Genomic DNA, 87,927 nt, shown 5'->3' with positions numbered 1-87,927 from the left:
GCAGGCAGCTTCAGCAGCGCCAAGGCCGCGTCAAGGTCAAAGCCACGCCGCTTCGGTTGTTCAGCGACAGGTTCGCCCAGCGGCGCGCTCACTGCCAGTGTGTCGTTGTCAGCCATAGGTCAGCCCAGAACTCCCACTTTCGTATTATTGGTCTCCAATGACCAGGAACGCACAGTCAAATGCGGCCCATGGCACATCTCTACAACATCAGGAAAGCAGAGTTTGCTCCAATCGGTGCCGGAAAGTGTGAGAGTTCCTACTCTTAGTAGGCCCCGTGGCCCCGGAGAATCGCCCAGGGCGTCAGGAAGAGGATCTTCAAATCGACCCACAGGTTCATCTCTTGCATGTACCGATGGTCGAGTTTCATCCATTCGTCGAAGGACAGGTCGCTTCGGCCCATGATCTGCCAGTAGCACGTGAGGCCAGGACGCACCGAAAGGCGCTCCGCGGCATAGGCGTCGTACTCGTTGACCTCGTGCGGCAAGGGCGGTCGAGGCCCGACTAGGCTCATGTCGCCGACCAGCACGTTGATGAACTGGGGCAACTCGTCAAGGCTGTACTTCCGCAAGAACTTGCCGACCTTGGTCACGCGAGGGTCGTCCTTCATCTTGAAGATCGGGCCGTCCTTCTCGTTTTGCGACGCCAGATCGGCCTTGCGCTTGTCGGCGTCGACATACATCGAGCGGAACTTGTAGAACGGGAAGATCCGTCCGCAGAGCCCCACCCTCTTGGACACATAGAACACCGGCCCCTTGCTCGTCAGCTTCACAAGGACGGCGATGAGCAACATCAGGGGAAAGAAGACGGTCAAGAACAAGAGCGAGCCGAGGATGTCCAAGATGCGCTTCCGCTTCCGATAGCGGATTACACGCGGCTCAAGAGTCGCGACCGCTTCATTTTCGATCGCGAACTGGGCCCTTGTCGTCGGTGCTGCCATACCCTGCTCCAAGCCTCAATGATCGTCCGTCCAACGCCGGAACTGGAGGACACCGGTCAATGCCGTGCCCCGTCATCCACGGGCCTCCGGAGATGATTGTACCAACGCGCGAGAACGCTTATGCGTTACTTTCCGTCACTCGACCGTCACGGACTTAGCAAGGTTGCGAGGTTGGTCGATCTCACATCCACGCGCATTTGCCAGATGGTACGCCAAAAGTTGCAAAGGCACGACGGTCGCCAATGCGGAAAGGGCCTTGGTCATGCAGCGAGGGACCGGCAACAAAGTGTCCACCTCCCGGTCCCATTGGCCCACCGGCTCGGTCGCCAACGCCACCACCGTGCCGCCTCGGGCCTGGACCTCCTTGATGTTGGAGAGCACCTTGTCCCGTGTCTCGTCGTCGGTCGCGCCAAAGACGGCAAGCACGCCAGGCTCCACCAGGGCCAAGGGGCCGTGCTTCAATTCGCCGGCCGGACACTCTTGGGTCGGCACATAGGCGATTTCCTTAAGCTTCAAAGCGGCCTCAAGCGCCACGTGGGCGTCCGCGTTACGGCCCAAGAAAAAGACAAGACCAGAATCCTTGAACCGTTCGGCAAGGGCCTTGACCTTGGGCTCAAGGTCGAGCGTCTGCCGGACCACCTCAGCAAAGCCCCGGAGGTCTTGGACGATCTCCGGCACGCGGACCCCCGGCATTTCTCGGACCTGGGCGATGTGGGCGACGAGGAGGAGCAGGACCAAGACCTGGGCCATGTACGCCTTGGTGCTCGCCACCGATATCTCCGGGCCGGCTTGGGTGTAGAGCACCCGGTCGCAGTCGCGCGCGATGCTGGACCCGACCACGTTCACCACACCCAAGGTGCGGATGCGCCGGGCCTTGCAGAGCCGCAGGGCGGCCAAGCTGTCGGCCGTCTCACCGCTCTGACTGACAAAGATCGCCAGCGAGCGCGGCGACAGGAGAGGCTCCCCGTAGCGGAACTCCGAGGAGTAGAAGACATCGACCGGCAATTGGAGCATCCGCTCGAACATCCACTTCCCCATGAGGCCGGCATGGTAGGCGGTGCCGCAGGCGATGATGTTGATCCGGTCGATCTCGTGCCAGACATGATCACTGAAGAGCCCGTCCAGCCGGACATGGTCACCCTCGATCCGACCCGCCAGACACTGGTGCACGACCTCGGGTTGCTCATGGATCTCCTTGAGCATGAAGTGCTCGTAACCGCCCTTTTCCGCGGCGACCGCGTCCCATTCGACGTCAAACGGTTTCGCCTCCATCGGGCGCCCGTCCAGGGAGAAGAAGTCGATGGACTCGGTCGTGACCTTCGCCACCATGTCGTTCTCCAACACGGCCACGCGCCGGGTGTATGGCAGAAGCGCGGGGATGTCGCTGGCCACCATCGCTTCCCCTTCGCCGAACCCGACGATGAGCGGGCTGGCGTTGCGCGCACAGACAATCGTGCCGGGTTCAGCCGAACTGACCACGACGAAGGCAAACGCCCCCTTCAGCTTGCCGACCGCCCGTCGGACGGCCTCGGTCAGGTCGACGCCGTCACCGTACTCCTCGCCGATCACATGGGCGGCGACCTCCGTGTCGGTCTCCGACTGGAAGGTGTGCCCCCGACTCGTGAGGTCGGCCTTCAGCTCCAGGTAGTTCTCGATGATCCCGTTATGGATGACCGAGATGCGGGCGGCTTGGTCATGGTGCGGGTGCGCGTTGAGGTCGGTCGGCCCGCCATGGGTCGCCCACCGCGAGTGGGCGATGGCAGTGTGGGCGGTCGGGCCTTGCTCGGCCAAGAGCCCGCCGAGCCCGGTCAGCTTCCCGGCCTTCTTGAGGACGTGCAGTCCACCGTCTTGGACATAGGCGAGCCCGGCACTGTCATAACCCCGGTATTCAAGCCGTTTCAGCTGGTCAAAGACCACGTCGACCGCGTTTCTCGGCCCTACATAACCAGCAATGCCGCACATGAGACGGTCAGAAGGTACCTGACCGGTTATCAGCCATCGGGCCGACAGCAGGTCGGCCCCCCGGGCCAGTGGAGACTGGAATTCCGAACCGACGCCCTATCATCTTGGCGAAGCCGCGCACTGACCTTTCGCTGTTTGACGCGTCCTCCTCCATGAGCCACTGTCGGACAGGCACGGAGAAGCCAGATTTTGGTCGATTGACGATTGTGTCTCGCACACTAGGGTGTAGGCATGCAGCCAAGTCGTCCTTATGCGGGGCGACCCCTCTGACAATGAACGGCGCCATTGCCTCAAACAGCTTGATATCAACTAGCGGAACCCGGAGTTCTATGCTGTGGGCCATTCCCGCCCAATCCGAGTCCCGTAGTAACTGGTTGCGCATGTACCACTGAGCCTCAAGCAGAGCAACCTTTTCATATGTCGAGGCTCCTCCCCTTGCAGAATCCTGCAATTTCTGAAGTGTTTGAAGTTCCTCCCAGCCTTTTGTCACAATTTCTGGATCCAGAAACTTAAACAGTTCGTGGGGCAAAAAGTGGCTGCGGCGAAGGAGGTAGGCCCCTGGGACGCTGCCACCGTACTCAAACACACCTGCCATCTTTGGGCTCGTGAACCTACTGACAATTGGAGACGCAAGTTTGCGGAGGCCTCGCCCCAGCCATGGCATTCCCGCCGCCCAACGAGTTCTCTTGACGATCTCTGGAATCTGAGTAAAGGAAACGTATCCGCCCAGGAGCTCGTCGCCACCAAGGCCGGAGACCGCAACTGTGAACCCAGCTTGACGGGCATACTTGCTAACAAGGTAGGTGTTTACTCCGTCTACACTCGGTTGATCCATCTTCTCAACGATGTCCTCAAGGTCGGAACCGAATTCTTTGCCTTCGATCCAAATGGTCTGGTGGCTGGCATCAAGTTGCTTAGCAACCTGCTCAGCAATGCCGACCTCATCCAAGCCCGTTCCTCTGTACTCTTGAAATCCAAGGGTCAAGGTCGTCGATGGGTACCCCAGGCCATGCATGGCACTGAGCAGGCTTGTAGAATCTACTCCTGCCGACAAGAAGAGTCCGACCGGTACGTCAGAAATCAGATGGTGGCGAATCGAGTCTCGGACTGCTTCGACCAACGCTTCGCGCATCGCCTCAGGCCTGATCGAAGTCTCGGCAGCACGCGCCATCGTTTCCGAAAGGCTGTAAAACTGCCGAGGGGTACCAATGCCTTCTTTGCTGACTACCATCCTGTGCCCAGCGGGAAGCTCGCGAATTCCCTTTCGTAGCGTATGAGGGGTAGCAACGTACCCCCACACAAAGAAGCTGACAACCGCAGCCGGATCGAGTGAGTCGTCGAACTTCATTGAGCGCTCGACTCCCTTTACAGTGCTGGCGAACGTGAAAACACCACCACAGTCGGCGTAGTAGAAGGGTTTGATTCCATAAGGATCTCGAGCGATGAACACCTTTTCTTCGACCTTGTCGTAGATGACAAAGGCGTACATACCTCGAAGCAGGCTACACATTTCTTCGCCGTCACGCTCATAGAGGGCGAGCAACACCTCCGTGTCACTGTGCGACCTGAACTGCCGGCCTTGCGACAAGAGCTGTTCGCGCAGCTCCTGATAATTATAGATTTCGCCATTAAAGGTAATCGTATATCGACCATCGGCCCAATGCATCGGCTGGTGCCCAAGAGGAGAGAGGTCGATTATCGCCAGGCGCCGTTGACCAAGGGTGACCTGACGCTTCTCGTCTGTCCATAGCCCCTGGTCATCGGGACCTCGGTGAACCATTGAGTCGCACATCTGCCGAACTCTATCCGCATCTACCGGTGATTCAGCCCGGTAATTGAACATGCCTGCGATTCCACACATAGATCAGACCGCTTCTCGGCGGAACCTCCCGTCCGGCGGATAAGTTCCCACCCAATCCAATGTTCCATATTGGTCCTCGCCAGTGCAGGGGCCAGCCAGGCATTGCCGATAATCGTGGAAGGCGACCAACGAACGGTACACTTGAACCTAAAGATGCGGATTCTGCACGTCATCACCTCAATGGACCCAGTCCACGGAGGCCCAGCCAATTGGACGCTGTCGGCCAGCCGCGAGCTCAACAGGCTCGGCCACGAGTCCGAAATCCTCACGGTCGATGATCCGCATGCCGCATTCTTGTCCGATCTCGACGTTAAAGTCCATGCGGTGGGCCCCACGGGAAGGTTCCGCTACTCATCTAACGTCGAGCCTTGGATAAGGGAGCACAGGGACGAATACGACTTTGTCGTCCTCCATGCCATCTTTGAGCCCTGCTGCTATGCCACGTGGAGGGCCCTTCGTGGCCATCACCACAGAATGGTCACCTTTCTCCACGGGTTCCTCGACCCGTATTTCAACCGGGCCTTTCCCCTCAAGATGGTCAAGAAGTACATGTTCTGGTACTGGGCCATCTATCCCCAGGTCCGCGACGCCGTGGTCACCCTGTTCACCACCGAAGAAGAACGTGTCCTCGCCCGCCAGTCCTTCTGGCCCTACCGATGCAATGAGAGGGTCATTGCCTATGGCATCAGCAAGCCTGAATATGACCTCGACGCCGCCCGGGCTGCCTTTTTTGCTAAGGTGCCGGAAGCCCAGGGCCGCAACTTTCTGCTGTACCTGAGCCGGATCCATCCGAAGAAGGGGGTCGATCTGCTTGTCCAGGCCTTTGCCCGGCTGGCCGCGACCCAGCCCGACGCCCTCCTCGTTGTTGCCGGGCCCGACCCCGTCGGCATCGTCCCTGGGCTCAAGGACAGGGCGCAAGCGCTGGGTGTCGGTGACCGAATCATCTGGCCTGGAATGCTGACCGGTGACGCCAAGTGGGGCGCCTTCGAGACTTGCGAGGCCTTTGTCCTACCGTCCCACCAAGAGAACTTCGGCCAAGTCGTCGCCGAGGCGATGTCCTGTGGCAAGCCCGTGCTCATTTCGGACAAGGTCAACATCCACCAGGAAGTCTCATCAACGGGTAGCGGCCTTGTCGCCTCGGACGACCAGGCGGGAACGGACAGCTTGCTGGAACGGTTCTCGGCAATGAGCGCCGACGAGAAGACGGCGATGGGCCAGTCGGCGGTGAAGTGCTTCCACGACAAGTTCGAACTGGAACAGTCCGTCCTTGACTTCATCCGTGTCCTGGAAGAAGCCCGTGACTTGCGCAAGTCGGCCTAGAAAAGGCTGGCCCAGCGTCAATAATCCAGAAAAGAACTCATGAAAATCTGCGTCGTTGGAACGGGCTATGTCGGCCTCGTGACCGCCGCCGTCTTGGCCGACTTGGGCCACCACGTCATCGGCGTCGACCGAGACCAAAGCAAGCTAGACAAGATCAAGTCGGGTGTTTCACCCATCTATGAACCCGGGCTCGACGAGATCTTGGCCCGCAATATTGCCAACGGCAACCTGGTGACGACGACGTCTGTCGCCGAAGGCACGCGTTCTGCCGAAGTCGTCTTCATCGCCGTCGGTACGCCGCCGATGGCCGACGGGACTCCCGACATCAGCATGGTCAAGGCCGTCGCCGCCGAGGTCGCGACCGCGATCGACAAACCGACGGTCGTCGTCAACAAGTCGACCGTCCCGGTCGGGACCGGCGACCTTGTCGAAGACCTCATCCTCGACGCCGGCGTCCCCCAAGACCTCTTCACCGTGGTCAGTAACCCCGAGTTCCTCCGGGAGGGCTCGGCGATCTGGGACACCCTTAACCCTGACCGGATCGTCATCGGCACGGACGACGAGGCCGCCGCAGAGAAAATGAAAGCCGTCTACGCGCCACTGAACGCCCCGACCCTCGTCGTCAGCCGACCCAGCGCCGAGCTGATCAAGTACGCCAGCAACAGTTTTCTCGCCGTCAAGATCAGCTTCATCAACGCGATCAGCCGCATCTGCGAGCGGTGCGGCGGGGACGTGGAGCAAGTCTCCATCGGCATGGGAATGGACAAGCGGATCGGCGACCAGTTTCTCAAGGCCGGCCTGGGCTGGGGCGGGAGTTGCTTCCCCAAGGACGTCCAGGGCCTGACCAAGACTGGCGAGAGGCTCGGTTACCGGTTCGACCTCCTGACCGCCGCCGACCAGATCAACAACGAGCAGACCCTGCACTTCTTGACCCGGCTCCAAGCCCGACTCGGTTCGCTGCGAGGCAAGACGATCGGCCTCCTCGGCTTGGCGTTCAAGCCTAACACCGACGACATCCGCGACGCCAAGTCGCTGGAGATCATCGACTTCCTCACCGACCAAGGTGCCAACGTGGTCGCCCATGACCCGGTGGCGATGCCCAACGTCAAACAACTCCACCCCGGCATCTGCTACATGGACCGTCCCGCCGACGTCTTCTCGGGGGCCGACGCTGTCATTCTCGTGACGGAATGGGAAGAGTTCCGCAAGCTGGACTTGGGCGCGCTCAAGGGCGTCGTCAATTCTCCCGTCCTCTTCGACGGACGCCGCCTCTGGCAGCGGGACGAGGTCGAGTCAGCCGGTTGGGAGTATTTCACCGTCGGGGTTTGACCCGACGGTGCCCTGATGCTTCGGTCACTTGACGCCGGTTTCCAGTTCGCGGGTCTTCAACACGATGAAGTACTCGTAAATGCTCTGGAGACAGCAGTAGGTCAAGCCGGCGCGACCGTCCAAAAATCCCCGTTTGCCAAAGTAGAGGATCAAGAACTTCACAAGCGGCCGTAGGGGCAACTTATAGAACAGCTCCTTTTGGTGGTACCTCTTCGTGACAAAGTCCTTGGCAAAGAGGGCCTTACCCAGTGAAAAGGACTCCTTGCCTTCCCGGTTGTCCACGATTTGCTGCGCTTCAAATGTGCTGTACGAATTGTGCCGGGCCACCCAATGGGAGATCCCTTTGCTAAACGGGTAGTGGTCGAGGTAGCCGGTGATTTCCGCGGACGGCCCGTCAATGACCGACAAGGGGTTTACCAGCCGTTCGTAGCGCATCTTCTCGGGCCGGAAGAGCCGTGAATAGTAGGGTGTGGCCTGGGCATGCTTCAGCCACGTGCCGAGAAAGAAGTCGCGGCGCTGGATCTTGAACGCGACGTTGTCACCCGGGTCCGCGACCGCGCGCTTGACCGATTCGACAAGCTCTGGCGTCACCCGTTCGTCGGCGTCCACATACAAGACCCAGGGGTACTTGAACGGGATGTTTGCCAGGCCCCAGTTCTGGTGGGCCGACCAGTTGTCAAAGACGCGCTGGGTCGTCTTAGCCCCGGCCGCCTCGGCGATCTCCACGGTCCGGTCGGTGCTGAACGAATCGTAAAGGTGAATGTCGTCGCACCAGGTGAGGGTCTCCAAAAGGCCGGGGAGGTCCTGCTCCTCGTTCTTCGTCAGGATCATCACGGAGACCATAGCTTCGGATTATTGTCGGTACATTTCGACGTCACGCACAATGGCGGACTCGGCCCGGACAACGCGCGGCTTGAGTGGCTTGCACGGGTGGCCGGCGCAGACCATACCCGGCGGCAAGTCCTTGACGACGACGGACCGGGCCCCAACCACCGTCCGGTCGCCGACCACGACCCCCGGCCCGATAAACGCCTCTGCCGCAATCCAGCACTCGCTCCCGATCGTGATCGGCTTGAACGTCAGGGGCATGGTCGGGTCGGTGAAGTCATGCGTCCCCGTGCAGAGGTAGGTCCGCTGCGACACCACGGTCTGGTCGCCCAGCCGCACCCAATCGAAGTTATAGACTTCCACGTCCTCCGCCAGACTGGTCCAGTCCCCGACGACGAGCCGCCACGGTTGGAGGATCTTCACGGACGGGGCGATGTTGGTGTTCTCTCCGATCTGGGCGCCCCACAGGCGCAAGAGCCGCGCCCGCCACTCTTTGCCAAACCACTTGACCCCGACGCGGAAGACAAGGGCATGGAAGCACATCCACGCCAGGCGTCTGACCTTCACCGACCGGGGCCACGGCGTCACGCTGTCGCGGATACGCAACGGCACCAAGGGGGCGTCAGATCCTGGTTCCATGCCTGGGGGAAGGTTACCTGCGTGCATCGGTCGAGGTGTCCGGGCGCGGTCTCACCTCACAGGTATGATCGGCTGTTGGCCCAGGACGGTACACCCCAATGGATCAGTGCCCAGCTCCCCACTCTCAAGAGTGCGTTGCAGGGAAAGAAGCGTGCCGTGGTCGGCACCCACATGAACCCCGACGGCGACGCCCTGGGGTCGGCCCTCGCCGTGTCCCTCTGGCTCGACCAGTTGGGGCTTGACCACGACGTCCTCTGCCAAGACCCACCGCCCAACAACCTGACCTGGCTCCCCTTCGTCGACCGGATCAAGTCGGCCCCCACCGGCCCGGCCGACGTCGGCATCGTCGTGGACCTGGAGGCGGTCGCCCGTCTGGGGCGCGTCGCCAGCGCGTTTGAGGGCGTCGAGACTTTGGTCGTCATCGACCACCACGTCCCCATGGAGTCGCCTGGCGACCTGCGTATCGTCAGCACCCAGTCCCCCGCGACGGCCGCGATCCTCTGCGACCTCTTCTTTGATTCCGACGTCCACATCTCCCGCGAGATGGCGACCTGCCTGGCCACCGGCATCGTCACCGACACGGGCAGCTTCCGCTACTCGAACACGACGTCGCACTCGCTCCACCTGGTCGCCAGGCTCTTGGAAGCGGGGGCCCGCATGGTCGAGATCGCCGAGGCGGTCTACATGAGCCGACGGTTGCCCGCCGCGCGGCTGACCGGCCACGTGCTCGCTAACATGAACCTGGAATGCGACGGCCAGCTGGCCTGGGTCGTGGTCCCCAATCCCGTTTTCGAGCGTTACGGAGCTTCCGACCAAGACACCGAGGGCCTCGCCAACGAACTGCTCAGTGTCGAGACCGTGCAGGTCGCCGCCGTCTTGCGCGAGCACAGGCCCGGCAAGATCCGGGGCAGCCTGCGGTCACGTTCGAGCATCGACGTGGCCAGCGTCGCCCAGCAGTTCGGGGGCGGCGGGCATAAGAACGCCGCCGGTGTCTCCTTCGACGGCGACGTGCACGAAGCCGAGCGGCGGCTTGTCGAGGCCCTGAAGGCGTGCTTGGTCTGCTGCTGATCGACAAACCGGCAGGCATGACGTCTCACGACGTCGTCTACCACGTCAGAAAACGGCTCGGCACGAAACGGGTCGGTCACGCCGGCACGCTCGACCCCCTTGCCACCGGCCTCCTGGTCGTCGCGGTCGGCCATGCCACAAGGTTCCTGAACTACCTGGACCTCGAACCCAAGGTCTATGAAGTCGACGCGACCTTTGGCCTGGCGACCTCCACCTACGACTTGGAGGGCGAGGTCACCCACCGCGCCGAGGTACCCGCCGACCTAGACAGGAAACTCAGGGCGGCCCTGCCGAGTTTCCTGGGCGAGACCATGCAACGACCGCCCGTCCACAGCGCGGTCAAGGTCGACGGCAAAAAGCTGTACGAATACGCCCGTCGCGGTGACTCTGTATACGTTCCATACCGAAAAGTGTCGATATCGTCTATTTCGATCCGCCGCCAGAGCGAGGACACCATGACTCTGGAAGTCGTGTGCGGCGGCGGCACGTTCGTCCGGAGTCTGGTGCACGACCTCGGCCAAGCCGTCGGATGCCCGGCCCATGTCTCGCGCTTGCGGCGTACGCGGGTGGGGACCCACGACGTGGCTGACGCCGTCGGCCCAAAGGCGGTGACCGAGACCGACCTCGTCCCCATGTCCAAGGCGATGCACAACCTGCCATGGCTCACCGTCGACCACGGCGTCGCCGCCGACCTCCGGCACGGCCGCGTCGTCGCCTCGTCCGGGCCGTCGGGGACCGTCCTCGTCCAGGGGGTTGACGGGAACTTGATCTGCCTGGCCCACGCCGACGGAAACCTGCTTCAGCCCAAGATCGTCATTCCAAGCAGTGACCGCCATGTGGACGTTCCGACCGGCTGAGCGGGCCCGGCAGTTGCAGGGCCAGGCCGTCTGGGTGGCGTCTTGGGTCGTCTGCACTGTGCTTGGCTTGGCGATGCGCCCGTCGCCCCTCGGCCACGCGACCCACACCCAACTCGGTCTGCCCCCCTGCCCCAGCGTCGCGCTGTTCCATCGGCCTTGTCCCGGATGCGGCCTGACGACAAGCTGGACCTTCCTCCTGCACGGCGACTGGGCCGGGGCCTTCCACGCCCATCCGTTCGGGCCGCTGCTCTACCTGGCATACACACTCGGCGCCGTTTTGGCCATCTATGGGTTGGTCAAGCGCAAACAGGTCGACACGAACACCCGCCCGATGAACATCGCCTTGGTCACGTTCCTCGTGACTTTTCTCGCCTACGGTTACTGGCGGTTCTCAACCACGACATACAGCCTGGTCGACTCGGTCTACACGATGGCCCCGCGCCGACCCTAAGGGGTGGCGAAGAGGGCGGGAGTGCCCCCGGTGTGCCAAAGGCAGACGCTGCCCTTCAACTCGCCTGAGCTCACCATCGCGAAGAGCCCGGCGCATGCCTTGGCCGAGTAGACCGGATCCAAGGCGATCCCTTCGGCCCGGGCCATCCGTTCCATCGCGGCCTGCCCCTCCTCGCTGGGAAGGCCATATCCCGGCCCGACCCAATCCAATCGGAAATCGAACTCGTGGGGGGCAAGGGCCGGACACCGCGGCTGGACCGCGGCCAACTCGTGGGACAGCCGGCTGAGGTCGTCGGCGATCTCTGGCTCGGGGTCGGCGGAGACGCCGATGACACGGGTACGGGTGCCATGGAACGCACAGGCCAGACCGGTCTGGGTGCTCCCGCTGCTGCTCGCCGTCACCACGGCGTCGAAGACGCCTTCGAACTGCGTCTGGACCTCGTGGGCGGCGCGCCAGAACGCCAACGCCCCGAGCGGGCCACTGCCCCCCAAGGGGACAAGCCTTGTCCTCTTGCCCTCGGCGCGGATCTGCCCGGCCAGCCCAGCGGCGGCTTCCTCCAACTCGGTCCAGCCCCCGTCGGGGATGCGGTGGAGGGTGACTCCGAACAGCTCGTCGAGCACCACGTTGCCTCCCGTCCCGTCACCCTTGCCGACCGGTGCGGCCCCGTCCGGCCGGGGCAGGTCCATGACGACCGCATGGCAGGCGATGTCGTGCACCGCGCATGCGGCGCCGAGCTGACGGACAAAGTTGGACTGCGTCGAGCCGCACGTGACGACGACCTCGGCCCCCGACGCGACGATGTCGGCGATGATGTACTCCAACTTGCGACCTTTGTTGCCGCCGAAGGCGAATCCGGTCAGGTCGTCCCGCTTGACCCACAGGTCGACGCCGAGCTCCGCCGACAGACGGGGAAGCCGGTGCAGAGGCGTCGGCAGGCAACAAAGGGAAACTCGGGCCGGTTCCGACACGTCTTGGATTCTACAAGCAGCGGAACGATGGCGGGCAGGAACACCAAGAGGATCGTCGCGGCCGTGGTCGCACTGGGCGTCATAGGCGCGGCGTGGTACTACTTCGGCCCGCTGGTCGGTTTCCTCAACCGGACCGGCTACCTGGAGGGGACGACCCGACGCACCTACAAAGGCGACTCCGTCGCCAACCTGAAAGCGATCCAAACCGCGATCATGTCGTACTACGACTCCGAAGGGCAGTTTCCCGACGGTTCCGGCTGGATGGACGAGGCGTTCAACCGCATGAAGACGGCTGACATGGCTGATTCGGAGACCAAGAAGAAGCTCCATGGCCCCTCGGGCGGTGAGTCAGGCTTTGGCTACTCGTTCAACGAAGCACTGTCCCAAAAGACCAAGTCTGAAGCCGGCGACCCTGCAACGACTGTCCTGGCCTACGAATCGCACGACGCCGCGTGGAACGCCCACGGTGATCCCGGTGCCGAGGCCAAGATTGACCCCCAGGCCAAAGCGGTGACGCTAGACGGCCAAGTGAAATCCCTGGCCGACCTGCCCAAAGCCGCCGCCACCAAAGGCCCATAATGAAGGTGAGTCCAGGCCTTCTGTCGGACCCAGGTTTCAACGATGAAACATGAGGAAGCGATGTCTGCGGTTTCTGCCACCCACGCCCTGAACAAGCTCGAATACTTGCGGCTCATGATGCTGAGCCGCGAAGGTGACCGCCGCGAAGGCATTTTGCTCCGCCAGAGCAAGGGATGGTTCCAAGTCAGCGGCATGGGCCACGAGGCCCTGGGTTGCCTGGCCGGCCACCTGCGCCCAGACGACTGGCTGTACCCCTATTACCGCGACCGCGCCCTGATGCTCGCCCGCGGGCTCACCAACTACGAGTTGGCCCTCGCCTACTTTGCCAAACGCGCGAGTAGCAGCGGCGGTCGACAGATGCCCGGCCACTACAGCAGCCGCAAGCACAACGTCATGAGCGTCTGCACCCCGACCGGGGGTGGGCTGATCCCCGCCGCCGGCACGGCATGGGGCATGAAGCTCGACGGCAAGGACAGCGTCGTGCTCGCCACCGTCGGCGACGCCGCGATGCGCCAAGGCGAGTTTTACGAGGCCTGGGCGTTTGCCGTCCAGGAAAACCTCCCCCTCATCCTGGCGATCGAGGACAACAAGTACGGCATCAGCACGCCGACCGAACAGTTCATGCCGCTTAACTTCGGCGGTGTCATCAGCCAGGAGCGCCTTGTCAAGGTCGACGGGCGGCACGTCGATTTGGTCGACAAAGCGGGTGCCGAGGCCGTCCGCAAGGCAAGGTCTGGCGAGGGCCCGACGTTAATCTGGTTCGACATCGACCGCCTGAGCAGCCACACCAGTTCGGACGACCACCGGGTGTACCGGCCACAAGAGGAGATCGACGCCATGGCCGCCCGAGACCCGATCACGTTGCTCCGTGACGAACTGGTCAGCGACGGCAAGCTGACGATGGCGGAGTTCGACGCCATGCAGGCCAGGGTGGCCACCGAAGTCGACGAGGACTACATCCGGGCCGAGAAGGACGCCGACCCCAAAGCCGAAGAAGTGTTTGCCCACTGCTGGGGTGACGAGGACAAGGTCGAGCGCCCGCCTATCGAGGCCGGCCCCCAGACGATGGTCGAGGCCATCAACAAGACGATGCACAAGGCGTTGGCCGACGACCCCGGCGTCATCATGTTCGGCGAAGACATCGAGGACCCCAAGGGCGGCGTCTTCGGCCTGACGAAATCGTTGTCAGACGCCTATCCGAAGCAAGTCTATAACTCGCCGCTCGCCGAAGCGACGATTTTGGGCGTGGCGGTCGGGCTGAGTTCCTACGGTTACAAGCCGGTCTTTGAGATCCAGTTCGTCGATTTCATGGCCCCTGGCTGGAACCAGTTGCTGACCAACATCAGCACCCTTCGGTGGCGCACTTTCGGGGACTGGAAGACGCCTATGGTCGTCTACACACCGTATGGCGCGTACCTTCCCGGTGGTTCGCTCTGGCACAGCCAGGCCAACGAGGCCTTTTTGGCCCACGTCCCCGGCATCAAGGTCGCGGTCCCGAGCACGCCGGCCGACGCGGCGGGGCTGTTCTGGACCGCCGTCCACAGCGACGACCCGTGCTTCATCCTTGTCCCCAAGCACATCTTCCGCAAGCGCATGGACGTGACCGAGGTCGAGCCGGTGCCGTTTGGTTCCGCCCGCCTGGTGCGAGAGGGTGCGGACGTGACCGTCGTCGCTTGGGCCAACACGATTGAAATCGCCCAGGCAGCCGCCGACCAACTGGCCGGCGAGGTGAATGTCGAAATCATCGACCTGAGGAGCATCGTGCCGTGCGACTACGAAATGGTCGCCGGATCCCTGTCGAAGACCGGTCGATTAGTCGTGGTCCAGGAAGACACCAAGACGTGTGGCTTCGCCCACACGCTGGTGTCCCAGATCATTGGAAAGCCCGAGTGGTTCTCCTACCTCTATTCGGCGCCGCAGGTCGTCAGCCGAGACGACGTGCACATCGGATACAACCCCATTTACGAGTACGCCGCCCTCCCGAGCGTCGCGGACGTCGTCACGGCGATCCAGACGACCATGGCCTGACGGTAACTGAAGTTGCAAGGCCGACGGGCCGACTTGAGGGAATGATGCCGCCGATCGTCTCCGTCGCGACTGCTGTGTACAACCAGAAGCCGTACTTGCCACGGCGGGTGGAGTCGATCCTCAACCAGACCCTCCAGGACTGGGAGTGGACGATCGTCGACGACTGCAGCACTGACGGGAGCTACGAAGAGTTGCTCCGGCTGACGAAGCACGACCCGCGTGTCAAGGTGCTGCGCAACGAGCAGAACCTCCATATCTCCAAGACCAACCAACGGGCCATCGACGCGGCGACTGGAGAGTTCCTTTACCGGACCGACGGCGACGACTACTGCTACCCGGCCTTTTTGGAGCGGACGGCGGCGATGTTGAAAGAAGATCCCGGCCTTGCCGTCGTGGCCGTGCGGTGCGCCCGCATGGACTCGCAAGACCGTGTCCGCGCCCCGTGGCCTCGCAAGCCTGACTGGAGAAGGACGGGCCGGGCGGTCTTCGAGGCCAATGTCTCGACTTACCAGTTCAGGTCACCTTCCCTCCTCTACCGGACGCAAGCCGTTCGGGACGCGGGCGGTTTCGACGCGCTCCCCCTCAAGACGGCCCAAGACTGGGTGCTCCTCCTTCGTGTCGTGATGCAGGGAGACATGCGCTACGTGGACGAGCCGCTGACGGCCTACCGGTACCACGAAACAATGACTTCGCGGTCGATCCTCGACAAGTACGAGATCGACCAGTGGATGGCCGAGCACTTCTTGCCCATCGACGACAGCCTGACGAGGGCCCAGGCCGTTTGGCCGGATCTGGACGTCGACCGGCTGCGTCGCGAGGGGTATCGCGTCCATGCCAAGCGGATGCTGGACAACGAACGCAAGCTCCGTTCCGCAGGCAAGTCCGACCGCGCGGACGCGGTCTTGGCCGCGGTGAAGGAGAAACTGGGTGAGATCGGTGAGCCGCTGCCCACCGACCAGCAGAAGACCTCGCTCAAGAGCCGGCTCATGGCCTTGGCCATGGACCTGGTCCCTCGCCACAAACTGCCCGCGCCAACGGTTTCCCATTGGAATGAGTGAGACGAACAAGATGAATCAGACAGTGTTGGTGACCGGCGGATGTGGGTTCATCGGGTCAAACTTTCTCAACTGGGCGACCGGGGCGTTCCCCGACTGCCGGTTCGTCAACCTGGACAACCTGGGTTACGCGGCAAACCCGCTCAACGTCCACAAGGCAGCGTCTCGCGCCAACTATGTCTTTGTCCACCAAGACCTGCGCGACTTTGACGGCCTCCTGCGCGTGGTCGACGAACACCAGCCGACGCTCGTCGTCCACTTGGCCGCCGAGACCCACGTCGACCGGAGCATCAAAGGCCCCCGCGACTTTGTCGAGACCAACGTCGTCGGCACCTTCAACCTGCTGGAAACCTGCCGGGTGGTCTGGGGTGGCGAGAAAGCGGGGCGGGTCTTCCACCACGTCAGCACCGACGAGGTGTACGGGTCACTGGGTGACGACGGCGCCTTTAAGGAGACGACCCCCTATGACCCGAGCAGCCCCTACAGTGCGACCAAGGCGGCCAGCGACCACCTGGTCCACGCCTACGGCCACACCTACGGCCTTGATATCAGGGTCACAAACTGCAGCAACAACTACGGGCCGTTCCAGTACCCCGAGAAACTGATTCCCCTGGTCACGCTGAACTGCGTCGAGGGGAAGCCGATCCCGGTGTACGGCACGGGCAGGAACGTCCGTGACTGGCTTTACGTCGGCGACCATTGCCGGGCGATCTGGGAGGTCGCCCACCGCGGACGGTCAGGCGAGACCTACAACGTCGGCGGGAACAGCGAGCGCAGTAACATCGAGGTTGTCCGAACGATCTGCCAGATCGTCGGCGAAGAAACGGGCCAAGCCGGACTGGACCAGTTGATCACCTACGTGCAAGACCGGCCCGGCCACGACTGGCGCTACGCCATCGACGCCACAAAGCTCCGCGACGAGCTTGGTTGGGAACCGGCCACGACCTTCGAGGAAGGCATCCGCGAGACGGTGAAGTGGTACGTCCATAACCCGGACTGGGTCGCCAGCGTCCGTTCGGGCAGCTACCGCGAGTGGATCGAGGCCAACTACGGACACCGAAGCGAGGCCCATGCGTAAGGGTATCGTCCTCGCGGGCGGCAGCGGCACCCGGCTGTACCCGATGACCCGGGCGGTCAGCAAACAGCTCGTCCCCGTGTACAGCAAGCCGATGGTCTACTACCCCTTGAGCGTCCTGCTCCTCGCGGGGATCCAAGACATCTTGGTGATCACCACCCCCCACGACCACGACGCGTTCCAGCGTCTCCTTTCCGACGGGTCGCAGTGGGGCGTCCGCATCAGCTACGAAGTCCAGCCGCATCCCGGCGGACTGGCCCAGGCGTTTCTGATCGGCGAGGCGTTTGTCGGCAATGACCCCAGCGCCCTTGTCCTGGGCGACAACATCTTTTACGGACATGACCTCACCCACCACCTGGCCCGGGCCGACGCCAAGGAGTCCGGAGCGACGGTGTTCGCCTATCACGTGGACCAGCCGGAGCAGTATGGCGTCGTCGAGTTCGACGCGGCGCGGCGTGCCGTCTCCCTGGAGGAAAAGCCACCGCAACCCAAGTCCAACTATGCCGTCACCGGACTCTATTTTTATGACCACAACGTCTGCCGCCACGCGAAGGAACTGAAGCCGTCGGCCCGGGGTGAACTGGAGATCACCGACTTGAACCGGGTGTACCTCGAGCAGGGTGACCTCGACGTGGTGACGTTTGGGAGGGGATTCGCTTGGCTGGACACCGGCTCGTACGACACGATGCTCCAGGCCTCGAACTTTGTCGCCGCCATCGAACAACGGCAGGGCCAGATGGTCTGTTGCCCCGAAGAGATCGCCTTTCGTCGGGGCTGGATCGACACCGACCGGCTGCTGGCCCTGGCTCTGCCCATGGCCAAGAACCCCTATGGACAGTATCTGCTCCGGGTCGCCAAGGAGGCAGGTTGAACGTCGTCGAGACGCCCTTGGCCGGCGTCCTGGTCGTCGAGCCACGGGTCTTCGGTGACGCACGGGGCTACTTTCTCGAGACCTTTAACGAACCGCGCTATCGCGGACACGGGATCACCGGCCCCTGGGTACAGGACAACATGTCGCGCTCGGCGCCCGGGGTGCTCCGGGGTCTCCATTATCAGTGGCCCGAGCCCCAGGGCAAGCTCGTCAGCGTCGTCGAAGGGGCGGTCTGGGACGTCGCGGTCGACATCCGCCGGGGGTCGCCGACCTTCGGCCAGTGGTTCGGCGTCGAACTCGACGCGGAAGACCATCGCCAATTGTGGGTACCCCCCGGGTTTGCCCACGGCTTCGTCGTGACAAAGGGGCCCGCCCTGTTCACCTACAAATGCACCGCGCCCTACCGCGCCGAATTCGACGCCGGTGTCGCCTGGGACGACCCTGACCTTGGGATCAAGTGGCCGCTGAAGGACGTCTTGGTCAGCGACAAAGACGCCCGCCTGCCCCGGCTCCGCGACCTGAACCCCGACCGGTCGCCTGTCTACGGCACGTAATGGACCTGAGCCTGGCTGACCCCAGGACCCCGCTCGACCACCGTTTGCTCAGACTTGTACTGCGGGTTCAGGAAGCCGGCCAACGCGCTCCAGCCCAGGAGGGTGAGGACGACGAACGCCCCGGCGGAAAACTTGCCGGTCGCCTCCTGCGACTTCGGATTGACCGTGATGCCCCACCGGATGCAGAAGTTCCAGATGCCGTAGGCCAAGTGGTAGCTACACGCCGCGACGCCGACCAGATAGAACACCAACCCGAGATAGAGGTTGTTGGGCCACGCCATCGCATCGGCCATGGCATGGAAGCGGATCGCCTCGTGCCCCTGGGCTTTGGCGCGAAGGGTCGTCGTGGCGACATGGGCGCACAAGAAAAGGAAAGCGACGAGTCCCGACCAGCGCTGCAAGGTGTAATAGCGGTTCTCGCGGAACCGGTACGCAGGCTGGGAGTAGTTCGGGTCGGCCCTGGCGACGATAAAGAGGCCATAGACGGCGTGGAACAGCAATGGGATGGCGATCACGCCGATTTCAAGCGCCAGCAAGATGTGGGGCGGAAACGACGCGAAGAACCCGATCACCCCATTGAACCGGTCCGGCCCAAAGAGGGCGAACGAGTTCAGCGTCAGGTGCTGGACCATGTAGAAGCCGACTGGGATGATCCCCGACAGGGAGTGCAACCGGTGGAGGACAAAGTTCTCGCGCATCGCGGTTGATCTGGAGCGTACCCGCATACGCCAGGCCCGACAGGCACCGCCGGGTTCCCAGTAACATTTGCCCGTAAGAGGAACCTATGCCAGCCATCGTCGACATCACCGCACGCGAAATCCTTGACAGCCGAGGCAACCCCACCGTCGAAGTCGACGTGACCCTAGAGGACGGCACCGTCGGCCGCGCCGCCGTCCCGAGCGGCGCCAGCACCGGCCAGTTTGAGGCCGTCGAACTCCGCGACGGTGACAAGAGGCGGTACATGGGCAAAGGCGTGCTCAATGCCGTCGAGAACGTCAACGAGAAGGTCGCCAACGCCTTGGCCGACTTTGAGTCCGCCGACCAGGAAGGGGTCGACGCGCTCCTCCTTGAGATCGACGGCACGCCGAACAAGGGCAACCTCGGGGCGAACGCCATCCTTGGCGTCTCCCTCGCCTGTGCCAAAGCGACGGCCGAGTCGCTCGGCCTCCCGCTCTACCGCTATGTGGGCGGGGTCAGCGCAAAGGTGCTGCCCGTGCCGATGATGAACATCCTGAACGGCGGGAAGCACGCCGACTCAAACGTCGACTTTCAGGAGTTCATGGTCCTGCCCGTCAAGTTCGAGAGTTTTTCCGAAGCCCTGCGGGCGGGCGCCGAGGTGTTCCACACCCTCAAGAAGGTCCTTCATGACAAGGGTCTGAACACCGCCGTCGGCGACGAGGGCGGGTTCGCTCCCAACCTGGAGTCTCAAGAGCTGGCCCTGGACTACATCGTCGAGGCGATCCAGAAGGCGGGGTACACGCCGGGGGACCAGATGTGGTTGGGCATGGACTGCGCCGCGACTGAGTTCTATGAGAACGGCCAATACGTGTACAAAACGACCTCGGCCAAGACCGGGCCGCAGCAGGTCGACTACCTTGTCGGGCTGGCCGAAAAGTACCCGGTGATCTCCATCGAGGACGGCTGTAGCGAAGAAGACTGGGACACGTGGAAGGCCCTGACCGACGCCATCGGCGACAAGGTCCAACTCGTCGGAGACGACCTCTTTGTCACCAACGTCGACCGTCTGTCGCGCGGTATCGCCAGCCACACCGCGAACTCCATCCTTGTCAAGGTGAACCAGATCGGGAGCCTGAGCGAAACCCTCGCCGCCGTCGAGATGGCGAAGAAGGCGAGCTACACCAGCGTCATGAGCCACCGCAGCGGCGAGACCGAGGACGCCACCATCAGCCACCTGGCCGTGGCGACGAACTGCGGCCAAATCAAGACCGGCGCCCCCAACCGGACGGACCGCGTCGCCAAGTACAACGAGTTGTTGCGCATCGAGGAGATCCTGGGCCGGTCGGCCGTGTACGGCGGCGCCGCATCTTTCGGAAGGTTGGCCGGGCGGATCGGCTGAGCCCACCAACAGTCAATACAAAGGCTGCCTCTCCATTGGGGAGGCAGCCATTTCTTTGCGACGACGTGCGGTCAGACGATGGTGGCGACTTCGGTCGCGAGATACGAGCTCATCTGCTCGATATGCTCCAGGTCGTGGCCCAAGACGAGCACGACATAGGACTCGACTGTCACCGTGTCGCCGACCGAATTGACAAAGGTCTTCTTCAGGTCTTCGTCGCTCATGTCACGCAGATAGTCCAACGTCATTTCCCGGCGGGACTCGTAGACCTCGGCCTCATGGAAGACTTCCTTGTCGGCAAAGTGGTGTTCGTTGCACCGGCTGTCGGGGTCGTAGGCGGGCACCGCGGCGCCCGGCTTCAGGTTGGCGACCCGGATCCGGTCGAGCACGGTTTGCTCGTAGTCGGCCAGGTGGGCGACGACTTCTCGGGCCGTGAACCGGTCGGCGTCAATGCGCTCGTCCAGTCGGTCGGTGGGAAAAACGCGGAGCAACCGCTCCACGACGCGAGGGCCCATGTGGAGGGCATGCAACAGTCGTTCGCGCATGAGAGTAGGTTACATCTATCGGCCGGGGGCGGGCACAACAAAAGGACGGTTTTTCCGGTCCAGTGCGGGGATTTTCTCCAGCTTTCCCCCACCGCCCTGGGGTAGACCCCAGCAGGAGGCACAACATGAACGAAATCCACGCCGTCCCCGTCCCCGCCAAGCTTCCCGACAAGGTCTACACGACGGCCGCAGTCGGTATTTCCAAGGCGACCCATGACGCCCACCTGGGGCTGTGGAAGGGGTACGCGAACAAGACGAACGAGCTCCGAAAGCTCATCGACGAGATGGACTTGGACCCGACCAAAGCGAACCAGACGTACAGCGTCATGCGGTCGCTTAAGGTCAACTACGCCTTCGCCTACGGTGGCTATCGGAACCACGAGGTGTATTTCGACTCGATCGGCGGCAAGGGCGGCGAGGCGACCGGTGCCGTCGCCAGCCTGATCGAACAGAGCTACGGCAATTTCGACCACTGGAAGCACGACTGGGTCGCGACCGGTCTGGCCGGTCGAGGCTGGGCGTACATGGGCTACGACCTTGCCGAACGCCGCCTCTTCAACTACATCGGTGACTCCCAGGACACCTTCCCTGCCTGGAACAACGTGCTGGTCCTCGCCATGGACGTCTACGAACACGCCTACTACCTGGACTTCCAGTCCGCCCGGGGCAAATACATCGACGCCTACCTCAAGGTGATCGACTGGGACGCGGTCAACGCCCGCCTGGCTCCCTACCTCGTCAGGGCCTGACCGGAGCGACACCGATGGACAAGACCCGGAAGACCGAAGAAGATTGGCGGGCCGAACTGACCCCCGAGGAATACCATGTCCTGCGCGAGAAGGGGACGGAACGGCCCTTCAGCGGCGAGTATGTGGACACGACCGACGACGGCACCTATGTGTGCCGCGGATGCGGCGCGGTGCTCTTTGAATCCGGCACGAAGTTCCATTCGGGCTGCGGTTGGCCGAGTTTCTTCGCCAGCCATGCCGGCGCGATCGACTACCACGAGGACGACAGCCACGGGATGCACCGGACCGAGGTGACCTGCAAGGCGTGCGGCGGTCACCTCGGCCATGTCTTCGCCGACGCGCCGCAGACGCCGACGGGCCAGCGCTACTGCATCAACTCGGTCAGCATCAAGTTTGAGCCGCGGGGGTGACCTTGTGCCAGACAAGTCGGGCGACAAGCCGGTTCGCCGTGCCCGGGCTGAATGTGCCGGAAAGGAACGCGACGTCGACGCCTTTCTTGCGACTGAGGACTAACGTGTCCGACGGCATCGAGTTCACGGAGACCGCCTTGACACCGACCACCCGGCTCCAACCGTCTTGGAGCGACTTGCCCGGCATGGGTACGTACTCGACGAGGTCAAAACTGTCCGCCCGCGCCCGGTTGACATAGGTCATGCGCACGACGGGCCGGCCGTCGTCTGCCCCCTTCTCCACGGACGTCAGGACATAGCCCTTCGCGGTGACGTCGGGCGTGTAAACACCCCCCAAATGGCGGGCCGCCTCCATCTGCAGGGCGGGGCCGTCGGCCAGGGTGAGGGCGCAAAAGAAAACTACCACTGCCAGCACACTCTTGAAAATCGGCCAGGGAAGACACGGCGCACACCAGCCGTGTTGCGGGAATCTGGGGGCTCAAGGAGCGGATGGGGCGTCCCTACCCCGTCCTCCGTTACCACCGTCCGTGGTGCCCGCTCACTTCTATTAGACTTCCCACGGGGCCCGACAATCACGGTTGAGGGACGTTTTTCGTTGAAAAATTGATCAGTGGTTCCCGGACGTGGTACCGGGGCCGAGTGACCAAAGCCTAGCCAAGGACTTCTTTGTACAGGCGGGAGTGCCGGTAGGCCGACTCGTCGATTCCGTACCAATCGGTCGCCCGGGTTCGGGCCGAGTCGGCAAGGGACTCCAGGTAATGGGGCGCGTTGAACAAGCTGCTGATAGTGCCGGCCAGGTCTTCGTCGTCGTCGAAGAGGGCGATGCTGAGGTCTTCCACCCCCATGTCGGGCAGCCCGCCCAGGCGTCGTAGGCAGACGGGCGTGCCGACGGCCATGGCCTCCAGAGCGACCATGCTGAAGGCGGCACGACGCTTGGCGACGACCAAGAGGTCGGCGGCGCGGAGGAGCTTGGGTGTCTCGACGGTGCCGGGCACGACGAAGACGCGCCCGCCGTCGTGCATGCGTTCCACCAGGTCGGCGTCGGGCCCGCTCCCCGCGACCACAAGGGCGATGTCGGGATGGTCGTCGGCGACCGCGTGGACCGCCGCGACGACGGCGTCGATCCCCGAGTCCTTGTCAAACTTGGCGACCACCGCGACCAAGGGTCGGTCCTCCGGCAACCCGAACTGGCGGCGGGCCTCCTCCTTCGTCTCGACGACGTGCTGGGGGGCGACGCCAGGGTCGATCAACTCCAGGTTCAGCGTGTCGTGGTCGTCGAGGTAGTTTTTCAGGGCGCGGGTGGGCACCAGCCCGGCCCGGGCGGTGTTCATCCGGTCGATCAGCTGGGAGCTTGTGGTTTTAGGCCAGTCGTATGCGGTGTAGACCCAGGGAAAGTTGAGCCCGAACGCCTCGCTGCAGGCCCAGGCGGTGCGGTACCCCCAGGCATGGACAAGGTCAAACCCCCGGGCGGCGTCGCGGACAAGCTTGCTCACCTGGCGGTCGGTGCCGAACCCCGTCTTGTCCGGTATCCACGTGTCCGCGTCGTCGACGACCATTTCGACGTCGTGCGGTTCAAGGGCAAGGGCCAACGCGGAGCTCAAGGTGGCCATACCACCAAGCCGTTGCCGCCGTAGCGAAAGGACGCGGACCATGACCTACCGCGGGACGGCCTGGGCGTCGACTAGGTGGCGCAAGACGTCGTCCACCCGCAGGCCCTCGATCTCGGCCTCGGGGCGGAGCATGATGCGGTGCCGCAAGACCGGGACGGCCAGTTCCTTGACGTCGTCGGGGATCACGAAGTCGCGGCCCCGCACGGCGGCGACCGCCTTGCCACACGAGACCAGGGCCAGGCCGGCACGCGGCGACGCTCCGACGAGGATGTCGTGGCTCGCCCGGGTCGCGCTGACGATCTCGTAGATGTAGCTGAGGATCTTGTCTTCGACGGTCACCGCGGACACCTCGGCCCGAAGCGCCTTGAGTGTGGCCTCGTCGATGACCGGGGTCAACCCGGCCGCGTCGAGGCTTTGGGAGCGGAAGCCCTGGTGGAACCGGCGGAGCACGTCGATTTCGGCCCCGGCAGGCGGATACTCCATGACCACCTTGAGCATGAAGCGGTCTTGCTGGGCCTCGGGCAAGGGGTATGTCCCCTCGAACTCGACGGGGTTCTGGGTGGCAAAGACGAGGAACGGGAACGGCAGGCGGTAGGCCGTGCCGTCGATGGTCGCCTGCCTCTCTTCCATCGCCTCCAGCAACGCCGCTTGAGTCTTTGGCGGGGTTCGGTTGATCTCGTCCGCCAGAAGGACGGCGGTGAAGATCGGGCCCTGCCGCAACGAGAACTCGGCGGTGCGCGGGTCAAAAACGTTGGTGCCTACCACGTCACTCGGCATCAGGTCCGGCGTGAACTGGACGCGTTTGAACTCAAGGTCCATGACCTTGGCCAAGCACCGCACGAGCAACGTCTTGGCGAGCCCCGGGACTCCTTCGAGGAGGACATGGCCGTCGGCGAGCACGGCGACCAGCGCCTGTTCGACGGCCCTGGTCTGTCCGACCACCGCCTTCCCGACCTCGCCATAGACCCTTTCGGCGGCTTCGGCAACCCTCATCAAGGGCGCATCGTACCCGTGACCAGTCATGTGGCAAAAGGTCGCGTGATGGTAGAAAGCAGGCTCATGCTGGAAGTCGTCGGCGTCACCAAGGTCTTCAAGACCGTACGGGCGGTGGACTCCGTCAGTTTCAGCGTCGGCCCTGGCGAGATCGTCGGCCTGCTCGGCCCTAACGGCGCGGGAAAGACGACCCTGATGCGGTGCATCACGACGATCCTCGAGCCGACGTCCGGGCACATCCGGGTCAACGGCCACGACATGCAGACGGAAATGGCCAAGGCTAAGCGGGGACTGGCCTTCGTGCCCGAGGTGCCCAACCTGTACGAGCTCCTCACCGTGGAAGAGCACATCCGCTTTGTCGCGATGTGCTTCGACACGTTGAGCGTCTACGAGTCGAACATCGACCGGCTGTTGGCCCGATACTCTCTGACCGACAAGCGCAAAGAACTTGTGGCGACCCTCAGCAAGGGCATGCGGCAGAAGCTCAGCATCGCCTGTGCGATGGTCCACGACGCGAACGTCTTCCTCTTCGACGAGCCGATCATCGGGGTCGACCCGGCCGGGGTCGCCGAGTTCAAGACCGAGATGGCCCGGGGTCGCGAGCAAGGCTGCTCCTACCTCGTCTCCACCCACCTGCTCGACGTCGCGGAAAAGCTGTGCGACCGGGTCGTCATCATGAGCAAAGGCAAGATGGTCGCCCAGGGGACCGTCGACGAACTCCGCAACCTCAGCCAGATGCAGGGGGCCGACCTTGAACAGCTCTTCCTTTCCTTGACCCAGCCCCATGAAGCCCCTCCTCTTCCTCGCTAGGCGCTCCATCGTCAACGGGGTCAGGCGGTCGTTCCAGACGCCGGTGCGTGCCTTGGCGACGGTCTTCTTTGTCGCCATGCAGGTGTGGTGGCTCAGCCGGGTGTTCCTCGGGGTGTCCACCGGGCCAAGTTCGGTCGGCATGTTCGCCCCCCACGTCGGGGCCGGGGCGGCCGACCTGCTCGTCACCCTTGGCTTTTGCTTCCTGGGCTTCGTCAGTTGGTCGACGCTCCTGACCCTGTTCCAGGCCCCCATGACGTTCCAACTGGCCGAGGTCGACGTCCTTGTCCCCACTCCGATCAGCCCGCGGCTGTACTTGATGTGGAACTTCGCCAAGGGCTACCTGGCCCGGCTCCTCTGGCCCCTGTTGATGCTCCTCTTCGCCGCGCGGCCCTTTGCGAGGATCACCCGCTCGGGGGGGATGGGGCAATTGGACTTTGCCGCGCTCTCGACCGCGTTCAAGACGGCGACCCTGGCCTACCTGCTGATGCAACTGGCCTGGGCCGCTTGGCGCTACGCGACGGCCCTCCTGTGGACCGAGAGCGACCAGCGCCCCATGCGACTGCGGACGGCGGCGAGTTGGGCTTGTTCGTTGGGGGCCTTGGCCTACCTGGCCGTGCTGGTCTATCGCGCCGCCCAGGTCCTGAAGACTGACGACCCCGGCGCGGGGCTCGTCGCCTTGTCCCGGGCCCCCGACGTCCAGCTTGTGCTCTACCCTGCGGTGGCCGCGATCAAGTTCGGTGCGTTCCCTCTGACCCAGGACATGGGCGGCGCAGTGGCGGGCTTCGCCTTTCTCGTCCTGATGGCCGTCTCGGGTTTTGCCGTGATGCTGTGGCGCGCGCCCAAGGTGTATGAGGTGGCCTCGCGAGTCGCGGTGACCCGTGCCGAGATCAAGAACCGCCGCTCCGGGGACGCCCAGGGGCAGGTGAACATGCAACGGGCCCGGTCGGGCAAGCTCAAGGCCCGGAACATTGGGTGGCTAAGTTCGCTCCGGGTCACCGGCGACATGGCCTTTTGGTGGAAGGAGGTCGTCATTCTTTCCCGGTCGGCCGGTGGTGTGCTGTTCGCGGCATTGATTGTGCCCGCCGTGTTCGTCTACCTCTCCTACTTCCTCAGTTCGCTTGGCCGGGCTGAACCCAAGCTCTACGTGATCTTGCCTTCGGTCTTGCTCCTCATGAGCCCGATGGTCGTCTCGGGCCAGAGCCAGGTCGGGTTCCGAGAGTTCTTGAAGAAGGGCGAACTGCTCCGGCCCCTCCCGCTCAAGACGGGACGGCTCATCTTTGTCGAGGCGTTCAGCAAGGTCGTGCCCGCCGCCGTCGTCGGCCTGGTCTCCCTCTGCGGCATGTGTGTCTGGCTCCCCCACCTTTGGGTGACAGTCCTCCCTACGTGGCTGACCATGGTGGTGATGTGCGCGTTCGCGTCGGTCGCGTCCCTGTTCCTCGCGATCCTCCTTCCCGACATGGCCGACCCCGCCCAGAACACGTTCAGGAGGCTGGTCCAGGGATTGGGTCTCACCTTCGTCATCTATGGGTCGGCGATCGGCTACGGCTTCCTCGCCACGGTCAACTATTGGCTCGCCGCCATCGTCGTCATGCCGGTCGTCTCGGCCCTGACCGCCGGTTGCCTCTACGGGGCCGGGCGGACCTACCGGAACTTCAACCCGACGGACTGAACGGGCCAGGCGGGGAACCGACCGGGCCGGTACACTCGTTAGCTCTTGTGACGGTCGTCACCCTATCATGAAGCTCAATGCCTCGACCCGGGCCTCGTTGAAGGTGGTCACCATGGCGCTCCTGTTGTCGGCAGGAGTGTATTACGGGTGGCGCGCTTGGGGCGACGTCCAGGTCAACGGGTACAACCCGACGCCGATCACCCCGGGAAGCGTCACGTTGGTCGGCATTGAAGGGGGCTCCCGGTACAAGATCATCGTGGCCAACGAGGTCGCCCAGTTGGCCGAGGTGACCAATCACGGCACCGGTAAGTCGAGTTCGATGGAATCGGACGCCAGCGGGCTGCACCGGATCCCCATCAAAGAGTTTCTCGGTTCTCTGCGCGGCGACGAAAAGGACCTCGGCTACCTCGTCATGGCGATGAACGACCTGCGCGAGGACGACTTGCCCGCCACCAGGGTCGAATGGAAGGCCGCGGACATCGACAAGGCCCTGAAGGGCGACGCCGCCCTTCGCCAGCGCCTGGAGAGCGACCTTCACATCGGCCTCGACGGGACGCCGCCCGACACCTTGCGGCTACGCACCTTGCTCAACGGCATCGTCCTCGACATCCCGGTGAAGGTGAGGGTCCCGCTCGAAGGGAAAGAGTCCGAGTTGACCGCGATGGTCCAGGAGGCGTACATGAGCAAGTTCGCCACCGACATCCAGAAGCGCATCAACGAGAAGTTCAACCCACCGCCGGAGATGATCACGGCCTGGTACCGGGACGCCGCGATCGGGCTTATGGAAAAGCGGACGCCTCGGGAGGACGTCGCCAAAGCCCTGGCCACCAAGATCGGCGCCTCCCGGACGGCGACGTGGGCGGAAAAGCCCCAGGAACTCCTGAAGATTTCCAAGGTGCTGCTCAACGACCAGCAGGTGAAAGGTGCCACGGTGCGCACCTACCAAAGCAACGACGGCAAAACCTTCGCCGACCTCACTATCCAACTGACCGACGACGGCCGGATGCGCCTGTGGAAGTACAGTCATGGCCACCAGGCGTTCCACCTGATGTTCGTCGTCAACGGGATACCGCTCGCCGCGCCGAAGATCAACACGGAACTCTCGTCCAACGAAATCACCATCAAACAGCTTCCCAATGAAAGCCTGGCGAAGGAAGCCGCCGACTTCATCAACTCCCTGCCGAACACCAAGAAAACATGATCAACCGCCGTCTGCCCTTCATTGCCATCGCCGCCGTCGCCCTGGGAGGATGCTCCCAAGGAGGCGGAGGCTACGTCCCCGAGAAGCCGCCCGAGGTCAAGAACATGACGGTGACACCCGGGAACGAAGCCGAGCTCTGGCCGTTGTCCGTCGGCAACGAGTGGGTCTACGAAGTCCAATCCACCCAGAACGGCGGGTCGGCCACCCGAGAGCTGACGTTCAAGGTCACGGCGAGCCGCAAGGAGGGTGACGCGACCATTGCGACGCTGGAAATCCTGGAGGGCTCCAAACACCTGGACAGCAGCGACTGGAGAGTCGACAAGTCCGGTATCTATCAGATCAACAGCACCGACCGTAGAGCGGCGTACACCCCGCCGCAGATGCTGTGCAAGTTCCCCGTCAAAGACGGTGAGACGTTCAACCAAGACCTCAAGGGCCCGGCCCCGACCACCGGTGCCGACGTTGTCGACCAGAAGGTGCAGAACAAGTGCCGCGGGACCGAACGGATCGACACGGAAGAGGGCCCCATGGAGGCGGTCACCGTCGAATCCAACACAAAGTTCAGCTACAAGGGCCAAGACTTCGTGACGAGCGCGACCCTCTGGTTTGTCCCCAAGGTCGGCCTCGCCCGGTTTGTCCAACAGACCTCGACGAAGGACTTCAACGGAAAGGAAATCTTCCGCCTGAAGAGTCATACTGCTAAGTGATCGATCCATGAACAAATGCCTGATCCCCCTGTCTTTGGCGGTGTTCGGCTTGGTCGGCTGCCAGCCGCCGGCCACGAACACGCCGAACCCGGAAACCAACAAGCCGGCGACCACCGCGGCGACGGAAGCACCCGCGTCCACCCCTAAGGTCGAAGACATCGCAGCGAACCTGAAGACCGACGGCTACACCTACTACGGCTTGGACTGCAAGAAGACGCTGACCTATAAACTCACCCAACAGCCAAACTTGGGCGAGAAGACCGGCACCCAGTCGGTGGTCTACAAGGGGCTGCATGACGGCAACCCCACCTTCACGATCAAGCGTGACGGTGACCTTTCGATCCTTGGCGACGACGAAGTCATCCTGAAACCGGACGGCGTCTACTCCACCTTCGCCGCCGCCACGACGATCGACCCGCCGATGCTGGCGCTGCCCGCCAAACTCGCCGTGGACGTCTCGTGGCCGAGCCACGAGACCGTGAAGGGCATGGACGGCAAGGACATCAAGATCGACATGACCAACAAGGTCGTCCGCAAGGAAAAGATCAAGGTGGCCGGTGGCGAGTTTGATTGTTTCGTCGCGACAACGACCGGCAACCTGACCAAGGACCAGAAGATCGGTGTCAACGGCACCAGTTGGTACGCCCCCGGCTACGGGGTCGTGAAAATGGTCCTGAACATCAAGGACAAGGACGGCGACCGGACGAGCACGATCGAGTTGACCTCCCAGGGATAAGTCTCCGATGCTGGCCGCCCTTCTTCCGCTGATGTCCACCTTGCTGGTGGCCGGCGATGCTGCGGCATACTTCCCCACTGTCCCCGGGACGACGTGGACGTACAGCGAGAAGACAGGGCGGTCTCAGGAAGTCTTCACCGACAAGGTCGGCAAACCGACCAAACTCCTTGACAAAGAAGTCGCGCCGTTCACGACCGTCTCGCATGGACGGACCAGCGAACCCACCTTTTACTTGGTGGAGGGCGACACCGTCTTCGTCATCTTCAAGAGTTACATCAAGAAGGAAGTCGACGACCAAGTCGTCCGCGAGGCCACGACGTACCAGTACCCGGTGCTCAAGGTCGATGACAAGCGGACCACCTGGGAGTTCGCCGGTAAGACGGAGTTTATGAAGACGGTGGCCGACATGGTCCTGAAGGGCACGTCTCGGCCAATTGGTAAGCGAAAGGTCTTGGGTAAGGACGTGGACTGCGTCGAGGTGACCCTCGACGTCATCTACGGCGCGGCCGGCGAGCCCCCCATCAAATCCGTCCAAAGGTCGGTCTATGGCAAGGGAATCGGCCTAGTCGAGATGGAGCAGACGACGACGGTCAACAAAGAGAAGTATTCGAGTAAGAGAACGCTCGTATCAATGGGCGACACAAACGCATGAGCATCGTCATGGGAAAAGCCGCCGCTGCCCTCGTCACCGCATCCTGCGCCGTCGTGATCACGGCGGGGTGCGTGATGTACAACAACGCCAAAGCCAAGGCGGAGGAAAACAGCGCTCCCGGGCAAGTGGAGACCCTCGCCCAGACCGCCGACACGATGAAGCCCCAGGCGACCTCGTTTGCCAAAGGCAACTTGATCTACCAGGGGTCCGTCGTCCCCGTGGACGTCAAGACCGAAGACACCGGCGACACCGTCACCCTCAAACTCATGGTCGACGGTGAGACCACGAGCACGGAGACCTACACCTACGACAAGTCTGGGTTCCGCTTTGTCGGCACAGAGGCCGAGAAGTACGACCCCCCGTTGCCGCTGGTGCACTACCCCCTCCAGAGCGATTCTCCCTGGACTTGGAGCGGCAAGATCCGCATGGGCGACGGCTCGTATCCCGCCGAGGCCGAGATCAAAGCCAAGCGCGAAGAGCTGAACATCACCGCGGGCCACTTTAACACCTACCTGGTGGAGGTCCAGTTGAGCTTCGACGGTGGGGCACCCGAGAAGTCCAAGCGTCGCCTGCGCTTCTGGTTCGACCCAGGCAAGGGGATCGTGAAGCGCGAGTTTGGCTTGAACTCCACCCGTGAGCCACGGGCCGTGAGCGACAAGCCCACGGAGGGCTGAACCCCGTGCAGGCCGACTTTGGCACGATCACCCGCCGGGAGCCGAGTCGGTTCGCCGACCCCTGGTTGGTCGGGTCGGCGGCAGTCCTCACCATCGTCGGAATCCTCGCGATCCACAGCATCGACCAAGCGACCGGATTTCACAACGCGGCCCGGCAGGGCGTCTTCGCTGCGTTGGGGGTGGCCGTCTGGTACCTCTTCCGCCGAATCCCGTTGTCGTTTTGGCAGTGGTCGTCCAAGGGGCTCTATGTCCTGAACATCCTGCTCCTCGCCGCCGTCCTTGCCGGAGGCCACTCCGCAAAGGGCGCCCAGCGGTGGATCGAGGTCGGTTCAATACAGTTTCAGCCAGGAGACTTGTCCAAAGTCCTCCTGGTCCTGACTCTGTCCACCTTCTTCGCCGCCCGCCAGGACGAGGTGAAGTCTCTCAAGACGTTCTTCCTTTCGTTCCTTCACGTCGCGCCGCTTGTCGTCCTGCTGATGTTGCAACCTCACTACGGCGGGGCGGCCTGCATGTTGGTCATCTGGTTGGCCGTCGCGCTCTATGCAGGGGTTCCTTGGCAACATATCGGCGCCTCGATCGCCTGCGTCCTCGCCCTGCTGGGTGTCGCGATGGTCAGCGGCTCGTTCAGCGACTACCACAAAGGCAAACTGGACGAGTTCTTTGGCAAGATCCTCCGAGGTACCAGTGACACCCAGGGAAAGGGCTGGCAGGCGGCCCAGTCGGTCAAGGCGATCGCAATGGGCGGTGTGACCGGCACCGGTTACCTCCGCGGCGAGCAAAAGGCGGGGCGCTACATTCCTGAACAGCACAACGACTTTGTCTTCTCCGTCATTGGCGAAGAGATGGGCCTCATCGGTTCTGTTGTGGTTTTAGGCGTTTTCATGGTCTTTTTCTATCGGTTATGGGACACCGGCTTCCGGTGCCGCGAGCCGATGGGGCGGCTCGTCGCCGGGGGTCTCCTCGCTTTCCTGGCCTTTCACACCGTCGTCAACTTGGCGATGGTCCTCAACATCGGCCCGGTCATCGGCCTCTGGCTCCCCTTTGTCAGCAACGGCGGGACCGCCTTGCTGACGTGCATGGCGTCCGTCGGGCTCGTCGACCAGCTTCATTGACCACCATGCTAAAATGTTGAAGTTATGCCCACGGAAGGGCTGAAGAGCCGCAAGGCGGTCGTCGATGTCTCGGCGACTCGGCGGAAGCCGAACATCGCCACCCATCGTCGTGCCGAGTTCGTCGGGATCGGGCTTGTCGCCGTCGGGCTCGTCGTCTTGGTCACCCTCGTCTTGGGACGCGGCGGCTTGGTCGGTGACTCGGTGACCGGTGCGTTCCGGACCTTTTTCGGGCAAGGCGCGTGGGCCGTGCCGTTTGTCCTCGGCTTCGCTGGGGGGTGCTTGGTCATGGGCCGGGCCGCGTTCCAGTACCAGCGCGTCTTCTGGGGCACCCTCCTCGTCTTCCTTGGCCTGCTCGCCTTCTTTGCCCGCGACACAAACGGCGACTTCTTCGACCCTGAGGCCCTCGCGACTGGAGGCGGCTACCTCGGTGGCTCCGCGGCATGGGCCATGCACACGCTGCTCGGCCCGGCCCACTGGGTCGGCAACACCGTCTTGCTCCTTGTCGGGGCGTTGCTCTGCATCGAGGACCCGGTCAGGGAGCTCGTCGCCCGGGCGGCCGCCACCGCACGCAAGCCGATCGACAAGTTGCGCGCCAAGCCCGCCGTTGACCCCGAAAGGAAGGCCCTCCCCGACGAAGACCAGAAGGAGGCGCGTCGACGGGCCACCGTCCGTATGCTGGAGGGGTCGGTCGCCGAACAGCCGGAGGCCCCGGAAGAGAAACCCCTCCGCCGGCACGGACTCCGCCAAGACCCTGAGCCGACCAAGCAGGTCGAGTTGGCGGTTGATCCACCCGCCCCCCGGGACGGCTACCAATTGCCGCCGCTGAGTCTTCTCGTCGAGCCCGGCGGCAAGTCAAAGCGCGACCCCAAGGAGATCCAGCGCAACATCGAGGTGCTGGAAGACACCCTGGAGCAGTTCAACATCGAGGCCAACGTCGTCGAGGTCGCCCACGGCCCGACGATCACGCGCTACGAGGTCCAACTGGGCCCCGGCATCCGGGTCAACCGGATCACCGCTCTGGCCGACAACATCGCGATGGGTTTGGCGGCAAGCCATGTCCGCGTGGAGGCCCCGATCCCGGGCAAAAGCGCCATCGGTGTCGAGGTTCCGAACGCCCAGCGGGTGATGGTGACCCTCCGGGAAATGGTGGACACCCTGGAGTTCCACGACCAGAATAGCCGCCTGACCGTGGCCCTGGGCAAGGACGTCAGCGGCACCCACAAGTACACCGACCTGACCAAGATGCCCCACTTGCTCGTCGGTGGGGCGACCAACAGCGGCAAGTCGATCTGCCTCGGCACCATCATCATGAGCCTGATCTTGCGCCTCTCCCCCCGGGAGTTGCGCCTCGTGATGATCGACCCCAAACGGGTCGAGATGACATTCTTCGAGGGGCTACCCCACTTGATGTGCCCGGTGGTGAAGGACGTCAAGGAAGCGCCGGGGGTACTCCGCGCGGTCGTGCGCGAGATGGACCGCCGCTACGAGCGGTTCAGCGAGGCCGGTGTCCGCAACATCGACGGTTGGAACGCAAAGTTTGGACCCGACGAAAAGCTCAGCTACATCGTCGTGATCGTCGACGAGTTGGCCGACCTCATGATCCAGGCCGCCGCGGAGGTCGAGACGAGCATCTGCCGCTTGGCCCAGCTGGCCCGCGCCACCGGGATCCACCTGGTCATCGCCACCCAGCGGCCGAGCGTCGACGTCATCACCGGCACGATCAAAAACAACATCTCGTCGCGGATCGCCTTCGCCGTGTCCTCGCAGATCGACTCGCGCACCATCCTCGACCAGGCTGGCGCAGAAAAGCTGATCGGTAAGGGCGACATGCTCTTCCTCCCCATCGACGCCACCAAAGCGACCCGTGTCCAGGGGTGTTATGTCAGTGAAAAGGAGATCGAGGACGTCTGCGACTTCTGGCGGGCGCAAGAAAAGCCCCACTACGTGTTGAACCCGGTCCAGATCGTCATCGAGGAAAAGGAGGCCGAGATGCGCGAACAAGAGGACGACCCCCTCTGGGCCCAGGCGGTGCGCTTTGTCGTCGAGCGCGGCGAGGCCTCCACCTCCATGATTCAACGTAAGTTCTCGATCGGGTTCCAACGGGCGAGCCGGTTGCTCGACATGATGGAGGAGCGCGGTGTGGTCGGACAACGCGACGGACCACGGCCCCGCCAGGTCTTGGTCGACCCAGTACGGGCAGAACTGCTGTTGGGGAACACCGCCTATCTGACCGAAATGGGAGAAGGGTCGGGAGACCCTGACGCGTGAGCACCACCAAACACCGGGTCCTCTTGGTCGGTAACTACGAGCCCGACCACCAGTTCAGCATGCAGGGCTACCTAAAGGGCTTGCATGCCGGCCTCGTCGACCGTGGGTGGCCTGCCGACGTCGTCCGCCCGACGGCCCGGGTCAACCGAAGGCCGCTAGGCCGCCTGGCGAAGTGGGCGGGCTACATCGACAAGATGGTCTTGTTCCCGCGACAATTGGCCCAGACCGCTTCCCAATACGACCTCGTCCACGTCATCGACCAAGGGAACGGCTTCTATGGCCCCGTCGTCAGCAAGTTCAACCACCTGTACACGATCCACGACCTTCTCGCCATCAGGGTCGCCCTCGGCGAGTTGGACACCTGGCAGATCGGGAAGTCGGGCCACCGGCTCCAGGAAATGATCTTGTCCGGCCTGCGGGCGTGCTCAAACTTTGTCTCGATCAGCGAGCAGACGAGGATCGATCTCGACAACCTCGTCCCAAACAAAAAGTACCACCGTAAGATCCTGAACGGGATGATCGGCACCTTTGTGCGGCGGACGCCGACGGAAACTAAGGCCGTCCTGACGTCCCATGGCGTGCCACCCGAGGCACCCTACGTCTTCCACATTGGAATGGGCCCATACAAGAACCAATCTGGGGTTGTCAAAATATTCGGCGCCCTGCGAAGTTCTCCAAGTCTGGGCGACCTTCGCCTTGTCATTCTTAGCAAGTACCTTGACGATGACGCGGCGGCCGTTATCGCCGAGATGGGCCTGGACCAGCACGTCCACGTCCTTTCCATGGTGCCCAAGGAGTCCGTTGAGGCCCTCTACTCCGGGGCCGTCGCCCTTCTGTTCCCATCGTTCATCGAGGGCTTTGGCCTGCCGATCATCGAGGCCCAGTCATGCGGGTGCCCGGTCGTGACGTCCGACCGGGAACCAATGCGCGAAGTCGCCGGAGACAGCGCCGTCCTTGTCGACCCCGCTGATGTGGAGTCGGGTGTGCCGGCCGTCCTTGCCCGCCTCCAAAACCGCGACGAATGGGTCGCCGCCGGCACCAAGAACACCGAGCGCTTCACCTACGACCGGTGGGTCTCCGACTACGAGTCCTGCTACTGCGAGCTTCTCCGTTAATTCGTTTACCTTATGGTTCGTCAATCTACTGACACGCTCCTCATGGTCCGACCGGCCTCGTTCGGTTGGAACGCGGAGACCGCCGCGAGTAACGTATTCCAAACCCAGAACGGCAAAGCAAGCAATGCTCTCGCCGAGTTCGACGCCGCTGTCGCAGAGCTTGAATCTGCCGGAGTCAAGCTTGTGGTCGTCGACGACACCGCCACTCCAGTCAAGCCGGACGCCGTCTTTCCCAACAATTGGTTGACAACCCATGAGGACGGCACGGTTGTCGTCTATCCTATGCTGAGTCAGATCCGACGTCGCGAGCGGCGCGAGGACATCATCGACCGGCTAAACTCTTCCTTTGCCGTCAACCGTGTGGTCGATTTGACCCGTCACGAGGACGAAGGCCGCGCCCTAGAGGGCACGGGCAGCCTGGTCCTGGACCGCGTGAACCGTCTCGCCTACATGTGCGAGAGCTCGCGTGCCGACATCGGCGTCGCCCGAGAATGGTGCCGAGAGTTGGAATACGAACTCGTTCCCTTCCGAGCCAATTGCGACGGAGTCGCGGTCTATCACACCAACGTGTGCCTGTCGGTCGGCACAGATTGCGCCGTCATATGCGCCGACTGGCTTGAGCCAGCAGACCGAGAGCGTGTGGCCAGTCAACTGAGGCAAACCGGCCACGAGATCGTCGAGATATCCGACCAAGAGGCCCGGGCGTTTTGCGGCAACGTGCTTGAAGTGAGAGGGTCTGACGGGCCTATGCTTGTCGGCTCCTGGTCCCTACCACCCAAAGCCGACGCCGCCTTGCGTCGCCGACTTTCGCCGTTCTTCACCCGCGTGGTCGGTGCGCCACTCCCCACCATTTGGTCGCAAGGCGGCGGCGGAATCCGGTGCATGGTTTGTGAGATATTCTTAGAGGAGCGATGTTGACACCACCCAAACGATATGAGTGCCGGCGGGCCTACAAGCCAGTCGAGGTCAACGGTCGCATCGACGACCCCGCCTGGGCGGCGGCCGCATGGACTGACGCGTTCGTCGACATCGAGGGTGACAAGAAGCCCTTGCCCCGGTTCCACACCCAGGCGAAGATGTTATGGGACGACAACTACTTTTACATCGCCGCGACCATGGAAGAGCCCCACGTTTGGGGCACCCTCACCCTGCATGACTCGGTGATCTTCCACGACAACGACTTTGAGGTCTTCATCGACCCCGACGGCGACGGGGCGCGGTACTTTGAGTTTGAGGTCAACGCCCTGAACACGACGTGGGACCTGTATTTGGACAAAACATACCGCAACGGCGGCAGCGCCGACAACAGTTGGGAGTCTTACGCCTCCTCGGCCGTCCACGTGGCCGGAACCATCAACAACCCGACCGACATTGACACCGGTTGGCGGGTCGAGATCGCCTTTCCTTGGCACTGCTTTCGGGAACAGAGCGGCATGCCAACTCCACCACATGGTGGAGACACATGGCGCGTCAATTTCAGCCGTGTCGAGTGGCAGGTCGACATCGTCGACGGCAAGTATGTGAAGAAGCCCGATATGCGCGAGGACAACTGGGTCTGGTCTCCCCAAGGCATCATCGACATGCACCTCCCCGAGCACTGGGGGTTCGTCACCTTTGTCGATTAGCTGACGGCAGGTTCGAGGACAGTCAGCGTCTGGGCGTCAGCGTCAAGTTGGGCCATGGCGCCCAGGGGCAAGGTGATTTTGTCCTTGACATGGCCGATCGGCAGGCCCGACAGGACGGGGACACCCAAGGGCTTCAGGCGGAGGGCGACGATATCCCTCACTCTCCAGGATGACCCGGGCTCCTGTGAGTCGCAGTCGGTGAACTGTCCCAAGGCGACGCCGCGGACCTTTTGAAGGTCGCCGGAAAGCCACATCTGCGTCAGCATGCGGTCGATCCGGTAGGGAGCTTCCTGCACCTCCTCGATGAACAAGATCTTGCCCGCGATGTCCGGGGCGTAGGGCGTGCCCATCAGACAAGACAGGAGGGTGAGGTTTCCGCCGACAAGCGGGCCCGACGCCTTGCCCCCGTGCACGGTCACCAATTCAAAATCACCCTTCCCCGCCTTGGCAGGGTCCGGCTGGGTGTATGTTCCCAAGGGCCTTGGCTGAGTAAGCGCGCGCATCATCCAATTGGTGGAGAATTCACTGACGGACGATGTGCCCACCGGGCCGTGGAACGTGACGACCCCTGCCTTTTGGGTGATGGCGACAAGGAGGGCGGTGATGTCACTGTATCCGATAAACACCTTCGGGTGGGCTCTCGCCGCCTCGTAATCGATGGACGGCAAGAACCGCATCGCTCCGTACCCGCCCCGGAGGCACATGATCCCGTCGACTGACGGGTCCCGCAGCGCCCAGTTCAGGTCGGCCGCACGTTCTTCGTCGGTACCCGCGAGGTACCCCCATGTCTTGGTCGCGTGAAGGCCGAAGACCGGTCGGAAACCTAATGAAAAGACGAACTGCCGGGCACTCTCGACCTCGGCCGCGTCGGGCATGGTCGAGGCCGGCGCGATCAAGGCCACGGAGTCACCTGGTTTGAGCGCGGGCGGGCGGACCAGCTTCCTCGGCCCCTTCGAGGCCAAAGCCGCCAATGGGGTGGCGGCCAGGCTTGCCGCCAAGACCGCCCGCCTGCTCAAGTCCATGGCCCATTGTGCACGAGCCCGGCCGGTGCGAGGCTACGCGTACGCCGCGGCGACGACCTTTTCGGCCGCCTCCTGCATGGTCGCCGCACCAATGATGTCGGTGGGCTCAAGGAGCTTCAGCGCCTTGTCGGCGCCAGTGCCCTCGACGCGGGCGACCACGGGGATCTTGACGTCCAGTTCCGAAAGGGCGTCAAGGATGCCCTGGGCGACTTGGTCACCCCGGGTGATGCCGCCGAAAATGTTGATCAACAGGCCCTTGATGCCGGGGTCCATAAGGACGAGTTCGACACACGCTTTGACCCGGTCGGCCTGCGCCCCGCCTCCGACGTCCAAAAAGTCCGCCGGTCGTCCGCCGGCCTTGGTCACCTCGTCCAGCGAGCACATGACCAAGCCGGCGCCGTTGCCGATGATGCCGATGTCCCCCGGCAGCCGGACGTATGCGATGCCCCGGCGGGCCGCCTCGGCCTCGATGGGGTCTTCAGCACTGGCGTCTTTGGTCTCTTCGTACTCGGCGTGGCGGTAGAGGGCGTTCTCATCGATGCTGACCTTGGCGTCGGCGGCGATCAGTTTGCCGTCCGGTGTCAGGGCCACCGGGTTGATCTCCACCAAGTCGGCGTCGCTCTCGATGTATGCCCGGACGAGGCCCTTGATCATCGCGACCATCTGCCTCTGGGCCGGAGCGGGGATGTTGGCGCGGCGCACCGCGTCGCGCACCTCGAAATCGGCCAAGCCCCAGGCCGGGTCCACGTGAAGCCGGACGATGGCCTCCGGCTTGGTCGCGGCGACCTCCTCGATCTCCATCCCACCCTCTTTGCTGATCATGACGACCAGCTTTTGCACCGCCCGGTCAAGGAGGACCGAGAGGTAGTACTCCTCGGCAATGTCGATCTGCTCGGCGACCAGCACCTTTTCGACGACCATGCCGGCCGGGTTCTGGATGCTGACGAGCTTCTTGCCGATCAGTTCCTTCGTGAACGCCCCCGCCGCCGCCGCGTCGTCAAAGAGCTTGACGCCGCCTGCCTTTCCGCGACCGCCCATAAGCACCTGCGCCTTCACGACGACCTTGCCCCCGAACTCTTGGGCGATCGCCGTCGCCTCAGTCGGGTCGCTGGTCACGCGTCCTCCGGGGACAGGGACGCCGTACTTGGCCAAGAGGTCTTTGGACTGGTACTCGTGGAGCTTCATGTGCCCCGACAGGATACCGGGGACGGGCGAAGTCGGTCAGGCCAGGGCAAGCGACGCGTAGTTATAGGTGCGTGCCTTCTCGAATCCGTGGGCACCATAGAAGTCGAGCAAGCCGGTCCAGTCGATGAGGCAACGCTCGACCCCTCGGTCGCGAAGATGGGTCAACCCGGCCCCGAGAAGGGCGTGCCCGAGCCTCTGGCCGCGGACGCGCTGGCTGACCCCGATCGGGCCGAGCCCGCCGAACTTGTCACCCAAGTCGTGCCGCCACACGCACCCAGAGTTGGGTTTGGCCGACTCCCAGCTCTGGGTGTAGGCCATGCCTTCCACCGAGTCCCCGACCCACAACAACAGGACCTCGTGCGGCTCGACCGCCGCCTTGGCCATGACGTCGTACCGCCAGCGCCCGGGGAACTCGCGCAGGAGGAAGGTGTCCAAGTCTTCGACATCTTCCGGTGCGCAAGGGGATACACGCACGTCCGGTCTCGCCAAGGGCTCGACCGCCCAGTCTGGGGTGACGTAATCCTTCATGTCCCGCTCGACATCGTAGGCCACTCCCGAGAAGTCAAAGCCTTCGACCTCGAGGAACGACACGAGGCGCGGGCAGTCTTCGGGCACTCCGGGAAAGAAATGGCCGTGGTCCGAGCCGAAGGCGATACGGCCGACCCCGCGCTGGCGCAGAGTGGACTTCATCCAGGCCATCAGATCGACCATACGGACGGGGTCGTCGAACCCCATCGCATTGATATGGGCTTGGTCGGGGTTCGGGCCTTTGAAAAGCGACGCCGCCGTCTGCTTGGCGGCGAGGAAGGCGACGACACGGTCCCCTTCCACTTCGATACTTGAAGCCCCCCAATCGAACAGAGGGTGGTCGATGGTCTGGCGGCGGACCAACTCTTCGTCGACCCAGTAGCGCTCGGGATAGAACCTCCGCCAACAAGCGACCACCGCGGAGAAATCGACATCGTGCCAAGGGCGCCGCATCGCGCCCCATTCTACATCCCTAGTGGACGGGTTGCGGCCCGCTCACCGACGCTTCGACAGCCCGCCGCGTCCAGTCGAGCCTGGCCATCAGGTCGCTGCGCACCGTGACGAGGTTGTCCAGGGTCGGAACCCCCCACACCCCCTCGAACGGGTCCAGTCTGGCCCCGGCAAGGCCGGTCGGGTCACCCGCCGGCGCCAAGTGGGCGTCGATCAGCGGACGCAGGTCACTGTAGTGGGCCTGCAACCAGGCCCGCAAGTCGGCGTACCGCCCTTCAAGGCTCGGCGTCGGCCCGTAGTGGACGGCGTCACGGATGACCTCGACAAGTTCGGAATATTGGGACAAGAACGCGACCAACCGGTCATGCTGCCCGGCATGGGAAGTCGCCGGGTTCACGACCCACTCTCCCCGGCTTGCTGGACGTAGTTGATCCGTAGGTCACTGACCATGTTCCGGATCTGGCGCTTGTCGTCGTCGTCGAGTTGCGCTTCTAGGTGGCTGGACAGAGACGTGGCGACGTCCACAGCCAACTTTGCCTGGCGGATGTCTTTCTCAATCTTTCCGGTCACCATGTCCGGTTGAAGTCCCATTTTTTGCCAGGCCAGGGTGGCCATGAACTGGGTCATCTCCATCAGGATTTCGTTGACGTCGGCGGGGCGGGCTTGCTGCTCGGATGCCATAGCTGCCACCTTTCAGGACGGCACGGAGCGGGAGTAGGTGTCGGGCTTGCTCCTCTCTTTTGGGGCTCTCTGGCGTCGGTGTCTTCGGGGTCAGGTGTTCCCCCGCTTCCGTGCGTCCTTATTCGAGGCATTCCCGGTCTGGCCGTCTTGCGGGGACGGCAATATGGCGGGCCTTCGCCGACCTTGACCGGTCAGGCGGTCAAGGCTGGCGCAGGCGCCAGAACATCTCTTCTTTGAACGCGCCCACCGGCATCACCCGGACGCTGGTGTCTGCGTTGGCCACGATCGCGTTACCGGTCGGTGAGACCTGCCGGGCCGACTCGTCCACGACCAACTTGCCCATGTGACGGAAGTCCACGTTCGGGTTGCCGTGCCAAGCGCTCGGCGGGTCGATGAAGTTGAACTGGTACTTCTGACCGTCGCCGTCGGTCAGCCACCGGGCGTTGTAGAACGCACTTGTGGCGAGGACGATGGTCTGCGAGGGGTCGCTGAGCTCGGTGCCCCGTGCCGCGCCCTTGCAATTGGGAAACTGGCTGTAGTCGCCCGTGATGTGAAAGTCGCTGCCGATGACGCCGTAGTTGTAGCCAAGCCCGACGTCGTCACCCAGATAGGGCTTGGCCATCAGGGCGTGGTCACCGCCCATGTGCCCCTTGATGTAGGCGCTGAGAACCCCTTTGGTCGTGTCGAACTTGCTGTCGCCCGACAGGTTTCCCTTGCCAAACCACGTCATCAACCCGTCCGGCTGCATGTACATGGCGAGGGGGAACACGTCGTCGCAGTCTCCCAAGTAGAGCGACATTGCCGACATGACGTCCTTCGACGACCGACTGGCCGACATCTGGTAAGCGGCGTTGCGCGCGCTGACAAACACGGGGAACAGGAACGCCGCCAAGATCGCGACGATCGCGATCACGACCAGCAACTCGACCAAGGTAAACGCCCTCCGCGCCATCCTGTGGCAATTATCGGCGCTTCATTCCGGACGGTCAATCCCGGGCGCACAAAAAGATTGGACGGGCCCGGTCGATGCCGGGCCCGCCCTCGTCGTATGGATGGCGCTCCGCTGGAGAACCTTTACGCCTTCTTGGCCTTGCGGCGGAGGGCCAGAAGGCCGACCGACGCCAGACCGACCATGGAGAACGGCTCCGGAACGGATTCAAAGTTGTAGACCTTGTCGTTACCGCCGAACCCGAGGCCAAAGTTGTCGACGGCACCGTCGTAGGTCATGTCCGCCGTGCCCATGCCCGCGTTCATGCTCAAAACGCCGTAGCCCTTGCCGTTCAGCGTGGTCAGCCACTGGCTGAGCGACATCTCGGCCGCGCCATAGCGGGAGGCGAGCCCACTTGTCCCACGGAAGTAGAAGTCGTTCGCGTTGCCGAGGAAGTCCAGGGTCGTCCACGAACCAAACGTGAACGCCGGGTCGTTACCCGCCCAGCTGGTGTCATAAATGAGCTGGCCGTAGCTCGACGAACCACCGTCATCGAAGCTGAACAGCTCGAGGCGGACAATCGGAGCCTGTCCGGCGACCGACGAAGAGTTGGTCAGCGCGTCGGTCTTGAACGAACTCAACTCGTCGATGCCACCGAGCACGCCAAGGCTGTCGCCGGCCCCGGAGAAGTCGGCACTCATGGCGATCTCGGACTTGCCGCCCGGCGTCCCGTCGAGCTTGATCTGGACGGAGCCGTTGCCAGAGCGTGGGTTGACCGTGTTCACACCGACCAGGCCGTTGTTCTTGGTCTCGCGGTAGGTGAAGACCTCGCCGGCAGAGCCGGTGTGGGTCAGCAAGAGGTTGGCGGCGGACGAGCCGGCGTTCGTGAACGCGTCGCCACCGGCGGCGTTCGAATAGATCGTGTCCGAGGCGTGGGCCATCGTCGTCATCATCACAGCCGCCAAGGCGGCAACAAGGGTGTTTTTATTCACAAGAATCTCCTTTCGACGGGGAGTCGCCGAAACAGACCAAGTATTGATGAAGTAATGAAGACTTGGGCCCAGTCCGTTTACCTGATGCCCACGATAACCAGTAATTGTCCTTGTGGGTTTATCGGTTTGCCAAGAGGCTCTCGCGCTGCTTTTCGAGCAGCTCATTGATGTCTTTGAGTTCGGTGACCAATGTCTCTGCGACGGTGACCGCGTCGGTGCTAAACGGCCAGATCAACCGGTCTTGACTCAGGTAAACCTCACGGTGCCGTTGTTGCATTATGGGTACGACACGCGGATGCGGTGGGCCACCGCGGAACGTCACGGCAAGGCGACCTTGATTGCCATCGACCTTCTCAATCTTCAATTCCCGTGCGGCCAGCCGTAACCGCATGACCTTGACCGCGGCGTGGACTTCGGCAGGCATATGGCCATACCGGTCTTCCATCTCCTCCCGAGTCGCTTCGAGTTGCGCACCGTCGCGGCAAGACATCAACTTTTGGTAGTAGTAGAGCCGTTGGCCTTGGTCGTCCACGTAAGATTCCGGGATCAGGGCGCGGACGGGAAGGTCGAAGCTTGGCAATGGCTCAAGCCCGGCCAAGGGGTCGAGCAACGCGTCGGCAGGGTCACCGTCCGCATAGGTCTTGAGAAACTGGACTTCGCTTTCGATCAGTTGGGTGTAGAGGTCGTATCCGACCGCCATCATCTGTCCGCTCTGCTTCGCCCCGAGCATGTCACCCGCCCCACGGATCTGCAAGTCGCGGTAGGCAAGCGAATAGCCACTCCCTAAGTGGCTGAACTCAGCCAAAGCCTGCAGGCGGCCCGTGGCGTTTTCCGTGAGACTCTTCGCCCCCTGATAAAGCATATAGGCATAGGCTTGGCGGTCGCTTCGTCCGACACGCCCCCGCAATTGATAGAGTTGGGAAAGGCCGAAAAAGTCGGCATTGTCGACGATCAGCGTGTTGGCGTTGGGGATGTCCAGGCCGTTCTCGACGATCGTGGTCGACACAAGGATGTCGATCTCGCCCTTGATGAAGCCGACCATCACCGGCTCCAACTCCTTCTCGTGCATCTGCCCGTGGGCCACTGCGATCGTCGCTGTCGGCACCAACTGGCGCAGCCTCTCGGCTATATGATAGATGCCCTCGACACGGTTATAAACATAGTAGATTTGGCCGCCCCGGGCCAATTCGCGCAGGAGTGCCTCGCGGACCACCTCTCCCGAGTAAGGCCTCACAAAGGTTCTGACCGGCAGCCGCCCCGGCGGGGGGTCGTTGATCAGGCTCATCTCGCGGATGTTCATCATCGCCATGCTCAGAGTCCGCGGGATCGGCGTGGCCGACATGCTCAGGACGTCCACGTTGACGCGCATCTGCTTCAGCGCCTCCTTGTGCTTCACCCCGAACTTCTGCTCCTCGTCGATGATCAACATGCCCAAGTCTTTGAATTTCAGCTCGTCGCTGAGGAGGGCGTGGGTGCCGAGCAAGATGTCGACCTCGCCCTTCTCCACATCGCGCAGGATCTTCGCTCGTTCCTTGGCATGGGTGAACCGGTTGAGCAGAGCGAGGCGGGTCGGAAACGCGGCCAGCCGCTCCGTAAAGTTGCGGTAGTGCTGCTCGCTCAGGATCGTGGTCGGGCACAGGACGGCGACCTGCCTCCCGGCTTGGGCCACCTTGAAGGCGGCACGCACGGCGACTTCGGTCTTCCCGAAGCCGACGTCACCGCACACAAGCCGGTCCATCGGGTAGTCGGTCTGCAGGTCGCGCTTGACGTCCTTGATCGCCGACATTTGGCTCGGGGTCTCTTGCCACGGGAACGTCTGCTCCATCTCCACCTGCCACGGAGAGTCCGGCCCGTAGCTCGGCCGTTCGACGGCCTTGCGCTGGGCGTAGAGCTTGATGAGGTCACGGGCGAATTCCCGGGCCTCTGACCGTGCTTTTCCCACGGCCTTTTGCCAGTCACCTCCTGTCAGCCGGTTGACCTTGGGGACGGCGTCGCCCGGTGCCATGTATTTCTGGACCCGGTCCAACTGGTCCGCCGGCACAAACAGGCGGTCAGGAGCCTTGTACTCGATGTGGAGGAACTCCTTCTCGACGCCCTCCACAACCCGGCGCACGAGGCCCTGGTAGACGCCGATACCGAAGTTGATGTGGACGACATAGTCGCCAGGCTTGAGGTCGAGGACGGTCGCCACCGGGACACCGTCGCTGAACTTGCGTTGGGCAAGCTTCAATCGACCGACACCGAAAACTTCGTGGTCGGTCAAGACGGCGAATCCGAGGCCGGGCAGAATGAACCCGCCAGCGGGGTTCCCTTCGGTCATCACGACACCGGGCCGCCACGGGTCGTCGGCCTCGTCGAGTTCCACGGGATAGATCTCGACCTGGCCCAGCACACTCTTCGCGCGCATCGGCTGGTCGGTGGCCAGCACGACCGTCAGACCCTCGTCAATCCAGTTCTTGAGCGCTTGGGTCAAGGCGACGGCCTGACCACGGTACGGCTGCAACGACTGTGCCCCCCATTCGTGGACCTCGTCCTGCTCCCACCAGGACGGCGCCCCGTCCATTCCACTCAGGGCCACGACCCGGCGTGCCCCGCCGAACCGCTCGACCCCGACGACATAGTCGTTCGGCGTCGCCTTGAGGATCTCGCCCCGCTTGGTCCGGGCCTCAAGGGCACCGCGCAACTCTTCCTCCGCCCGGGTCGCCACCGCGTCCAGTTCGATCGGCTCGTCCAGGACAAGCAGTCCGTCGTCGCCCAAAATGTCCACGGCGCACCCAGAGTCCGGCTGGACGAGCGGGCGATAGAGGTCGAGACGGTCGAAGTGGACGCGCTGGCGGATGGCGCGAAGATCACCCCTGACCGCGTCTTCCAGGGTGCGCGCCGCCTCGGCTGGTAGCTCGGCCGCCTCCATCGCCACCGCCCGTTCGACCATCTCCTCAATGCCCGAGCCCGCGGTCGGCAAGACGGTCTCCCGGCTCGGCGCGACGACCAGCCGCTCCACGTCGGCCAGGCTGCGCTGGCTGATGGGGTCGAAGTAGCGCAGGCTCTCCACCTGGTCGTCGAAGAACTCGACCCGGACGGGCCGGTCACCTCCCATGGCAAAGACGTCGATGATGCCGCCCCGCCGGCTGTACTGTCCGGGCACCCGCACCGGCTCGCTGGGCTCGTAGCCCATCTGGGCCAAGCCGTCCACCACCCCCATGACGTCGGCGGTCGATCCGACGCTGAGTTCAATGAAGCTGTCTTGCAAAACTTCGAGTGGAAGCGTGCGCTCCAACGCGGCTTGAGGCGTGGCGATCACCACGCACCGGCCACCTTGGGCAAGGGCGCGCAGGGCGCCGATCCGGTCGCTGAGCGCGACGGTCTCGGGCGCGGAGTCCTCGAACAAGGCGGACTGGCCGCTGGGCAACAAAAGGATCTCGTCGCGGGGAATGCCGTAGAGGCCGAGCCTTGCCTGCCATTGGAGGGCTCGGTCGTAGTTTGCTGCTATGATAAGGGTTGGGCCGCCTAAATTAGACAGAATAGCGGACACGACGGCAGGACGGGCCTCGCTGCAGAGCGAGGTCCACATCACCTTCAGGGATTCCCCCGAACCGACTTGGGCCAAGGCGTCTTGTCCGGCGATCCGCCGGACCACGGTCTCTAACCGCATCTAGCCGTCCAGTATGGCGGGTCAGCGGGCCCCGGAATGGGGCGTAGTGAAGTACCGCCACGGCAGACCTTGCCAATGAGACGCCTGAGGATCGGATAGAATCAGGGGCAGGCCATGCCCAAGCGCGTCGAGACCCTTGTCCTGCACGATTCCAGCACCCCCGTGATCGGTGACACCGAAAAGGGCGGGGCGGTCGTCGTCACCACCCTGGACACTCTCTTTAACCAAGCCCGGGCCAACGCCCTGTGGCCGCTGACGTTCGGCTTGGCCTGCTGTGCCATCGAGATGATGGCGACGGTCGCCTCGCGGTTCGACTTGGCCCGGTTTGGTTCCGAGGCGTTCCGGGCGACCCCGCGGCAGGCCGACGTGATGATCATCGCGGGCCGGCTGAGCAAGAAGATGGCCCCGGTGCTCCGCCAGATTTACGACCAGATGCCCGACCCGAAGTGGGTGATCAGCATGGGCGCCTGCGCGTCCTCGGGCGGGGTGTACAACAACTACGCGATTGTCCAAGGTGCCGACCAAGTGGTGCCGGTCGACATCTATGTGCCCGGGTGCCCGCCGTCTCCCGACGCCCTCATGTATGCCGTCATCAAACTGCAAAACAAGATCAAGCACCAAGCCATGAAGTCGAACAAGTCGATGTCCATCCTGGAACTCAAGCCCCGCGAACTGGGCGAGGTGAAGGCGTGAGCTTCGACATCTTCCGCGACGTCGCCCAACCGATCGTCGCCGGCTTCGGCATCACCGCACGCCGGCTCAAGGAAGAAAAGGTCACCGTCCAATACCCCGAAGAGCGGCGCGAGCAGTTTCCGCGCACCCGCTGGCGTCACGTCCTGACCCGGTACGACTCTGGTCTGGAGCGGTGCATCGGCTGTTCACTCTGCGCGGGCGCATGTCCGGCCAAGTGCATCTACGTCGAGGCCGCCGAAAACACGGACGAGGCCCGGTTCTCGCCAGGCGAGCGTTATTCCCACCGCTACGAGATCAACATGCTCCGCTGCATCTTCTGCGGGTATTGCCAAGACGCCTGCCCGACCGGGGCGATTGTCCTCCGCAAGGATTTCGAACTGGCCAACTATGAGCGCGAGGACTTTATCTACACGAAAGAGATGCTCCTCGAGCCGATCCGATAGGCCACCTGGCGCGACCTGTCCCGATAGGGGTCACGCCACATTCACATAATGAATTGGTGAATCAATCTTCTAACGGCAAAGCGGCGCCGTGGTACCGGTCCACCGGGACGGGTGACTTTGAGCCTCGGACCGTCCTGGTGTCAGTCGCAGCGGTCCTCGTAGGCCTCCTCGCCGCGGGCACGGCGAAAATTCTTGTCCTCCTCATCGCCATCATCACAAACTTGGCCTTTTTCGGCAAGTTTTCCCTGGAAAACACGGACCCATCAGGCAACCATCTCGGATATCTGTTGCCCGTCGTCCCCGTCATCGGCGGCCTGATCGTCGGGCTGATGGCCAAGTTCGGCTCTCGGGCCATCTGCGGCCATGGCATCCCGGAGGCAATGGAGCAGGTCCTGACCAACGAAAGCAGGATCCCGCCGAAAATGACGATCCTGAAGCCGGTCTCGGCCGCCGTCGCGATCGGCACCGGTGGCCCGTTCGGCGCCGAAGGCCCGATCATCGCGACGGGCGGGGCCCTCGGTTCTATCGTCGGCCAGTTGCTTCACACCACCGCCTTAGAGCGGAAGACTCTGCTGGCCTCCGGTGCGGCGGCCGGTATGACCGCCATCTTCGGCACCCCCATCGCGGCCCTGCTCCTCGCCGTCGAGCTCCTTTTGTTCGAGTTCCGACCCCGCACTCTCGTGCCCGTCGGCCTGGCCTGCGTCGCGGCGGGGACCATGCGCACCATCCTCTTTCCTCCCGGTGCCGTCTTCGCGATGCCCGCCCTTGGCCAAATCGGCGGCGAGGAAATGATCTTCTATCTTGGCCTGGGACTCGTGGTCGGTCTCGCCGCCGTCGGTGTGACCAAGCTCGTCTATGGCGTCGAGGCGGCGTTTGAGCACCTCCCCCTCCACTGGTCCCTGTGGCCGGCCATCGGCGGCCTCGCCGTCGGCGTGGTCGGCATCTTTGCCCCGCGGACGCTGGGCGTCGGCTACTCCAACATCAGCGACGTCCTGAACGGCCGCCTGGTCGGCCCGGTGCTCATCACCCTGTGCCTTGCCAAGCTGGTCTCCTGGGCCCTGTCCCTGGGTAGCGGCACATCGGGCGGCACCCTGGCCCCCCTCTTGACGATCGGCGGTTGCCTTGGGGCGTTTGCCGGCACGACCGTCGGCGTGGCGTGGGGGATCGACCCCCGGCTGGCCGCTTTGGTCGGCATGGCCGCCCTGTTCTGTGGGGCGTCGCGGGCCCTTCTGACTTCGATCGTCTTCGCCCTCGAAGTCACCGGACGGCCCGAAGCCTTGCTGCCGCTGCTCTGTTGCTGTACGGTCAGCTACCTCGTGTCCTTCCTCTTGTCAAAGGACACGATCATGACGGAGAAGATCACCAAGCGCGGGGTGTACGTCCCCCAGGGCTTTGTCGCGGACCGTATGTCCAGCGTCACCGTCGGCCATGCCTGCACGAGGGACGTCGTCTCGCTGCCCGCCTGGGTACCGCTCTCCGAGGCTCGTGAGACCCTTTCCCAGCTGGGCCCGTGCGCCAAGCACGGGGCCTACCCCGTCGTCGACCGGTCCGGCTCGGTGGTCGGCCTCATCACCAGGCACGACCTCGCCGACGAACGGCTCCCCGTCGAGTCCAACCTTCTGGAGTTGAGCCGGGGAACGTCCATCGCGATCGGCGAAGACGCCACCCTGCGCGACGCCGCCGACCTGATGGCCGCCCACGAAGTCGGTCGCCTACCCGTGACCAACCACGAGGGCAAACTTGTCGGCATCTTGTCGCAAAAGGACCTCATGGAGGCCCACCGGGCGATCCTGCACGACCACACCAGCGCGGAGAAGACGATCCGGGTCGGTTGGCCGCCTACTCGCGGGACGGGCGGTCGTTAAAGCTCTGGGTCTGCTCTGACGCGGGTTGACGTTGGGGCCCTTCCCGCCCGAACAGGCCCATGCACCCGCGCACCATGCCGAAGAGCATGCTGGCGACGACGACCCAGATCCAGATTGTGTAGGGCCCTTGACGGAGCACCCCCTTCAGACCCTGGCTCAGCGAGTAGAGGACGGCGGCAGGGCGGACGGCGACGTTCGAGCGGGCGCACTCGCGGCACCTGGGGCCGGCCGGGCCGAGGACGACACACTTGGTGCACACCGGGCGTCCGCAACGGCCACAGGCCAGGTTGGTCGCCTCACGTGGGTGCCAGTGGCAGAACCGCGTCTCCGTGGTCGGGCCGGTTTCAACGACTTGAGAAAAATCTAGCCCGCACTTCGAGCAGAACCGGGCGTCGTCCGGGTTCTCCTTGGCGCAGCGCGGGCAGACCCTTGCCATCTTGTCGGTCGGGCTTCTCAGCCGGTCTTCTTGGCGTCGGCCCAAGTCATGAGCTTGGCCGATTTGATCTCGACGGCTTCGGACGGCTTGACCGCACCGTTGTTATTGACGTCGCCCGTCTTGACGATCTCGTCGACTGCCTCCATGCCTTTGACGACATGGCCGAACGCGGAATACTTGCCGTCGAGGAACGGGCTGTCCTTCACCATGATGAAGAACTGGCTGCTCGCCGAGTCCGGGTCGCTGCTCCGGGCCATGCTCAAGACGCCGCGGGTGTGCTTGAAGCCGGAGAACTCCGCCTTGACGTAGCGCTGTTGGCCGTCGACCATCTTGCCGCCCGTGCCCCACATCCGCGCCTTCTCCAGATCCTTCGTCTGCGGGTCGCCTCCCTGGACCATGAACCCGGCGATACACCGGTGGAACCGGGTGCCGTCATAGAAGCCCTCCTTGACGAGTGACTTGAAGTTCTCGACGTGGTTTGGCGCGAACTCCGGGTTGAAGGCGAGGATGATCTTGCCTTTGGCCGTCTCCAGCACGGCCACCTCGTCGGTGTCCTTGGGTTCGTCCGTCGACGGCCCACCCGCCATGGCCGCGACAGCCAGGGCGGCGAGAAGGAGAGCGATCACTTGACCGGCCATTTCTCAATCCTGATTGACTTGACCGTGACCGCGTCGTCCTTCTTGACCTTGCCGTTCTCGTTCGGGTCGGAGGGCCCCGTCTTGACGATGGCGTCGGCGACGTCCATGCCCGAGACCACCCATCCGAACGCCGAGTACTTTCCGTCAAGGGTCGGAGCGTTGTCGGTGACGATGAAGAACTGGCTGCTCGCCGAGTTCGGGTCGTTCGCGCGGGCCATGCTCACGATGCCGCGGGCGTGGTGGATGTCGGTGAACTCGGCGGGCACAAACTTCTCTTTGCCGTCGACCATGTTCCCGCCGGTGCCCCACATGTCGTACTTGCCGGTGTCCTTGCTCAGGGGGTCACCGGTCTGGATCATGAAGCCGGGCATGCACCGGTGGAACCTGACGCCGTCGTAGAACTTGGCGTTGGCGAGCTCCTTGAAGTTCTCCACGTGCTTTGGCGCCTTTTGCGGATAGAACATGAAGACGATCTTGCCCTTGTCGGTGTCGATGACGGCGACGTCCTCTCCGTCCTTCGGTTCGGTCGGGAGCTTGCCGGTCGCCTCCTCGGTGGGTTTCGGGGCTTCGGCGGGTTTGGTCGCCTCGGGTTGCTTGGTGGTCTCGCCGGATGCCGCGGGCTCGGGCTTCTCGGCGCAACCGAACAGAAATGCGGCGGCCACGCACCCTGCTAGAGCGAAGATCGGTGCCTTCATACCCGTCCATTATGCCTGCTACCCCGGCGGGGTTGCGGACCCGCTACTTGCGTTCGACCGCCGACGCCCGTGCACCGAACCGACGGACGATCTTGCCGCCGGCCTCACGCCCCAGCAGGCAGACCACTTTGCTGAGCGGGTCGGAGGTGAGGCCGCTGTCGGCCACCACGGTCGCCTGGGTACGGTGCCGCACGCCGAGGCCGGTGCGCGGGTCGACGATGTGCGAGTACCGCTCGCCGTCGATCTCGACGAACTGCTCGGTCGACCCTGACGTCGACACCGCGCAGTTGCGCAGCTCCACATGTCCAGGCCGACCGACAATCTCCACGCGCCAGCCCTTCTGGCCTGGCGGCGGGTCGCCCATCGCCATGTCGCCGCCGGCGACGACCAGGGCTTGGTCGACGCCCTCCCGTCGCATCGCCCGCAGCGCTTCCTGACAGGCGTATCCCTTGGCCACCCCGCCGAAGTCCAGCTTCATCCCCGGTTTGTCGAGAGTGACGGTGTGGTCCCCGACATGCACCATCTTGTAGCCGACCAAGGCCCTCGCCGCCGCAAGGGTCTCCGGGTCGGGAAGCCGTAGTGTCTTCCGACACTGCCGCCAAAGCTGTGTCAGCGGCCCGACCGTCACGTCGAACGCCCCGTCCGACGCCTCGCTGACACGCTCGGCCATCCGGAGGACGCGGACCATGTCCGCGGAGGCGGGCTGGGGCCCTTTGCCGGCTTGAGCCATCAATTTCTTCGCCTCGCTGTCTTGCCGGTAATCGGAAAAGACCGCGTCGATCTCAGCGAATCGCCGGTAGGCCGCCCGTGCCGCAGCGTCAGCTTGGGCCGTCGAACCAGAGTAGACCGTGACGTCCACCCGCATGCCCATGTGCACCTGGGCGTACCGGTGCTCGACGCCCGAGTCCCCAAGGGCCAAATAAGGCCACAATAAGGCAGCCGTAACGATGAACATTCTCCTCGGTCTCGTCCTCGCCACCACCCCGACCCACGCGCCCCTGCGCGTCGAAGTGGCCCAACAGAAGATACCAGGCACTCTCGTTGCCTTTGACATGGCCAAGACCCCCGGCGGCAGCGTCACCGTGGACGGCAAGAAGTACGAAATCAAGCCGCTGTGGGTCAGCACAACCGAAGTCACGTGGGACATGTACGACATCTGGACCTACCGTCTCGACCTGACCAAAGAGGAGCAGACCAACGGGACGGACGCCAAGTCCCGCCCTAGCAAGCCCTACCTGCCCCCTGACTATGGGTTCGGCCACGCGGGGTACGCGGCGATCTGCGTCACCCACAACGCCGCCAAGACTTTCTGCGAATGGCTGTCCAAGCGGACAGGGAGGAAGTACCGACTGCCTACCGAGGCCGAATGGGTCTACCTCGCCCAGGCAGGCTCAGACAAGTTGCCCGCCAAAATGACGGACGTCGGTTGGTTTGTCGAGAACTCGAACGAGAAGACCCACCCGGTCGGCAAGAAGGCCCCCAACGCCTGGGGCATCCACGACGTCTTCGGTAACGCGGCCGAGTGGGTCGACACGACGGACGGCCGCGAGATTGTCTGTGGCGGCTCGTTCCGCGACTCAGCCGCCGACGTCAACTTCATGACGCGCCAACCCTACACGATCGAGTGGCAGGAGCGCGACCCGCAGATTCCCAAGAGCAAATGGTGGCTCAGCGACGCCGACTTCCCCGGCATGCGGCTCGTTTGCGAAGAGGCCCCCTCGAAGAACTAGACTGACAATCCGGAAAGAATCACGACCATGTCCCATGACCTGACCCGTAGAGAAGTGTTGAAAACTGCCGCCGCAACTGGTGCGGCCCTGACTGTCCCCAGCATGGTGTTCGCCGAGACGCCCGGCGCAGCGACGTTCAAGATCGGCGTCATCGGCTGCGGCGGTCGCGGCAGCGGCGCCGTCGTCGACCACCTCACCGCGAGCCCGAACTCGGTGCTCCACGCGATGGCCGACGTCTTCCCCGACCGACTGGAGGGCTCCTACAACAACCTGAAGGAGGCGATGAAGGACCGGGTGAAGGTGGCCGACGACCACAAGTTCACCGGCTTCGACGCTTATCAGAAGCTGCTCAAGACCGACTGCGACATCGTCATCCTCGCGACCCCGCCCGGTTTCCGACCATGGCACCTGGAAGCCGCCGTCGACGCCGGTAAGCACATCTTCATGGAGAAGCCGGTGGCGGTGGACGGATACGGTATCCGCAAGGTCTTCGAGGCCTCGGAAAAGGCGAAGGCCAAGAACCTTGCCGTCGTTGCAGGCACCCAGCGTCGCCACGACCTTGGCTACAAGGAGATGATGAAGCGCATCCACAACGGCGACATCGGCGAGATCCTTGAGATGAGCTGTTACTGGAACCAGGGCGGCCTGTGGATGCACCCCAGACAGGCCAGCTGGAGCGACATGGAGTGGCAACTGCGCAACTGGCTCTACTTCACCTGGCTCAGCGGCGACCACATCGTCGAGCAGCACATCCATAACCTGGACGTGTGCCTCTGGGCCAAGCAGGCCCACCCGGTCAAGGCCGTCGCCCTCGGCGGGCGCCAGACACGGGTCGACCCCGCCTACGGCCACATTTACGACCACTTCGCCGTCGAATACACCTTTGCCGACGGGTCGCGGATGCACAGCTACTGCCGCCAGCAGGACGGGACGCCGAGCAACGTCAGCGAGCGGATCAACGGCACCAAGGGCGTCGGCAGTTCGGAGGCCTTCAACAAGTCACCGGTCGAAATCACCGGCGCACGCCCCTACCGCTGGGACACGAAGCAGAAGCTTCCCAACCCCTACGTCCTGGAGCACGCCGACCTCGTCAAGTCGATCATGGACGGCAAGCCGCTCAATGAAGGCCGACAAGTCGCCGAGTCGGTCCTCACCGCGATCCTTGGGCGCTTGGCCGCCTACAGCGGGCAAGTCGTCACCTGGGAGCAGGCGCTGGGCACCAAGAGCACGATGCCGACCGACCTGAAGATGGGCCCGCTTCCCGTGCCTGACGTGGCGATGCCCGGCAAGTACCAGGTGGAATGAGCCTCCGCCCCACCCGTCGGCAGATCGTCCAGGCCGCGCCGCTCCTTGCGGCCGGCCTGGCGACCGGCCGTGCCTTTGCTTCGGAGCCGATGACGATGCCTGCCGCCAAGTTCAAACTCAAGTTCTCCCCCCACTTCGGGATGTTCCGCCACCATGCCGGTGACGATCCGGTCGACCAGTTGAAGTTCGCCGCCGACCAGGGGTTCCACGGCTGGGAGGACAACGGCATGATGGGCCGGACCCCTGCCGAGCAGGAGAGGATCGGCAAAGCGATGGGTGACCTCGGGATCACCATGGGCGTCTTTGTCGCCCACGCCGAATGGGGAAAGCCCCTTTATGCGACCGGCGGCAAGGACACCTGGACGTTCCTTCAGGGTGAGATGCGCAAGGCCCTGGAAACTGCCCGCCGGGTCAACGCCAAGTGGTGCACCGTCGTGCCCGGACTCTACGACCTGCGGCTCCATCACGACTACCAGACCGCCAATGTCGTCGACTGCCTCAAGGCGATGGCCGAGGTCTGCGAGCCGGCCGGACTTGTCATGGTGCTGGAAGCCCTCAACCACCGGCACGACCACCCGGGACTGTTCCTGCACACAACGCCTCAGGCCTACATGATTTGCAAGGCGGTCGGGTCTCCCAGCTGCAAGGTGCTGATGGACCTCTACCATATGCAGATCGAGGAAGGGAACCTCATCCCCAACGTCGACTTGGCCTACTCCGAGATCGCCTACTTCCAAGTGGGGGACAACCCAGGCCGCAACGAGCCGGGGACTGGAGAAGTGAACTACCGCAACGTTTTCGCCCATATCGCCGGCAAGGGCTATACCGGCGTCTTCGGCATGGAGCACGGCAACTCTGTCCCCGGAAAGGAGGGCGAGCAAAAAGTCATCGCCGCCTACCGGGCCTGCGACCTTGCGTGACGGCCATGGCGGGTGAACCGCAAAGCGAGTCTTGGAAGAAGATGGTGCTGCGGAGCATGCCTCCGCCCGCCTGGCTCCATCCGGACGCCCCCCATGTCGACGTCGTCCTGAGCACACGGGTGCGCCACGCGCGCAACCTAAGGGGCTACCCCTTCCCCCACGCCTGCACCGGAGACCAACTCCGCGCCGTGGAGTCGTCCGTCCGCGCCGGAGTCGCCGGCTGCGACCCGCGACTCACCGCCCTCGGCAAGCTCAGCGAAGCAGAACGTGATTTTTTGTTAGGAAGCCGACTCATCTCCCCGGAGTTCGATCACAAAGGGTTAGGCCGCACCATCCTGCTGGACGAAGGGAGGACGGTCTCGTTGATGGTCAACGAAGAGGACCACGTCCGACTCCAAGCCCTCACGGCGGGTTGGTCCGGTCCCCACGCCGAACAGTCGGCGGCGATCATTCTCAAGCACCTCAGCCAAAACCTCGCCTTTATGGACACCGTATCTTTTGGTTCCCTGACGACATCACCAAGTAACCTTGGTGGAGGGACACGGCGATCTGCCCTCTTCCACCTCATCGGCCTTGCCCACACGAAGAAGCTTGGTGCGGTGGTCCGGGCGTTGACGGTCTGGGGGATCGTCGTCCGCGGTCTCTACGGTGAGTCGAGCCGCGCGGTCGGCGCCTTTTTCCAGGTCAGCGCGACCCGAGGCACCCCCCCGGAGTTCACCGGGGCATGCGAATACCTGCTGAACGAGGAACGGATGGCCCGCCGGGAAGTCAGCCGCCTCTCCCTTGCCGACACGACCCTCAACGCGGTCAACGCCGCGATCACCGCCAACACGATCGGACTGGCCGACGCCCTGCGCGTGCTCGGGTGGGTGCGTTGGGCCGCTTCCGCCGGACTTCCCCGCTTTGACTTCTCCCCCCGCGTGGTCGACGGCTGGGTGACCACCATGGAGGTCCACGGGACCACCGACACGGCGACCGCCGACCGCCATCGGGCCACCTTTTTGCGGTCGCGCCTCGAAGAGGCCGTCAGTGCCTAATGGTGAGAACCTCCCTTTCGCGGACTCCGTACCCATAATCGAGCTAGCCCATGGCCACGACCTCTTATCGCCCCGTCGACATCCTCCATTGGTTCGGCATGGAAAGCCGAAGCGCACGGCGGAGCGGGTTCCACAAGGGTGGCCAGGTGGCCAAGCGGGCGACCGAGCAGGGCGTGGTCCAGGGCCTGAAACTCGCCGCCAGCGCCGCCTTCGAACTGACGAAGGGAGCCGCCGGTGACATTGTCCAGGCCCAGGCGGGCCAGACCGAGTACATCCTCCACGACACCGGCTTCGAGGCCGTCGACATTGTCCGCCGGAGCAAAGTCGACTACGCCCAAGTGAGAAAGATCGTGGCCAAAGGCAACGACAAGTTCGTCGTCGTCAGCGACGGCGGAAGCATCACGATCAAGCCGGTCGCCCACTTGCTGGCCGGACACGTCAAGGTTCCGGTAGGCTGGGTGCGCAACGGCATGGAAGTCCCCTATTCCACCTTGATCGAAGAGCTGGCCGCCCGGTGCGGCGTGGACGTGGTCAACGAATGACCTCCGGCTGGTCGCTTCCCGAACCAGAAGGTTGGCGCACCTTGGTCGAAATAGCCCTCGCCGAAGACATCGGCACCGGCGACATTTCGGCGGCCGCCGTCCCTCCCGGCACCTCGGCGGACTGGTACGTCGAAGTCCAACAACCAGGGGTCGCCTGTGGCATCGGGGCGGCGGCCGCCGTCCTTGGCCCCGGCGACGTCGAGGTCCTCCAGGTCGACGGCGACACCGTCGGCCCTGGCACGGTCCTCCTGCGCGGACACGGCGACGCCCGGCACTTGCTGACCCGTGAGCGGACCGCACTCAACTTCCTCATGCACCTTGGCGGCGTGGCCACGCTGACCTCGCGATACGTGGAGGCCTTGGCGGGCACCGGTTGCCGTCTCCTGGACACCCGCAAGACCACCCCGGGGCTCCGTCATATGGAAAAATACGCCGTGCGTTGCGGCGGGGGCACGAACTACCGTGTCGGGCTCTACGACATGGCGATGTTGAAGGACAACCACCTGCAGGCGGCCGGATCCATCGCCGCAGCGCTGGCGGCCGTACGCCCAGGGCTTTCCCCCGGAACCATGGTCGAGGTCGAGTGCGCCGACCTCGATATGGTCGCCGAAGCAGTCGCCTCCGGAGCCGACATAGTGATGCTGGACAACATGACCCTTGCCGACATGGCCGAAGCGGTCCGTCGGCACAAGGGCAAGACCCTCTTTGAGGCAAGCGGCGGCGTCACCTTGCAGACCGTCCGGGCCATCGGCGAGACCGGCGTGGATTTTGTCTCCGTCGGCGCCCTCACCCACTCCGCCCCGGCCCTGTCTGTCCACCTTGAGTTTGGGGTCCTCGGCGCATGATGCTGCCCGGTGGGGTCCAGGAACTCGCCGTGGTCGGATCGACCCAAGACATCGCTGAGCAACTCATCAAGGACGGCGACACGGGGACGGCCGTCGTCTGGGCCCGTCACCAAACCGGCGGGCGCGGGCGGTTCCAGCGCGAGTGGCAATCAGGCGTCGACGACTCCCTGACCGCCAGCTTTGTCTTCCACGAGTACGCCGGACATCCTGAACCGTGGCTGGTCGGGATGATGGTCGCCCTCGCGGCGGCAGGGACGTTCCATACTCAACTTCGCTGGCCGAATGATTTGACAATCAAACAGAAAAAGGTCGGTGGAGTCCTCACCGAGCTTGTTCCTAGCCCGGCGGGTCAGAAGGTGCCCGTCGTCGGCGTCGGGGTCAACTTGAACCAAGAAGAGTTCAACGGCGACCTCCGCGAGACGGCGACAAGCCTCACCCTTGAGCGCGGCCACGCGGTCGACCCGGCCAAAGCCCTACAACGCCTCCTCGACTCAGTCCGTTCGATGCCCGAACCGACTGACTGGTCGGTGCTCCAACCGATCTGGCGCATCTTTGACGACACTCCGGGAAAGGTCTACCAACTTGCCACCGGCGAAAGGGCGGTGGCGATCGGCGTCGGCCCGGACGGCCGCCTCATCTGCTCCATTGACGGTGAGACTCAAAGCGTGATGGCCGCGGACGCCCTGTTCGCGCCGTAGGACGGCCTTCGAGGAACTTAGCCAGGGGATCTACTCAACCCTGGTGGGACGGGGCGATGTCTGCCAAGAACCGTCGGTTCTTGGAGCGGGAGACGAGATTCGAACTCGCGACCCTCTCGTTGGCAACGAGATGCTCTACCACTGAGCTACTCCCGCCCGCCGTCCACGTGAGCTACGCAGGATACCTCCTCACCATTGTCGGTGCAAGGCCGGGCCGGGGACCAGGCCCAAGGGCCATAATCTAGGGAGTGGGTGATTGGGACGCGCTACAAAAGGAGACCGAGGCCCTTACCCGACATGCTTCGCAGATCGCCCTGCAAGCCCGCCAGCGACTAGTGCCGGAAATCAAGCCGGACGGAAGCGTCGTCACCAACGGTGACCGCGAGGTCGAGGCTTTCTACCGCGAGGAACTCCTCAAACTGACGCCGGGGGCGGGGTTCTGGGGTGAGGAGTTTGGATTCTCTCCCCCGACCGACCAAGGCTTCTGGTTGCTCGACCCCATCGACGGCACGTCGAACTACCGCTTTGGCCAGCCCTTGTGGGGGGTGACCGTCGCCTTTCTCCACGGCGGTCGGCTCCGGGTCGGTTGTTTGGACATGCCCGACCTGGGGTGTTTCCTTTCTGCCGCGGAGGGCGGCGGAGCGACCAAGAACGGTGAAAGACTGCCGCCCGTCCCACCCGGCCCAGTGCGGCCAGAGGAGCTTTTCGGGCACACCGACCTCCGCAAGCTCCCGGCCAAGCTCCCCGGCAAAGTCCGTCACCTCGGCGCGTTCGTCGTCGAGGCGGCCTTTGTCGCCATGCAGACAATCCGGGCGATGACCGCCGGCCGGGTCAATTTGTACGACGCGGCCGGAGGCATCCTCATCTTGCGCGAACTTGGCGCTGACATCCGTCACTTCGACGGCACTGAGTTCGACGAGGCCAAGTGGTGCGAACCCAAGCGGTGCGAACCGTTTGTCCTTGGCCCTCGCGACAGCAATTTTCCGTTCGGCCTACACGCACAGCCGGGCCCGTAAGGCGTCGGCGACCGTCGGGCACTTCAGTTTCTTCAGCCCCTTTTGCTCGATCTGTCTGACCCGTTCGCGCGTGACGTTCAGGTGACGGGCGACGTCCTCCAGGGTGTGGGGCACCCCATCGTTGAACCCGTAACGCAGCATGATCAGCTCCCGTTCCCGAGGCTCGAGACCCTGCAAGGCGTCCACGAGGGTCTGCCGGTCAAAGTCCAGTTCAAACGTCTCGCCCCGGTCGCCGACAAGGTCGGCCAAACTGCCCTCCTCCTGCTCTCCCAGCGGGCTTTCGAGGGAAAGCGCGTCGGGAATCGCCTGCACGAGCGCTCGGACTCGTTCCAAGTCCAAGCCGGCCTTGACCGCGACCTCTTCGTCGGTAGGCTCCCGGCCCAGTTCCTGGGCCAGTTGTCCCTGCACCTTAAGCACCTTGCTGATGCCCTCGGCGACGTGGACAGGCACACGGATCGTGCGCCCCTGGTCATAGACCGCCCGGCTGACCGACTGCCGGATCCACCACGTCGCGTACGTGCTGAACCGGAAGCCGCGCGTGTGGTCGAACTTCTCCACCGCCCGCATCAGGCCGATGTTGCCCTCCTGGATGAGATCGGGTAAGGAGACGCCGCGCCCCGCGAACCTCTTCGCGATGTTCACGACCAACCTCAGGTTCGCCTCGATGAGCATCGCCCGGCACATCTGCGATCCTTCGGCCACGCCTTGGGCCAAGTCACGTTCCTTTTCTGCGGTCAAGAGTGGGATCTGGCCGATTCGTTGCAACCACATCCGCACTGTGTCGTCGAGGCCCCTTGTGACGTCTCCGACTTCCCGGTCATCGGCGAAAATGCCCGGGACAGGGGGCTCGGCGGCGCGTTTCGCGCTCGCTGTTCCCTTGTTTTCTAACACCAATACCACCTGGGCCCAGTGGCCCGAATCCAGGATACAACGGGTTTTGGAAGTTGTTCGTGAGTCAGTCAAATATATCAAGAACTCGTCAAATCCACCGAGGGAGCCCGCGGGTGGCGTCAAGCCTCGGGGTGCTCTTGGACGTCCTTCAGTTTGCGCATCCGCTCGAAAAAGTCTCGCAACGCCTGGTCGTCTGGCTCCCCCGTGCGGTCCAAGAGTTCCCGCGCGGCCCGCGCCTCGCGCTTGCTGCGTAGCGAGGCCAAGGCGTCTTCCAGCACCGCCCCCGTCAGGGGGGCAGACTCGCCCATATAGATTTGCGACATCAGTTCGAGGGCCGGGCCGTCGGGCAAGGACGGCACCCAGTCGACGGCGGGTCCCTCTGGGGGGCCTGACGGAAAGGCGGCCAGGAGGGCTTGGGCCGCCGCCTCGGCCGCTCCGGTGACAAAGAGGTCGGGTTCGGCCAGGGCGTGCCATGCCTCGCTCTTCGTCGTCGGCCCCAAGAGGCCGAGAAACACCGCCTGTTCGGGCCCGGAAAGGCCGGTGCCCGGTGCCCTCGGCCCCGTGGCCCGGCGCCGGCCCGTTTCTTGTCCCACGGGTCGGCGCAGTCTTGAAACCTGGCGCTTGATCGCCTGTTTCGCGGCGAGGCGGTCCTTTGTCCCCGGATAGCTCCCCCCGAGCTCGTGGGCATAGCGCTCGATCTCCAGCTCGTCAGTCGCGGTGGCCAAGGCAGCGTAGGCGGCCGTCCAAAAGTCGTCTTCGTGGACATTGAACCGCTGGCGGACTAACCAAAGCCGAAACTCGACGGCGGGCATGGCCGACTCGACCGCCTTCTCGACCGCCGCCGGCCCTTGAGTCTTCAGCAATGTGTCAGGGTCTTCGCCCTGCGGCATCATCGCCACCCTCACGCCGAGTCCGGCGGCTTGGAGGAGGTCGGCCGCCCGTTCCGCGGCTTTTTGCCCCGGCGCGTCACTGTCATAGAGGACGACGACCCGGTCGCACCACCGCTTCAAGAACTTGACATGGTCGTCGGCCAGGGCCGTCCCCAGACTGGCGACGGCCTCGGTCACCCCCGCACGGTGGCAGGCGATGACGTCCAGGTACCCCTCGACCAAGACCCCCACCCGCGATTTCGCCATCGCGTGCTTGGCCTTGTCGAGGCCATAGAGGACGCGGCTTTTGCTGTAGAGCGGGGTGTCGCTGCTGTTGATGTACTTGGGGTCGCCTGCCCCCAAAGTCCGGCCGCCAAAGGCGACGAGCCGGCCCCGGTCGTCGCGGATGGGGAACATGAGCCGGCCCCGGAACCGGTCGAAGTAGCCGCCTCCCGCGTCCTTGTCGACGAGGAACAACTCACGGCATTCGGCGAGTTGGTGACCCTGCTTTTGCAACTGGCGGGCGAGCAGGTCGCCGTCGGCAGGGCCATAGCCCACCTCCCAGTGGGCCAACACTTCAGCGGCGAGGCCCCGTCCCTGGGCATAGGCACGTGCCTCGGCCGAGCCATGGAGTTGCTTGACAAAAAAGGTCTGGGCGTCGACCATGGCCGCGTCGAGCCGGTCGTCACGGCTCTTGTCCTTGGGTGCGCCGCGCCCCGAAAGGGTGACTCCCGCCTGCTTGGCAAGGATGCGGAGCGCCTCGGCGAAATCAACCTGTTGGGTCTCCATGACCCAGTTGAAGATGTCGCCCTTGGCCCCGCAGGACCAGCAGTTGTACCTTCCGAGCTCCTGAGAAACATTAAAGGAAGGGTTTCTGTCGTTGTGAAACGGACAGAGACCCTTCCAGTTTTTTCCCGCCTTCTTGAGGGTGACACGCTGGCCGACGAGGTCGACAATGTCGATCCGCCTTCGGATCTCAGAGAGATCGTCGGCCACGGTCTGCGATCAAGCCTTGCCGGCGGCGACGACGATGCCCGTCACCCGCTGCGGCTTGTTCGGCGTGATGCGCGACAAGCGGAACGCGACGTGGTCGCGCACGAGGTAGCGGACGACGAGGCTGTCGCCGCTGATCTCATACCCGTCCGGCGCGTTGTGCTTTTGGATCAACTGGGCGAACGTCGAGCCAAAGCCCAGTCCCCGCTTGGTCTTGACCTTGGGGTTTGAAAGGGCGATCGCTTCGATCTGCACGACGCGGTTGAACTTGTCGAGCACAAACGCATAGCGGCTGTTGTCGCGCTTATAGACCCAACGGGTGAAGAAGACCCTGGTGCCTGCGCCGCCACTGCTGGCGCCGCCACCGAGGCTCGGGGCTCCGCCGCCCGCCGCGCCACCACGGCCCTTGTTGGCTCCCGGAGGGGCACCGAACTGGCCGTTCGGCGGCCCACCGCTGGTCGGTCCGCCCTGGCCCGCGCCTGGCGGGGGGCCGAACCCGGCGGGGACGCCCGGCATTCCGGGCGGGCGGCCCTGCAAAAAGGTGTCCGCGTCACCGAACGGGTCCCCGATCACCGACGCACCCAGAGGTCCGGGACGGTCGTAGTCGGCTTCGACAGACGCCGGCGCACCGCCTCGTCCACCCGCACCACCCTTGAACGGGGCACCGCCGCCAGCGGCTCCCGGGCCGCCTCGCCCCGGGGCTCCGCCGCCACTCGGCGCGCCACCGACCGCCTGGCCCGAAGTGGCCAAGCCGATGATCTGGTCAGGTGAGCCGAACTTCTTGATGACCTTGAGGCCCGGGTCATACAGGGAGATTCCCAACAGGCCCGTCTCGGCCGGCCCGGAGTGAGGCTGCGGCGAGTTCTTGGAGTCTTGGGCGACTGCGAGGGTGACCGTACCCACCACCGCAGCTGCCAAGGCTGTCACAACCAACGATTTCTTCAAAGTGATTCCCTCGCGAAGGTCCTTCGCTAACTCTGTTGATTCAGACGACGGCCAGACCCCGGACGGTTACAGGCCATCGGCCCACAAAAGGACCCGTCACGGGTATACCCGGCGGTACGAACCTTCCCGTCGATACGTAGGAAGAGACACGACCATGGCAGCCAACCTCGCCGTCAAAACCACCGACTTCGAGAAAGAAGTCATCAACTCTGAAGTTCCCGTCCTCGTCGATTTCTGGGCGACCTGGTGCCGCCCGTGCGTGGGCATCGCGCCCTTTGTCGCCGAGATCGCCGAGGAGACCGCCGGCCGGGGCAAGGTCGTCAAGGTCGACGTCGACGAAGAGCGCGAGCTGGGCGAGAAGTACGCGATCATGAGCATCCCCGCCTTGGTCGTCTTCAAGGGCGGCCAAGAGGTCGACCGGATGGTGGGTGCCGGTAGCAAGGCCGACATCAAAGCGTTCTTCGAGAAGCACCTCTAAGGCCCCGTCCCGTTGGGTAACAGGCCCCGTCGCGCCCCTTTTGGCCGACGGGGCCTGATCATGTCCGGGCCACAATAGCGGGACATGGCCCAGGCCGCCACGCCCAATGTCGCCCGCGCAGGGTGGATCATGATGGCGAGCCTGTTCCTCAGCCGGGTGCTCGGCATCGTCCGTGAGGCCGTCATCAACGCCCGGTTCGGACAGTCGTCCGGTGTCCTCGACGCCTACTCCAACTCCTTCCGCATCCCCGACCTCCTCTTCTATCTGGTCGCCGGAGGCGCGCTGTCGTCGGCCTTCATCCCGGTCTTCACCCAACTGATCACGACGGGCCGGGACGACGAAGCATGGGACGTCTACAGCGCCGTCGTCTCGATCATGACCGTCGTGGTCGCCGTCTTCATCCTCGCCGGATGGTTCCTCGCCGAGCCGTTTTTCCGCTGGTACGCCCCCAACACGCCGTTCTTGGCGGAGACGGTGTACATGAGCAGGATCGTCCTCCCCGCCCAGTACGCCTTCTTCATCGGCGGACTGATGATGGGGACCCTCTATGCCCGGCAAATCTTTTCTGTACCAGGATTGGGCCCTAACATTTACAATTTAGGCATCATCCTTGGTGCCGGGGTCTTGGCCATGTTCACGACGCCGGCCGTCTCGGGGATGAGTTGGGGTGCACTGGGCGGCGCTTTTCTCGGCAACATCGTGGTCCCGTGGATGGTCATGCGCAAGCTGGGCTCACGGTTCCGCTGGCGATTCGGGTTCAAGGACGAAAACGTCCAGAAGGTCTTCCGCTTGATGCTCCCGGTTGTGCTCGGGCTTTCGCTGCCCGGCGTCTTTTTCCTGATCCTCAGCAAGTTTGCCAACAACTACGACTCCGAAGGCGTCGTGGCCGCCTACACGTCGGGGAACCAGATCATGCAGGCCCCCCTGGGCATGTTCGGCCAGTCTCTCGCCATCGCCGCCTTCCCTGCCCTCAGCCAGTTCTTCGCCCAAGACCGGATGCAGGCCTACCGCGACCAGCTCACGCGCACGCTGCGGTTGGTCTTCTATCTTTCCGCGCCGGTCGCCGCGTTCATGCTCGCCGCTCCCGAGCCGATCATCCGCGTCCTGCTGGAGCACGGCAAGTTCTCCCCCGCCGACACGGCCCGCATGGTGCCGATCCTCCAGCTTTTTGCTATCGGCGTCCCCGCCTGGTGCCTCCATCCGGTGCTCATGCGGGCGTTCTTCTCGATCCAGCAGACGGTCAAGCCGATCGTCATCGGCACGGTGACGACCGTCGTTTTCGTCGCCTTGTGCCTGGCCTTTCAGGCCGCCCGGCTTCCCTATTCCAGCCTCGCCCTCGCCGGGTCGGTCGCGGCCCTCGGCATGGCCTTTGTCATGACCTTGGCGATCAACAAATCGGCCGGCCCTCTTGACCTGCGCCTACTGGCCACGGGCGTCGGCCAGACCTTGGTCGCCTGCCTGGGCTTCGCCGGGTTCGCGTTCCTCGCGTTCCAGGGGCTCTCCCACACCGCCCTGCTGGCCAACAAGGCCGGTCTCTTCGGATGCTTCGCCGTCGTCTTCGTCGTCGCCGCGTGGATCTACTATTTGCTGTCCAAGCTCATGAAAATGCCGGAGACCGCCTACTTCGGCAGGGCCTTCCGGCGTCGGGCCGCCGAACCTGCCGACGGGTAACCTCGACCGATGCGAGAAGTCTTCGTCCTCTCCGGACAAAGGACACCGATCGGAGCGTTCCAGGGCGCGCTTGCCTCCCTCACCGCCCCTCAGTTGGGTTCGTACGCCATCCGCGCCGCCCTGCAGTCGGCGGGCGTCGCCCCCGAGCTGGTCGACGAAGTCTTGATGGGCAACGTCCTCGGCGCCGGTATCGGCCAGGCCCCGGCCCGGCAAGCCAGCAAGGGGGCCGGCGTCCCCGACAGCGTGCCCTGCACGACCGTCAACAAGGTGTGCGGGAGTGGGATGAAGACCGTGATGATGGCCGCCCAAACAATCCAGTGCGGGGACGCCGACATCGTCGTCGCCGGCGGCATGGAGTCGATGTCCAACGCCCCCTACCTGCTCCCTCAGGCCCGGACGGGCTACCGGATGGGTGACGGCAAGGTCGTGGACTCCATGGTCCACGACGGCCTTTGGGACCCCTACAACAACATGCACATGGGTTCGTGTGGCGACCTGTGCGCCAGCGAAAAGGGATTCACCCGCGAAGAACTCGACCGGTTTGCCGCCCAGAGCACGGTCCGGGCCCGCGAGGCGCAGGCGGCGGGACGGTTCGCTGACGAGATCGTCGCCGTCGAAGTCCCGCAGCGCCGGGGCGACCCGGTCGTCGTCAGTGAGGACGAGGGGCCGTCCAAAGGCGACCCGGCCAAGCTGGCGGGCCTACGCCCGGCCTTCGGCAAGGACGGGGTGACCACGGCGGGCAACGCCAGTAGCATCAACGACGGCGCGGCCGCCCTCGTCTTGGCCTCGGGCGAGGCCGTCCAGCAGCACGGCCTCAAGCCCATTGGCAGGATCGTCGCCTACGCCCAGCACGCCCAAGCGCCGGAGTGGTTCACGACTGCCCCCGCCGAGGCGATCAAGAAAGTCTTGGCCAAGACGGGGAAGACGACCGAGGACGTGAGCCTCTTTGAAGTCAACGAGGCGTTCGCGGTCGTGGCCATGGTCGTGGCGCGCGAGGTCGGCATCCCCGAGAGCAAGCTCAATGTGAACGGCGGGGCCGTCTCCCTGGGCCACCCGATCGGCATGACGGGCGCACGGCTTGTGCTCACGCTGCTCCACGAACTGCGCCGTCGGGGCGGGGGGCTGGGCGTCGCCAGCCCGTGCATCGGAGGGGGCGAAGCCACTGCCGTGATGGTCGAGGCTCTGTCACTTTGACCGGTGACGGTGCCACGCCACCAAGCCGACAGACAGAGCAGGTCGCCAGGATGAAGGTACTGTTCTGCTCTGCCGAAGTCGCTCCGTTCGCCAAAGTCGGCGGGCTCGCCGACGTAGCCGGTTCGCTCCCCAAGGCTCTTGCCGCCTTGGGCCATGATGTTGTCGTCGCGATGCCTGCGTACGGCATGGTCGTCAACGACCCTCGGTGGGGGTTCACCAAGACCAAGTCCGAAGTCCTCGTCCGGGTCAACGGCCACCGGCTGGTGCGTGCCGACCGCTGGGAGGCGACATTTGACGGTGTGACTCACTGGCTCATCGACGGCGAAGGTGCCTTTGCCGGCGTCCAACGAAGCCAGGACGTGTACTCCCCCCAGCGGGACGACTACCTCTTCTTCAGCCATGCCGCCCTCGAGATGTGCCAGGAGTCGGACTGGTTGCCCGACGTCGTGAGCGCCCATGACTGGCACATGGGGTTCTTGCCCGTGCTGGTCAAGGAGACCCGCCGGGGCGACTGGGACAGCGTCGCGTCCACCTTCACGGTCCACAACCTGGCATACCAAGGCGAGTTCGGCTATGACACGATGGACGCGGCCGGGGTCCCCAGCAGCCTGTTCAACATGCACCAGTTGGAAACCTATGGCGGCGTGAACTTCCTGAAGGCCGGAGCGGCCTTTGCCGACCAGGTCAACACGGTTTCTCCGAACTACGCCCAGGAGATCCAGACGCCCGAGTACGGGTGCCGTCTCGAAGGCTTGATGGCTTGGCTGGCCCAGGAGGGCCGCCTCAGCGGCATCCTCAACGGCATCGACACCGAAGTCTTTGATCCCGCGACCGACCCCAAAACGGCGGCACACTACTCGGCCGACGACACCACGGGCAAGCAGGAGTGCCGCCGCCTTCTTTGTGCGGAGGCGGGGCTTGAGACCAGTGGCGACTTCCCGGTCATGGGCGTGGTCAGCCGCCTGAGCAACCAGAAGGGGTTCGACCTGATCGTCGATGCGGCGCCGACTTTCCTCGGCCAAGGGGCGGGCCTCGTCGTCCTCGGCACCGGCGACCCCTGGGCCGCCTCCGAACTCCGCCGGCTTGAGGCCGCCTATCCGGGCCGCGTCAAGTTCTTCGAGGCGTTCGACGTGGACCTTGCCCAACGGATCTACTCCGGCTGCGACGCCTTTCTTATGCCGAGCAGCTTCGAACCCTGCGGGCTGGGCCAGATGATCGCAATGCGGTACGGGACGGTGCCGGTGGTCCGCCGCACCGGCGGCCTTGCCGACACCGTCTTCGAAGGCGAAAACGGGTTCGTCTTTGACGAGCGGTCGACCCGGGGGCTGCTCGACGCGGTCGGCCGGTGTGTGGCGGCCTTCCAAGACCGGGACCGCTGGTCGAAGATCGTGCACGCTGGGATGACCGGGGACTTCAGTTGGGGCAAGAGCGCCCGGGAATACGTGAAGATGTTCCACCACGCCCTCGACGCCCGTCGGCTGAAGGCCGCCGCGTCTTGAACCTCACCATTTGGTGAGGCGACGACCCCGCTTGGCCTGCACTTGGCCAAGCGGGGTCACTTGATCGAGCCGACCGTCAGGCCGCGCACGAACGCCTTTTGGGTCAGCAGAAACACGACGACCAGGGGGGCCAAGGCGACCACGGCAGCGGTCATCTGAAGGGGCCAGTTCTGCTGGCCGTAGCTGTTCTTGAAGACCGAAAGCCCGACCTCAAGGGTCCGCATCCTGACTGAATTGGTGCTCAAGAGCGGCCAGAAGAAATCCGTCCACACGGCGAAAAAGCAAAACGCCGCCGCCGTCGCCAGGGCAGGCTTGGCGAGCGGAAGGACGACTCGGAAGTAAACCGTCCACTCGTTCGCCCCGTCCATCCGCGCCGCCTCGTCCAACTCCATGGGGATCTGGACGAAAAACTGGCGCAGCATGAACACACTGAAGGAGCTCGACAGACCAGGCACGATCAAGGCCGCGTAGGTGTCGAGCCAACCAAAGCCCCGCACCATCAGGTAGACGGGGATTTGCGTCACCGTCCCGGCAAACATCATCGCGACGAGGAACAGGGCGAAAAGGACGTCTCGGCCGGGGAACTTCAGCCGGGCAAATCCGAACGCCGCCATGGAGGTGACGAGGAGCTGGCCCAGCACGACGGCGGCCGTGACCGTGACCGAGTTCAGGGCAAACCGCCATACCGGAAGTTCCTTGTTGAAGACCACTTGGGCGTAGTTCTCACCGTGGAACTCCTTGGGCCACAAGTGGGCGAAGTCGGGCACCGGCGCGTTGCTTGGATGGAACGAAACGAGGACCATCCACACCAACGGCATCAAGAGGAACAGGGCGACGGCGACGAGGACGACATAGGCCGACACCTTGGACAACAGGCCCTCACGCTGCACTGTAACCCTCCAGTTGGCTTCGCTGCAGGCGGAACTGGAACCACGACACCGCCATGACAACGGCCAACAGCACGAACGACTGCGCCGACGCCTCCCCGACGTGGAAGTCGCGCCAAGCGGTCGTGTAGATGTGGTAGCCGACCATGTCGGTCGTGTCCAGGGGCCCACCCTTCGTCATCATGTAGACGGGCGTAAAGACTTGCATGGCCGCGATCGTGCTGGTGACGGTCACGAACAAGGTGGTGGGCGCCAGCATCGGCAAGGTCACCGCCCAAAACTGCCTCCGCTTGCTCGCCCCGTCCAGAGAGGCCGCCTCGTAGAGCGAGTCGGGTATCCCCATGATCCCGGCCAGGTAGAGCACCATCCGCGGCCCAAGGCCGGTCCACACCGACATGAAGACAAGGGCGGCCATCGCCCAGCCGACCTGGTTGAGGAAGTCGGTTTCCGAGGGCAACCCAAACCACCCTAGGACAGTGTTGACGAACCCCGTCTTGGGAAGCAGGATGTAGATCCACACCATGGCAGTGGCGACCTGCGACATCACCGACGGCAGGTAGAACACCGTCCGGAAGAAGGCCAGACCCCGCAACGGCTTGGCGACCAAGACCGCGATGCCCAACGCCGCCACCAGACCGAGGGGCACGCTGACCGCCGTGTAGAGCAACGAGTTGCCCATCGCCCGCCAAAAACCGTTGTCTTGCGCCAGGTCGGCATAGTTGCCCAGCCCGACGAAGGGGTTCTTGTCGCGGAGCAGGTCCCAATTGAAGAACGAGAGATAGAGGGCGAACGCGATCGGCACCAAGGCGAAGAGCACGAGGTGGACCACTGCGGGGGCCACAAAGGCGTAGCCGACGACCCGCTTCCTCATGGCTCAGATTCTAGTCATTCTTCCGCCGGCGGCTGCCGTGATTTGCGGTCGCATTCCGACGTAACCCCTCCCAGCCGACCCGGCGGACCGCCGATCCTCGCGTCAGAACGTCCCAGTCTTCCCACGAGATGGACATCAGCTTCTCCAGAGGAGGCCAGGCCCTCGTCGCGGTCAAGTCAGCGTCGCCAGTGAACGGCGCCCGCTCAGGCTGGCTGTCGCGTCGCTGGTTGAATGGACAGACGTCCTGGCACACGTCGCACCCCACCGTCCATCCGGAGACGTCGCCCTGGAGTTCGGGACTCTTCTCTTCGATCGTCAGGTAGCTGATGCAACGTCGGGCGTCCACTGACCAGGCCCCCTGTAGCTGAACGATCGCCCCGGTCGGGCAGGCGTCGACACAAGCCGTGCACGTCCCGCAACCCCCGACAGCCGGCCGGTCACGCTCGAACTCCGCCGTGGTCAACAGCGTCCCGATGAAGAACCAACTGCCCGTCCGGCTGTCGATGAGGCATGTGTTCTTTCCAAACCACCCGAGCCCGGCGCGGTGGGCGTACTCACGCTCCATCACCGGGGCGCTGTCCACGCACGCCCGGCTGGCCACCCCCGACTGCCCGTCGCTGATCCATTGGGCCAGGCGCTTGAGGCGGCCGCGCATGACTTTGTGATAGTCGCGGCCCAAGGCGTACCGGGCGATCCTTGGCTGGCCCTCCTCATGAGTCACCGGCTGGTTGTAGTTCAGTCCGACGCATATCACTGACTTCACCCCCGGAAGGAGTGTTTCGAGGTCGCCCCGCATCGCCACCGAGCGGGCCATGTACTCCATCGTTCCGTGGTGACCCGCGTCGAGCCACGCTTGGTAGTGGCCCATGGACTCGGGAGGGTCCGGCGCGCAGACGCCTACTGACGTGAAGCCGAGCCGGAAGGCCTCCGCCTTGAGCCCGTCAGCGGGGACCATGGGCGGCGAGCTCCTCCCACTGGTCCAAGGTGAGTTGGTGGGGGCGGACGGTCTCGGCCAGCCCGACCGAGGCCAGTACCGGAGCCCAAGCCGCCCGGTCGCCCAAGTTGTTCGTCAACGTCTTTCGGGGGTGGGCGAATCCCCGGCGCACCACCTCGAAGAACGTCGGTGCCCGGTCCAGGTCGACTTTAAGGCGCGGAACGAACTTCAAGACGATGCTGTCCACCTTGGGCGGAGGCAAAAACGCCCCAGGAGGGGCATGACAGACCGTGGTGATGTCGAACTGAGCTTGCAGAAAGACCGAGAGTGACCCCCGTGAGGAATCGCCTGCCGGGGCCATGACACGGACGCCGACCTCGCGTTGCATCATCAGCACTCCGACGTCCCACGAGTCGCGGCAGGCCGCAAAAGCCGTCAACAGGGGGCCGGTGATGTTGTACGGCATGTTGCTGACCAGGGCCCGCGGCCGGGGCAAGCCCTCCAGGACGGCCCTCAAGTCGAGGCGCAGGGCGTCGCCGACGATGATCTCCGCGTCTGGGGCGGCTTCACGGAGCGGAGGGAGGACTGTCTCGTCAACCTCGACCGCGCAGACGCGGCCCAAGGAAGCGCAGAGAGGGCCGGTCAGGACGCCGGGCCCGGGGCCGACCTCGAGGGACGACGCACACCCGGTCACTTGGCCGACAATGGCCCGGACGACCTTTTCCGACACAAGGAAGTGCTGGCCGAACCGCTTGTCGGCACGCACACCGTGACGCCGGAGGCGTTCGGTGAGCGATTGGCGGAGCGTGACTATCTCGTCGATCAGCGGCCTGACCTACCCAGCATGTCGGCACGGACGTAGCCGGTCTTGCCAGATTCAAGCCTGATTTTGTACCAACCGTTGGTCTTGCCCAACACCACGACCTTTTCACCCTGGCTCAGGTTGCCGACCCGGCTCGACTTGGTCGTAGGCTTTGACCGCACGAGCACCTGGTCCTTGACCACCGTCATGGTGTTGCTCGAACTGCTCTTGCCGCCCAAAAGGTCGGCGCGGATGTAGCCGGTCTCACCGTCGGAAGTCTTGACCTTGTACCAACCGTTCTTTTCGCCGACGACGGTGACCGTGTCTCCGCTGCTGACCATCGCCACCCTCGACGAACTGGTCGACGCACCCGAACGGACGATGATGTTGGTGCCCGTGACCTTGACCTTGCGGCCCGACGAGCCGGAAGCCGCACCGAGCAAGTCCGCCCGGATGTATCCCGCCTTGCCGTTGTCGAGCTTCACGCGGAACCAGCCACGCACGTCTCCCCACAGGGTGACGGTGTCGCCTTCGGTGACGACGTCGACCCGGTCCGAGTCGGTCGTGGGCTTGGACCGGACGATGACGTCGGTCTTCGTGACGGTGGCCTCACGGGGAAACTTCGCTTTGGTCGACGTTGGCCGCTCCGGCCTTGCCGGTTTGGACGAGCCCGTGTCGGCCGGCGGCTTCGGTTTGGTGGCTCCTGCCTTTGCCCGGGCCGCCTCTTCGGCGGTCAGGCCCGGCGTGCTCGCGGGGTCGTGGCTGTGGGGGTCGTCGTCAGGGTCCTGGTAGAGCGCCGCCAAGGTGACCTGGCCGTCAAGCGCCATGACCGGGAGTGGCGCAAAGCCGACCTCGTCATCATTGTCCGCCTGCTTCCTCTTTTCCTCGCGAAGGACGTGGACGCGGACTTTCTTGCGTCCCCAGGCGCGCATCTCGGCCCGAGACGACAGGCAGACGTCGATCCGGTTGCCCTTGATCGCCCCTCCCGTGTCGGCGGCGATGGCCAGACCATAGCCCTCCACAAAGAGGATCGAGTTCAACGGGATGACCCGGGGGTCGACGGCGACGATCCCGAACTCGGCGCGGCGACCCGTCGCAGTGCTGCTGCCCGGGTTCATCCGCCCTTCGTTGGGCATGTAGGCGGTGGCGACGACGTCGAGGACCTTCCCACGGGTGTAGGAGCCGCGGCTGACCGCGTTGTGGCCCTCCATTCCGACCTTGAACACCAGGTCGACCGGCTTTGTCGTGACCTCGACGAGGGTGTTTGTCGCGACGACCTTACCGTCGACATACTCTTTGGTGACCGTCGTGGTCTCTTCGCCGTCACGGCCTTCTTTCGCATCGGTGGCCGGCACGATGCGGCCCGCCCCGACGTTGCGGTCCGGCACGTAGCGGACCTTAAATGGGATCTTCTTGACCGACTTTTCCGTCTTGACGACGCGCTCGTTCGGCTTCTTTTGGGGGTCTTGGCCTTGCGCGGCCTGCGGGACAAGCCCCGCGGCGGCGACCAGGGCCAGCCCGGCTATGACATATGCTCGCATTTGGTCTTCCCTCTTGCGTCCGAGCCCGCCCACCAGGGCGAGGCACTGACTTTTACCCAATCACGATCCGAAACACCCGTCAACCGCACCCGAAACCTACCCCCAGGTCCCTGGGGCCAACGCCTCATTTTTTCACCGGGCTACCCTGGTAATACGAGTTCAAAACACGGAGGTTCAGCAATCTCTCCACAACCTCATGACGGGTCAGGGTTGACAAAACTGGCGTCAACCGCCCCGTTTGGTCGCCAGGGAGCGGTGGAAAACAAGCTGCTGAGCGAGCCCCGCGTCCTTCCCAAAGAGCTGGCGGAACCGGTCGGCCACGGCCTCGTAGCGGGCCGGGGTGAGCGCCGCCCCGTGCCATTCTGGGAACCATGCGGTGGTCGCAAACCGCCATATGTGGGTGTCGACCGGCACGCAGTCCGTGTGTCCCAGGCCGTGAAGGGCGGCGCAGTCCGCCACTTTGCGACCGACACCCGGAAACCGGCAGAGGGCAGCGACGGCCTCGCTCCATGAAAGGTCCTTGAGCGAGTCGAGAAACGCCTCGCCTCCCCGTTCGGCCAACCCTTGGGCGGTCGAGACGATCTGGCGGGCCCGATACCCAAACCCTTCCGACCAAAGGTCTGACTCGGCGACGCAGGCTAGGGCGGACACCCTCGGGAAGGCGCGGAACTCATGACCTTCATGCTCCCAGACCACCGGGCCGCGTCGCGCCAAGGCCACGACCATGGGCTGGATCCGCGCCAAGTGGTTGTTGGCCGTGCACATGAAGGAGAAGAGGGCCTCCACCGCGCTTGGTGAATGGGCGGTGCGGACGAAGGGGTCCGGAGACCCGACCCCCAGCGTCCGTGCGCGGTCGACCAGGCCAGGCCAATCAAAGTCCAGGCGGAAGAGGCGCCGGAACGCCGCTTCGTCCTGGTTGCTGGCGACCTCGTACCGGTCGCCGGCCTCGCGCACGAACAGCGCCTGGTCTCCAACGGCGCCGGCCCAGTGCCCCAGCTTGACCTGAGTCCAGCGGAACACCTGGCCGCATGTGACACTCTCGCCCAGGCTGAAGTCACGCGGGACAGAAAACTCGTGCGTCACAGCGTCCCCGGTGGTAGGAGCGCAAGGAAGCCGTCTTCATCAGTCACTTCGACGCCGAGTTGCTTGGCCTTGTCCAGCTTGCTCCCCGCGCCCGGCCCGGCGACGACGAGCGTGGTGTTCTTGCTGACCGAGCCCGCCGCCTTGCCCCCCCACCGGACGACCAATGCCTCCGCCTCGTCGCGGCTGAATTTTTCCAGTCTGCCCGTGAAGACCAACGTCTTGCCGGCGAAGAGGTCGCCTTCCGCCGCCGCCGGCTCGACCGGTCTCACCCCGTTGGCGACCAACTGGTCGATGACCTGGATGTTCGCCGGTTCTTCCAGCCATTCCTCGATCGTGCCCGCCGTCTTTGGGCCGATGTCGGCGATCTCCACCAATTGGTCAAATGTGGCCGCCTTAAGCGCTTCGACCGATTTGAAGGTCATGGCCAAGTCCCGTGCCGTCCTTTCGCCGACCAACGGGATGCCGAGGGCGAACACAAACCGGTCAAGGGGGCGTTCCTTGCTGACCTCGATGGCATCCAAGAGGTTTGCCACGCTTTGCTCACCCATGCGGTCGAGTTCGACCAGCTGCTGGCGATAATCAACCAAACGGTAGATAGACGCGACGTCGGTCAGCCAGCCGAGCTCCAGGAACCGGGTGGCTTGCTTCTCCCCAAGTCCTTCGATGTCCATCGCGTTCCGCGAGACAAAGTGGGTGATCTTGCTGTGGATTTGGTCTGGACACGTCGCCTTGTTGGGGCATCGGATCGCGACAAACCCCTCCTCCTGCACGAGCTCCGTCCCGCAGGCCGGGCATACCGTCGGGGCGGAGACGGGCTCGGTGCCTTCCGGCCGTTTGTCCAGCACCGGGCCGACGACCTCGGGGATGACGTCGCCGGCCCGCTGCACGACCACGGTGTCCCCGGGCCGCACGTCCTTACGGCGCAGTTCGGTCAAGTTGTGCAGGGTGGCGCGACTGACCGTCACCCCGCCCACCACCACGGGCTCAAGCTCGGCGACCGGCGTCACCACGCCGGTCCGCCCCACTTGCCATCCCACCGCCTGCAGGACGGTGAACGACTGTTCGGACGGGTACTTGTAGGCGACCGCCCACCGGGGGCTGCGGGTGTTGAAGCCCAGTTGCCGCTGGGTGACCAGGTCGTCGACCTTGATGACGGCACCGTCGATCCCAAATGGGAGCGACGGCCTCGTCCGCTGGACATCGTCGACAAAGGCCACCAGGTCGTCCGCCCCCCGGCACAGCCTGCCGTGCCCGTCGACCTGGAACCCCAGCCCCGCGAGCCAAGCCATCAGGCCGCTCTGGGTCGGGGGCACGGGGACGGAGGCGTCGGAGCCCCCCAGGCCATAGGCAAAAAAGTCGAGCCGCTGCGCCGCCGTGAGCCTCGAGTCGAGCTGGCGCATGCGACCCGCCGCCGCGTTGCGGGGGTTTGCAAAGACTTTTTCGCCCTTTTCCGCCCGAGCGCGGTTCAAGTCTTCGAACACCGACTTGAGCATGACGACCTCGCCACGCACCTCGAACCGACCCGCGACCGGCGTGCGGAGCCGCAGGGGGACACCCTGCACCGTGCGCGCGTTGGCGGTCACGACCTCACCGGTCGTGCCGTCCCCACGGGTCGCCGCTGTCACGAGGACACTGTCCTCATAAGTCAATGACAGAGAGAGACCGTCGAACTTCAGCTCCGCCAAGTAGGTGACCGGCCCGACGCCTTCGAGACCTCGGACGACCCTCTCGTCAAAGGCCCGCAGCTCGTCGGCGCCAAAGGCGTTGTCCAGGGAGAGCATCGGCACCAGGTGGGTGTGCCCTCCCAGTTCCTTGACCGGTGACGAGCCGACTCGGAGGGTGGGGCTGTCCGGAGTCTGGAGGTCCGGCCGGTCCGCCTCGATGTCAAGCAACTCCCGGAACAGGGCGTCAAACTCTGAGTCGCTGATTTCCGGCGCCTGGTCTTCGTGGTACAGCCGGTTGTGCCGGTCAATCTCGCGGCGGAGGAAGGCGGCGCGCTCTTCCGGGCTCATGAGCCGACGTTACCAGCCGCGCCCGGCCCAGGGAGCCGCCTTCAGGGCAGTCCGGGCCCATATCTCCAGGGCCTTCCAGTACGCCGCCCCGCGGAGGAGCAGAGTCTGGGCCCATGTCTGGGTGTTCTCCCACCACGTCTTCTGGCGCGGCGCCGAGGCCTGGGTCAGGCCCTTGCCCTTCTCGACCAGGCGAAGGCTCTGCTTCAGTTTGCGTTCTTTGGTCTCCCCCGACTTGATGTCCTTGGCGACGGTCACCGCCTCGGAGTCCATCGAGACCGAGCTGACCACACCGCGTGTGGCGTCAAAGACCACCGTTCCACCGCCAGCCAGGTTGGTCTTGACGTGGGCGGTCGCGTCGGCAGGGTCCTTGGCCACCTCCAGGGACTCGTTCTCGTCGTAGGCCATCTCTTGCTTGACCTTGACGTCGACTTCGACTTTGCCGCCGTCGACACTCTTCGCCGTGCATTCGTAGTGCACGGGGAAATCGCCGAACGGCTTGTCAAAGCTCCAAGTGTCTCCGGTTGCCACACCCCCCGCAGGAAACTGGAGCGCCAAGAACGAGATGTCCGGCAACCGCTTGACGTCGAGCCCCGGAAGGCGGACGGGCAGTTTCTTGTCTGGCGCGTCGGTGGCCAAGACCTCGCCGAGGGGAGAGAAAGTGACCGTGGATTTGGGGAAATACTCCTGGACGTTGTCCAAGCCCAGAGGAAGCTTAGCGTCGTTAAACTTGATCTCGGCGTCGGTCAGTTCACTGGTCGCTTTCAGGGCCGGCGCGGGCGCGTCGGCTCCGGTGACCCGGAGTCCCAACTTCACCTCGGCGACTCCCTGGTTGCCGCCCAGCACGGGCAGGAACCCGTCCATCTTGACGACCATGTCGTAGTCGACCGTCACCGCCGGCTTCCATTTGTAAGCGACTTGTGTGGCGAGGACGAAAGCGACGACGGCGGACATGTGCTCCTTTTGACGCGCCGCTCAAACGCCCGGTTCGCCCCGATGGCGCAAAGGGACCGAGGGCAACTTGAAGAGGTCGTCGACCGGCGCGTTGGTCACCCGCATGAGGCGGGCGAGGGTCACCCGGACTGCTCCGGCGAGGGGGTAGGCGAGCATCATCCCCGGCAGGCCGAATAAGGCGCCACCCGAAAAGACGACGAACATGCTGACCAGCGGGTGCAGGTCCACCGCGCTTCCCACGACCCGTGGCGTGATGAACGTGTCCCAAGAAAACGTCACGACAAAGAGGCAGACGAACGTCACCGCGGCAAGCCACCAACTGCTGCTGTAGTTGCCGTACCAGACATGGGTCGTCCCGCTCAGGCCGGTGACGAGGAAGATCGTGATCCCCGCCAACCACCCGCCGAGGATCGGCACCAGATAGAACGCCCCGGCCAGCAGGGCCAGCGGAAAGGCGTACGGGGTGCCGACCAGTGACAAGACGATGGTCACCGCGGTGGCGAACATGATGATGTTCACCAAGACGCCGCGGACGTAGTTCTTGAAGACGGCGCCGATGTCGTCGAGCATGGCCACCGTGCTCGACCGGATCGACGGAGGGATCCATTGCCGTCCGCGCGACCGGATGTTCTCCATGTCCGCGAGCAACATGAAGACAAAGAGGGGGGTGAAAGTCAGGAGGAAGACTTGGGAGGCCGCCCCGCCAAGCATGTTGATGAAGCCGTTGAAAAACCCTTGCACTGACTTGGCGATGTCGTCACGGTGGGGGGCAAGGTACTGCTCGAACATGCCCCGGCGGGTCGTGGGGAGGTCAAACTGTTCGAGGAGCGGACGGAAACGTTCCAACCCTCGATCCAGATATCCCATGACGCCGGGTGGCTTGGCACGCACGACCGGGTTCCAACGAAGGAAGTGGTTGTCGTTGGCGGTCTCCTCGGCGAAGCGGTCGGTGATCCCCTGCAAAGACACCCGGAGGTCGTTGAGTTGGTTGCTCACCTTGGGGACGGTGGCGACGAGGACACCGGTGGCGACGACGAAGAAGCCCAAGGTGATGAGCGAGACCGCCACCGGACGCGGGATGTTCCGCCCCACCATGCGGGCGACCATGGGCTCCAGCAACATGGCGATAAGCCCCGCCAGGGCGAACGGCAACAAGATGCCCCGGACGGCCACTAAAAAGCCGAGGGCCGCCAGAACGACGGCCACCCACAAGGCGATGCGCCACTGACTCAACCCAGTGGCTCCCTGGCGCTAGGCGCCGACTTCTTCGGTAGCACCGTTGGCGTGCCGCTTGGCCCGCTGCTCGGCGATCCACTCTTCGGTCTTGCCCTTCAGGTCCTTGACCTTGTCGGCAAGCTCACCACGAGTCTCCGTCCCCGCCTTAGGCGCGAAGAGGATGCCGGCGACGGCACCGATCAGGGCACCGAGTCCAAATCCGGCCAACAAATAAACCAATGCGTTCTTGTCGTTTTCTTGCGTCATTTCTTTGCCTCCGAAGGAACTGGCAGTGCTCGGCCTTCGTTGCGCTTCTGGCCCCAGTATGACCGAAAGAGCCGCGAGCCCAGGGCCGCGACCGTCTGCAACGGGCCGTTTCTTTTCCAATCCTTCAACGTCCGCACGACCTCCATCACGGGGTCGTTGCTCTGTTGGTCGAGCTTCTTCCGGATGGCGGCCAAAGCGGTCTCCTGGCCCGCGAGCCTGCTCTCCAACCGGTTCAGCTTCTTGTCCAGTTCTACGGTCGCCTGGGTCAGCCGTTTCGCCATTTGGGACAGTGCCGCGATCCCGACCGCCACCACCGCGACAAGCACGATGACGACGATGATCAGAAAGCTCAGCATGCCCTGCATGGGTTTAGACGATTGTGCCGCCTGCGGCGACCGTCTTGCCACGGTAGGCGACGGCAATCTGTCCGGGCGTCACCGCCCGCACCGCCTCGTCGAAGACGATCGTCGGTTCTGGGGTAGAAAACAGTGTCGCCGGGCGGGCCTCCATGTTGTAGCGGATCTTGGCCATGACCCGCGTCGGCGTCTCGCGCTCGGAGACCCCGCTCCATGTCACGTCGCGGAGGGCCACGACGCTCCGGAGCAAGTCGGCGTCCTCACCGACGACGACGCGGTTTGACTTCGGCTCAAGGCCGATGACATACAGCGGCTTGCCCGCGGCGAAGCCCAAGCCTCGCCGTTGGCCGACGGTGAACCCCACCACGCCGTCATGCCGCGCCAAGACGTTGCCGGCCGTGTCCACGACCTCGCCCTCGGAGAAGAGCTCCGGCCGCGTGTTCTTCAGGAACTCCTTGTAGCCGCCTGCGTCGCTGACAAAGCAGATCTCCTGGCTGTCCGGCTTGTCGGCGACCCCAAGGCCGGCCTCCCGGGCCAATCGACGGGTCTCGGCCTTGTCACCCAGTTCGCCCAGCGGGAACCAGACCCGCGAGAGCTGCTCTTGGGTCATCGCGTACAGGACGTAGCTCTGGTCCTTCTTGCCGCCGCGTGAGGCCAGCAGGTTCCACCGTCCATCCCGCTGGCGGACCCGGGCGTAGTGGCCCGTCGCCAACTTGTCGCAGCCCAACTCGGCGGCCTTCTTCAGCAGGGCCTCGAACTTCACCTTTTTGTTGCAGGTGACGCACGGGTTAGGCGTACGGCCCTCGCCATACTCCTGGATGAACTCGTCGATGACCGTCTCACGGAAGGCGTCCTGGAAGTTGACGACGTAATGGGGGATGCCCAGAAGCCGGGCGACCCGCCTGGCGTCCTCGACGGCCCCCAGCGAACAACATCCCGCGTGCCGGGGGTCGCGCTGGCTCTCTTGCCAGATCTGCATCGTGACCCCGACGACGTCATAGCCCCGCTGCTTCAGCAACAGGGCCACGACTGAGCTGTCGACGCCCCCCGACATCGCGACGCAAACGGTCGGCTTCGTGCTCGCCATGCCTTACTTCAAGAGCGACGCGAAAGGTTCGCCCTTCAGGGTGCTCTCCAATTGGTCGGCGCCCACCGCCACCGGCGCGCGGCCTTCGACAATGAGGAGCAAGGTCGGGGTCGTGTTGGACTTCAGCTTGTTCATCGCGATGTCCATGTCCTCGGCAACTTGGTCGTTCAGCTTGTCGGCGGGGTCTTGCAACCGCTTGTTCAGGTCGGCCATGTCGACACCGGCCTGCTGGGCGATGGCCATGAGCCCCGACTCGCTCTTGACCTTTTCCGTGTTGGCGGGGTCAAGGACGATCTCGGTGTACTTCCAGAACTTGCCTTGGTCGGCCGCGACTTCGGCGATCCGGGCGGCCAACATGCTCGTCTCGTGCCCTTTCAGGTTAGGCAGGGGCAAGTGGCGGTACGCCCACTTCAGTTTGCCGCCGTACCGGGTGTAGAGTTTGGTCACCGTCACCGCGGCCTGACGACAGGCCGGGCAGTTATAGTCGGCGAACTCGACCAGGGTGACCTTGGCGTCGGCGTTCCCCTGGATCTGCTCGGGGCGACCCAAAATCGCCTCGACCGTCGTCCCGTGGACGTCGATCTTGCTCGCGAGGATGGCAGACATCGACTTCATCTGCGTCACCATCCCACCGATGGCGCCAAGGGCGACGATCCCGGCGACGCCAAATGTCGTCCACTCGCTCCTCGGCTTGATCTCACCCGGTTCACCCGCCTGCACCAAGAGCCCGTGGCTGAGGAACAGGGCCGTCATGACCCCCAGCGACGACAAGCACCACTGGCACGCGGCATGAAGTTCCGTGAACGCGATCCAAGTCAGGTAGGCACTGAACCCGGTGCCCAGTCCACTGATGACCAGGCCGCGCATGGCCAGCGTCTTCCACTGGTCGGGCGACTTGATCCGGATCGCCGCCATGGCGGCGAGGACAGCGTACGCAAAGAGGCCCAAGAGAGCCACGGGCACCCCCATGAACGACGCCTGCTTCGACGACTGCACGATGGCGCAACCATGGTCGTTGCCCGAACAGGGCGGCACGATGTGGCCAAAGTGCGCGATGGTCAAGGTGCCGGCGATGAACACGCCGACCCACGCGAGGACAGTCGTGACTCGGTTGGTCCAAACAGCAAGCACCCCGCGATTATACGTGTCGGTGGGTGTGGCTGCCCTGGACGGGGTGTCGGCGCTAGGTATCATCTCTTCTCCCTACCATCAGGTTTAACAATGCCTGACAGTCTTTTGCTCCGACCAAATGCCCTGGCAAGGAGCGTGCCGAGCAAACCCCTTCACGGCACTTACTTCGTCCAGACCTGGGGTTGCCAGATGAACGTCGAGGACAGCGAGCAGATCGCCGCGTACCTTGAAGGCATCGGTCTACGCCCCGCCAAAGACCTCCGCCAAGCCCAGGTCGTGGTGCTTAACACGTGCAGCGTCCGCAAGAAGCCGGAGGACAAGGCGTTCTCGATGCTCGGCGAAATCAGGTATTTGAAGGAGGCCCGGCCCGACATGGTCGTCGGCGTCGCCGGATGCATGGCCCAAGTTCGCGCCGACGAGATCCGCGCCCGCAACCCCCATGTCGACTTCGTCGTCGGCACCGCCCAAGTCGCCGCCATCCCCGGCTTGGTGGAGGAAGCCCTCCAGGCCCGCCGGTTTCAAAAGCGTCTGGACCTCCCCGAACGCAAGGGAGCCGTCGTCACCGACCTTCCCCGCCGCCAGGTTTCCCGCGTAGGCAAACTCAAGGCGTTCGTGCCCATCCAATATGGTTGCGACAAGTTCTGCTCGTTTTGCATCGTCCCCACCACGCGGGGCCGCGAACGCAGCCGGCCGACCGACCAGATCGTCGAAGAGGTCGCCGCCCTCGCCGCCCGGGGCACAAAGGAGGTGACCCTCCTGGGCCAGACCGTCAACAGCTACGGCAAGAACTTGGCCGAGGGTCGGGTGCCCTTCAGCCGGCTGCTCCGCCTTGTCGCCGACGTCCCCGGTATCGAGCGGGTCCGGTACACCTCGCCCTACCCGCGCGACTTCAAGGAAGACGTCATCAAAGCCGTCCGCGACGTGCCGCAGGTCATGGAGCATTGCCACATGCCCCTTCAGGCAGGTGACGACAACCTGCTCAAGCGGATGAAGCGGTTGTACAGCGTCGAAGGGTTCCGGCAGATCGTCCACGAACTGAGGGCCGCCGTGCCTGGCATCGGCATCACGACCGACGTGATCGTCGGCTTCCCGGGCGAGACAGAGGAAGAGTTCGAGGGCACCCTGGCCGCGATGCGCGAGTTCCGGTTCGACGGCGCCTTCATGTTCCGCTACTCACCACGGCCCCACACCCCGGCGGCCAGCCTGCCCCAGGTGCCGTTCGCGGTGTCCAAGGCCCGCTTGGACAAGTTGATCGAGACCCAGACGGCGATCACCCTGGAGATCAACGAGGCACAGGTCGGTCGGACGTTCGAGGTGCTTGTCGAGGGGCCGTCACCCAAGAACAAAGGGCTCCTGCAGGGCTACAGCCGGTGCTTCCGGATGCTCCACTTCCCCGGTCCGGCCGAACTCGCCGGCCAGACGGTCGAGGTGACGGCGAAGCGTCACCACCTCTGGGGTCTGGTCGGCGAACTTGCCTGAGAGGCCGGCGATGCCCGTCTCACTCCGTGATCCCGCGACAAGGCGCCTGACGCCGGTCGGCCGCTCCGTCGTAGGGGCCGGCGTGCTTCTTGCCGCCGCCCTGGCCTACTATGTCCTCGTCGGATTCTGGGTGGCCGACGCGGAGACGAGGGAGAAGTTCCAACGCTTCGACCCCGCCGCCGTCGAATCAGTCGAGACCGACGTCGGCGACGGCACGACCGTCACCGAAGCGGCTACCCAACGAAGAGCCGTCGACGACCTGGTCCAAGCGTTGCGTCAGGCCCGCACCCGCCAAGGGTACCGGCCACGAAAGGACGCCCCCACCGGCCATGTCCGCTTCCGAACCAAGCGCGGCGCCATGATCGAGAACGTGACCGTGTACTTCCCATCCGACGCCCTCGTCGACCGGTTCGGCCCCGATGTCGACCGGGCCGTCCGGGCCGTCCACGCCGCCGGACGCCCCAAGGGCTGAACTCACCTCGGTACCATCTCTACCGATGTCCCTGCTGGACGTGCCGATCGGCCCCAACGCCCCTCACGAAGTCAACGTCGTCATCGAGATTCCCAAATTCTCGACCAACAAGTACGAACTCGACCCCGACCTGGGCGTGATGAGGCTGGACCGGGTCCTCTACTCCCCCCTGTTCTATCCCGTCGACTACGGATACATTCCCCAGACGAAGTATCTGGACGGCGACCCGGTGGACGTCTTGGTCCTCATCGTCCACCCCACCTACCCGGGCGTCGTCGTCGAAGCCAAGCCAGTCGGCGTGCTCCGCATGGTCGATAGCGGCCTGCCCGACGAGAAGATCCTTTGTGTCGCGACCAAGGACCCCCGGTTCCGTACCCGTGAGGGACTCGCCGACATCAACCCGCATACCCTTGACGAGATCGTCCACTTCTTCGAGGTCTACAAGCACTTGGAGAACAAGTCAGTGGAAGTCGAAGGCTGGGAAGGGCCCGAGAAGGCCCGCGAGATCATCCAGAAGTTCCGCTTGGACAAGTAGGGGCCGGGCTAGTCCTGCGTCGGGTCACGCACGGTCCCGGTGAACACATAGACCCCGGTCTCCACGTCGACGACGCCCCAGAAGAACGGGCGGTCCAGTTTGACGGCCAAGGACGAGGGAGGAACAGACCCTTTCAATCCCTCGACCTCGGTCACCGCGGTCGCCGTGAAGCCCGACTCGTTGGCCATGACGCTGACCGATTGCCGGGCCCGCCCCACGCTGGCGTCCTCGTCGAGTTCGATGGACATCCGACGGAAGTCGTTGGGGGGGGACAGGAGCTTCTTCCCCCCTAACTGGGCGATGAGGGGCACCAGGTCGGTCTCGACCTCAAACTCAAAGCTCGGCATCGTCAGGGTGACGGCCTGGGTAGGCCCGGCTATCGACGGCAAATCCGTCGCCGACGCCAGACACGATGCCACCGTCCCCGTCTTGGGAAGCAACACGACAAAGGCGAACCGGCCGCCTTCGAACGGCAAGGAGCATCCCGACCATGTGGCGTCGTCGACCACCGCCAGTTCAGCTTCTTGCGTCATGAACGGGGTAGTGACCTGTCGGCCGTCCTCCCGGGTGAAGGTGCCCGAACTGGTCATGCCCGGTTCAAACGGATGGGCCCACTTGTCGCGGAACGCGGCGACATGGAGGATCTCGAAGATCGTCTGCTTGCTCAGCTGCCCCACCGCCTGCTTGACCGCACCGTCTGTCCTCCGCGAGGCCCAAGCGTTGATGGTGTTGGTCGCCCCTTCGCCCGCCGAGCCGATCTTGAGCACGTCGGCCCGATAGTCGCGGGCCATGCTGTCCTGAAACTCGTGGGTGACCAAAATCGGCCAGATCATGAACACGCCAAGGCCCTGCTTGAACGCGCCGTCGGCGGACAAGCTGGCGTTCCAGGCTTGCTGCGCCTGGTTCAAAGCGTCAAGTTGAGGGTCCTTGAGGCCCAGGAACGCGGCGGCGGCCTCGTTGGCTTCGCCGTTCGAAGCGTTGAGAAGCACGGCCCCCGCCGACCAAGCCCCCACCGGGCAAAAAGCCACGTTTCCCTGCTCCTGAGCCGCCAACTCCCGGGTGGCCCGGAGGGCAAAGGCGTTCATCTCGGCCCACCGCTTCTTGTCGACCTCGGCGAGCTTGGGCGCCCCCCCGTCGCGCGAGGCGTCGCGGGTCTCGGTCGGAAACTTGTAGGTCACGTCGTGGCCGAAAGGGTCGACGCCTCTTCCGCCCCTACCGCACCCCGACAAGACAAGGGGTAACGCCAACCACAGCCACCGTGACCGCATGACGACAGTCTAACTCTCCGACCAGGGGGCCGGCGGGCCGGGTCAGACCGCTTCGCCGAGATACGCCTCGATGACCTTGGGGTTCGACCGGATCGCCTCAGGCGGGCCCGCGGCGATCTCCTCGCCCCGATCGAGGACGACTATCCGTTCGCAGAGGCCCATCACGAACCGCATGTCGTGCTCAATGAGCAACACGGTCTTGTCGAACTCGTCTCGAATCCGTCGGACCACGTTGGCCAAGTCGTCCTTTTCCTGCGGGTTCATGCCTGCGGCCGGCTCGTCCAAGAGCAGGAGCGAAGGCTGGGTCGCCATGGCGCGGGCGATCTCCAGTCGGCGTTGCTTGCCGTAAGGCAAGTCCGCACTGCGGGCATGGGCGACGTCGTCCAGGTTGACGACCTTCAGGAGTTCCATGGCCTCCGCCCGCAAGGACTCGGTCTCCCGGATCGCGGAGGGCAGGTAAGCCAAGGCACTGCCCAAGCCCGTCTTGTGCCTCAAGAACGCCCCGACGACGACGTTGTCCAGGACGCTGAGCTCGGGGAAGAGCCGGATGTTTTGGAACGTGCGGCAGATGCCGAGTGAAGCGATCTTGTTCGCCGGTGTGCCCGTGATCTCGCGACCGTTGAAATAGATGTGCCCGCCTGTAGGCTTGTAGACCCCGGTGATCAGGTTGAAGCACGTCGTTTTCCCGGCCCCGTTCGGGCCGATCAGGCCGAAGAGGTCGCCCTTGTCCAGTTCAAAGGACACCTGGTTGACCGCGATGAGCCCGCCAAACTGGATGGTGGCCCGGTCGAGGGTGAGGACTTTGCTCACGCCGCCGCCCCTTCCGTCTTGCGCTTGAAGAACTTAGCCGGTGAAAACTCGTGCTGGGCAAAGACCCCCTGCGGACGCAGGAGCATGAGAACGATCAACGTCATCGCCAAGATCGCCCACCTGAGGTCGGCATAGGGCCACGCCTTGTTGTGCAGGGCGGGCACCAGGTTCAAGACAATGCCGAAGACCCATTGGGCCACCAGTGCCCCGGCAAAGACGCCGACGATCTTTGCCGCCTTGATCTTCCTTTCGCTGTGGTCGTTGAGGATCAGGTGCCGGACGATCGCGACCGCGACGAGGAGGAACAGGGTGAAGCTGAGCATGGTCCCCGCCGAGACCAAGATCGGGTTGTGGTTCTTATCCTCGATCTGCCGCAGCCACTCGGGGATACCGAACAGCAAGAGCGCACCAAACGTCGACCCCGTGATCGAACCGGTACCGCCGAGCACGACCATGGTTAAGATAAGGAAAGAGACCTCCATCTTAAACATTTGAGGGCTGACAAATCCCTCAAAGTGGCCTAGCAGCGCGCCAGCTGCACCGGCAAAGGCCGCCCCGACGACGAAGGCAGTGACTTTGACCTTGGTCACGTCCACGCCCATCGCCGCGCTGGCAACTTCGTCTTCACGAACGGCGAGAAACGGTAGGCCGTGCGCCGATTTAAGCAAGTTTCGGCAGACGGCGATGCACAGGACGGCAAGAATCCAGACCATCGTCATGGCACTGATCCTCGGCTCGACCTTCATGCCGTACGCACCGCCCAAAGCGGGTTGGTTCTGGCAGACGATGCGGATGATCTCGCCGAACCCCAAGGTCACGATGGCCAGGTAGTCACCCTTGAGGCGCAACGACGGCAGGCCGACGACGAAGCCGGCCACGGCGGCGACCGCCGCCCCGACGATGATCATGAGGACCAGCCAGAGCGCCTGGACGGTCCATGTCGCGTTCACCCCGATGTGGGACAGCTGCTTGACCAAGCTGTTGGAGGCAAAGCCGTTGAAGTGCTGGACGGCCAAGAACCCGGCCGCGTAGGCGCCGACTTGGTAGAAGGCGGCGTGGCCGACGCTGAACTGGCCCGTGATACCGTTGATCAGGTTCAAGCTGACTGACAGGGTCACGTAGAGCCCGGCCAAGACGAACATCCGGTAGATGTAGTCGTGGTTGGCCCCGCTCGTGACCAGCACCTCGACCCCGGCGCAGGCCGCGATGGCGACAAGTATCCAACCAAGGCGCTTGAGATAGAACACGGTCAGACCTTCTCCACCTTGCTGGACCCCATGAGTCCACCGGGACGTAGCAACAGGACGACGATCAGGATCACGAACGCGACGGCGTCCTTGTACTGGCTATAGCCAGCCCAGACGACCAGGTTCTCAGCCAAACCCATGAGCAGACCGCCGAGCACCGCACCCGGGATGTTGCCGATACCGCCCAACACGGCGGCGACAAAGGCCTTGACACCCGGGAGGGCTCCGTAAAACGTGGTGAGCGACGGACTGTCGCCCAAAGTGGCGTACATCATCGCCCCCGCTCCGGCCAGAGACGAGCCGATCAAAAAGGTCAGGGTGACGATCTTGTTGACGTTGACCCCCATGAGGGACGCCGAGTCAAAGTCATGGGAGACCGCCCGCATGGCCCGCCCGACCGGGGTCTTAAGGACAAGGTGCCGCAGCAAGAGCATGAGGACGATCGTCGATCCCAGCATGATCAGCTGGCCATGCCGCAGGACGATCTTGACCGAGGCGTCGTTGACCTTGGCGGTCAGGTCGCGCGCCTTGGTCTCGCTGGCCTCAAGCTTGTCTTTGACCGCCTTCTTCTCCGGAGTCAAGTCCGTGTCGAAGCGGCTGATCTGAAGCCGGTCCATGTCGGCCTGGGCGGCCTTGACTTCCGCGCGGCTTTTGGCCAGGTCGGCGACGAGAGCAGGTTCCGCTGACTTAAGGGGGATCTCAAAGGCGCCACGATAGGGGTTGACCTTGTCACTGATGCTCGGCGGGGGCGAGGTGGGCAGAAAGAGTTGACCACCGTATTGCAACAGGAGCGAGACGCCGAT

87 protein-coding genes and 1 tRNA gene (1 of these 88 running past the window's edge) are annotated in these 87,927 nt (G+C 64.0%); 44 read left to right on the top strand and 44 right to left on the bottom strand.

The annotated features are described in order from the left end of the window. Positions 1–262: 262 nt before the first annotated feature. The 3 genes from KF857_09380 to asnB all read right to left on the bottom strand — a co-directional run bounded on the left by KF857_09380 (position 263) and on the right by asnB (position 4,742). The gene (locus KF857_09380; GenBank protein MBX3112208.1) at positions 263–937 is read right to left on the bottom strand and encodes a sugar transferase; all 675 of its coding nucleotides are present in this window, start codon (positions 935–937) and stop codon (positions 263–265) included. A 135-nt stretch (positions 938–1,072) separates the two neighbouring features. Next, positions 1,073–2,899 (bottom strand): glutamine--fructose-6-phosphate transaminase (isomerizing), encoded by a 1,827-nt coding sequence (gene glmS, locus KF857_09375; protein MBX3112207.1) that lies wholly within the window; start codon positions 2,897–2,899, stop codon positions 1,073–1,075. Positions 2,900–2,906: 7 nt separating this feature from the next. Beyond that, on the bottom strand, positions 2,907–4,742 hold the full coding sequence (asnB, locus tag KF857_09370) for an asparagine synthase (glutamine-hydrolyzing) (GenBank protein ID MBX3112206.1): 1,836 nt from the start codon (positions 4,740–4,742) through the stop codon (positions 2,907–2,909). Positions 4,743–4,913: 171 nt separating this feature from the next. Between asnB and KF857_09365 the strand changes: the two genes are divergently transcribed. After that, positions 4,914–6,080: a glycosyltransferase gene (locus tag KF857_09365; GenBank protein ID MBX3112205.1), complete on the top strand. Its 1,167-nt coding sequence runs from the start codon at positions 4,914–4,916 to the stop codon at positions 6,078–6,080. A gap of 39 nt (positions 6,081–6,119) precedes the next feature. Further along, complete coding sequence (locus KF857_09360; GenBank protein ID MBX3112204.1) at positions 6,120–7,409, top strand: UDP-glucose/GDP-mannose dehydrogenase family protein; 1,290 nt, start codon at positions 6,120–6,122, stop codon at positions 7,407–7,409. Between the two features lie 24 nt (positions 7,410–7,433). On the opposite strand, the gene KF857_09355 is transcribed toward KF857_09360, so the two are convergent. Together KF857_09355 and KF857_09350 are read right to left on the bottom strand one after the other, a co-directional pair. Further along, entirely contained in the window at positions 7,434–8,252 is an 819-nt protein-coding gene (locus tag KF857_09355; GenBank protein ID MBX3112203.1) for a glycosyltransferase family 2 protein, read from the bottom strand. A 9-nt stretch (positions 8,253–8,261) separates the two neighbouring features. Next, entirely contained in the window at positions 8,262–8,876 is a 615-nt protein-coding gene (locus tag KF857_09350) for a hypothetical protein (protein MBX3112202.1), read from the bottom strand. Positions 8,877–8,951: 75 nt separating this feature from the next. Here KF857_09350 and KF857_09345 point away from each other — a divergent pair, with 75 nt between their 5' ends. Genes KF857_09345 through KF857_09335 form a run of 3 tightly spaced genes read left to right on the top strand, consistent with a single transcriptional unit; the run spans position 8,952 to position 11,252 of the window. Continuing rightward, a complete protein-coding gene (locus KF857_09345) occupies positions 8,952–9,944 on the top strand; it encodes a bifunctional oligoribonuclease/PAP phosphatase NrnA (GenBank protein ID MBX3112201.1) in 993 nt (330 codons plus the stop codon). Next, entirely contained in the window at positions 9,926–10,801 is an 876-nt protein-coding gene (gene truB / locus KF857_09340) for a tRNA pseudouridine(55) synthase TruB (protein ID MBX3112200.1), read from the top strand. Before KF857_09345 ends, truB begins: the two co-directional genes overlap by 19 nt. Next, positions 10,779–11,252, top strand: a complete 474-nt coding sequence (locus KF857_09335; GenBank protein MBX3112199.1) for a DUF2752 domain-containing protein — start codon at positions 10,779–10,781, stop codon at positions 11,250–11,252. Before truB ends, KF857_09335 begins: the two co-directional genes overlap by 23 nt. Here the strand turns inward: KF857_09335 and KF857_09330 are convergent. Continuing rightward, positions 11,249–12,220: a pyridoxal-phosphate dependent enzyme gene (locus KF857_09330; protein MBX3112198.1), complete on the bottom strand. Its 972-nt coding sequence runs from the start codon at positions 12,218–12,220 to the stop codon at positions 11,249–11,251. The genes KF857_09335 and KF857_09330 overlap by 4 nt on opposite strands. Before the next feature lie 27 nt (positions 12,221–12,247). Between KF857_09330 and KF857_09325 the strand changes: the two genes are divergently transcribed. Genes KF857_09325 through rfbC form a run of 6 tightly spaced genes read left to right on the top strand, consistent with a single transcriptional unit; the run spans position 12,248 to position 18,382 of the window. After that, on the top strand, positions 12,248–12,799 hold the full coding sequence (locus KF857_09325; protein MBX3112197.1) for a hypothetical protein: 552 nt from the start codon (positions 12,248–12,250) through the stop codon (positions 12,797–12,799). 60 nt (positions 12,800–12,859) lie between these two features. Further along, the gene (locus tag KF857_09320) at positions 12,860–14,827 is read left to right on the top strand and encodes a hypothetical protein (GenBank protein ID MBX3112196.1); all 1,968 of its coding nucleotides are present in this window, start codon (positions 12,860–12,862) and stop codon (positions 14,825–14,827) included. A gap of 44 nt (positions 14,828–14,871) precedes the next feature. Then, positions 14,872–15,885, top strand: a complete 1,014-nt coding sequence (locus KF857_09315) for a glycosyltransferase family 2 protein (protein MBX3112195.1) — start codon at positions 14,872–14,874, stop codon at positions 15,883–15,885. A 10-nt stretch (positions 15,886–15,895) separates the two neighbouring features. Beyond that, the gene (rfbB, locus tag KF857_09310) at positions 15,896–16,960 is read left to right on the top strand and encodes a dTDP-glucose 4,6-dehydratase (GenBank protein ID MBX3112194.1); all 1,065 of its coding nucleotides are present in this window, start codon (positions 15,896–15,898) and stop codon (positions 16,958–16,960) included. After that, positions 16,953–17,828 carry a glucose-1-phosphate thymidylyltransferase RfbA gene (gene rfbA, locus KF857_09305; protein MBX3112193.1) on the top strand — a complete coding sequence of 292 codons (876 nt, stop codon included), beginning with the start codon at positions 16,953–16,955 and terminating at the stop codon, positions 17,826–17,828. Before rfbB ends, rfbA begins: the two co-directional genes overlap by 8 nt. Next, positions 17,825–18,382 (top strand): dTDP-4-dehydrorhamnose 3,5-epimerase, encoded by a 558-nt coding sequence (rfbC, locus tag KF857_09300; GenBank protein ID MBX3112192.1) that lies wholly within the window; start codon positions 17,825–17,827, stop codon positions 18,380–18,382. The genes rfbA and rfbC overlap by 4 nt, the downstream gene beginning before the upstream one ends. On the opposite strand, the gene KF857_09295 is transcribed toward rfbC, so the two are convergent. Beyond that, positions 18,370–19,080: a hypothetical protein gene (locus KF857_09295; GenBank protein MBX3112191.1), complete on the bottom strand. Its 711-nt coding sequence runs from the start codon at positions 19,078–19,080 to the stop codon at positions 18,370–18,372. The two genes, rfbC and KF857_09295, sit on opposite strands and share 13 nt — an antisense overlap. A gap of 86 nt (positions 19,081–19,166) precedes the next feature. Here KF857_09295 and eno point away from each other — a divergent pair, with 86 nt between their 5' ends. Further along, positions 19,167–20,459 (top strand): phosphopyruvate hydratase, encoded by a 1,293-nt coding sequence (eno, locus tag KF857_09290; protein MBX3112190.1) that lies wholly within the window; start codon positions 19,167–19,169, stop codon positions 20,457–20,459. 71 nt (positions 20,460–20,530) lie between these two features. On the opposite strand, the gene KF857_09285 is transcribed toward eno, so the two are convergent. Then, a complete protein-coding gene (locus KF857_09285) occupies positions 20,531–21,004 on the bottom strand; it encodes a DinB family protein (GenBank protein MBX3112189.1) in 474 nt (157 codons plus the stop codon). A gap of 125 nt (positions 21,005–21,129) precedes the next feature. Between KF857_09285 and KF857_09280 the strand changes: the two genes are divergently transcribed. Beyond that, positions 21,130–21,753, top strand: coding sequence for a hypothetical protein (locus KF857_09280; GenBank protein ID MBX3112188.1), 624 nt, complete (start codon positions 21,130–21,132; stop codon positions 21,751–21,753). Positions 21,754–21,767: 14 nt separating this feature from the next. Further along, positions 21,768–22,163 (top strand): peptide-methionine (R)-S-oxide reductase MsrB, encoded by a 396-nt coding sequence (gene msrB / locus KF857_09275; GenBank protein ID MBX3112187.1) that lies wholly within the window; start codon positions 21,768–21,770, stop codon positions 22,161–22,163. Here the strand turns inward: msrB and KF857_09270 are convergent. The 3 genes from KF857_09270 to KF857_09260 form a co-directional block, all read right to left on the bottom strand. Continuing rightward, complete coding sequence (locus tag KF857_09270) at positions 22,141–22,569, bottom strand: hypothetical protein (protein ID MBX3112186.1); 429 nt, start codon at positions 22,567–22,569, stop codon at positions 22,141–22,143. The genes msrB and KF857_09270 overlap by 23 nt on opposite strands. Positions 22,570–22,813: 244 nt before the next feature. Further along, positions 22,814–23,773 carry a glycosyltransferase family 4 protein gene (locus KF857_09265; protein MBX3112185.1) on the bottom strand — a complete coding sequence of 320 codons (960 nt, stop codon included), beginning with the start codon at positions 23,771–23,773 and terminating at the stop codon, positions 22,814–22,816. A 45-nt stretch (positions 23,774–23,818) separates the two neighbouring features. Beyond that, positions 23,819–24,766 carry a MoxR family ATPase gene (locus KF857_09260; protein MBX3112184.1) on the bottom strand — a complete coding sequence of 316 codons (948 nt, stop codon included), beginning with the start codon at positions 24,764–24,766 and terminating at the stop codon, positions 23,819–23,821. A 66-nt stretch (positions 24,767–24,832) separates the two neighbouring features. Here KF857_09260 and KF857_09255 point away from each other — a divergent pair, with 66 nt between their 5' ends. The 12 genes from KF857_09255 to KF857_09200 all read left to right on the top strand — a co-directional run bounded on the left by KF857_09255 (position 24,833) and on the right by KF857_09200 (position 37,335). Further along, the gene (locus KF857_09255; protein MBX3112183.1) at positions 24,833–25,576 is read left to right on the top strand and encodes an ABC transporter ATP-binding protein; all 744 of its coding nucleotides are present in this window, start codon (positions 24,833–24,835) and stop codon (positions 25,574–25,576) included. Beyond that, the gene (locus KF857_09250) at positions 25,551–27,245 is read left to right on the top strand and encodes a hypothetical protein (protein MBX3112182.1); all 1,695 of its coding nucleotides are present in this window, start codon (positions 25,551–25,553) and stop codon (positions 27,243–27,245) included. The genes KF857_09255 and KF857_09250 overlap by 26 nt, the downstream gene beginning before the upstream one ends. 67 nt (positions 27,246–27,312) lie before the next feature. Then, a complete protein-coding gene (locus KF857_09245; protein MBX3112181.1) occupies positions 27,313–28,446 on the top strand; it encodes a hypothetical protein in 1,134 nt (377 codons plus the stop codon). Beyond that, positions 28,443–29,153 (top strand): hypothetical protein, encoded by a 711-nt coding sequence (locus KF857_09240; protein MBX3112180.1) that lies wholly within the window; start codon positions 28,443–28,445, stop codon positions 29,151–29,153. The genes KF857_09245 and KF857_09240 overlap by 4 nt, the downstream gene beginning before the upstream one ends. 7 nt (positions 29,154–29,160) lie before the next feature. Next, positions 29,161–29,889 (top strand): hypothetical protein, encoded by a 729-nt coding sequence (locus KF857_09235; protein ID MBX3112179.1) that lies wholly within the window; start codon positions 29,161–29,163, stop codon positions 29,887–29,889. Between the two features lie 7 nt (positions 29,890–29,896). Beyond that, a complete protein-coding gene (locus KF857_09230) occupies positions 29,897–30,541 on the top strand; it encodes a hypothetical protein (GenBank protein ID MBX3112178.1) in 645 nt (214 codons plus the stop codon). Then, the gene (locus KF857_09225; protein ID MBX3112177.1) at positions 30,538–31,215 is read left to right on the top strand and encodes a hypothetical protein; all 678 of its coding nucleotides are present in this window, start codon (positions 30,538–30,540) and stop codon (positions 31,213–31,215) included. Before KF857_09230 ends, KF857_09225 begins: the two co-directional genes overlap by 4 nt. 5 nt (positions 31,216–31,220) lie before the next feature. Next, positions 31,221–32,327, top strand: a complete 1,107-nt coding sequence (locus tag KF857_09220) for a rod shape-determining protein RodA (GenBank protein ID MBX3112176.1) — start codon at positions 31,221–31,223, stop codon at positions 32,325–32,327. A 24-nt stretch (positions 32,328–32,351) separates the two neighbouring features. Further along, on the top strand, positions 32,352–34,595 hold the full coding sequence (locus KF857_09215; protein ID MBX3112175.1) for a hypothetical protein: 2,244 nt from the start codon (positions 32,352–32,354) through the stop codon (positions 34,593–34,595). Then, complete coding sequence (locus KF857_09210) at positions 34,592–35,710, top strand: glycosyltransferase family 4 protein (protein ID MBX3112174.1); 1,119 nt, start codon at positions 34,592–34,594, stop codon at positions 35,708–35,710. Before KF857_09215 ends, KF857_09210 begins: the two co-directional genes overlap by 4 nt. Positions 35,711–35,752: 42 nt before the next feature. Then, the gene (locus KF857_09205; GenBank protein ID MBX3112173.1) at positions 35,753–36,628 is read left to right on the top strand and encodes a hypothetical protein; all 876 of its coding nucleotides are present in this window, start codon (positions 35,753–35,755) and stop codon (positions 36,626–36,628) included. After that, positions 36,622–37,335: a carbohydrate-binding family 9-like protein gene (locus KF857_09200; GenBank protein MBX3112172.1), complete on the top strand. Its 714-nt coding sequence runs from the start codon at positions 36,622–36,624 to the stop codon at positions 37,333–37,335. Before KF857_09205 ends, KF857_09200 begins: the two co-directional genes overlap by 7 nt. Here the strand turns inward: KF857_09200 and KF857_09195 are convergent. The 8 genes from KF857_09195 to mfd form a co-directional block, all read right to left on the bottom strand. Then, a complete protein-coding gene (locus KF857_09195; GenBank protein MBX3112171.1) occupies positions 37,332–38,357 on the bottom strand; it encodes an LD-carboxypeptidase in 1,026 nt (341 codons plus the stop codon). The two genes, KF857_09200 and KF857_09195, sit on opposite strands and share 4 nt — an antisense overlap. Before the next feature lie 33 nt (positions 38,358–38,390). Then, positions 38,391–39,542 (bottom strand): ADP-forming succinate--CoA ligase subunit beta, encoded by a 1,152-nt coding sequence (sucC, locus tag KF857_09190; GenBank protein ID MBX3112170.1) that lies wholly within the window; start codon positions 39,540–39,542, stop codon positions 38,391–38,393. A 36-nt stretch (positions 39,543–39,578) separates the two neighbouring features. Then, on the bottom strand, positions 39,579–40,523 hold the full coding sequence (locus KF857_09185) for a hypothetical protein (GenBank protein ID MBX3112169.1): 945 nt from the start codon (positions 40,521–40,523) through the stop codon (positions 39,579–39,581). Between the two features lie 19 nt (positions 40,524–40,542). Further along, the gene (locus tag KF857_09180; GenBank protein ID MBX3112168.1) at positions 40,543–40,917 is read right to left on the bottom strand and encodes a hypothetical protein; all 375 of its coding nucleotides are present in this window, start codon (positions 40,915–40,917) and stop codon (positions 40,543–40,545) included. Next, positions 40,914–41,201, bottom strand: coding sequence for a DUF1844 domain-containing protein (locus tag KF857_09175; protein ID MBX3112167.1), 288 nt, complete (start codon positions 41,199–41,201; stop codon positions 40,914–40,916). The genes KF857_09180 and KF857_09175 overlap by 4 nt, the downstream gene beginning before the upstream one ends. Before the next feature lie 199 nt (positions 41,202–41,400). Beyond that, a complete protein-coding gene (locus tag KF857_09170; protein ID MBX3112166.1) occupies positions 41,401–42,153 on the bottom strand; it encodes a type II secretion system protein in 753 nt (250 codons plus the stop codon). Positions 42,154–42,275: 122 nt separating this feature from the next. Beyond that, entirely contained in the window at positions 42,276–43,121 is an 846-nt protein-coding gene (locus KF857_09165; protein ID MBX3112165.1) for a hypothetical protein, read from the bottom strand. A gap of 118 nt (positions 43,122–43,239) precedes the next feature. Then, positions 43,240–46,773, bottom strand: coding sequence for a transcription-repair coupling factor (mfd, locus tag KF857_09160; GenBank protein ID MBX3112164.1), 3,534 nt, complete (start codon positions 46,771–46,773; stop codon positions 43,240–43,242). A 165-nt stretch (positions 46,774–46,938) separates the two neighbouring features. Between mfd and KF857_09155 the strand changes: the two genes are divergently transcribed. From KF857_09155 to KF857_09145, 3 genes are read left to right on the top strand one after another with little or no spacing between them, the layout of a single operon-like run. Further along, a complete protein-coding gene (locus tag KF857_09155) occupies positions 46,939–47,466 on the top strand; it encodes an NADH-quinone oxidoreductase subunit B (protein MBX3112163.1) in 528 nt (175 codons plus the stop codon). After that, positions 47,463–47,909, top strand: a complete 447-nt coding sequence (gene nuoI / locus KF857_09150) for an NADH-quinone oxidoreductase subunit NuoI (GenBank protein ID MBX3112162.1) — start codon at positions 47,463–47,465, stop codon at positions 47,907–47,909. Before KF857_09155 ends, nuoI begins: the two co-directional genes overlap by 4 nt. A 56-nt stretch (positions 47,910–47,965) precedes the next feature. Then, positions 47,966–49,774, top strand: a complete 1,809-nt coding sequence (locus KF857_09145; GenBank protein MBX3112161.1) for a chloride channel protein — start codon at positions 47,966–47,968, stop codon at positions 49,772–49,774. Here KF857_09145 and KF857_09140 read toward each other — a convergent pair. The 4 genes from KF857_09140 to KF857_09125 are packed head-to-tail and all read right to left on the bottom strand — an operon-like array spanning position 49,749 to position 52,462. Next, positions 49,749–50,210, bottom strand: a complete 462-nt coding sequence (locus KF857_09140; protein MBX3112160.1) for a zinc-ribbon domain-containing protein — start codon at positions 50,208–50,210, stop codon at positions 49,749–49,751. The two genes, KF857_09145 and KF857_09140, sit on opposite strands and share 26 nt — an antisense overlap. A gap of 17 nt (positions 50,211–50,227) precedes the next feature. After that, positions 50,228–50,836: a peptidylprolyl isomerase gene (locus KF857_09135; protein ID MBX3112159.1), complete on the bottom strand. Its 609-nt coding sequence runs from the start codon at positions 50,834–50,836 to the stop codon at positions 50,228–50,230. Next, the gene (locus tag KF857_09130; protein ID MBX3112158.1) at positions 50,833–51,543 is read right to left on the bottom strand and encodes a peptidylprolyl isomerase; all 711 of its coding nucleotides are present in this window, start codon (positions 51,541–51,543) and stop codon (positions 50,833–50,835) included. The genes KF857_09135 and KF857_09130 overlap by 4 nt, the downstream gene beginning before the upstream one ends. Positions 51,544–51,586: 43 nt before the next feature. Then, positions 51,587–52,462: an FAD:protein FMN transferase gene (locus tag KF857_09125; GenBank protein MBX3112157.1), complete on the bottom strand. Its 876-nt coding sequence runs from the start codon at positions 52,460–52,462 to the stop codon at positions 51,587–51,589. 28 nt (positions 52,463–52,490) lie between these two features. Between KF857_09125 and KF857_09120 the strand changes: the two genes are divergently transcribed. From KF857_09120 to KF857_09090, 7 genes are read left to right on the top strand one after another with little or no spacing between them, the layout of a single operon-like run. After that, the gene (locus KF857_09120; protein MBX3112156.1) at positions 52,491–53,273 is read left to right on the top strand and encodes an SUMF1/EgtB/PvdO family nonheme iron enzyme; all 783 of its coding nucleotides are present in this window, start codon (positions 52,491–52,493) and stop codon (positions 53,271–53,273) included. A gap of 27 nt (positions 53,274–53,300) precedes the next feature. Beyond that, positions 53,301–54,578: a Gfo/Idh/MocA family oxidoreductase gene (locus tag KF857_09115; GenBank protein MBX3112155.1), complete on the top strand. Its 1,278-nt coding sequence runs from the start codon at positions 53,301–53,303 to the stop codon at positions 54,576–54,578. Continuing rightward, positions 54,575–55,498 carry a TIM barrel protein gene (locus tag KF857_09110; GenBank protein ID MBX3112154.1) on the top strand — a complete coding sequence of 308 codons (924 nt, stop codon included), beginning with the start codon at positions 54,575–54,577 and terminating at the stop codon, positions 55,496–55,498. The genes KF857_09115 and KF857_09110 overlap by 4 nt, the downstream gene beginning before the upstream one ends. Before the next feature lie 5 nt (positions 55,499–55,503). Continuing rightward, the gene (locus KF857_09105) at positions 55,504–56,535 is read left to right on the top strand and encodes a hypothetical protein (protein ID MBX3112153.1); all 1,032 of its coding nucleotides are present in this window, start codon (positions 55,504–55,506) and stop codon (positions 56,533–56,535) included. 50 nt (positions 56,536–56,585) lie between these two features. Then, entirely contained in the window at positions 56,586–57,077 is a 492-nt protein-coding gene (locus tag KF857_09100) for a hypothetical protein (protein MBX3112152.1), read from the top strand. After that, a complete protein-coding gene (gene nadC, locus KF857_09095; protein ID MBX3112151.1) occupies positions 57,074–57,922 on the top strand; it encodes a carboxylating nicotinate-nucleotide diphosphorylase in 849 nt (282 codons plus the stop codon). Before KF857_09100 ends, nadC begins: the two co-directional genes overlap by 4 nt. Beyond that, positions 57,919–58,620: a biotin--[acetyl-CoA-carboxylase] ligase gene (locus KF857_09090; protein MBX3112150.1), complete on the top strand. Its 702-nt coding sequence runs from the start codon at positions 57,919–57,921 to the stop codon at positions 58,618–58,620. The genes nadC and KF857_09090 overlap by 4 nt, the downstream gene beginning before the upstream one ends. 81 nt (positions 58,621–58,701) lie before the next feature. Here KF857_09090 and KF857_09085 read toward each other — a convergent pair. Further along, positions 58,702–58,776 (bottom strand) — tRNA-Gly (locus tag KF857_09085). Positions 58,777–58,868: 92 nt separating this feature from the next. Between KF857_09085 and KF857_09080 the strand changes: the two genes are divergently transcribed. Continuing rightward, positions 58,869–59,636 (top strand): inositol monophosphatase family protein, encoded by a 768-nt coding sequence (locus KF857_09080; GenBank protein MBX3112149.1) that lies wholly within the window; start codon positions 58,869–58,871, stop codon positions 59,634–59,636. Here the strand turns inward: KF857_09080 and KF857_09075 are convergent. From KF857_09075 to KF857_09065, 3 genes are all read right to left on the bottom strand, one after another. Next, the gene (locus KF857_09075; GenBank protein MBX3112148.1) at positions 59,613–60,407 is read right to left on the bottom strand and encodes a sigma-70 family RNA polymerase sigma factor; all 795 of its coding nucleotides are present in this window, start codon (positions 60,405–60,407) and stop codon (positions 59,613–59,615) included. The two genes, KF857_09080 and KF857_09075, sit on opposite strands and share 24 nt — an antisense overlap. A 239-nt stretch (positions 60,408–60,646) precedes the next feature. Then, the gene (dnaG, locus tag KF857_09070; protein ID MBX3112147.1) at positions 60,647–62,392 is read right to left on the bottom strand and encodes a DNA primase; all 1,746 of its coding nucleotides are present in this window, start codon (positions 62,390–62,392) and stop codon (positions 60,647–60,649) included. A gap of 9 nt (positions 62,393–62,401) precedes the next feature. Continuing rightward, a complete protein-coding gene (locus KF857_09065) occupies positions 62,402–63,295 on the bottom strand; it encodes a hypothetical protein (GenBank protein ID MBX3112146.1) in 894 nt (297 codons plus the stop codon). 193 nt (positions 63,296–63,488) lie between these two features. Between KF857_09065 and trxA the strand changes: the two genes are divergently transcribed. The 4 genes from trxA (at position 63,489) to KF857_09045 (ending at position 68,176) form a co-directional block, all read left to right on the top strand. Beyond that, entirely contained in the window at positions 63,489–63,812 is a 324-nt protein-coding gene (gene trxA, locus KF857_09060; protein MBX3112145.1) for a thioredoxin, read from the top strand. Between the two features lie 84 nt (positions 63,813–63,896). Further along, complete coding sequence (gene murJ, locus KF857_09055; GenBank protein ID MBX3112144.1) at positions 63,897–65,483, top strand: murein biosynthesis integral membrane protein MurJ; 1,587 nt, start codon at positions 63,897–63,899, stop codon at positions 65,481–65,483. 9 nt (positions 65,484–65,492) lie between these two features. Beyond that, positions 65,493–66,677, top strand: coding sequence for an acetyl-CoA C-acyltransferase (locus KF857_09050; GenBank protein ID MBX3112143.1), 1,185 nt, complete (start codon positions 65,493–65,495; stop codon positions 66,675–66,677). 50 nt (positions 66,678–66,727) lie between these two features. Beyond that, positions 66,728–68,176, top strand: coding sequence for a glycogen synthase (locus KF857_09045; GenBank protein MBX3112142.1), 1,449 nt, complete (start codon positions 66,728–66,730; stop codon positions 68,174–68,176). Between the two features lie 56 nt (positions 68,177–68,232). Here the strand turns inward: KF857_09045 and KF857_09040 are convergent, their stop codons facing one another. From KF857_09040 to KF857_08980, 13 genes are all read right to left on the bottom strand, one after another. Next, positions 68,233–69,066: a carbohydrate ABC transporter permease gene (locus tag KF857_09040; protein MBX3112141.1), complete on the bottom strand. Its 834-nt coding sequence runs from the start codon at positions 69,064–69,066 to the stop codon at positions 68,233–68,235. Beyond that, positions 69,056–69,934 carry a sugar ABC transporter permease gene (locus tag KF857_09035; GenBank protein MBX3112140.1) on the bottom strand — a complete coding sequence of 293 codons (879 nt, stop codon included), beginning with the start codon at positions 69,932–69,934 and terminating at the stop codon, positions 69,056–69,058. The genes KF857_09040 and KF857_09035 overlap by 11 nt, the downstream gene beginning before the upstream one ends. A 10-nt stretch (positions 69,935–69,944) precedes the next feature. After that, positions 69,945–70,889 (bottom strand): tRNA epoxyqueuosine(34) reductase QueG, encoded by a 945-nt coding sequence (queG, locus tag KF857_09030; protein MBX3112139.1) that lies wholly within the window; start codon positions 70,887–70,889, stop codon positions 69,945–69,947. Then, entirely contained in the window at positions 70,876–71,634 is a 759-nt protein-coding gene (gene rsmA / locus KF857_09025; protein MBX3112138.1) for a ribosomal RNA small subunit methyltransferase A, read from the bottom strand. Before rsmA ends, queG begins: the two co-directional genes overlap by 14 nt. A 56-nt stretch (positions 71,635–71,690) precedes the next feature. Then, entirely contained in the window at positions 71,691–73,211 is a 1,521-nt protein-coding gene (locus KF857_09020) for an SH3 domain-containing protein (GenBank protein MBX3112137.1), read from the bottom strand. Positions 73,212–73,436: 225 nt separating this feature from the next. Beyond that, positions 73,437–74,294, bottom strand: a complete 858-nt coding sequence (locus KF857_09015) for a hypothetical protein (GenBank protein ID MBX3112136.1) — start codon at positions 74,292–74,294, stop codon at positions 73,437–73,439. Continuing rightward, positions 74,291–76,306: an NAD-dependent DNA ligase LigA gene (ligA, locus tag KF857_09010; protein ID MBX3112135.1), complete on the bottom strand. Its 2,016-nt coding sequence runs from the start codon at positions 76,304–76,306 to the stop codon at positions 74,291–74,293. Before ligA ends, KF857_09015 begins: the two co-directional genes overlap by 4 nt. Positions 76,307–76,315: 9 nt before the next feature. After that, positions 76,316–77,257, bottom strand: coding sequence for a hypothetical protein (locus KF857_09005; GenBank protein MBX3112134.1), 942 nt, complete (start codon positions 77,255–77,257; stop codon positions 76,316–76,318). A 21-nt stretch (positions 77,258–77,278) separates the two neighbouring features. Next, entirely contained in the window at positions 77,279–78,490 is a 1,212-nt protein-coding gene (locus KF857_09000; GenBank protein ID MBX3112133.1) for an AI-2E family transporter, read from the bottom strand. An 18-nt stretch (positions 78,491–78,508) separates the two neighbouring features. Then, a complete protein-coding gene (locus KF857_08995) occupies positions 78,509–78,739 on the bottom strand; it encodes a YtxH domain-containing protein (GenBank protein ID MBX3112132.1) in 231 nt (76 codons plus the stop codon). After that, positions 78,736–79,104, bottom strand: coding sequence for a hypothetical protein (locus tag KF857_08990; protein MBX3112131.1), 369 nt, complete (start codon positions 79,102–79,104; stop codon positions 78,736–78,738). Before KF857_08990 ends, KF857_08995 begins: the two co-directional genes overlap by 4 nt. A gap of 4 nt (positions 79,105–79,108) precedes the next feature. Further along, complete coding sequence (gene mnmA, locus KF857_08985) at positions 79,109–80,182, bottom strand: tRNA 2-thiouridine(34) synthase MnmA (GenBank protein ID MBX3112130.1); 1,074 nt, start codon at positions 80,180–80,182, stop codon at positions 79,109–79,111. A 3-nt stretch (positions 80,183–80,185) separates the two neighbouring features. Further along, positions 80,186–81,313, bottom strand: a complete 1,128-nt coding sequence (locus KF857_08980) for a vitamin K epoxide reductase family protein (protein MBX3112129.1) — start codon at positions 81,311–81,313, stop codon at positions 80,186–80,188. Positions 81,314–81,403: 90 nt separating this feature from the next. Between KF857_08980 and miaB the strand changes: the two genes are divergently transcribed. The 3 genes from miaB to KF857_08965 are packed head-to-tail and all read left to right on the top strand — an operon-like array spanning position 81,404 to position 83,799. Beyond that, positions 81,404–82,792 carry a tRNA (N6-isopentenyl adenosine(37)-C2)-methylthiotransferase MiaB gene (gene miaB / locus KF857_08975; GenBank protein ID MBX3112128.1) on the top strand — a complete coding sequence of 463 codons (1,389 nt, stop codon included), beginning with the start codon at positions 81,404–81,406 and terminating at the stop codon, positions 82,790–82,792. A gap of 10 nt (positions 82,793–82,802) precedes the next feature. Next, entirely contained in the window at positions 82,803–83,264 is a 462-nt protein-coding gene (locus KF857_08970) for a hypothetical protein (GenBank protein MBX3112127.1), read from the top strand. Positions 83,265–83,289: 25 nt separating this feature from the next. Further along, on the top strand, positions 83,290–83,799 hold the full coding sequence (locus tag KF857_08965) for an inorganic diphosphatase (protein ID MBX3112126.1): 510 nt from the start codon (positions 83,290–83,292) through the stop codon (positions 83,797–83,799). Positions 83,800–83,807: 8 nt separating this feature from the next. On the opposite strand, the gene KF857_08960 is transcribed toward KF857_08965, so the two are convergent. The 4 genes in view from KF857_08960 to KF857_08945 are tightly spaced (at most 42 nt apart) and all read right to left on the bottom strand, a layout consistent with a single transcriptional unit that may run on beyond the window. Then, a complete protein-coding gene (locus tag KF857_08960) occupies positions 83,808–85,067 on the bottom strand; it encodes a hypothetical protein (GenBank protein ID MBX3112125.1) in 1,260 nt (419 codons plus the stop codon). Positions 85,068–85,109: 42 nt separating this feature from the next. Further along, positions 85,110–85,844 carry an ABC transporter ATP-binding protein gene (locus tag KF857_08955; GenBank protein MBX3112124.1) on the bottom strand — a complete coding sequence of 245 codons (735 nt, stop codon included), beginning with the start codon at positions 85,842–85,844 and terminating at the stop codon, positions 85,110–85,112. Positions 85,845–85,873: 29 nt separating this feature from the next. Continuing rightward, positions 85,874–87,124 carry a branched-chain amino acid ABC transporter permease gene (locus tag KF857_08950; protein MBX3112123.1) on the bottom strand — a complete coding sequence of 417 codons (1,251 nt, stop codon included), beginning with the start codon at positions 87,122–87,124 and terminating at the stop codon, positions 85,874–85,876. 2 nt (positions 87,125–87,126) lie between these two features. Continuing rightward, positions 87,127–87,927 carry the 3' portion of a branched-chain amino acid ABC transporter permease gene (locus KF857_08945; protein ID MBX3112122.1) on the bottom strand. Its footprint extends 357 nt past the window's final position, so 801 of the gene's 1,158 nt are visible here — the last part of the coding sequence; its start codon lies beyond the right edge, outside the window — the gene reads right to left on this strand; it ends in the stop codon at positions 87,127–87,129.

The organism is Fimbriimonadaceae bacterium, assembly GCA_019638795.1.
Lineage (GTDB): Bacteria > Armatimonadota > Fimbriimonadia > Fimbriimonadales > Fimbriimonadaceae > JAHBTB01.
The sequence above is the reverse complement of the archived record's forward strand: the minus strand, read 5'-3'. Positions and strand labels throughout refer to the sequence as shown.

Excerpts from the sequence above, each read along its gene's own strand:
- KF857_09380 (MBX3112208.1), bottom strand. The coding sequence starts at position 937 with ATGGCAGCACCGACGACAAGGGCCCAGTTCGCGATCGAAAATGAAGCG.
- glmS (MBX3112207.1), bottom strand. The coding sequence starts at position 2,899 with ATGTGCGGCATTGCTGGTTATGTAGGGCCGAGAAACGCGGTCGACGTG.
- asnB (MBX3112206.1), bottom strand. The coding sequence starts at position 4,742 with ATGTTCAATTACCGGGCTGAATCACCGGTAGATGCGGATAGAGTTCGG.
- KF857_09365 (MBX3112205.1), top strand. The coding sequence starts at position 4,914 with ATGCGGATTCTGCACGTCATCACCTCAATGGACCCAGTCCACGGAGGC.
- KF857_09360 (MBX3112204.1), top strand. The coding sequence starts at position 6,120 with ATGAAAATCTGCGTCGTTGGAACGGGCTATGTCGGCCTCGTGACCGCC.
- KF857_09355 (MBX3112203.1), bottom strand. The coding sequence starts at position 8,252 with ATGGTCTCCGTGATGATCCTGACGAAGAACGAGGAGCAGGACCTCCCC.
- KF857_09350 (MBX3112202.1), bottom strand. The coding sequence starts at position 8,876 with ATGGAACCAGGATCTGACGCCCCCTTGGTGCCGTTGCGTATCCGCGAC.
- KF857_09335 (MBX3112199.1), top strand. The coding sequence starts at position 10,779 with ATGTGGACGTTCCGACCGGCTGAGCGGGCCCGGCAGTTGCAGGGCCAG.
- KF857_09325 (MBX3112197.1), top strand. The coding sequence starts at position 12,248 with ATGGCGGGCAGGAACACCAAGAGGATCGTCGCGGCCGTGGTCGCACTG.
- KF857_09320 (MBX3112196.1), top strand. The coding sequence starts at position 12,860 with ATGTCTGCGGTTTCTGCCACCCACGCCCTGAACAAGCTCGAATACTTG.
- KF857_09315 (MBX3112195.1), top strand. The coding sequence starts at position 14,872 with ATGCCGCCGATCGTCTCCGTCGCGACTGCTGTGTACAACCAGAAGCCG.
- rfbB (MBX3112194.1), top strand. The coding sequence starts at position 15,896 with ATGAATCAGACAGTGTTGGTGACCGGCGGATGTGGGTTCATCGGGTCA.
- rfbA (MBX3112193.1), top strand. The coding sequence starts at position 16,953 with ATGCGTAAGGGTATCGTCCTCGCGGGCGGCAGCGGCACCCGGCTGTAC.
- KF857_09295 (MBX3112191.1), bottom strand. The coding sequence starts at position 19,080 with ATGCGCGAGAACTTTGTCCTCCACCGGTTGCACTCCCTGTCGGGGATC.
- eno (MBX3112190.1), top strand. The coding sequence starts at position 19,167 with ATGCCAGCCATCGTCGACATCACCGCACGCGAAATCCTTGACAGCCGA.
- KF857_09285 (MBX3112189.1), bottom strand. The coding sequence starts at position 21,004 with ATGCGCGAACGACTGTTGCATGCCCTCCACATGGGCCCTCGCGTCGTG.
- KF857_09280 (MBX3112188.1), top strand. The coding sequence starts at position 21,130 with ATGAACGAAATCCACGCCGTCCCCGTCCCCGCCAAGCTTCCCGACAAG.
- msrB (MBX3112187.1), top strand. The coding sequence starts at position 21,768 with ATGGACAAGACCCGGAAGACCGAAGAAGATTGGCGGGCCGAACTGACC.
- KF857_09265 (MBX3112185.1), bottom strand. The coding sequence starts at position 23,773 with ATGGCCACCTTGAGCTCCGCGTTGGCCCTTGCCCTTGAACCGCACGAC.
- KF857_09260 (MBX3112184.1), bottom strand. The coding sequence starts at position 24,766 with ATGAGGGTTGCCGAAGCCGCCGAAAGGGTCTATGGCGAGGTCGGGAAG.
- KF857_09255 (MBX3112183.1), top strand. The coding sequence starts at position 24,833 with ATGCTGGAAGTCGTCGGCGTCACCAAGGTCTTCAAGACCGTACGGGCG.
- KF857_09250 (MBX3112182.1), top strand. The coding sequence starts at position 25,551 with ATGAAGCCCCTCCTCTTCCTCGCTAGGCGCTCCATCGTCAACGGGGTC.
- KF857_09245 (MBX3112181.1), top strand. The coding sequence starts at position 27,313 with ATGAAGCTCAATGCCTCGACCCGGGCCTCGTTGAAGGTGGTCACCATG.
- KF857_09240 (MBX3112180.1), top strand. The coding sequence starts at position 28,443 with ATGATCAACCGCCGTCTGCCCTTCATTGCCATCGCCGCCGTCGCCCTG.
- KF857_09235 (MBX3112179.1), top strand. The coding sequence starts at position 29,161 with ATGAACAAATGCCTGATCCCCCTGTCTTTGGCGGTGTTCGGCTTGGTC.
- KF857_09230 (MBX3112178.1), top strand. The coding sequence starts at position 29,897 with ATGCTGGCCGCCCTTCTTCCGCTGATGTCCACCTTGCTGGTGGCCGGC.
- KF857_09225 (MBX3112177.1), top strand. The coding sequence starts at position 30,538 with ATGAGCATCGTCATGGGAAAAGCCGCCGCTGCCCTCGTCACCGCATCC.
- KF857_09215 (MBX3112175.1), top strand. The coding sequence starts at position 32,352 with ATGCCCACGGAAGGGCTGAAGAGCCGCAAGGCGGTCGTCGATGTCTCG.
- KF857_09205 (MBX3112173.1), top strand. The coding sequence starts at position 35,753 with ATGGTCCGACCGGCCTCGTTCGGTTGGAACGCGGAGACCGCCGCGAGT.
- KF857_09200 (MBX3112172.1), top strand. The coding sequence starts at position 36,622 with ATGTTGACACCACCCAAACGATATGAGTGCCGGCGGGCCTACAAGCCA.
- KF857_09195 (MBX3112171.1), bottom strand. The coding sequence starts at position 38,357 with ATGGACTTGAGCAGGCGGGCGGTCTTGGCGGCAAGCCTGGCCGCCACC.
- sucC (MBX3112170.1), bottom strand. The coding sequence starts at position 39,542 with ATGAAGCTCCACGAGTACCAGTCCAAAGACCTCTTGGCCAAGTACGGC.
- KF857_09185 (MBX3112169.1), bottom strand. The coding sequence starts at position 40,523 with ATGCGGCGCCCTTGGCACGATGTCGATTTCTCCGCGGTGGTCGCTTGT.
- KF857_09175 (MBX3112167.1), bottom strand. The coding sequence starts at position 41,201 with ATGGCATCCGAGCAGCAAGCCCGCCCCGCCGACGTCAACGAAATCCTG.
- KF857_09170 (MBX3112166.1), bottom strand. The coding sequence starts at position 42,153 with ATGGCGCGGAGGGCGTTTACCTTGGTCGAGTTGCTGGTCGTGATCGCG.
- mfd (MBX3112164.1), bottom strand. The coding sequence starts at position 46,773 with ATGCGGTTAGAGACCGTGGTCCGGCGGATCGCCGGACAAGACGCCTTG.
- KF857_09140 (MBX3112160.1), bottom strand. The coding sequence starts at position 50,210 with ATGGCAAGGGTCTGCCCGCGCTGCGCCAAGGAGAACCCGGACGACGCC.
- KF857_09130 (MBX3112158.1), bottom strand. The coding sequence starts at position 51,543 with ATGAAGGCACCGATCTTCGCTCTAGCAGGGTGCGTGGCCGCCGCATTT.
- KF857_09120 (MBX3112156.1), top strand. The coding sequence starts at position 52,491 with ATGAACATTCTCCTCGGTCTCGTCCTCGCCACCACCCCGACCCACGCG.
- KF857_09115 (MBX3112155.1), top strand. The coding sequence starts at position 53,301 with ATGTCCCATGACCTGACCCGTAGAGAAGTGTTGAAAACTGCCGCCGCA.
- KF857_09110 (MBX3112154.1), top strand. The coding sequence starts at position 54,575 with ATGAGCCTCCGCCCCACCCGTCGGCAGATCGTCCAGGCCGCGCCGCTC.
- KF857_09105 (MBX3112153.1), top strand. The coding sequence starts at position 55,504 with ATGGCGGGTGAACCGCAAAGCGAGTCTTGGAAGAAGATGGTGCTGCGG.
- KF857_09100 (MBX3112152.1), top strand. The coding sequence starts at position 56,586 with ATGGCCACGACCTCTTATCGCCCCGTCGACATCCTCCATTGGTTCGGC.
- nadC (MBX3112151.1), top strand. The coding sequence starts at position 57,074 with ATGACCTCCGGCTGGTCGCTTCCCGAACCAGAAGGTTGGCGCACCTTG.
- KF857_09090 (MBX3112150.1), top strand. The coding sequence starts at position 57,919 with ATGATGCTGCCCGGTGGGGTCCAGGAACTCGCCGTGGTCGGATCGACC.
- KF857_09075 (MBX3112148.1), bottom strand. The coding sequence starts at position 60,407 with ATGTGGTTGCAACGAATCGGCCAGATCCCACTCTTGACCGCAGAAAAG.
- trxA (MBX3112145.1), top strand. The coding sequence starts at position 63,489 with ATGGCAGCCAACCTCGCCGTCAAAACCACCGACTTCGAGAAAGAAGTC.
- murJ (MBX3112144.1), top strand. The coding sequence starts at position 63,897 with ATGGCCCAGGCCGCCACGCCCAATGTCGCCCGCGCAGGGTGGATCATG.
- KF857_09050 (MBX3112143.1), top strand. The coding sequence starts at position 65,493 with ATGCGAGAAGTCTTCGTCCTCTCCGGACAAAGGACACCGATCGGAGCG.
- KF857_09045 (MBX3112142.1), top strand. The coding sequence starts at position 66,728 with ATGAAGGTACTGTTCTGCTCTGCCGAAGTCGCTCCGTTCGCCAAAGTC.
- KF857_09035 (MBX3112140.1), bottom strand. The coding sequence starts at position 69,934 with ATGAGGAAGCGGGTCGTCGGCTACGCCTTTGTGGCCCCCGCAGTGGTC.
- queG (MBX3112139.1), bottom strand. The coding sequence starts at position 70,889 with ATGGTCCCCGCTGACGGGCTCAAGGCGGAGGCCTTCCGGCTCGGCTTC.
- KF857_09020 (MBX3112137.1), bottom strand. The coding sequence starts at position 73,211 with ATGCGAGCATATGTCATAGCCGGGCTGGCCCTGGTCGCCGCCGCGGGG.
- ligA (MBX3112135.1), bottom strand. The coding sequence starts at position 76,306 with ATGAGCCCGGAAGAGCGCGCCGCCTTCCTCCGCCGCGAGATTGACCGG.
- KF857_09005 (MBX3112134.1), bottom strand. The coding sequence starts at position 77,257 with ATGTCCGCCGTCGTCGCTTTCGTCCTCGCCACACAAGTCGCTTACAAA.
- KF857_08995 (MBX3112132.1), bottom strand. The coding sequence starts at position 78,739 with ATGACGCAAGAAAACGACAAGAACGCATTGGTTTATTTGTTGGCCGGA.
- KF857_08990 (MBX3112131.1), bottom strand. The coding sequence starts at position 79,104 with ATGCAGGGCATGCTGAGCTTTCTGATCATCGTCGTCATCGTGCTTGTC.
- mnmA (MBX3112130.1), bottom strand. The coding sequence starts at position 80,182 with ATGGCGAGCACGAAGCCGACCGTTTGCGTCGCGATGTCGGGGGGCGTC.
- miaB (MBX3112128.1), top strand. The coding sequence starts at position 81,404 with ATGCCTGACAGTCTTTTGCTCCGACCAAATGCCCTGGCAAGGAGCGTG.
- KF857_08970 (MBX3112127.1), top strand. The coding sequence starts at position 82,803 with ATGCCCGTCTCACTCCGTGATCCCGCGACAAGGCGCCTGACGCCGGTC.
- KF857_08965 (MBX3112126.1), top strand. The coding sequence starts at position 83,290 with ATGTCCCTGCTGGACGTGCCGATCGGCCCCAACGCCCCTCACGAAGTC.
- KF857_08960 (MBX3112125.1), bottom strand. The coding sequence starts at position 85,067 with ATGCGGTCACGGTGGCTGTGGTTGGCGTTACCCCTTGTCTTGTCGGGG.